Source organism: Comamonas thiooxydans, from assembly GCF_000964545.1.
GTDB classification, from domain to species: domain Bacteria; phylum Pseudomonadota; class Gammaproteobacteria; order Burkholderiales; family Burkholderiaceae_C; genus Comamonas; species Comamonas thiooxydans.
In genome coordinates, this window is the sequence record NZ_BBVD01000007.1 from 1 (window position 1) to 113,441 (window position 113,441).

103 protein-coding genes and 1 pseudogene (1 of these 104 running past the window's edge) are annotated in these 113,441 nt (G+C 63.7%); 47 read left to right on the forward strand and 57 right to left on the reverse strand.

From position 1 onward, the window contains the following. Nucleotides 1–204: 204 nt before the first annotated feature. From fusA to Cth01_RS10775, 8 genes are all read right to left on the reverse strand, one after another. Complete coding sequence (fusA, locus tag Cth01_RS10740) at nucleotides 205–2,313, reverse strand: elongation factor G (RefSeq protein ID WP_003064006.1); 2,109 nt, start codon at nucleotides 2,311–2,313, stop codon at nucleotides 205–207. Between the two features lie 145 nt (nucleotides 2,314–2,458). Beyond that, complete coding sequence (gene rpsG, locus Cth01_RS10745) at nucleotides 2,459–2,932, reverse strand: 30S ribosomal protein S7 (protein WP_003059438.1); 474 nt, start codon at nucleotides 2,930–2,932, stop codon at nucleotides 2,459–2,461. Between the two features lie 168 nt (nucleotides 2,933–3,100). Next, a complete protein-coding gene (gene rpsL / locus Cth01_RS10750; protein ID WP_003059441.1) occupies nucleotides 3,101–3,478 on the reverse strand; it encodes a 30S ribosomal protein S12 in 378 nt (125 codons plus the stop codon). A gap of 235 nt (nucleotides 3,479–3,713) precedes the next feature. After that, nucleotides 3,714–4,886, reverse strand: coding sequence for a D-alanyl-D-alanine carboxypeptidase family protein (locus tag Cth01_RS10755; protein WP_003064007.1), 1,173 nt, complete (start codon nucleotides 4,884–4,886; stop codon nucleotides 3,714–3,716). A 151-nt stretch (nucleotides 4,887–5,037) separates the two neighbouring features. After that, nucleotides 5,038–5,676, reverse strand: coding sequence for an alpha/beta hydrolase (locus Cth01_RS10760; RefSeq protein WP_003064008.1), 639 nt, complete (start codon nucleotides 5,674–5,676; stop codon nucleotides 5,038–5,040). A gap of 161 nt (nucleotides 5,677–5,837) precedes the next feature. Then, nucleotides 5,838–6,194, reverse strand: a complete 357-nt coding sequence (locus Cth01_RS10765) for a (2Fe-2S) ferredoxin domain-containing protein (protein WP_003074660.1) — start codon at nucleotides 6,192–6,194, stop codon at nucleotides 5,838–5,840. Nucleotides 6,195–6,205: 11 nt separating this feature from the next. Then, a complete protein-coding gene (locus Cth01_RS10770; protein ID WP_034357922.1) occupies nucleotides 6,206–7,303 on the reverse strand; it encodes a VanZ family protein in 1,098 nt (365 codons plus the stop codon). 57 nt (nucleotides 7,304–7,360) lie between these two features. After that, the gene (locus tag Cth01_RS10775) at nucleotides 7,361–7,777 is read right to left on the reverse strand and encodes a CopD family protein (RefSeq protein WP_003064013.1); all 417 of its coding nucleotides are present in this window, start codon (nucleotides 7,775–7,777) and stop codon (nucleotides 7,361–7,363) included. 144 nt (nucleotides 7,778–7,921) lie between these two features. Here Cth01_RS10775 and hemB point away from each other — a divergent pair, with 144 nt between their 5' ends. Together hemB and Cth01_RS10785 are read left to right on the forward strand one after the other, a co-directional pair. Beyond that, nucleotides 7,922–8,932 (forward strand): porphobilinogen synthase, encoded by a 1,011-nt coding sequence (gene hemB / locus Cth01_RS10780; RefSeq protein ID WP_003059450.1) that lies wholly within the window; start codon nucleotides 7,922–7,924, stop codon nucleotides 8,930–8,932. A 132-nt stretch (nucleotides 8,933–9,064) separates the two neighbouring features. Next, entirely contained in the window at nucleotides 9,065–10,261 is a 1,197-nt protein-coding gene (locus tag Cth01_RS10785) for a magnesium transporter CorA family protein (RefSeq protein ID WP_034380942.1), read from the forward strand. A 165-nt stretch (nucleotides 10,262–10,426) separates the two neighbouring features. Here Cth01_RS10785 and Cth01_RS10790 read toward each other — a convergent pair whose 3' ends face one another. Further along, nucleotides 10,427–11,119 carry a dienelactone hydrolase family protein gene (locus Cth01_RS10790; RefSeq protein ID WP_045839215.1) on the reverse strand — a complete coding sequence of 231 codons (693 nt, stop codon included), beginning with the start codon at nucleotides 11,117–11,119 and terminating at the stop codon, nucleotides 10,427–10,429. Nucleotides 11,120–11,301: 182 nt separating this feature from the next. On the opposite strand from Cth01_RS10790, the gene Cth01_RS10795 reads away from it, so the two are divergent. Next, entirely contained in the window at nucleotides 11,302–11,949 is a 648-nt protein-coding gene (locus tag Cth01_RS10795) for a MarC family protein (protein ID WP_003059455.1), read from the forward strand. A gap of 109 nt (nucleotides 11,950–12,058) precedes the next feature. Here the strand turns inward: Cth01_RS10795 and Cth01_RS10800 are convergent, their stop codons facing one another. The 5 genes from Cth01_RS10800 to Cth01_RS10820 form a co-directional block, all read right to left on the reverse strand. Next, nucleotides 12,059–12,556, reverse strand: coding sequence for a hemerythrin domain-containing protein (locus tag Cth01_RS10800; RefSeq protein WP_034407005.1), 498 nt, complete (start codon nucleotides 12,554–12,556; stop codon nucleotides 12,059–12,061). Between the two features lie 172 nt (nucleotides 12,557–12,728). Continuing rightward, nucleotides 12,729–13,412, reverse strand: a complete 684-nt coding sequence (locus Cth01_RS10805; RefSeq protein ID WP_045839216.1) for an ABC-type transport auxiliary lipoprotein family protein — start codon at nucleotides 13,410–13,412, stop codon at nucleotides 12,729–12,731. 106 nt (nucleotides 13,413–13,518) lie between these two features. Then, nucleotides 13,519–14,466: an MlaD family protein gene (locus Cth01_RS10810; protein WP_034393272.1), complete on the reverse strand. Its 948-nt coding sequence runs from the start codon at nucleotides 14,464–14,466 to the stop codon at nucleotides 13,519–13,521. Then, nucleotides 14,466–15,326: an ABC transporter ATP-binding protein gene (locus tag Cth01_RS10815; RefSeq protein WP_414836006.1), complete on the reverse strand. Its 861-nt coding sequence runs from the start codon at nucleotides 15,324–15,326 to the stop codon at nucleotides 14,466–14,468. The genes Cth01_RS10810 and Cth01_RS10815 overlap by 1 nt, the downstream gene beginning before the upstream one ends. Nucleotides 15,327–15,452: 126 nt before the next feature. Beyond that, complete coding sequence (locus Cth01_RS10820; RefSeq protein WP_034393270.1) at nucleotides 15,453–16,580, reverse strand: MlaE family ABC transporter permease; 1,128 nt, start codon at nucleotides 16,578–16,580, stop codon at nucleotides 15,453–15,455. Nucleotides 16,581–16,892: 312 nt separating this feature from the next. Here Cth01_RS10820 and Cth01_RS10825 point away from each other — a divergent pair, with 312 nt between their 5' ends. Further along, the gene (locus tag Cth01_RS10825) at nucleotides 16,893–18,560 is read left to right on the forward strand and encodes a GMC family oxidoreductase (protein ID WP_034380936.1); all 1,668 of its coding nucleotides are present in this window, start codon (nucleotides 16,893–16,895) and stop codon (nucleotides 18,558–18,560) included. A 574-nt stretch (nucleotides 18,561–19,134) separates the two neighbouring features. Next, complete coding sequence (locus Cth01_RS10830; RefSeq protein WP_003074636.1) at nucleotides 19,135–19,893, forward strand: sulfite exporter TauE/SafE family protein; 759 nt, start codon at nucleotides 19,135–19,137, stop codon at nucleotides 19,891–19,893. Between the two features lie 36 nt (nucleotides 19,894–19,929). On the opposite strand, the gene mrdA is transcribed toward Cth01_RS10830, so the two are convergent. The 4 genes from mrdA to Cth01_RS10850 form a co-directional block, all read right to left on the reverse strand. Next, nucleotides 19,930–21,882: a penicillin-binding protein 2 gene (mrdA, locus tag Cth01_RS10835; RefSeq protein WP_034357888.1), complete on the reverse strand. Its 1,953-nt coding sequence runs from the start codon at nucleotides 21,880–21,882 to the stop codon at nucleotides 19,930–19,932. A gap of 122 nt (nucleotides 21,883–22,004) precedes the next feature. After that, nucleotides 22,005–22,523: a rod shape-determining protein MreD gene (gene mreD, locus Cth01_RS10840; RefSeq protein ID WP_034357886.1), complete on the reverse strand. Its 519-nt coding sequence runs from the start codon at nucleotides 22,521–22,523 to the stop codon at nucleotides 22,005–22,007. After that, nucleotides 22,520–23,545, reverse strand: a complete 1,026-nt coding sequence (gene mreC, locus Cth01_RS10845) for a rod shape-determining protein MreC (RefSeq protein ID WP_003070406.1) — start codon at nucleotides 23,543–23,545, stop codon at nucleotides 22,520–22,522. Before mreC ends, mreD begins: the two co-directional genes overlap by 4 nt. 165 nt (nucleotides 23,546–23,710) lie before the next feature. Beyond that, entirely contained in the window at nucleotides 23,711–24,754 is a 1,044-nt protein-coding gene (locus Cth01_RS10850; protein ID WP_003059473.1) for a rod shape-determining protein, read from the reverse strand. A gap of 212 nt (nucleotides 24,755–24,966) precedes the next feature. On the opposite strand from Cth01_RS10850, the gene gatC reads away from it, so the two are divergent. The 4 genes from gatC (at nucleotide 24,967) to Cth01_RS10870 (ending at nucleotide 29,236) form a co-directional block, all read left to right on the forward strand. Beyond that, entirely contained in the window at nucleotides 24,967–25,266 is a 300-nt protein-coding gene (gene gatC / locus Cth01_RS10855; protein ID WP_003070403.1) for an Asp-tRNA(Asn)/Glu-tRNA(Gln) amidotransferase subunit GatC, read from the forward strand. Between the two features lie 21 nt (nucleotides 25,267–25,287). After that, nucleotides 25,288–26,778, forward strand: coding sequence for an Asp-tRNA(Asn)/Glu-tRNA(Gln) amidotransferase subunit GatA (gene gatA, locus Cth01_RS10860; RefSeq protein WP_045839217.1), 1,491 nt, complete (start codon nucleotides 25,288–25,290; stop codon nucleotides 26,776–26,778). 150 nt (nucleotides 26,779–26,928) lie between these two features. Next, the gene (gene gatB / locus Cth01_RS10865) at nucleotides 26,929–28,386 is read left to right on the forward strand and encodes an Asp-tRNA(Asn)/Glu-tRNA(Gln) amidotransferase subunit GatB (RefSeq protein ID WP_034357880.1); all 1,458 of its coding nucleotides are present in this window, start codon (nucleotides 26,929–26,931) and stop codon (nucleotides 28,384–28,386) included. 157 nt (nucleotides 28,387–28,543) lie between these two features. After that, a complete protein-coding gene (locus tag Cth01_RS10870; protein WP_034393261.1) occupies nucleotides 28,544–29,236 on the forward strand; it encodes a hypothetical protein in 693 nt (230 codons plus the stop codon). Nucleotides 29,237–29,328: 92 nt separating this feature from the next. On the opposite strand, the gene Cth01_RS10875 is transcribed toward Cth01_RS10870, so the two are convergent. Continuing rightward, complete coding sequence (locus tag Cth01_RS10875) at nucleotides 29,329–30,489, reverse strand: IS30 family transposase (protein WP_045839218.1); 1,161 nt, start codon at nucleotides 30,487–30,489, stop codon at nucleotides 29,329–29,331. Between the two features lie 732 nt (nucleotides 30,490–31,221). On the opposite strand from Cth01_RS10875, the gene Cth01_RS10880 reads away from it, so the two are divergent. Continuing rightward, a complete protein-coding gene (locus Cth01_RS10880) occupies nucleotides 31,222–32,034 on the forward strand; it encodes an alpha/beta hydrolase (RefSeq protein WP_045839219.1) in 813 nt (270 codons plus the stop codon). A gap of 43 nt (nucleotides 32,035–32,077) precedes the next feature. Here the strand turns inward: Cth01_RS10880 and Cth01_RS10885 are convergent, their stop codons facing one another. From Cth01_RS10885 to serA, 4 genes are all read right to left on the reverse strand, one after another. Beyond that, nucleotides 32,078–32,416, reverse strand: coding sequence for a YegP family protein (locus Cth01_RS10885; protein ID WP_034357874.1), 339 nt, complete (start codon nucleotides 32,414–32,416; stop codon nucleotides 32,078–32,080). Nucleotides 32,417–32,538: 122 nt separating this feature from the next. Continuing rightward, nucleotides 32,539–33,363: a hypothetical protein gene (locus tag Cth01_RS10890; RefSeq protein WP_034393254.1), complete on the reverse strand. Its 825-nt coding sequence runs from the start codon at nucleotides 33,361–33,363 to the stop codon at nucleotides 32,539–32,541. Beyond that, nucleotides 33,360–35,360: an OPT family oligopeptide transporter gene (locus Cth01_RS10895; protein WP_034393251.1), complete on the reverse strand. Its 2,001-nt coding sequence runs from the start codon at nucleotides 35,358–35,360 to the stop codon at nucleotides 33,360–33,362. Before Cth01_RS10895 ends, Cth01_RS10890 begins: the two co-directional genes overlap by 4 nt. A gap of 158 nt (nucleotides 35,361–35,518) precedes the next feature. Next, the gene (gene serA / locus Cth01_RS10900) at nucleotides 35,519–36,748 is read right to left on the reverse strand and encodes a phosphoglycerate dehydrogenase (RefSeq protein WP_034357918.1); all 1,230 of its coding nucleotides are present in this window, start codon (nucleotides 36,746–36,748) and stop codon (nucleotides 35,519–35,521) included. 276 nt (nucleotides 36,749–37,024) lie between these two features. On the opposite strand from serA, the gene Cth01_RS10905 reads away from it, so the two are divergent. The 5 genes from Cth01_RS10905 to Cth01_RS10925 all read left to right on the forward strand — a co-directional run bounded on the left by Cth01_RS10905 (nucleotide 37,025) and on the right by Cth01_RS10925 (nucleotide 40,744). Then, the gene (locus tag Cth01_RS10905) at nucleotides 37,025–38,062 is read left to right on the forward strand and encodes a hypothetical protein (RefSeq protein WP_034357916.1); all 1,038 of its coding nucleotides are present in this window, start codon (nucleotides 37,025–37,027) and stop codon (nucleotides 38,060–38,062) included. A gap of 101 nt (nucleotides 38,063–38,163) precedes the next feature. Further along, nucleotides 38,164–38,739 carry a nitroreductase family protein gene (locus Cth01_RS10910; protein ID WP_034380918.1) on the forward strand — a complete coding sequence of 192 codons (576 nt, stop codon included), beginning with the start codon at nucleotides 38,164–38,166 and terminating at the stop codon, nucleotides 38,737–38,739. Nucleotides 38,740–38,873: 134 nt separating this feature from the next. Continuing rightward, the gene (locus Cth01_RS10915) at nucleotides 38,874–39,995 is read left to right on the forward strand and encodes an HPP family protein (protein ID WP_233425152.1); all 1,122 of its coding nucleotides are present in this window, start codon (nucleotides 38,874–38,876) and stop codon (nucleotides 39,993–39,995) included. 90 nt (nucleotides 39,996–40,085) lie between these two features. Next, nucleotides 40,086–40,304, forward strand: a complete 219-nt coding sequence (locus Cth01_RS10920) for a hypothetical protein (RefSeq protein ID WP_003070377.1) — start codon at nucleotides 40,086–40,088, stop codon at nucleotides 40,302–40,304. Between the two features lie 86 nt (nucleotides 40,305–40,390). Continuing rightward, entirely contained in the window at nucleotides 40,391–40,744 is a 354-nt protein-coding gene (locus Cth01_RS10925; RefSeq protein WP_034380913.1) for a hypothetical protein, read from the forward strand. Nucleotides 40,745–40,755: 11 nt separating this feature from the next. Here the strand turns inward: Cth01_RS10925 and Cth01_RS10930 are convergent, their stop codons facing one another. Beyond that, nucleotides 40,756–41,427, reverse strand: coding sequence for a hypothetical protein (locus Cth01_RS10930; RefSeq protein WP_034357858.1), 672 nt, complete (start codon nucleotides 41,425–41,427; stop codon nucleotides 40,756–40,758). 8 nt (nucleotides 41,428–41,435) lie between these two features. Then, nucleotides 41,436–42,137, reverse strand: a complete 702-nt coding sequence (gene pyrE / locus Cth01_RS10935) for an orotate phosphoribosyltransferase (RefSeq protein ID WP_045839220.1) — start codon at nucleotides 42,135–42,137, stop codon at nucleotides 41,436–41,438. Between the two features lie 10 nt (nucleotides 42,138–42,147). Here pyrE and Cth01_RS10940 point away from each other — a divergent pair, with 10 nt between their 5' ends. Together Cth01_RS10940 and azu are read left to right on the forward strand one after the other, a co-directional pair. Then, nucleotides 42,148–42,951, forward strand: a complete 804-nt coding sequence (locus Cth01_RS10940; RefSeq protein ID WP_034357855.1) for an exodeoxyribonuclease III — start codon at nucleotides 42,148–42,150, stop codon at nucleotides 42,949–42,951. Between the two features lie 211 nt (nucleotides 42,952–43,162). Further along, nucleotides 43,163–43,618, forward strand: coding sequence for an azurin (gene azu, locus Cth01_RS10945; RefSeq protein ID WP_003070364.1), 456 nt, complete (start codon nucleotides 43,163–43,165; stop codon nucleotides 43,616–43,618). Between the two features lie 168 nt (nucleotides 43,619–43,786). On the opposite strand, the gene Cth01_RS10950 is transcribed toward azu, so the two are convergent. Further along, nucleotides 43,787–44,242 carry an Lrp/AsnC family transcriptional regulator gene (locus Cth01_RS10950; protein ID WP_034380910.1) on the reverse strand — a complete coding sequence of 152 codons (456 nt, stop codon included), beginning with the start codon at nucleotides 44,240–44,242 and terminating at the stop codon, nucleotides 43,787–43,789. 105 nt (nucleotides 44,243–44,347) lie between these two features. Between Cth01_RS10950 and Cth01_RS10955 the strand changes: the two genes are divergently transcribed. Further along, the gene (locus Cth01_RS10955) at nucleotides 44,348–44,974 is read left to right on the forward strand and encodes a LysE family translocator (RefSeq protein WP_012836739.1); all 627 of its coding nucleotides are present in this window, start codon (nucleotides 44,348–44,350) and stop codon (nucleotides 44,972–44,974) included. 138 nt (nucleotides 44,975–45,112) lie between these two features. On the opposite strand, the gene pntB is transcribed toward Cth01_RS10955, so the two are convergent. Further along, nucleotides 45,113–46,528 (reverse strand): Re/Si-specific NAD(P)(+) transhydrogenase subunit beta, encoded by a 1,416-nt coding sequence (gene pntB / locus Cth01_RS10960; protein WP_003070358.1) that lies wholly within the window; start codon nucleotides 46,526–46,528, stop codon nucleotides 45,113–45,115. A gap of 27 nt (nucleotides 46,529–46,555) precedes the next feature. Continuing rightward, entirely contained in the window at nucleotides 46,556–48,199 is a 1,644-nt protein-coding gene (locus Cth01_RS10965; RefSeq protein ID WP_233425153.1) for a Re/Si-specific NAD(P)(+) transhydrogenase subunit alpha, read from the reverse strand. Between the two features lie 341 nt (nucleotides 48,200–48,540). Here Cth01_RS10965 and Cth01_RS10970 point away from each other — a divergent pair, with 341 nt between their 5' ends. The 3 genes from Cth01_RS10970 to Cth01_RS10980 all read left to right on the forward strand — a co-directional run bounded on the left by Cth01_RS10970 (nucleotide 48,541) and on the right by Cth01_RS10980 (nucleotide 50,965). After that, nucleotides 48,541–49,179, forward strand: coding sequence for an MBL fold metallo-hydrolase (locus tag Cth01_RS10970; protein WP_045839401.1), 639 nt, complete (start codon nucleotides 48,541–48,543; stop codon nucleotides 49,177–49,179). Between the two features lie 206 nt (nucleotides 49,180–49,385). After that, the gene (locus Cth01_RS10975) at nucleotides 49,386–49,754 is read left to right on the forward strand and encodes a DUF3761 domain-containing protein (protein ID WP_045839402.1); all 369 of its coding nucleotides are present in this window, start codon (nucleotides 49,386–49,388) and stop codon (nucleotides 49,752–49,754) included. A gap of 125 nt (nucleotides 49,755–49,879) precedes the next feature. Beyond that, nucleotides 49,880–50,965 carry a hypothetical protein gene (locus Cth01_RS10980; protein ID WP_045839221.1) on the forward strand — a complete coding sequence of 362 codons (1,086 nt, stop codon included), beginning with the start codon at nucleotides 49,880–49,882 and terminating at the stop codon, nucleotides 50,963–50,965. Here the strand turns inward: Cth01_RS10980 and Cth01_RS10985 are convergent. Then, nucleotides 50,962–51,633 carry a pseudouridine synthase gene (locus tag Cth01_RS10985; RefSeq protein ID WP_139032131.1) on the reverse strand — a complete coding sequence of 224 codons (672 nt, stop codon included), beginning with the start codon at nucleotides 51,631–51,633 and terminating at the stop codon, nucleotides 50,962–50,964. The two genes, Cth01_RS10980 and Cth01_RS10985, sit on opposite strands and share 4 nt — an antisense overlap. Nucleotides 51,634–51,682: 49 nt before the next feature. Continuing rightward, a complete protein-coding gene (locus Cth01_RS10990; protein ID WP_045839222.1) occupies nucleotides 51,683–52,597 on the reverse strand; it encodes a LysR family transcriptional regulator in 915 nt (304 codons plus the stop codon). Between the two features lie 76 nt (nucleotides 52,598–52,673). Between Cth01_RS10990 and Cth01_RS10995 the strand changes: the two genes are divergently transcribed. After that, nucleotides 52,674–53,150: a CidA/LrgA family protein gene (locus Cth01_RS10995; RefSeq protein WP_045839223.1), complete on the forward strand. Its 477-nt coding sequence runs from the start codon at nucleotides 52,674–52,676 to the stop codon at nucleotides 53,148–53,150. 3 nt (nucleotides 53,151–53,153) lie between these two features. Continuing rightward, complete coding sequence (locus Cth01_RS11000; protein WP_003059524.1) at nucleotides 53,154–53,849, forward strand: LrgB family protein; 696 nt, start codon at nucleotides 53,154–53,156, stop codon at nucleotides 53,847–53,849. 36 nt (nucleotides 53,850–53,885) lie between these two features. On the opposite strand, the gene Cth01_RS11005 is transcribed toward Cth01_RS11000, so the two are convergent. The 10 genes from Cth01_RS11005 to Cth01_RS11050 all read right to left on the reverse strand — a co-directional run bounded on the left by Cth01_RS11005 (nucleotide 53,886) and on the right by Cth01_RS11050 (nucleotide 64,866). After that, nucleotides 53,886–54,914: a cyclase family protein gene (locus Cth01_RS11005; protein WP_045839224.1), complete on the reverse strand. Its 1,029-nt coding sequence runs from the start codon at nucleotides 54,912–54,914 to the stop codon at nucleotides 53,886–53,888. Nucleotides 54,915–54,974: 60 nt separating this feature from the next. Further along, nucleotides 54,975–55,685 carry a DsbA family oxidoreductase gene (locus Cth01_RS11010; RefSeq protein ID WP_034357833.1) on the reverse strand — a complete coding sequence of 237 codons (711 nt, stop codon included), beginning with the start codon at nucleotides 55,683–55,685 and terminating at the stop codon, nucleotides 54,975–54,977. Nucleotides 55,686–55,777: 92 nt separating this feature from the next. Next, nucleotides 55,778–56,659: a LysR family transcriptional regulator gene (locus Cth01_RS11015; protein WP_045839225.1), complete on the reverse strand. Its 882-nt coding sequence runs from the start codon at nucleotides 56,657–56,659 to the stop codon at nucleotides 55,778–55,780. 134 nt (nucleotides 56,660–56,793) lie between these two features. After that, nucleotides 56,794–58,242, reverse strand: a complete 1,449-nt coding sequence (locus Cth01_RS11020; RefSeq protein ID WP_045839404.1) for an aldehyde dehydrogenase family protein — start codon at nucleotides 58,240–58,242, stop codon at nucleotides 56,794–56,796. 174 nt (nucleotides 58,243–58,416) lie between these two features. Continuing rightward, a complete protein-coding gene (locus Cth01_RS11025; protein ID WP_045839226.1) occupies nucleotides 58,417–59,754 on the reverse strand; it encodes an enolase C-terminal domain-like protein in 1,338 nt (445 codons plus the stop codon). Between the two features lie 37 nt (nucleotides 59,755–59,791). Beyond that, nucleotides 59,792–60,757, reverse strand: coding sequence for a 2-hydroxyacid dehydrogenase (locus Cth01_RS11030; protein WP_045839227.1), 966 nt, complete (start codon nucleotides 60,755–60,757; stop codon nucleotides 59,792–59,794). 107 nt (nucleotides 60,758–60,864) lie between these two features. Beyond that, complete coding sequence (locus Cth01_RS11035; protein WP_045839228.1) at nucleotides 60,865–61,824, reverse strand: Bug family tripartite tricarboxylate transporter substrate binding protein; 960 nt, start codon at nucleotides 61,822–61,824, stop codon at nucleotides 60,865–60,867. A gap of 56 nt (nucleotides 61,825–61,880) precedes the next feature. Beyond that, a complete protein-coding gene (gene kdgD / locus Cth01_RS11040) occupies nucleotides 61,881–62,792 on the reverse strand; it encodes a 5-dehydro-4-deoxyglucarate dehydratase (protein ID WP_034351488.1) in 912 nt (303 codons plus the stop codon). 41 nt (nucleotides 62,793–62,833) lie between these two features. Continuing rightward, complete coding sequence (locus tag Cth01_RS11045) at nucleotides 62,834–63,811, reverse strand: Bug family tripartite tricarboxylate transporter substrate binding protein (protein ID WP_034351486.1); 978 nt, start codon at nucleotides 63,809–63,811, stop codon at nucleotides 62,834–62,836. A gap of 299 nt (nucleotides 63,812–64,110) precedes the next feature. Beyond that, entirely contained in the window at nucleotides 64,111–64,866 is a 756-nt protein-coding gene (locus Cth01_RS11050; RefSeq protein WP_082085652.1) for a FadR/GntR family transcriptional regulator, read from the reverse strand. A 143-nt stretch (nucleotides 64,867–65,009) separates the two neighbouring features. On the opposite strand from Cth01_RS11050, the gene Cth01_RS11055 reads away from it, so the two are divergent. The 3 genes from Cth01_RS11055 to garD all read left to right on the forward strand — a co-directional run bounded on the left by Cth01_RS11055 (nucleotide 65,010) and on the right by garD (nucleotide 69,150). Further along, nucleotides 65,010–66,305, forward strand: a complete 1,296-nt coding sequence (locus Cth01_RS11055) for a glucarate dehydratase family protein (protein ID WP_045839230.1) — start codon at nucleotides 65,010–65,012, stop codon at nucleotides 66,303–66,305. A gap of 119 nt (nucleotides 66,306–66,424) precedes the next feature. Continuing rightward, on the forward strand, nucleotides 66,425–67,426 hold the full coding sequence (locus Cth01_RS11060; protein ID WP_034406932.1) for a Bug family tripartite tricarboxylate transporter substrate binding protein: 1,002 nt from the start codon (nucleotides 66,425–66,427) through the stop codon (nucleotides 67,424–67,426). A 158-nt stretch (nucleotides 67,427–67,584) separates the two neighbouring features. After that, nucleotides 67,585–69,150 (forward strand): galactarate dehydratase, encoded by a 1,566-nt coding sequence (gene garD / locus Cth01_RS11065; protein WP_045839231.1) that lies wholly within the window; start codon nucleotides 67,585–67,587, stop codon nucleotides 69,148–69,150. Nucleotides 69,151–69,278: 128 nt separating this feature from the next. On the opposite strand, the gene scpC is transcribed toward garD, so the two are convergent. Next, a complete protein-coding gene (gene scpC, locus Cth01_RS11070; RefSeq protein ID WP_045839232.1) occupies nucleotides 69,279–70,817 on the reverse strand; it encodes a succinyl-CoA:acetate CoA-transferase ScpC in 1,539 nt (512 codons plus the stop codon). A gap of 365 nt (nucleotides 70,818–71,182) precedes the next feature. Between scpC and Cth01_RS11075 the strand changes: the two genes are divergently transcribed. After that, the gene (locus Cth01_RS11075; RefSeq protein ID WP_012836717.1) at nucleotides 71,183–72,163 is read left to right on the forward strand and encodes a YihY/virulence factor BrkB family protein; all 981 of its coding nucleotides are present in this window, start codon (nucleotides 71,183–71,185) and stop codon (nucleotides 72,161–72,163) included. 105 nt (nucleotides 72,164–72,268) lie between these two features. On the opposite strand, the gene Cth01_RS11080 is transcribed toward Cth01_RS11075, so the two are convergent. After that, nucleotides 72,269–73,042, reverse strand: a complete 774-nt coding sequence (locus tag Cth01_RS11080) for a ferredoxin--NADP reductase (protein ID WP_003059561.1) — start codon at nucleotides 73,040–73,042, stop codon at nucleotides 72,269–72,271. 397 nt (nucleotides 73,043–73,439) lie between these two features. Between Cth01_RS11080 and Cth01_RS11085 the strand changes: the two genes are divergently transcribed. The 5 genes from Cth01_RS11085 (at nucleotide 73,440) to Cth01_RS11105 (ending at nucleotide 78,838) form a co-directional block, all read left to right on the forward strand. After that, nucleotides 73,440–74,642, forward strand: a complete 1,203-nt coding sequence (locus Cth01_RS11085) for an ABC transporter substrate-binding protein (protein WP_034382852.1) — start codon at nucleotides 73,440–73,442, stop codon at nucleotides 74,640–74,642. A gap of 94 nt (nucleotides 74,643–74,736) precedes the next feature. Next, the gene (locus Cth01_RS11090; RefSeq protein ID WP_034382851.1) at nucleotides 74,737–76,662 is read left to right on the forward strand and encodes an ABC transporter permease; all 1,926 of its coding nucleotides are present in this window, start codon (nucleotides 74,737–74,739) and stop codon (nucleotides 76,660–76,662) included. Next, nucleotides 76,659–77,420, forward strand: a complete 762-nt coding sequence (locus tag Cth01_RS11095; protein ID WP_045839233.1) for an ABC transporter ATP-binding protein — start codon at nucleotides 76,659–76,661, stop codon at nucleotides 77,418–77,420. The genes Cth01_RS11090 and Cth01_RS11095 overlap by 4 nt, the downstream gene beginning before the upstream one ends. Then, nucleotides 77,417–78,187 carry an ABC transporter ATP-binding protein gene (locus Cth01_RS11100; RefSeq protein WP_045839234.1) on the forward strand — a complete coding sequence of 257 codons (771 nt, stop codon included), beginning with the start codon at nucleotides 77,417–77,419 and terminating at the stop codon, nucleotides 78,185–78,187. The genes Cth01_RS11095 and Cth01_RS11100 overlap by 4 nt, the downstream gene beginning before the upstream one ends. An 18-nt stretch (nucleotides 78,188–78,205) precedes the next feature. Beyond that, a complete protein-coding gene (locus Cth01_RS11105; RefSeq protein ID WP_045839235.1) occupies nucleotides 78,206–78,838 on the forward strand; it encodes a GIY-YIG nuclease family protein in 633 nt (210 codons plus the stop codon). A gap of 19 nt (nucleotides 78,839–78,857) precedes the next feature. On the opposite strand, the gene Cth01_RS11110 is transcribed toward Cth01_RS11105, so the two are convergent. The 8 genes and pseudogenes from Cth01_RS11110 to Cth01_RS11145 form a co-directional block, all read right to left on the reverse strand. Continuing rightward, nucleotides 78,858–79,715, reverse strand: coding sequence for an SDR family NAD(P)-dependent oxidoreductase (locus tag Cth01_RS11110; RefSeq protein ID WP_045839236.1), 858 nt, complete (start codon nucleotides 79,713–79,715; stop codon nucleotides 78,858–78,860). Nucleotides 79,716–79,786: 71 nt separating this feature from the next. Further along, entirely contained in the window at nucleotides 79,787–80,659 is an 873-nt protein-coding gene (locus Cth01_RS11115; RefSeq protein ID WP_045839237.1) for an HpcH/HpaI aldolase/citrate lyase family protein, read from the reverse strand. Between the two features lie 22 nt (nucleotides 80,660–80,681). Then, nucleotides 80,682–81,680: a tripartite tricarboxylate transporter substrate binding protein BugD gene (locus Cth01_RS11120; RefSeq protein WP_034351468.1), complete on the reverse strand. Its 999-nt coding sequence runs from the start codon at nucleotides 81,678–81,680 to the stop codon at nucleotides 80,682–80,684. Nucleotides 81,681–81,771: 91 nt separating this feature from the next. Continuing rightward, nucleotides 81,772–83,136, reverse strand: a complete 1,365-nt coding sequence (locus Cth01_RS11125; protein ID WP_034393314.1) for an MmgE/PrpD family protein — start codon at nucleotides 83,134–83,136, stop codon at nucleotides 81,772–81,774. A 34-nt stretch (nucleotides 83,137–83,170) separates the two neighbouring features. Beyond that, nucleotides 83,171–84,364, reverse strand: coding sequence for a CaiB/BaiF CoA transferase family protein (locus Cth01_RS11130; RefSeq protein ID WP_034382835.1), 1,194 nt, complete (start codon nucleotides 84,362–84,364; stop codon nucleotides 83,171–83,173). A 171-nt stretch (nucleotides 84,365–84,535) separates the two neighbouring features. After that, entirely contained in the window at nucleotides 84,536–85,702 is a 1,167-nt protein-coding gene (locus tag Cth01_RS11135; protein WP_034406895.1) for an acyl-CoA dehydrogenase family protein, read from the reverse strand. 61 nt (nucleotides 85,703–85,763) lie between these two features. Then, nucleotides 85,764–86,654, reverse strand: a complete 891-nt coding sequence (locus Cth01_RS11140; RefSeq protein ID WP_034382831.1) for an HTD2 family dehydratase — start codon at nucleotides 86,652–86,654, stop codon at nucleotides 85,764–85,766. A 22-nt stretch (nucleotides 86,655–86,676) separates the two neighbouring features. After that, a pseudogene (locus tag Cth01_RS11145) lies at nucleotides 86,677–87,679 on the reverse strand (Bug family tripartite tricarboxylate transporter substrate binding protein). A 134-nt stretch (nucleotides 87,680–87,813) separates the two neighbouring features. Here Cth01_RS11145 and Cth01_RS11150 point away from each other — a divergent pair. Further along, nucleotides 87,814–88,743 (forward strand): LysR substrate-binding domain-containing protein, encoded by a 930-nt coding sequence (locus tag Cth01_RS11150; RefSeq protein WP_012836702.1) that lies wholly within the window; start codon nucleotides 87,814–87,816, stop codon nucleotides 88,741–88,743. On the opposite strand, the gene Cth01_RS11155 is transcribed toward Cth01_RS11150, so the two are convergent. Continuing rightward, entirely contained in the window at nucleotides 88,740–89,462 is a 723-nt protein-coding gene (locus Cth01_RS11155; protein ID WP_045839238.1) for a Crp/Fnr family transcriptional regulator, read from the reverse strand. The two genes, Cth01_RS11150 and Cth01_RS11155, sit on opposite strands and share 4 nt — an antisense overlap. 113 nt (nucleotides 89,463–89,575) lie before the next feature. On the opposite strand from Cth01_RS11155, the gene Cth01_RS11160 reads away from it, so the two are divergent. From Cth01_RS11160 to Cth01_RS11175, 4 genes are read left to right on the forward strand one after another with little or no spacing between them, the layout of a single operon-like run. Then, on the forward strand, nucleotides 89,576–90,514 hold the full coding sequence (locus Cth01_RS11160) for a beta-keto acid cleavage family enzyme (protein ID WP_034351455.1): 939 nt from the start codon (nucleotides 89,576–89,578) through the stop codon (nucleotides 90,512–90,514). Nucleotides 90,515–90,562: 48 nt separating this feature from the next. Next, nucleotides 90,563–91,771: an ABC transporter substrate-binding protein gene (locus Cth01_RS11165; RefSeq protein WP_045839239.1), complete on the forward strand. Its 1,209-nt coding sequence runs from the start codon at nucleotides 90,563–90,565 to the stop codon at nucleotides 91,769–91,771. Next, nucleotides 91,768–92,715, forward strand: coding sequence for a 3-hydroxyacyl-CoA dehydrogenase NAD-binding domain-containing protein (locus Cth01_RS11170; protein WP_045839405.1), 948 nt, complete (start codon nucleotides 91,768–91,770; stop codon nucleotides 92,713–92,715). Before Cth01_RS11165 ends, Cth01_RS11170 begins: the two co-directional genes overlap by 4 nt. Nucleotides 92,716–92,735: 20 nt before the next feature. Then, nucleotides 92,736–94,541 (forward strand): feruloyl-CoA synthase, encoded by a 1,806-nt coding sequence (locus tag Cth01_RS11175; protein WP_045839240.1) that lies wholly within the window; start codon nucleotides 92,736–92,738, stop codon nucleotides 94,539–94,541. A 131-nt stretch (nucleotides 94,542–94,672) separates the two neighbouring features. Here the strand turns inward: Cth01_RS11175 and Cth01_RS11180 are convergent, their stop codons facing one another. Together Cth01_RS11180 and Cth01_RS11185 are read right to left on the reverse strand one after the other, a co-directional pair. Continuing rightward, nucleotides 94,673–95,752, reverse strand: a complete 1,080-nt coding sequence (locus Cth01_RS11180) for an NAD(P)H-dependent flavin oxidoreductase (RefSeq protein WP_045839241.1) — start codon at nucleotides 95,750–95,752, stop codon at nucleotides 94,673–94,675. 33 nt (nucleotides 95,753–95,785) lie between these two features. Next, a complete protein-coding gene (locus Cth01_RS11185; RefSeq protein WP_045839242.1) occupies nucleotides 95,786–96,964 on the reverse strand; it encodes a YbfB/YjiJ family MFS transporter in 1,179 nt (392 codons plus the stop codon). Between the two features lie 111 nt (nucleotides 96,965–97,075). On the opposite strand from Cth01_RS11185, the gene Cth01_RS11190 reads away from it, so the two are divergent. Then, nucleotides 97,076–98,005, forward strand: a complete 930-nt coding sequence (locus Cth01_RS11190; protein WP_034393366.1) for a LysR substrate-binding domain-containing protein — start codon at nucleotides 97,076–97,078, stop codon at nucleotides 98,003–98,005. A gap of 13 nt (nucleotides 98,006–98,018) precedes the next feature. Here the strand turns inward: Cth01_RS11190 and Cth01_RS11195 are convergent, their stop codons facing one another. Further along, the gene (locus Cth01_RS11195) at nucleotides 98,019–99,557 is read right to left on the reverse strand and encodes a YifB family Mg chelatase-like AAA ATPase (protein ID WP_045839243.1); all 1,539 of its coding nucleotides are present in this window, start codon (nucleotides 99,555–99,557) and stop codon (nucleotides 98,019–98,021) included. An 84-nt stretch (nucleotides 99,558–99,641) separates the two neighbouring features. Next, entirely contained in the window at nucleotides 99,642–100,193 is a 552-nt protein-coding gene (locus Cth01_RS11200) for a MarR family winged helix-turn-helix transcriptional regulator (RefSeq protein WP_045839244.1), read from the reverse strand. A gap of 92 nt (nucleotides 100,194–100,285) precedes the next feature. Here Cth01_RS11200 and Cth01_RS11205 point away from each other — a divergent pair, with 92 nt between their 5' ends. From Cth01_RS11205 to Cth01_RS11245, 9 genes are all read left to right on the forward strand, one after another. Continuing rightward, on the forward strand, nucleotides 100,286–101,257 hold the full coding sequence (locus Cth01_RS11205) for a tripartite tricarboxylate transporter substrate binding protein (protein WP_045839245.1): 972 nt from the start codon (nucleotides 100,286–100,288) through the stop codon (nucleotides 101,255–101,257). 140 nt (nucleotides 101,258–101,397) lie between these two features. Beyond that, nucleotides 101,398–102,390 carry a Bug family tripartite tricarboxylate transporter substrate binding protein gene (locus tag Cth01_RS11210; protein ID WP_045839406.1) on the forward strand — a complete coding sequence of 331 codons (993 nt, stop codon included), beginning with the start codon at nucleotides 101,398–101,400 and terminating at the stop codon, nucleotides 102,388–102,390. Between the two features lie 113 nt (nucleotides 102,391–102,503). Continuing rightward, nucleotides 102,504–103,832 (forward strand): sulfatase family protein, encoded by a 1,329-nt coding sequence (locus Cth01_RS11215; protein WP_045839246.1) that lies wholly within the window; start codon nucleotides 102,504–102,506, stop codon nucleotides 103,830–103,832. A gap of 373 nt (nucleotides 103,833–104,205) precedes the next feature. Then, nucleotides 104,206–104,958, forward strand: a complete 753-nt coding sequence (locus Cth01_RS11220; protein WP_003070494.1) for a TorF family putative porin — start codon at nucleotides 104,206–104,208, stop codon at nucleotides 104,956–104,958. Between the two features lie 17 nt (nucleotides 104,959–104,975). Next, nucleotides 104,976–105,314: a P-II family nitrogen regulator gene (gene glnK / locus Cth01_RS11225; protein WP_003059648.1), complete on the forward strand. Its 339-nt coding sequence runs from the start codon at nucleotides 104,976–104,978 to the stop codon at nucleotides 105,312–105,314. 39 nt (nucleotides 105,315–105,353) lie between these two features. Continuing rightward, nucleotides 105,354–106,706 (forward strand): ammonium transporter, encoded by a 1,353-nt coding sequence (gene amt / locus Cth01_RS11230; protein WP_034406877.1) that lies wholly within the window; start codon nucleotides 105,354–105,356, stop codon nucleotides 106,704–106,706. 132 nt (nucleotides 106,707–106,838) lie between these two features. After that, complete coding sequence (gene glcE, locus Cth01_RS11235) at nucleotides 106,839–107,987, forward strand: glycolate oxidase subunit GlcE (protein WP_045839247.1); 1,149 nt, start codon at nucleotides 106,839–106,841, stop codon at nucleotides 107,985–107,987. Nucleotides 107,988–108,005: 18 nt separating this feature from the next. Next, nucleotides 108,006–109,259 carry a glycolate oxidase subunit GlcF gene (gene glcF / locus Cth01_RS11240; protein WP_045839248.1) on the forward strand — a complete coding sequence of 418 codons (1,254 nt, stop codon included), beginning with the start codon at nucleotides 108,006–108,008 and terminating at the stop codon, nucleotides 109,257–109,259. A 76-nt stretch (nucleotides 109,260–109,335) separates the two neighbouring features. Then, entirely contained in the window at nucleotides 109,336–110,088 is a 753-nt protein-coding gene (locus tag Cth01_RS11245) for a ProQ/FinO family protein (protein ID WP_045839249.1), read from the forward strand. A gap of 55 nt (nucleotides 110,089–110,143) precedes the next feature. On the opposite strand, the gene Cth01_RS11250 is transcribed toward Cth01_RS11245, so the two are convergent. Together Cth01_RS11250 and Cth01_RS11255 are read right to left on the reverse strand one after the other, a co-directional pair. Continuing rightward, a complete protein-coding gene (locus Cth01_RS11250) occupies nucleotides 110,144–111,574 on the reverse strand; it encodes an aldehyde dehydrogenase family protein (RefSeq protein WP_045839250.1) in 1,431 nt (476 codons plus the stop codon). Nucleotides 111,575–111,670: 96 nt separating this feature from the next. Then, a protein-coding gene (locus Cth01_RS11255) for a PQQ-dependent dehydrogenase, methanol/ethanol family (protein ID WP_045839251.1) crosses the window boundary here: on the reverse strand, nucleotides 111,671–113,441 show its 3' portion. 356 nt of this gene lie beyond the right edge of the window; the window shows 1,771 of its 2,127 coding nt (coding positions 357–2,127); its start codon lies off the right edge, out of view; it ends in the stop codon at nucleotides 111,671–111,673.

A 113,441-nucleotide genomic window follows, 5' to 3' on the forward strand; every position in this document is an offset into this window, starting at 1 on the left:
ACGTTCGAACTTTTCTTTTGCCATGATTTCTCCGAAAGAGCAAAAACCTGTGTGATGTTTAAGGTCTGCACCTCATTGCTGACTCGCCCCGCACAGGAAACAGGACGGCATGGGATCGCAGACCGGCAAAAATCGCGGCAATCCTCAAAGGACTGCCGCGATTGGAAGCCGTAGATTATGACGGATTCGTCAAACCTGCGTCAATTACTTGGCGCGGGCAGCAACAATGGCTTCAGCCACGTTACGAGGAGCTTCAGCGTAGTGCTTGAACTCCATGGTGTAGCTGGCGCGACCTTGAGTCATGGAACGCAGCGAAGTGGCGTAGCCGAACATTTCGGACAGAGGCACTTCAGCCTTGATGGCCTTGCCGCCACCAACCATGTCGTCCATACCCTGAACCATGCCGCGACGCGAGGACAGATCGCCCATCACGGTACCGGCGTAGTCTTCGGGCGTTTCCACTTCCACAGCCATCATGGGTTCCAGGATGACGGGGTTGGCCTTGCGGGCAGCTTCCTTGAAACCGAAGATAGCGGCCATCTTGAACGCCATTTCGTTCGAGTCCACATCGTGGTACGAACCGAAGGTCAGACGAACCTTGACGTCCACCACAGGGTAGCCAGCCAGCACGCCGGAAGTCAGAGCTTCGATCACGCCCTTCTCCACCGCAGGGATGTATTCGCGAGGAACCACACCGCCCTTGATTTCGTCGACGAACTCGAAGCCCTTGCCGGCTTCCTGGGGCTCCAGAGTCAGAACCACGTGGCCGTACTGGCCCTTACCGCCGGACTGGCGAACGAACTTGCCGTCCACGTCCTTGACCGTGCTGCGGATGGTTTCGCGGTAGGCAACCTGGGGCTTGCCCACGTTGGCTTCCACGTTGAATTCGCGCTTCATGCGGTCAACGATGATTTCCAGGTGCAGTTCGCCCATACCGGCGATGATGGTCTGACCGGATTCTTCGTCGGTACGCACGCGGAAGGAAGGATCTTCTGCAGCCAGACGCGACAGAGCGATACCCATCTTTTCCTGGTCGGTCTTGGACTTGGGCTCCACAGCCTGTGCAATCACGGGCTCGGGGAACACCATGCGCTCCAGCACGATAGGCGCGGCGATGTCGCACAGGGTTTCACCGGTGGTCACGTCCTTCAGACCCACGCAGGCAGCGATGTCGCCGGCACGGATTTCTTCCACTTCCACGCGGTCGTTGGCCATCATCTGCACGATACGGCCGATACGCTCCTTCTTGCCCTTGACGGCATTCAGAACGGTCTCACCCTTGGACAGAACGCCAGAGTACACGCGCACGAAAGTCAGCTGGCCCACGAAGGGGTCGGTCATCAGCTTGAAGGCCAGAGCCGAGAACTTCTCAGCATCGTCAGCCTTGCGGCTCAGCTTCTTCTCTTCGTCATCGGGGTCGGTACCGGTAACGTCAGGGATGTCCACAGGAGCGGGCAGATAGTCGATCACGGCGTCCAGCATGCGCTGCACACCCTTGTTCTTGAACGCGGTGCCGCACAGCATGGGCTGAATTTCGGTGGCCAGGGTACGAGTACGCACGCCGAGCTTCACTTCTTCTTCAGTCAGAGTACCTTCTTCCAGGTACTTGTTCATCAGCTCTTCCGAAGCTTCGGCAGCGGCTTCCACCAGGTTTTCACGCCACTTGTTGGCTGTTTCCACCAGCTCGGCGGGGATGTCCTGGTATTCGAACTTCATGCCCTGGGAAGCTTCGTCCCAGATGATGGCCTTCATCTTGACCAGATCGACCACGCCCTGGAAGTTTTCTTCAGCGCCGATTGGGATCACCACGGGCACAGGGTTCGCGTTCAGGCGAGTCTTCATGCCTTCATAGACCTTGAAGAAGTTGGCGCCGGTACGGTCCATCTTGTTCACGAAGGCCAGACGAGGCACCTTGTACTTGTTGGCCTGACGCCACACGGTTTCGGACTGGGGCTGCACGCCACCCACAGCGCAATACACCATGCAAGCACCGTCCAGCACGCGCATGGAACGTTCCACTTCAATCGTGAAGTCCACGTGACCGGGGGTGTCGATGATGTTGAAACGGTGTTCTGGGTAGGACAGATCCATACCCTTCCAGAAGCAGGTCACAGCAGCCGAAGTAATCGTGATGCCGCGCTCTTGCTCTTGCTCCATCCAGTCGGTCGTAGCAGCACCGTCGTGCACTTCGCCCAGCTTGTGGGTCACACCGGTATAGAACAGGATACGTTCTGTAGTAGTTGTCTTACCTGCGTCAATGTGAGCGGAAATACCGATGTTGCGATAGCGCTCAATGGGGGTCTTGCGAGCCATGATGGATCCTTGCTTGATCGTATGGGAGTACTGCCGGCCCCGCATTGTGCGCAGGAGGCAGCAGCTCTATATGGGGGCGCTCAGAATCGACACAAGGCCGCAGCAAGTTTTTGCATGCGGCCCTGCATCTCGAGCGAGATTCCGATTAGAAGCGGAAGTGGCTGAAGGCCTTGTTGGCTTCGGCCATACGGTGCACTTCGTCACGACGCTTCATGGCGCCGCCACGGCCTTCCGTAGCTTCCAGCAGCTCGTTGGCCAGGCGTTGAGCCATGGACTTCTCGCCACGCTTGCGGGAGGCTTCCTTGATCCAGCGCATGGCCAGAGCCAGACGACGGACGGGACGCACTTCCACGGGCACCTGGTAGTTGGCACCGCCAACACGGCGGGACTTCACTTCAACCATGGGCTTGACGTTGTTGATGGCAACAACGAAAGCTTCCAGAGGGTCCTTGCCAGGATGCTTCTTCTCGATCAGGTCCAGAGCGCCGTAAATGATGCGCTCAGCAACCGCCTTCTTGCCGCCTTCCATGATCACGTTCATGAATTTGGACAGCTCTACATTGCCGAACTTGGGATCCGGCAGGATTTCACGTTTGGGGACTTCGCGACGACGTGGCATTTTTTACCTCTATCTTTGCTTCAGTTGGCATCTTTTCAGATACCGCGAGAGCTATTCAAAACTCTCACTTACTCGACCCGCACAAAACATTCGTGCTCAGGGCCACTACGTTTGACCGCGCCAGTCAGGCGAATCAAACACCGTTTGTTTTCAAAAAACCAGGGCTGATTACTTAGCCTTAGGCTTCTTGGCACCGTACTTGGAGCGAGCTTGCTTACGGTCCTTGACGCCTTGCAGGTCCAGGGAACCGCGCACGATGTGGTAACGCACACCGGGCAAGTCCTTCACACGACCACCGCGCACCAGCACAACGCTGTGCTCTTGCAGGTTGTGGCCTTCACCGCCGATGTACGAAATCACTTCGAAACCGTTGGTCAGACGAACCTTGGCCACCTTACGCAGAGCCGAGTTAGGCTTCTTGGGAGTGGTGGTGTACACACGGGTGCACACGCCACGGCGTTGGGGGCAGTTTTCCATAGCAGGGCTCTTGGATTTAACAACTTCTACCGTGCGGCCCTGACGCACGAGTTGGTTAATGGTTGGCATTAATTAAACGTCCCTAAACGTGAATTTGCTTCGTGAAAGCAAAAGGTTTATCCGCAGCAACAGATGCCGATGCGGAAACGTGAATCCCTTCGGAAATTCCGAAAAGCCCTCGAATGTACCAGCTTGTGCAAATCAGCACAACCACCTGTGGGCAATAGCCCCCAGGCAGCAAGACACTTTGCATAACCGACCAAGGGCTATCGCCGGCAGGAGCGCCTCCTGCCTGCCAGGGAACTTACTTGATCCAGAGGCGGATGGTGTCCCACAGACGGCCGAAGAAGCCGGCCTGCTCGACGGCCTCAAGCGCTACCAGCGGCACCTCGGCCACCACATCCGCGCCCGACTTGACCTTGAGCACGCCCATGGACTGGCCCTTGGCGATAGGAGCGATCAGCGGATCCTGGCGCACCACCTCGGTGGTCAGCTTGCCGCCGGTGCCCGAGGGCACGGTCACCACCACGGCGCCGTCGGCCTTGCCGATCTTGACAGCATTGGCAGCGCCCTTCCAGACGGCGGGAGTGGCCACGGGCTGATCGGAATCAAACAGCTTGACGGCATCGAAAGCGGTGTAACCCCAGTTCAGCAGCTTCTGGCTTTCGTTGGCACGCGCCTTTTCGCTGGCCGTTCCCAGCACGATGGACAGCAGGCGGCGCTGGCCCACATTGGGCAGGTCTCGCTTGGCCGTGGCCACCAGGCAATAGCCTGCGGCGTTGGTGTGGCCGGTCTTCAGGCCGTCCACGGTGGGATCGCGGAACAGCAAGGCATTGCGGTTGCTGCCGTTGGAGGCAGGCGTGCCGGGGTAGCTGTATTGCTTGGTGGCGTAGTAGTGCATGTACTCGGGGAAGTCATGCATCAATCGCTGGGCCAGGATGGACAGATCACGCGCCGTCGTCAGGTGACCGGGCTCGGTCAGTCCTTCGGGGTTCTTGTAGCTGGTGTTCTTCATGCCCAGGGCCTTGGCCTGGTCATTCATCATCTTGACGAAGTTCTCGGCCGTGCCGCCCACGGCCTCGGCCAATGCCATGGTGGCATCGTTGCCGGACTGGATGATCATGCCGCTGAGCAGGTCATTGACGGGCACCTGCATCTTGGGGTCGATGAACATGCGCGATCCGGGCATCTTCCAGGCACGCTCGCTCACGGGCATGCGCTGCTCCAGCGTGATCTTCTTGGAGCGCAGGGCGTCGAACACCACATAGGCCGACATCAGCTTGGTCAGCGATGCCTGCTCGACGGGAGCATCGACGTCCTTGGCACCCAGCACCTGGCCGGCAGTGACGTCCACCAGCAGATAGTTGCGGGCTGCAATTTCGGGAGGAACAGGGGCCGCCACCTGTGCCATGGCAAACACGGGCGCCACTGCGGCAGCAACGGCCAGAACACGCAGTGTGGAGTAGATGGGCTTCATGAAGAGGACTCTCGCTAAAGCAAAGGTAAGCGCGGTGATTTACCGTCGGAAACGGCCAAGGCCAAGGATATACCTCGGCCTGGCGCTATGAAAAGGGAGTTAACCAAGACGGGGCAGCAATTCACGTGCGTCAAGGTGTGGGAAATGGCTCTTACAGGGACTTCAGGTGGCGCACCACCAGGCTCTTGAGCAGAGGCAATTGTCCGTGAAAGAAATGGCCGACCTGCGGAATCACGGTAACAGGCAGTATCTGCGGGCGCGCCCAGTCCATCACTGCGGACAGCTCGACGGTGTCGTCCGCCTCGCCATGGATCACCAGGGTCTGGTCATGGGCCTCGGCAGGCACGGGAGCCACTTCGAAGCGACTGGCGGCGGTGCCTACCAGCACGGCCTTCTGCACCCGGCCTGTACCCCAGAGCTGGGCCAGCGCATGGCTGGTGACGAAAGCGCCGAAGGAAAAGCCGGCCAGAGCTACAGGGCCTTCGGGAGCCACCTGCTGCACCACGGCCAGCAAATCCTGCAGCTCGGCCTTGCCGGCGTCATATTCGCCGGCACTGGCACCCACGCCGCGAAAGTTGAAACGCACGACCGTGTAGCCGCACTGAACAAAGGCACGCGCCAGGGTCTGGACCACCTTGTTGTCCATGGTGCCGCCAAACAGCGGATGCGGATGGGCGATGATGGCCACGCCCTTGGGGCTCTGGCCTTCGACCAGTTGCGGCGCATCGCGCAGGGCCTCAATGGCACCGGCGGTGCCGGTGAGCGTCAGTCGTTCGGTCTGGGAATTCACGATTGCTATCCTAGTTGTAGCTTTTTGCGCTTGCTGTAATTGGGCTGACGCTTGAAAACGCTTAAAGTTCCTGAACAAGCAAGCCCAAAGTCGGCCGCACCAGACAAGCGCCGCCTTGCCGCAAGCCTGTCGGGACGGCCAAAGGACTCAAGGCAGCCAGATCAGCGCCCCACGCTTTCGGGCAGCACCAGGCGCTCGACCACCTTGCCGTTCTTGAGATGGGATTCGACGATTTCATCGATATCGCTGTCGTCGATGAAGGTGTACCAGACAGCCTCGGGATAGACCACGGCCACGGGACCGCCGGCGCAGCGATCCAGGCAGCCGGCCTTGTTCACACGCACCAACCCCTTTCCAGCAAGCCCCTCTTCCTTGACTTTGCGCTTGCAGTGGTCAAAGCCCGCCTTGGCGCCATGCAGAGCACAGCAGTCCTCACCGTTGGGACGCTCGTTCAGGCAAAAGAAAATATGACGCTGGTAGTAGCCGCCGGCCTGGTCTTGATTCTGGATGTCGCTCATGGTGGATCATTCTAGGCAGGCTGTTGGCGACGTGAGAGTCGAATCACTACATACGCCAGTGTCACGTAAGGCCAGAGCCAGCCCAGCCATTGGCCCAGGCCGTAGAAGCGGATGAAACGGCCTTGCTCCCAGGCCTGCAGGGTCTGGGCGAAGTACACATTCGTCGGCGCCTGATTGAGGATGCTCAGATGCAGCACCAGCACCAGCAGCAATAGCACGGCGCACATGCTGCGCGAGGCAGGCAATGCAATCACGGCCAGACCCAGCCCACCCCAGACACCCAGACGCACCGGCAGATCCACCCACTCCCAGGCATGGGCCGGACCCCAGCTCAACGCGGCCGACAGTGCCGTCACCCCCACCCCTGCCGCCACCAGAAGCAGTCCGGCCAGCGCGCGGCGGCCCATATGGCGCACGGCGCAATAGGCCAGCAGGCAGGGAATCCACAGCCCCAGCATTACGCATAGCATCTCCGTCACCAGCGACAGCGGCGTCATGGCGAAATCGCCCAGCGGCAGCCAGTCTTCGAACGGCGTGTTCAGCAGCCAGTCCTGCAAGGTGTCGTCGATGCGCTCCAGCACCTGGCCCAGGCCAAACGGCACTGCTGCCGGAAACAGCAGCGCAAACGGCCACAGCGCCAGCAGCACCAGCACGCCAGCACCGCCCTCGCCCAGCCACTGGTTGCGAAATGCACTCCAGCGCGAGAGAGCCCCCAGCCTCTCCAGCAGCGCAGCCAGCAAGGCACCGATCAAGGTACCGCCGGCATTGAGCACCAGATCCAGATTGGACGGCACGCGGCGCGGCAGATAGATCTGCAGAAACTCCATGCACAGCGACAGCAGCGTGCCGGCAAGAAAAGCCAGCGGCACGGCCAGCCTTGGCTGGCCCGAGCGCATCAGGGCCAGCGCCAGGAAAAAGCCCAGCGGCGCATAGCCGACGATATTGGTGTTGACGTCGAACCAGGTCCAGTAAGGCGGCGGAATCCTGGCGAACAGGAATACGCTGGGGTCGATGCCCTGGGCGCGCCAGCCGTCGAACGGGAACAGGCTGGCAAAGACGATGAGCAGGCCATAGACCAGCGCCAGCGGCCAGGCCGAGGTATGGCGCATGGAAATCACCGGCACCGCGGAATCGGACACAGTCGCCTCCTACTCTCAGCGCAAGATTCAGAAGGGCTTGACCACCACCAGAATCACGGCAGCGATCAGCAGCAGCACCGGCACTTCGTTATAGAAACGGAACCAGCGATGACTTTTATGACAGGTGTTGTCCGCCAGCTTGCGCAGCAGCACGGCACAGCTGTGGTGGTAGCCGATGACCAGCAGCACCACGGCCAGCTTGGCATGCAGCCAGCCGCCCGCGAAGCCCCAGCCCAGCCACAGCCACAGGCCCAGTCCCAGCGCGGGCACGGCCAGCATGGTGGTGAAGCGCAGCAGCTTGCGCGCCATCAGCAGCAGGCGCTCGCGTTCGGCCACCGAGCCCGGCGTGACCATGGCGATGTTGACAAAGATGCGCGGCAGGTAGAACAGACCAGCAAACCAGCTGGCGACAAAAACGATGTGAAAGGCTTTGACCCATAGCATGGAGCCAGTGTAAAGGCCTGCGCTGCGCCGCAGCCGCTGCGCGCCGCGTCTTTACCTCGAAGCTCGGGCCTTGTCGCGCCGGCCGTCATGGAATAGTCACGCAGCTGCAAGCCAAGCCATGACGAATGGGGCACAATTTTCCCCATGCATTTGTCCAGCCCTACTCCTTTTCCCCAGAATCGTCCGCGCCGCCTGCGCCGCGATGCTTTCACCCGCAATCTGGTGCGCGAGAGCGTGCTGACGCCGCACGACTTCATCTACCCCGTGTTCGTGCATGAAGGTCAGAACAAGCGCGAGGCCGTGCCCTCCATGCCCGGCGTGGACCGCCTGAGCCTGGACCTGCTGCTGCCCGTAGCCGAGGAATGCGTGAAGCTGGAGATTCCCTACCTGGCGCTGTTCCCCGCCATCGAATCCAGCCTCAAGACCCCCGATGGCAAGGAAGCCCTGAACCCCGATGGCCTGATCCCGCGCGTGGTGCGTGCGCTGAAAAAGGAATTCCCCCAGCTGGGCGTGATGACCGATGTGGCCCTGGACCCCTACACCAGCCACGGCCAGGACGGCATCCTCGACGAGAGCGGCTACATCATCAACGATGACACCGTGGAAGTGCTGGTCGGTCAGGCCCTGGCCCATGCCGAAGCCGGCGTGGACATGGTGGCCCCCAGCGACATGATGGACGGCCGCATCGGCGCCATCCGCGAGGCACTGGAGCTGCAAGGCCATATTCACACCCGCATCATGGCCTATAGCGCCAAGTACGCCAGCGCCTTCTACGGGCCCTTCCGCGACGCCGTGGGCACACGCGGCGCCCTGGGCAAGGCCGACAAAAATGTCTACCAGATGGACCCTGCCAACACCGACGAAGCCCTGCGCGAAGTGGCGCAGGACATCGCCGAAGGCGCGGACATGGTCATGGTCAAGCCCGGCATGCCGTATCTGGACGTGGTGCGCCGCGTCAAGGACGAGTTCAAGGTACCGACCTTCGCCTATCAGGTGTCCGGCGAATACGCCATGCTCAAGGCTGCTGCCGCCAACGGCTGGCTCGATCACGACGCCGTGATGATGGAAGCCCTGTTGGCCTTCAAGCGCGCGGGCGCCGACGGCATCCTGACCTACTTTGCCATCGACGCCGCCAAGAAGCTGCGCGGCCTGTAACAAAATTGATAGCTGTCAGCGCAGGTCATGCTTGCGCCTGAGAGCATTTCAGGCATGATCTGACGGCCCGTGCAGCTTGCACGGGCCGTTTTGCATCTGCTTTTTGCACTGACATCGAGACTGCCTATTCCCATGCGCGTGCTGCATATCTCTCCCCTCTATGCCCAGCCTGTTGACGGACTGCCCACGCAGGCGGCAACAACGGGGTTTTACTGGGTCTCCTGCACACGCTCGGAGCTGGAGGCTCAGCTGCCGGCCATTCAGACCATGTTGGTCAGGCTGGGCGGCTCTGCCCTCGTGGACCTGCATGTCTCCGACCTGCTGAATCCCGCAATCCCTTCCAATTACGACTACACCTCGGTGTACGACGTGCTGGTGTTCCGCCGCCTGGCCAACGCCCATCTGCCGCCGCTCAATGGAAGCCCCGCCTCGCCAGCCGTGGCCACACCGCCAGGCCTGCCTGCAGTGATGGCAGGCACCGGCAGTGCTGCATCCAGCGCCCCGCCTCCATCGCACAACCCGGCCCACAGCGGCCAGCGCGAAGCGCCGGTGCTGCAACGCGTGGAAACCCAGCCCGTGGGCTTTGCGCTGTATGACCAGATCCTGCTGTCCGTGCATCCCGACGGCTGCTTTGTGCTGGAAAACTTCTGGCAACGCCTGATTTCCGGCCCCGCCAAGACTGACAGCCGCCAGGTCAGCACCAAGATGCCCGTGGAGCCTGCCGACCTGATGCTGCGCATGGTCAACGGCATGGTGGACGGCTATCTGGACCTGCGCCGCACACTGACGCGCCAGATCGACCACTGGCAGATGGCACTGCTCAAGCCCAACAGGCGTTTCAGCAACTGGGCCAGCGTGCTCGACGTGCGCCTGGCGCTGCACCAGCTTGATGAAATCTGCGAAGACCAGCGTGCCGCCGTGCAGGACTGGACCGAGGCGCTGGAGGGATGGCCGCCCGAGCACACACCTGCGCGCCAGCATGAACGCGAACTGCTGCGCGTGCGCTCGCGTGACGTGCTCGAACATATAGAGCGCGTGACCCACCACATTCACCGCATGGAGCAAAGCGCCGAGACCGCCGTGCAGATGCACTTTTCGGCTCAGAGCAACCGCGCCAACGACATCATGCGCACGCTGACCACGGTGACGGCCATCTTTCTGCCTCTGAACCTGATTGCCGGCATCTTCGGCATGAACTTCGAGTTCATCCCGTTCGTGCACAAAAAGGACGGCTTCATCTGGGCGCTGGTGGCCATGGTGTTCATCACCGTGGTGCTGGTGGCCTATTTCTGGCGCCGACGCTATCTGGAAAGCGAAGAAAAAGAATGACCCCCTGAGGCGCTTCCGCGCCTTCCCCCAAGGGGGACGACATCCTCGCTGCGCGGCGGCGCTTGCTTGATGTCTCTGATGGGGGACCGCCCTGCGGCAACGGGCTTTAGATAAAAACAGCTGCTTGCGCTTATATATAAAGCACAAGCAGCTATTGTTTTTATATCAACCCAGATGCTGGGCGAAGAAGGCCAGAGTGCGCTCACCTGCCAACGCTGCAGCGGCTTCGTTGTAGGAGCCGCGCTGGTCGCAGTTGAAGCCATGGTCGGCTTCATAGACATGGACTTCCACCTTGGGCTGGGCCTTCTTGAAGGCTTCGACGGACTCAAGCGAGATGTAGTGATCCTTGCTGCCGAAATGGGCCAGCACCGGGCACAGCGCCAGACGGCTGGCTTCCAGCTCGCCCGTCATGCCGCCACCGTAATAGCAGACTGCAGCCGAGACGCTGGCCAGATTGCAGGCCGAGCGCCAGGTCATGAGGCCGCCCCAGCAAAAGCCCACCACGCCGATCTTGCCGCCAGGCACCAAAGTCGCCGCATGGGCCACGGCAGCTTCCACATCGCGCAGCGCGCCCGGCTCGGGCAGGGCTTCTACCGCGGTCTTGAGCGCAAAGCCGGCCTTCATGTCTTCTTCGCTGTAACCCAGCTCCACATCGGGCTTGACGCGGGCAAACATGGCGGGCGCCACGGCCACATAGCCCTGGGCTGCGTAGCGGTCTGCCACGGAGCGGATATGCGAGTTCACGCCGAAGATCTCCTGCAGCACCACGATGGCACCGCGTGCCTGGCCCTCGGGCATGGCCACATAAGCCGGGGTTTTTGCGCCATCCACGGCTGTCAGTTCAACAAAGCTGCCCATTGCGAAGCTCCTTAACATGGTTCAAAAGGGAAATCCGCGACGCGGCCGCCAGCAATGCTGTAATGGCTGATGCCGCGTCGATGATTCGGCCATTTTTTCACAGGAGTGTTGATGCAAGCTATCTCAGCCCCACAAAAGGCCGACAGTCGCAAGAAGCCCCCCATGCCAGGAGGCGAGCTGTAATGGATATCAAGCCGTTGATCACTCTGGTCGCCATCATCAACCCGCTGGCCATCGTCCCGTTCTTCATCCACTACACGGCCGGCTTCGACGCCGAGCAGCGCTGGCAGACGATTCGCACCGCCGCCTTTGCCGCCTTCTGCGTGATTGCGGTCTGCGCCCTGCTGGGGCTGCAGATTCTGCAGTTCTTCAATATCTCGCTGCAAAGCTTTCAGGTCGGCGGCGGTCTGCTGCTGCTGATCAGCGCGATGAACATGCTCAACGCCCGTCCCGCCGAAGACCGCCCCAACAATGCCACGCTGGCAGCCGGCGTCGAAAAGGCCGCCGAGGGCAACAGCATTGCCGTCGTGCCGCTGACCATTCCGCTGCTGACCGGGCCTGCCGCCATGTCCACCGTGGTGATCTATGCCGATCAGGCGCGCACCATCTGGCAGCATGTGGCGCTGGTCGGTTACGGCGTGGTGGTGGCCGCAGCCATCATGGTGTGCTTTTCATTGGCCCACCCGATTGCCCGCGTACTGGGCAAGACCGGCATCAATGTGATGACCCGGCTCATGGGACTGATTCTGGCCGCGCTGGCCATCGAGGTGATGGCCGGCGGACTGATCAAGATCTTCCCCATCCTGGCCTCCCCGGCGATATACCCTTAACCCAAAAAATACTCCCCCTGAGCGGCTGCGCCGCTTCCCCCAAGGGGGACGGCAGCTTTGCTGCGCGGCGGCGCTTGCTCGCTGTCTCTCTCCTTAGCGCGCGCCAGTTTCAGGCAGTTACCACTTCCATTTTTTCAGTTTCACCACAGGCACCACCACAGCCAGTGATCGGCTCTGCAGGCAAAGCCTCGGGCACCAGCACCGCGCCGGTCACCGGGTCAAAGCCCGCGCGGCGCATATGCAGGGCCAGGGCGGCATCCATGTTCTGCGCATGGTGGCTGAACCACGGGCCCAGCTCGGCCGCCATATGGCGGATCGTGGCCAGATCGCCCTGCCCGCCCTTGACCGCCCCCTCGCGCAGCACGGCCAGCACCACCTTGTGCTGCTGGCTGTGGCAGTTGCCCGTGGCAAAGCCCGTGGTCTGCATCCAGCGGTCTTCCTGATCGAAGTGCTGCTGGGTATGGGCAATCAGCTCGTCCCAGAGCGCGCACAGCTGCTCGTCGCCCGCAGCTTCCACCTGGGCCAGCAGGGTGACGAACTCTTCATGCACCGCGTCCATGACGGGAAAATCCAGGATGAGAGCGGCATTCCATTCGAGGCTGGCCATGGCAGTTCCTTGTGCGAGGTTGAGGAACTGGCAGCTTAAGAACAAGGCCCGGCCCGGCCATTGACCCACATCAGCAAAGCAGCTGCCCGCAAGTAACCAGGACTTGCCCGGAATCAACAAAGCCCTGCATGGCAGGGCTTTGGGAGCGGAAATGCCTGGGACTGGTCAGGCCCTAGCGCCCGTAACCCTGCAACCAGCGGCTGAGCTGGACAGCCGCCTCATCCACCGCGCGTGCCATGGCCTGGGCACCGCCGGCTGCGTCGGCCGAGGCAGCCGGAACCTCGACCGTGAACACCTTCTGGCCCAGCAACTGGTTGCCTGCACTCTCGCCGACACCGATCAGGCTGGCGCTCAGGCGCAGCAGCGCACGGCTGTTGCTGGCGTTGTCGAAGACCTGGTTGAACTCGTCCACCGTCACGCGCAGCTGCGCAATCGAGCGCTTGTCGGCCAACAGGGGGCGGACATTGTCCTTGCCCGAAAGCACGGGGCGCTCCAGCCCCAGACGCATGCGCAGACGCTGCTCCACCATCTGGGCGGGAGGCAGGCTCCAGCGCGCGTTCTGGTAGGCACGCAGTTGCTGGCTGTCGCTGTAGTTCAGACGGTAGAACATGGCCGTCAGGCCCTCAGGCAACCCCGGCGCCTGGACTTCGGCCAGCACCAGAGGCACCGGCGCCGCCAAAGGGGCGGCTGCGTTCGCGGCCGGCGCGGCCAGGTCGGCCACGCCCAGGTCATAGCGCACCGGCTGCGTGGGCGCCGTGGGCAGGCCCGAGCAGGCGGCGAGCGCCAGTACCAGGGAAGAAGCGCCCAGCAATCGCCATGCTCCGCGGCCGGTGAGTGAAGTCTTTGTGTCTGCCATATTGATTCCTTTGGGACTTAGGCCAGCCAGGCTGGGCAGCAGGCATTTCCATCGAAAAACAGCCTGCCTGATCCGAATTGGCGCAAGTCGTGTCCTTGTTGCGGGTTCATTTGGCCGGAGCCACGAACCCTGGCTCGCCGGGGCCTGGCAAGCCCATTCCCTGGCCGTAGATGACGGATTGCGGGTTGTCATTGAAGCGGCCCGCGGCCGCGCCCATGGTGCGCGCGGCGCGCGAGACATCGTCAGCCGCGCCGTTCATGCGCGGCAAGGTGCTGCGCCCCAGCGACTCGGCCGCCTGCGACAGGGCCTGCGTGCCCTCGGCAATCTGCTGCAGCGGGCCGTCGGGGGCATTGACCTTGCGCACGGTCTGTTGCAGATCGGTCGCCACGCCCGTGGCGGCATTGCCGGCCTTGGTAAGGGACTGCAGGGTCTGGTGCGCATCTGCCGTGATCTGTGGAAAGTCCTTGGCCGTCTTGTTCATGGTCTCGGCCAGATCCTTGATCCCGCCGGATGCGGCAGCGATATTGTCGAGCGCCACGCTCACCCGCTTCTGGTTGTCCTCACCCAGCATGGCATTGAGGCGGCGTGAAATTTCGTCAACCCGCTCCAGCAGCACCGGCCCCTGGTCGGCCAGCATGTTCAGCGGCGATGACTTCATGGGCAGGCGCGGCAGGCCGCTGGGCCCGGGCTTGAGCGGTTGCGAAGACTTGCTGTCATCGTCGAGCTGGATATGTGCCAGACCCGTCACTCCCTGATAGCCGAGCTGGGCGTAGGTGGCCGGCGTGACCGGCGTGTCCTCGCCCACGGCAATGCGAATCAGCACATTGCCAGGAATCTGCGGGTCAAAGCCGATGCGCACCACCTTGCCCACGGGCACGCCCTTGTAGCGCACCGTGGCCTGGGGCTGCAGGCCGCTGACTCCGTCCTTGGTGGACATTTCATAGAGCTGGTATTCGCGGTTGTCGCGCGTCAGCCAGACAGCCAGCCCTGCCAGCAGGGTCGCCACCACCAGCACGAAGATGCCGGCAGCCATGGCATGGGACTTGTTTTCCATCAGCTTTCCTCTGCGGCCACGCCGCCTTGCACCGGGGCCATGGCACGGCGGCCACGCTCTCCCTGGAAGAAATGTTCAATAAACGGGTGCTTGATCCTGGCCACGTCGCGCGGGGCTCCGGTGAACAGCACTTTTTTCTCGGCCAGCACGGCCACGCGCGTGGACAGCGCGAACAGCGTATCCAGATCGTGGGTGACCATGATCACGGTCAGGCCCAGCTCGGCATGGATATCGCGCAGCAGCTCACAGAACTCGTCCGAGCCCTTGGGGTCCAGCCCCGCTGTGGGTTCGTCGAGCAGCAGCAGCGGCGGATCCATCATCAGTGCACGCGCCAGCGCCACACGCTTGATCATGCCGCCCGACAGGTCTGCAGGCATGCGCGAGGCATGCTCGGGCTTGAGGCCCACCATCTGTAGCTTGACCATGGCCGCATCGCGCACCACGGCATCGGACAGGGTGCCCTGCTCACGCAGCGCAAATGCGATGTTGTCGAGCACGTTGAAGGCCGAGTACAGCGCCCCTTGCTGGAACAGCATGCCCACCTGACTCGCCGCCAGCTCGCCGCTGATGACCTCGCGCGAGGGCCGGCCATCCACGGTCACCGTGCCGCGCGATGGCGAGAGCAGCCCCAGTATCTGGCGCAGCAGCACCGTCTTGCCCGTGCCGGAGCCGCCCACCAAGGCAAGAATCTCGCCCGGGTAGACATCGAAGTTCAAGTCCTGGTGCACGGCAAAGCGCGACTCGCCCTCGCCGAACTCGGTCCACAGGTCCACTGCCTGCACCAGCGGCTTCACATCCTGCGGCGGCGCGTAATCGCCCACGGCACCCTCGATACGGCGGTTGTGCATCACCTCTGTCATTTGCGTGCCCCCCGCTCCACGAGGCTGGCGCGACCCAAGCCAGAGACGCCGAGCAAGGGCCGCCCCGCAGCGAAGGTGTCGTCCCCTTGGGGGGAAGCGGCGAAGCCGCACAGGGGGTAGTTCATCCTAAAAGCCCACGTTTCTGAAGAGGATGGCGAAAATGGCATCCACGATGATGACCATGGTGATGGATGACACCACCGCCGCCGTGGTGCCACGCCCCAGGCTCTGGGTATTGGGCTCTACCTTCAGGCCCCAGTGGCAGCCGATCAGGGCGATCAGCACGCCAAACACCACGGACTTGCCCATGGCCAGCACCAGATTGCCGATCTTCACGGCCGCAGGCAGGCTTTGCACGAAATAGGAGGGCGTGATGTCCATGGTCAGGTCCGCCGCGACCATGCCGCCAGCCAGTGCCGCAAGAATGGTCCACAACGCCACCAGCGGCATGGACACGGCCAGCGCCAGCGCACGTGGCAGCACCAGCCGGTAGCCCTGGGAAATGCCCATGACCTGCATGGCGTCGAGCTCTTCGGTCACGCGCATCACGCCGATCTGCGCCGTGATGGCCGAGCCGCTGCGCCCAGCCACCAGAATCGCCGCCAGCAGCGGCCCGAGTTCGCGGATCAGCGAAATGCCAAGAATGTTGACGATAAAGGATTCGGCCCCGAACTGGCGCAACTGCAGCGCCATCAGATAGGCCAGCACCACGCCGATCAGAAAGCCGACGAGCGCCGTGATCGGCAAGGCTGTCGCCCCCGTCGCATAGAGGTGGCCCGAAATATCGCGCCATGGGCCACGAAACGGATTGCGCAGCAAGCGCAGGCAGTCCAGCAGCAACTGACCGACCAGTTGGATCAAGTTGGAAAAGTGCCCGCAGGCATCGATCACCATCTGGCCCAGTCGATTGACCTCGCACATCCATCCCGAGGGCTCGGGCTTGGACTCGGGCACTTCGCTGAACCTGGCCACACGCTCCAGCATGGAGCGCTGGGTCTTGGTCGTCAGCAAGTGGGCCGGCCAGGCCTTGCCCCATTGCTCCCACAGCAGCTGCGCACCGATATGGTCGAACCAGACCATTTGCTGCAAATCCCAGGCCGCGCCCTTGGGCACCGCCCTGATCTGCGGCGCCAGCCGGCGCCAGATATGGCGGTCGCCCAGCTCTGCTGCACTCCAGCGGCCCACAGGCACGGCCCATTGCTGACCCTCGCGGGACTGCAGCGGACATTGAGGTAGTTGGTCTGAGCTGGACAAAGAAAAGCTTCCTAGAACTTGAGGGAGGCGGGCTGGCCGCAGGGGCCAGCATAACGCGCCACGCGGGGAACATGCCAAGCGCAGCACGTAGGCCGCTGCCGCATGCCACGTAATGATAGCGTTGCAATTTTTATCAAAAATCCGCGAAAGTCAAAACCAGCACTGCGCCGACAGCTTCCAAAACAGGAGTATGCGAGCGCTTTCCCTATCGACACCCGCAAGCTCATCACACCTAATGAACCAGCCTTTTTGCCCATGACTGCCTGATGCTCTGGCCTCTGCGCCTAGCTGTACCGGCCTTTTGATCTGCCCATGAGTGATACCCAGTTCGACTACATCGTCATCGGCGGAGGCACAGCAGGTTCGCTGCTGTGCAACCGTCTCACCCGCAACAAGAATCACCGGATTCTGCTGATCGAAGCCGGCGGCAAGGATGACTACCACTGGATCCATATCCCCGTCGGCTATCTCTATTGCATAGGCAACCCGCGCACCGACTGGCTCTATCAGACCGAGCCCGACCCCGGCCTCAACGGTCGCAGCCTGCGCTACCCGCGCGGCAAGACACTGGGCGGCTGCTCCAGCATCAACGGCATGATCTATATGCGCGGCCAGGCCCGCGACTACGAGCAATGGGCCGAGCTGACCGGCGACGACACCTGGCGCTGGGAGCAGGTCCTGCCGGCCTTCAAACAGCATGAAGACCATTGGCGTCTCGACGCCGTCGGCAGCGCCAGCGAAGAATTCATGCGCCTGCACGGCAGCAAGAGCACCGGCGGCAGCGGCGAGTGGCGCGTGGAGAAGCAGCGTCTGCGCTGGGACATACTCGACGCCTTTGCCCAGGCCGCGCAGCAGGCAGGCATTCCTGCCACCGACGACTTCAACCGCGGCTGCAACGAGGGCGTGGGCTACTTTGAAGTCAATCAGAAGTCAGGTCTGCGCTGGAACACTGCCAAGGCATTTCTGCGCCCCACCTGCTACGGCCGTCCCAACTTCGAGATGTGGACCCGCGCCCAGGTGCGCCGGCTGATTCTGGAAGATCTGCCGGACGGCAGCCAGCGCTGCACCGGCGCCGAAGTCTGGACCGGAGAGGAGATGGTGACTGTGCAGGCCGGGCGCGAGGTGCTGCTCTGCGCGGGAGCGGTCAACTCGCCGCATATCCTGCAGTTGTCGGGCATAGGCCCCGGCGAATTGCTGCAGCGCCATGGGATGGCTGTGCGCCGCGATCTGCCCGGCGTGGGAGCCAATCTGCAGGACCATCTACAAATCCGCTCGGTCTACAAGGTGCAGAACGCCAAGACGCTCAACACCATGGCCGGCAGTCTCTGGGGCAAGGCGGCCATCGCCCTGGAATACGCACTCAAGCGCAGCGGCCCCATGAGCATGGCGCCTTCGCAACTCGGTGCCTTTACACGCAGCAATCCGGCGTTGGCCCACCCCAATCTGGAATATCACGTGCAGCCGCTGTCGCTGGATGCCTTTGGCGAGCCGCTGCACGACTTTGCCGCCTTCACCGCCAGCGTCTGCAACCTCAACCCCAGCAGCCGCGGCACGGTGCAACTGCAAAGCGCGGATTTCCGCCAGGCTCCGGCCATTGCACCCCATTACCTATCCACGGCAGAAGACCGGCAGGTGGCGGCAGACAGCCTGCGCGTCACGCGGCGCATCGTCAGCCAGCCGGCGCTTGCGCGCTTCCAACCCGAAGAGTTCAAACCCGGTGCTCAATACCAGAGCGACGAAGAGCTGGCGCGTCTGGCCGGTGATATCGCCACCACCATCTTCCACCCCGTAGGCACGACCAAGATGGGACGCGCCGACGACCCGATGGCAGTCCTGGACAGCCGTTTCAAGGTGCGAGGCGTGCAGGGTCTGCGCGTGGTCGATGCCGGCGCCATGCCCACCATCACCAGCGGCAATACCAACAGCCCGACGCTGATGATGGCCGAGAAGGCGGCGCAGTGGATTCGTGACGCGACCTGAAAAACGGCCTCTCGAAAAGCCGAGCGATTCACTGCGAAAAGCCCGTCAGCGCCCGAAATTCGCTCTGGAGCGCAACGTCTGTCCGAGCGGAAGAATTCCGCGCGGCGTCATGCCCCATGAATCAAAGCCCTCAGAGATCTTTTGCTTATAAGCATATGACGCTATTGTTTTTGAAATATCTCAAAACTCATAAGGATGTCACGAAACTTTCTGATTCATTTGTCAGACGTTTTTGATATAACCCAAGGGAATTCCCCAATGCACCACACAGGTGCAGCCCTTACATTCTCGTCACTCTCGCTGCTCCACGAAGCAGCATGGAGGGCCGAGGAGACAACTCGACACAACCAGACCAATACATATAAAAGCATCAAAGATGCGTTCAAAAGCGCCCCACAGTGGGCGCTTTTTTTATGCCTGCGCACAGGCTTGAGGCAGCGGTGCGACAATGCCGGCGCCATCCTCGGGCATTCAAGCCCGCTCTCTCCCTGGCTTCTTCATCCCGCCTCCGGCAGCGCCGCCCAGCGGCAACGCGCGTTGCTCACGGCATGCACCAATTGCAGGCATTTGCTCCATGGAATGGATTCTTGTTTCCCTCGCCTCGGCCCTGGCCGGGTTTGTTGACGCCATCGTGGGAGGCGGCGGACTGATTCTGGTGCCGGCCATGTTTGCAGCCTTCCCCACCACCACGCCCGCCACGCTGTTTGGCACTAACAAAAGCGCCGCCGTCTGGGGCACGGCCATTTCCGCCTGGCAGTACAGCAAGCGTGTGCATATCACCTGGGCTACGCTGCTGCCCGCCATCGGCACGACGCTGGTGGGAGCTTTTCTCGGAGCCTGGGCCGTCACGTTGATTTCGCCCGATTTTCTGCGCAAGCTGCTGCCCTTCATCCTGCTGGGCGTGCTGGGCTACACCCTGGCCAAAAAAGAGCTGGGCCGCGACCACGAGCCGCGCCTGGCAGGGCGCACCGAGATGTTGACCGCCAGCGCCATCGGCCTGCTGATCGGTTTCTACGACGGCTTCTTCGGCCCGGGCACAGGCAGCTTCTTCGTGTTCCTGTTCGTGCGCCTGCTGGGCTATGACTTCCTCAACGCCTCGGCCAGCGCCAAGCTGCTGAACCTTGCCTCCAACGCCGCGGCACTGCTGCTGTTCACTCTCAAGGGCCATGTCTGGTGGCACTTTGCGATTCCGCTGGCCGTGGCCAATGTGCTGGGCAGCATGCTGGGCACCTGGATGGCCTTGCGTCACGGCACGGGCTTTGTGCGCACGATTTTCATCGGCGTGGTCAGCCTGCTGATTCTGAAAACTGGCTATGACGCTTTTCTGCGTTAAACCATTACACAGCAAGCGTTAATAGCTATCAATTTATCAAGGTGCTGTTTCGTCGTCGGACAGCACCGAGATATCTTCCACACGGCGCGGCGTGCCGATCGGTGCGCCTGCCTTGCCCTGGCGCACGGCAGCGATATCAGCCTCGCTGGGATAGTTGCCCACCAGCCAGTAGTCCAGTATGCGGCGTGCGATAGGTGCGGCAGCCGCTGCACCGAAGCCTGCATTCTCCACAATCACGGCCACGGCAATCCTGGGCGCTTCGGCCGGGCCGTAGGCGATATAGAGCGAATGGTCGCGCTGGTACTCGGCCAGACGCGCAGCGTTGTACTTTTCCTTCTGGCCCACGCTTACTGCCTGGGCCGTGCCGGTCTTGCCACCCGACAGATAGCTGGCACTGCCGAAGACGCCGCGGCCCGTGCCGCCAGTCACCACTCCCACCATGCCACGCTTGACGGCATCGACATTGCTCTGCTTGTAGCCCAGGTTGACGGGTGCCGGCTGAACAATGGCCGTGCGCGTACCGGTGACGGAGTCGATCAGCTCCTTGCCCACATGGGGCGTGAAGCTCAAGCCGTTGTTGACCAGCGTGGCCAGCGCATGCGAGAGCTGGAGGATGGTGAAGTTGTTGTAGCCCTGGCCGATGCCCAGGGAGATCGTCTCGCCTGCAAACCATTGCTGCTGGGCGGCGCGCTTGTAGGTCTTGCGCTTCCACTCCTTGCTGGGCAGCACGCCGCGCACCTCGCCGGGCAGGTCGATGCCGGTGATCTGGCCAAAGCCCAGCGGCTTCATGAAGTCGTGGATCGCATCCACGCCCATCTCGTTGGCCAGCGTGTAGAAATAGACGTTGCTGGAATGCTGGATGGCGCGCGCCAGATCCACCGGGCCCAGCGCATGGCCGGAGCGGAAGGTGTGGCCGCCGAAAGTCCAGGAGCCGCCGTCCTGGATCACCGTGCCCGGCGTGCGCTTGCCGGTCTCTATGCCCGCCAGGCCCATGAAGGGCTTGTAGGTCGAGCCCACGGGATAGGTTCCGCGCATGGAGCGATTGAGCAAGGGGCGATCCAGCGATTCGTTGAGCGCCTTCCAGCTTTCCTGGTCGATGCCGTCGACAAACAGATTCGGGTCGTAGGTCGGCTTGCTGACCATGGCCAGCACCTCGCCATTGCGCGGGTCCATGGCGATGGCCACGCCACGGCGGTTGCCGTAGAGGTCTTCCACCATCTTCTGCAGCTTGATGTCCACCGACAGCTGCAGGCTGTGTCCCGGCGTGGCAGGGCGACTACCCAGACGACGCACGGCATGGCCGCCAGCCGAGGTTTCCATTTCCTCCCAGCCGGTCTGGCCGTGGAGCTGCAGTTCATAGCTCTTTTCGGCACCCAGCTTGCCCATGACCTCGGTGCCACGGTAGTTGGCGGCATCGTCGGAGTCGTCGATCTCTTCCTTTTCCCTTTGATTGATACGACCGATGTATCCGATCAAATGGCTGCCGGTTTCCTTGAGCGGGTAGGTGCGAAACAGGCGGGCCTTGATGTCCACACCCGGAAAGCGATAGCGCTGGGCCGCAAACTTGGCGACTTCCTCATCCGTCAGGCGCGAGCGGATAGGAATCGACTCAAAGCTCTTGGAGTCATCCATGAGCCGCTTGAACTTGCGGCGGTCGCGCGGCGTGATCTCAATGACCCCGGACAGCCCTTCGATGGTCTCGTCCAGATCCTCGACCTTGGAGCGTGTGATCTCCAGCGTATAGGCCGAGTAATTGGTCGCCAGCACCACGCCGTTGCGGTCCAGGATCTGGCCCCTGTTGGGCACGATGGGGACCACCGCCGTGCGATTGCTCTCGGCCCGCTCGGCAAACTCCTCATGGCGCTCGACCTGCAGCACCAGCAGACGCCAGACCAGCAGACAGAACGCCAGAAATACCACGCAGCCCATGACGACTGCACGCATCCGGAAGCGCTGCAGCTCGACTTCGGTGTTGCGAATCTCCATCATGCGCAGGCTCCCCGCACGCCAAGCCAGTGACTGCAAGCAAGGGCCGCCCCGCAGCGAGGCAGTCGTTCCCCCCCGCGAAGCGAGAGGGGGAAAGGCGCGCAGCGACTCAAGGGGGCTTTCATCTACAGAGGCCGGTTTTCATCGCTGTCCGGCGCACGGCGCTGCGGCGCCAGCAGCAAAGCGCTGACCACGGGCCACAGCAAGGTCTCGATCACTGGAGCTATCAGAAACTCCAGCCCAGGGAAGATACCTCCCGTCGCGACACGCAGCAGTACCTGAATGCCGTGCGCCGCAGCAAACACCGGCAGCAGATGCAGGGCCTGCACGGGGCTCGAGAACCAGAGCAGGCGGCGACTCATCCAGCCTGTCACGAAAACCAGCAAGGTATAGGCCAGTGCATGCTGACCCAGCAGCGAGGCTCGGTCCACATCCATGACCAGCCCCAGTGCAAAGGCAATACCCAGGCCCACGCGCTGCGGTTGGTTCAGACTCCAGAAGGCCAGCAGCAACAGCAACATGTCCGGCAGCCAGACTATGCGACCCAGCGGAAGCATGTTGACGGCCAGGCCTATCACCAGGGTGACGACGATGAACAGAGGATTGACCGGCAGCAACAACTGCTGGCCGCGCGGCATGATCATGCGGGATCCTTTGCAGGCTTGGCGGCCTTGGTCCCCGCCTTCTCAGCGGCGGCCTTCTCCTTTTCGGCAGCGGCCGCCTCCTTTTTGCCACGTGCCTTGGCAGCCCGGTCGGCCTTCTCGGCATCGGCCTGGGCCTGCATATTGGCGGCCTCGGGATGCTCGGTACGGCCCTGGGGCTTGAGCACCATCACATGGCGCACACCCTGCACGCGGCCCACGGGCTCGCAGTAGATGCGGGTGAAGGCAGAGTCGGCACGGCGGTCCACGGTCACCACCTTGGCCACGGGCAGGCCCGTGGGATAAAGCCCGTCAATACCGCTGGTGGTGAGCAGATCGCCCACCTGTACATCGGCGTTGCTGGGCATGAAGCGCAGCTCCAATCCGCCGGCGCGGGTCGAGGATGCATCGCCATAGGCGACACTGCGCGCGCCAGTGCGCGGGTTGAAAACGGGAATGGCCTGATCGCGATCGATCAGCAGCGTGACCTCGGCACGCGTCGGATAGACGCGCGTGACCTGGCCTATCACGCCTTTTTCATCGAGCACGGGCGAGCCCGGCGCAATATTGTCCGCCTGCCCCTTGTCGATCACCACGCGGCGCGTATAGGGGTCAGGACTGTCATAGACCACCTCGGCCACCTGCCCCGGCGTCAACGAGCGCTCACGCAACTCCAGCATGGAACGCAGATGCTCGTTCTCCTTGATCAACTCGTCGGCCAGCTCGGCGCGCTGAGCCATGACGACCAGCTCCTTGCGCGCAGCATCCTCGCGGGCCACGGCCTGCTGCTGCACCTCGGCATAGCGGCTGGCGTTCTGGTAGGCCAGCACGGGCTGGGCTACCAGCCATTGCACGGGCGACAGCGCCACCGACAAGGCCGCGCGCACCGGCGTGGTGATCTTGAAACGCGCGTCGGCCACCATCAAAAACAGCGCCAAAGCGCTGTAGAGGGCAAGCTGGGAAGTGCGCGAGGCCTGTTGCTTGAACAGTGATGGAGCGCGGTGGTCCAGGGTGTCCAGGCTCATGCGTGCTCCCGCAGCATGGCCGCATGCGCACGGCCACCTGGATCAGAAGGAATGCAAAAAGAGAGCGCGGTATGCAGGCGTATCACGGACTCAGGCCCTGTTCATGGAAGTGGCTGCGGTACGCGCACTATGCCGCGTGCCGCAAAACACCACATTGCACAGCGATTAATCGCTGGTGAAGATGCTGCCCTGGCGATCCATGGTCTCCAGCGCCATGCCGCAGCCGCGCACCACGCAGGTCAGCGGCTCCTCAGCCACCAGCACGGGCAGACCCGTCTCTTCGGCCAGCAGACGATCCAGATCGCGCAGCAGCGCACCGCCGCCAGTCAGCATCATGCCGCGCTCGGCAATGTCGGCGCCCAGCTCGGGAGGCGTCTGCTCCAGCGCATTCTTCACGGCGGAAACGATCTGGTTCAGGGGGTCGGTCAGCGCTTCCAGCACTTCGTTGGAAGAGATGGTGAAGCTGCGCGGCACGCCTTCGGACAGGTTACGGCCCTTGACTTCCAGTTCCTTGACTTCGGAGCCGGGGAAGGCCGAGCCGATCTGCTTCTTGATCAGTTCTGCCGTGGGCTCGCCGATCAGCATGCCGTAGTTGCGGCGGATATAGCTGATGATGGATTCATCGAACTTGTCGCCACCCACGCGCACCGAGCCCTTGTAGACCATGCCGCCCAGCGAGATCACGCCCACTTCGGTCGTACCGCCGCCGATGTCCACCACCATGGAGCCAGAGGCTTCGGAGACGGGCAGGCCCGCGCCGATGCCGGCAGCCATGGGTTCTTCGATCAGGTACACGGCCGTGGCACCCGCAGCTTCGGCGGCGTCCTTGATGGCGCGGCGCTCGACCTGGGTGGAGCCGCAGGGCACGCAGATGATGATGCGGGGGCTGGGCGTCAGCACCGAGCGCGGATGCACCATCTTGATGAACTGCTTGATCATCTGCTCGGTGATCACGAAGTCGGCGATCACGCCGTCCTTCATGGGGCGAATGGCTTCGATGTTGCCGGGCACCTTGCCCAGCATGGCCTTGGCTTCGCGGCCGACAGCCTGAATCACCTTCTTGCCGTGGGGGCCGCCTTCGTGACGGATCGCAACCACCGAAGGTTCGTCCAGAACAATGCCCTTGTCTCGGGCGAAAATCAGGGTGTTAGCTGTGCCAAGGTCAATGGCAAGGTCGGTGGAGAAGTACCGACGGAAAGCTCCGAACATTCAGGGTCCTCTCAGGCACGGCTTGCGCATCGGCTAGCCGTCGCCGGGATGTAAGGTAATGGAGTCTGGGTGGTGGGCATTTTTTGCACAATGACCAGCCGAACGGAGGTATTGCGGCAAAGCCGAGATAATACCGTATCCCCTGTGAATAACTTCTACTGTCAGGGTTAGAAACACTGCTTTACACGCGGCGGCCCTGTTAAATAATTTCTATGGCATTGAACGATCAAGACATTGCGCGCATCGCCAACTTGGCCCGCCTTGAACTGTCGCAAGACGAAAGTAAGCGCATGCTCGCGCAACTAAACAACTTTTTCGGCATCGTCGAAAAAATGCAGGCTGTGGATACTTCAGGCGTCAGCCCTCTGTCACATCCGGTGGCAGCCATCCAGGACGTCGCCTTACGGCTACGTGACGATTTGGTAAGTGAGGGCAATAACCGCGACGCCAACATGCAGAACGCCCCTGCAGCCGAAAAGGGTTACTTCCTCGTGCCCAAGGTCATCGAATAAACGCGCGGGACACATCAGAACATGAGCCAAACCGAACTCCACCAATTGAGCGTGGCCGAGCTGGCCGCGCAGCTGCGCGCCAAGCAGGTCTCAGCCACCGAAGCCGCCCAGCATTTCCTGGCCCGCGCCAAGCAGCACCAGCAGCTGGGCGCTTTTGTCGCCATCGATGAAGACGCCACCCTGGCCCAGGCCAAGGCGGCCGACGCCCTGATTGCCGAAGGCAAGGGCGGCAAGCTGGCCGGCGTGCCCATTGCGCACAAGGACATCTTCGTCACCAAGGACTTCCCCACCACCGCCGCCAGCAAGATGCTGGAGGGCTACAAGTCGCCGTTTGACGCCACCGTGGTGAAGAAGCTGGCCGATGCCGGCGTAGTCACCCTTGGCAAGCTCAACTGCGACGAATTCGCCATGGGCGGCGCCAACGAGAACTCGGCCGTGGCCCCCGTGGGCTTTGACGCGGCACAGCCCGTGCGCAACCCCTGGAACACCGAGCGCGTGCCCGGCGGCTCGTCCGGTGGCTCCGCCGCTGCCGTGGCCGCGCGTCTGGCCCCGGCCGTGACCGGCACCGACACCGGCGGCTCCATCCGCCAGCCCGCCTCGTTCTGCGGCATCACCGGCATCAAGCCCACCTATGGCCGCGCCAGCCGCTACGGCATGATCGCCTTTGCCTCCAGCCTCGACCAGGCCGGCCCCATGGGCCGCAGCGCCGAAGATTGCGCGCTGCTGCTCTCCGAAATGTGCGGCCCCGATCTGGACCGCGACTCCACCAGCCTGGACTACCCCGCCGAGGACTTCAGCGCCCGCCTGGGTGACTCGATCGAAGGCCTGCGCATCGGCGTGCCCGCCGAGTTCTTTGGTGAAGGCCTGTCCGACGATGTCCGTGCAGCCGTCAACGCAGCGCTCAAGGAATACGAAAAGCTGGGTGCCAAGCTGGTTCCCGTGAGCCTGCCGCGCACCGAACTGTCCGTGCCCGTGTACTACATCCTGGCTCCGGCCGAGGCTTCGTCCAATCTGTCGCGCTTTGACGGCGTGAAGTTCGGCCACCGCGCCGCCAAGTACGAAGACCTCAACGATATGTACAAAAAGACCCGCGCCGAAGGATTCGGCGACGAGGTCAAGCGCCGCATCATGATCGGCGCCTATGTGCTGTCCGAAGGCTATTACGACGCCTACTACCTGCAGGCGCAGAAGATCCGCCGCATGATTGCCGACGATTTCCAGGCTGCCTTCAAGGACTGCGACGTCATCGCCGGCGCGGCCGCGCCGACAACCGCATGGGCCATTGGCGGCAAGGCCGACCCGGTCAGCAACTACTTGGCCGACATCTTCACCCTGCCCGCATCGCTGGCCGGCCTGCCCGGCCTGTCCCTGCCCGCAGGCTTTGGCGACGGCGGCATGCCCGTGGGCCTGCAGCTGATCGGCAACTACTTCGGCGAAGCCAAGCTGCTGAACGCGGCCCACCGCTTCCAGCAAGCGACAGACTTCCACCTGAAGAGCCCTGTTGGCATTTAAATGAAACACCCCCTGAGTCGCTTCGCGCCTTCCCCCTCAAGGGGGACGACAGCCTCGCTGCGGGGCGGCCCTTGCTCGCTGTCCCTGGATCGGGCCGCGCCAGTTTCATGCGCGGCGCCATGGATACAGCCCACTTTTTGAAGCAAGAACATGACTGTGAAACTAATCAATGGCTACGAAGTCGTCATCGGCTTCGAAACCCATACCCAGCTGGCCACGAACAGCAAGATCTTCAGCCGTGCCAGCACCGCCTTCGGCGCCGAGCCCAACACCCAGGCCAGCGCCGTTGACCTGGCCCTGCCCGGCACGCTGCCGGTGATGAACAAAAAGGCCGTGGAATGCGCAATCAAGCTCGGCCTGTCGCTGGGCTCGACGATTGCGCCGCGTTCCATTTTCGCGCGCAAGAACTACTTCTACCCCGACCTGCCCAAGGGCTACCAGATCTCCCAGTTCGAGATCCCCGTAGTGCAAGGCGGTGAAGTCAGCTTCTATCTGGAAGAGGGTAAGAACAACGTCCTCAAGACCGTGCGTCTGGTGCGTGCCCACCTGGAGGAAGATGCCGGCAAGTCCGTGCACGACGAGTTCATCGGCCAGTCCGGCATCGATTTGAACCGCGCCGGCACGCCGCTGCTGGAAATCGTGACCGAGCCCGATATCCGCAGCACCGCCGAAGCCGTGGCCTATGCCAAGGAGTTGCACAAGATCGTCACCTGGATCGGCATCTGCGACGGCAATATGCAGGAAGGCTCGTTCCGCTGCGACGCCAACGTGTCCGTGCGCAAGCCCGGCCAGCCCCTAGGCACGCGCCGCGAGATCAAGAACCTGAACTCGTTCAGGAATATGCAGATCGCCATCGACTACGAAATCCTCTGGCAGATCGAGCAGATCGAGGACGGCCACAAGATCCAGCAGGCCACCGTGCTGTTCAACCCCGACACGGGCGAGACCCGCGCCATGCGCACCAAGGAAGATGCGGCCGACTACCGCTACTTCCCCGACCCCGACCTGCCTCCGCTGGTCGTGGCGCCCGAATGGGTGGAGCAGGTCAAGGCCGAAATGCCCGAGCTGCCCCGCGCCATGGCCGCGCGCTTTGTAGCGCAATACGGCCTGCCCGAGTACGACGCCACCACGCTGACGCAAAGCCAGGCCATGGCCGCCTACTTTGAAGCCGCCGCCAAGGCCTGCGGCCAGCCCAAACTGGCGTCCAACTGGATCATGGGCGAGATCTCGCGCCGCCTGAACATGGAAGAGATCGGCATGGACCAGGTCAAGGTCTCCGCCGAGCAACTGGGCACCCTGATCGCCCGCATCCATGGCAACGTTATCAGCAACAACTCCGCCAAGCAGGTGTTCGAGGCGCTGTGGACCGGTGAAGGCTCCGATGTGGACGCCATCATCGAAGCCAAGGACCTCAAGCAGTCCAACGACACCGGCGCACTGGAAGCCATCATCGACGAGGTAATCGCCGCCAACCCCGCCAACGTCGAGCAATACCGCGCCGGCAAGGACAAGGCCTTCAACGCCCTGGTCGGCCAGGTCATGAAGGCTTCCAAGGGCAAGGCCAACCCCAGCCAGGTCAACGAGCTGCTCAAGGCCAAGCTGGCCTAACTCTGTTACAAGCACGTCCCTCAAGGCGTGCCTCTGCCCCCAGATAATGGGAGCACGCTCCAGGGCCGCAGGCAGCATATGCCTGCGGCCTTATTACTTGCAGCTCATCCCAGTCCTCGGTCCCCATGCCCTGTGGCGCCTGCCCAGGAAAAAATCAGTGATCTTCTCGAACGCCTCACTCATCGAATCCGAAAAAGAGCGCAACCTCTGCAGCAAGTTTTTTGCCGGTTACTTTTTCAACGAATTCACGGCCGGCTATGCCAAGCGCATCGTCCAGTTCAACCGCTACATCCAGGAAGTCACGGGCCGCGACGACCTCGGCCTTCAGTCCCCCCATATCTCCTTCGACACCCACGCCTACCTGTGCCACGAGCGCCTGCGCAGCAAGCTGGCCGATGTGCTCATCTCAGACCCCGCACGGCAGGTCTTTCTGTTCATCGAGACCAAATACCTGAGCAACTGGACTTACGCCGCCGATGTGGCCAAAGGGCTGGAGCGGCTGGACAAGGTCTTCGACGCCGATAAGAAGTCCCATCTGGCAGACGCCCGCCAGCATTACTTTGTGCTGACCTCCAGACGCAAGGAAGAAGCCGCAGGCCGCCCCGTGCAGCACTACGCCCCGGTGAATGGACCTATCTATGTTCCCACCCCTTCGCGCGCCGCAGAAGTGAGCGAGGGCGACGCGGCTGAGTCCGCGAAGCCTTCTTTCACCAGCCTGCTCTATTGGGAAGACCTGGCCCAGATGTGCGACCGCTCGGAAGTGCGCCAGTACATGGAGGCGCGGTTGAAGCTATGTGTCAGCAGCAGTCGGAATCAGCACAAGGCGGGGTACTTTTTGCCGGGGGCGTGAGGACTGCTTGATCAGGTCGCCACATGCTCGCTGGAAGCAAGGAACTCCAACTGAATCAGCCCGCAGGTCAATGTCAGGTCACGATGGTGAATTCAACCGGTCGATGCAACACATGCGCTGAACATCTCAGCGGGTGTATGGAAGCCGAGCGTCTTGCGTGGCCTCTCATTCAATTGTCTCGCTATCGCGTTGAGTTGATGCTGTGACAGCCCTGACAGGTTCATGCCCTTGGGCATGTACTGCCTGAGCAACCCATTCGTGTTCTCGTTACTTCCCCGCTGCCATGGGCTTTGCGGATCGCAGAAGTAGACCTGAATATCCGTGGCCAAGGTGAATTGCTTGTGGGCATGCATCTCGGTGCCCCGGTCCCAGGTCAGAGATTGGTAGAGCTCCTGTGGCAGCTTGCGGGCATGCTTGATGAGCGCGTTGACGACCGTCTGCGTGTCTTTGCCATCGAGCTTCACCAACATCACGTAGCGCGTTTGACGCTCGACCAACGTCGCGATCTGGCTGTTGCCACTGCCAAAGACCAGATCACCTTCCCAATGCCCAGGCACAGCTCGGTCTTCAACGCACGCCGGACGTTCACGGATCGTGACTGCATCGGCGATCTGGCCATGGATTGCCGTCTTCTGCGTGTAGTGCCGTGAGCGACGAATTCCGCGAGTACGTCTGAGGTGTTCCAACAGTTCCTTCTTCAAGGCGCCACGCGCTTGAATGAACAGACTGCGGTAGATAGTCTCGTGTGACACGCGGTGCCCCTCGTCGCAAGGATAAGTCTGCTTGAGCCAACCAGCAATCTGCTCTGGCGACCACAGCACCCGTAACTTGCGGGCCACGACTCGGGCCAATGCGCGGTTCGCAACGAGTTTGCAGCGCTTGGGGCGCCGCGCTCGATCCCAGGCTGCTTCATCTGCCTGGTTGGCACGGTAGCTGTTGCAGCCTCCATTGCGCTTGATCTCTCGACTGATCGTCGATGGTGCTCGTCCGAGTCGAGTGGCAATGGCGCGAATCGATGCGCCCGTCACCATTGACCGCGAAATCTCTTCTCGTTCGGCCTGCGTCAATGCGGTTGCGGCCCGTGATCGTTGGACTGGACGGATTCCACCTGTCTCGGCCAGGATTCGATGGATCGAAGAGTGGGCGCGATCAAAGAGCTTGCCGATCTCTTGCAACGTCCAGCCTTGCTTCCAGCGCTCCCACATCAGCGTCTTCTGGCTATCCGAATAGTAGATTCTGGGTCGCTGCTTCATTTGCAACACTCCTGCCGCCTATGCGGTGGTTAGTGTGTTGCAACGACCGGTTGAATCCGCCATGCAACGCTGTCCTTCGACAGCGCTGCCCGCAGCCCGAACCGCGTGCCGCAGGCGCTGACACACGGGGGGATGCGGGTACAGGCGGACTGCCTGAATTTGGACGAGATCGGCCTCTAGCGCTTATCCAGATTAAGCAAGCAGCAAAAAAACTTAAAGAAGCCATTCCGTTTCCAGTTTTCGCCCCTTGTGCCCACGCCTGCGGCGGCCTCTTGGGGCTGGCAGTTGCACCGCAGAGTGCGACTGCATCGTCTTCAAATATGCGGCCGTTTGTTCGAACGGAGCGGCATGCCGCGAAGTGAGTTGGGCCGCATAGCCGCAAGAGGTGGGCGGCGCAGGTTGCCCCCGTCGCGCAACGAAGAGGACGTGGGCAGTAGGGACAGGCTCTTTGCCTACTTTCTGGTGGTCCGGCATACCGGCAGCAGAAAGCAGGTCGGCAGGCGGGCCGAGACCCGCCCTCTGCAAGCAAAGCAGGCATGTCGTTGGCTTTGTAAAACATGCCCTCATGTAAACCAACAATCAAACAAGGCATCTCATCAAAACAAAACATCAAGCACTGACAGCTATCTTTTTCAAAAGCCACCGTTGATTACATAAATCCAAGGTAAAGCGCACACCAAACCCACACAAATCTGCGCACAATCCGGCGCAAACCCCATATCTTTGCGCTCCATGTTCTCCAAGCTGCTCAAGCCCCTGCTCTGGCTGCTGGCCTTGTGCCTGGCGGTCTATATCTGTATCTGCAGCTATATGTTTGCGCAGCAGCGCCAGATGATTTTTCCGGGTGGCGGCACACAGGTGGCGGCCGAGAGCACCGATTTCTCGCTGCAGCGCGCCGATGTGCTGCTGCGGGGCTGGCAGCTGCACCCGGCCGACGGCAAGGCGCGCAATGCGGTGATCTACTTTGGCGGGAATGCCGAGAACATTGCCCACCGGCGCCAGCAGCTGTCGCGCAGCCTGCCGCACAGCGATATCTATATGCTGGCCTACCGCGGCTACGGCGCCAGCGAGGGCGAGCCCACGCAAGAGCTGATGGAGCTGGATGCCGCGGCCTTGTTCGATGAGGTCAGGCGTCTGCACCCACAACTGCCCATCACCGTGATCGGCCGCAGCCTGGGCACGGGCGTGGCGGCTGCCGTGGCCGACCTGCGTCAGCCGGACCAGTTGGTGCTGATCACGCCCTTCGACAGCATTCTGAACACGGTGCGCGGCATGTATGGCTGGCTGCCTGTGGAACTGCTGCTGCGCGACCCGTTCGACTCTGCCGCGCATCTACGCAATTACCATGGGCCGATTCTGGTGCTGCGCGCCGGACGCGATCAGGTGGTGCAGCACGAGCGCACTGACGCCCTGCTGCACGGCCTCAGGGACAAGGCGGTGCAGGTGCAGGAATTCGCCCAGGCGAATCACTCGACCATCTTCCGCGCCAACGGCTTCTGGAGCGCCATAGAGCAGTTTGTGGACGGGCATCACAAAGCGGCCTGAAAGGCCTCTGACGCTCCCAGCAGGAGCTGTCCGGCGATGCGTTTCAAGTGCCCGTCAAATCCTTGACGACCGTCGTCGCGCCGTTTTTCCTGACGGACTCGATGCCCGCATCGCGCGAGGCTGCCGAGGCATAGAGCTGGCTTGTGCCGATAACCTGATGGTTGGCCGCCTTGAGGTTGAAATGCTCCTTGCCGTTGCTGGCTGTCTTTTTCTCATAGCGCTCGGCCAGCGGGCTGTTGGTCTGCACCGAGGCAATGCCGCTCTCGGCCGCCGCCCGTGCCTTGTACAGCTCGCTGGTGAGGATGATCTCGCCATTGCCGGCCTTCAGCACAAACCGGAACTGCCCATCGCTGCTCTTGCTCAACTCGAAATGACCTGCCATTGGTTTCTCCTTCAGTTGCAAAAAGCGGCCTGCGCCGCGGGGGTAGCCCGCACACTATAAAACCATCACCGCTGAAACCGGGCATCTCACGGCCGGCTCCGGCGGTGATGAATCCAGCCTTGTCAGCTTTTCATGGTGCTTTCATAAGGCGGCTGATCCAGCCCCATGCCTTCGGCCAGATTCTCGGCATAGCCCAGCATCAGCGTACGCCGAGATAGCAGCACAGACGCCAGCTGTACCCAGCCCGCATGTTCCCGCACCTCGCCCTGCCCCTGGCCGTAGAGCATGCGCAAATCCTCTATCAGCCGATCGACCAGCACCGCATCGGGCAGGCTGCTGCGCACAAACCCCATCCATGCGGCGCCCATGCCGAAGAAGCGATAGCCATATTGCACCGCAAGATGGCGGATGACAGCGTGGTTCTGAAAACTGTCCCAGTCCGCGCTGAAATAGCCGTTTGGCTGGCCCGCAATCATGAGCTCGTCGCTGGGCACGGGCAGACGCTGGACATAGACCACCTCGTCGAGCAGCACCTCGGGACTGCCGTTGGCCTGCAGCAGGGCATCTACATCCTCGGCCGCCAGCAGCAGCGTGCCGCAGACCTGCACCCAGTCCTGCACCAGCTCGGGCCGCTGCAGCTGCGCCACCCGGTGCTGCAGCGAAGCCAGCGTCAGGGCCTGCTCCTGCGCCGGGTCGTCCCAGTCCATGTCCTCGGGGTCATCCAGATACAGGCGCTCATCCTGGCTCGCATGGCCGCTGGTGTAGCTGCACTGGCTCACATCGTCCAGCGTGCAGAGGTAGCGATGTGCAGGGTCGGCGGCACGCAGCGCGTCCAGCCGCTCCAGCACCTCGTCCAGCGTCTTGAACTCCTGCAGCCACTCATGGGCGAAGCCGAAGTTGCCCCGGCGATATTCGGCCTGTTCCCCGTCGAATCTTCCTGTCTTCATTTGCGCAGCACCCGGCGATAAAAGAACACACACAGGCCCACGAAATAGGCCAGGCCCAGCCACATGGCGGGCGCAAAGCCTTCGCCGACCAGGGCCAGCGGCGCATCCTTGCCGCTGAAGCCTATGAGTGCCGCAATCAACAGGCCCATCAGGCTCTCGCCCACGATGAGGCCGGAGGCCAGCAGCAGGCCGCGCTCCTCGGCCGCCGCCGTCCAGTCCTTGCCGCCGCGCTGCGCATAGGCCTTGATGGCTCTGGCAATGCACCAGCCCAGCACCGCGCCTATGGTCAGCGTCAGGCCTATGGTGGGCGGCAGATAGATGCCCAGGCCCACGGCCAGCGGCGGCAGCGCACCCTTGCCGCTCTTGCGCAGGGTCAGATCGATCAGGATGACGACAATGCCCACGGCCACGCCCAGACCCAGCATGCTCCAGTCCAGCGAGCCCTTGAAGATGCCGCTGGCAATCTGCATCATCAGCGTGGCCTGCGGCGCGGCCAGGGCCTGATTCGGATCCATGCCGGCACGCGGCATGCTGCCGGCAAAACCGTAGGCGTTGTAGAGCAGATCCAGCACGGGCGGTATGACCAGCGCGCCCACCAGACAGCCGATGATGAGCACGATCTGCTGACGCCAGGGCGTGGCCCCCACCAGATAGCCGGTCTTGAGATCCTGCAGGTTGTCGTTGGAGATCGCAGCCATGGCCAGAACGGCCGAAACCATGAACAGCACCAGCGCAATGCCCATCTGCCCCGCCACGGCGCTGGCATAGGCCGGCACCAGGGCATGCAGCGCCAGCAGGGCCACGCCCATGAGCAAGGTGGCGATGATGCCGATGCCCGAGATGGGACTGGCCGACGAGCCCACCAGACCGGCCATATAGCCGCAGGCCGCCGCCACCAGAAAGCCGAACAGGGCCGCGAACAACACGCACAGGGCCGCCAGGCCGTAGCGTGCGCCAGCGGCCAGATCGGGCATATGCCCGACGATGAAGTCATTGACCACCAGGAACAGAACGCCCAGGGCGGCGGCTCCTATCATTAACATCCAGCTGCGCGGCATGTCCTTGTCGGTTTCATCGCCACCGGCACCCTCGGCGACGCTGCGTGCAGGCTGGTTGCGAATCGCCTGGACAATGGGCTTGGCCAGCGTGGCCACGGTCCACAGCGCCGAGATGCCGATGACGCCCGCACCCAGAAAGCGGGCCTTGCTGCCCCAGAGCTGGGTGGACAGCTCGGAGAGCGCCTGGCCGGCCGCAGGAGAAGCCTGGGCCGTCAGCCAGGGTACGACCACGCCCCAGCACAGCGCCAGCCCCACAAGCACTGCAATGCCTGCGGCCGCGCCCATCAGATAACCTGCGGCCAGCAGGGCGGGCGAAAAGCCCGCCGCCACGCGAAAGGCCACGCCGCCTGCGGGAATCCAGAAATTGAAGGCATCGCCGAGCAGGCGCAGACCGCCACTGAGAAAGCCGAACAGCGCTGCCAGCCCCGTGCCCCAGCCCAGCTCGCGCAAGCCCGAACTGCGTGGCTTGCCCTGGTTCTCCGGATCGTGGAGATGGCGCTGCTCATCGCCTACGCGCAACACCTCGGCAGCAGCCACGCCCTCGGGATAGGGCAGCTCGGACTGCACCACCAGCACGCGGCGCAGGGGCACGGTGTAGAGCACGCCCAGTGTGCCGCCGGCCGCGCAGATCAATGCCGTCTGCCAGAACGGAAAACCCGTCCACAGCCCCAGCATGAGCAACGCCGGCAGCACAAAGATGACCGAAGACAAGGTGCCGGCCGCCGAGGCCTGGGTCTGCACCAGATTGTTTTCAAGGATGTTGGAATCCTTGAAGCGATAGAGCAGCGCCATGGAGATCACGGCAGCGGGAATCGCCGAGGCAAAGGTCAACCCGACCTTGAGCCCCAGATAGACGTTGGCGGCGGTGAACGCCAGGGTGATGAGCGCGCCAAGCAGCACGCCACGAAAGGTGAACTCTCTCTTGATTGGTGTATTCATTGTGCAAGCGGGAGGGTCTGTAACGGCACAAGCCTAGCATCAGCGGCGCGCAACACCATGTCCGTCGCGCGCCCTTCGGGCCAGCTCCTGGCATCGCCAATGGCCGCTCCATGAAAAAAGGAGACCAAGGTCTCCTTTTCCGTTCAGCGGCCAAGGCTTCAGAACAGCACGCGGCAGCGGATGGTGCCCGCAATCTGCGCGAGCTTTTCCAGCGCCAGCGCCGAGGACTTGGCATCGATATCGATCACCACATAGCCCACTTTTTCATCGGTACGCAGGTACTGACCTGCGATATTGATGCCGTTGTCGGCAAACACCTGGTTGATGGCAGAGAGAATGCCGGGACGGTTCTCGTGCACATGCAGGATGCGATTGTTGCCGGGGTGCTCGGGCAGCGCCACTTCGGGGAAGTTGACGGCCGATGTGGTCGTGCCGTTGTCGCTGTACTTGACCAGCTTTTCCGCCACTTCCAGACCGATATTGGCCTGCGCCTCCATGGTGGAGCCGCCGATATGCGGCGTGAGGATGACATTGTCCATGCCACGCAGCGGCGACAGAAATTCGTCCTTGTTGCTCTTGGGCTCCTTGGGGAAGACGTCGATGGCCGCGCCCAGCAGCTTGCCGCTTTGCAGCGATTCCGCCAGCGCCTCGATATCGACCACCGTGCCGCGCGATGCATTGATGAGAATGCTGCCGGGCTTCATGGCGGCAATCTGCGCCGCTCCCATCATGCCGTTGGTGGAGGCCAGCTCGGGCACATGCAGGGTGACGATGTCGGACTGGGCCAGCAGCTCGTTGAGACCGCTGCTCTGCTGGGCATTGCCCAGCGGCAGCTTGGTCACCACGTCGTGGAAGATGACCTTCATGCCCAGGCCTTCGGCCAGCACCGACAGCTGGGTGCCGATGGAGCCATAGCCGACGATGCCCAGCGTCTTGCCGCGGATCTCGAAGGAATTCTCCGCGCTCTTCTTCCAGCCGCCGCGGTGGGAGACGGCATTCTTTTCGGGGATGCCGCGCAGCAGCAAAATGGCTTCGCCCAGCACCAGCTCCGCCACCGAACGGGTGTTGGAGTAAGGCGCATTGAAGACCACCACACCGCGCTCGCGCGCTGCGTTGAGATCCACCTGGTTGGTGCCGATGCAAAAGCAGCCCACGGCCACCAGTTTCTGCGCAGCCGCGAACACATCGGCCGTGAGCTGGGTGCGCGAGCGGATGCCGACAAAGTGCACATCGGCAATCTTGCGCTTGAGCTCCTCGCCGTCCAGCGCGCCGGTCAGTGCCTCCACATTGGTGTAGCCCGCGTCATGCAGCACCTTGAGCGCGGAGGGATGTATGCCCTCGAGCAGCAAAAACTTGATCTTCGATTTATCCAGCGACGTCTTACCCATGATCCAGCCTCGATCCATCAAAACTCCATTACAGCGGTTTCGTAATTCCGTTACAGGATCTGGGTGCATCGCCCCTTCATGAAGTGAATAGGAGCAGCACCGGCGTCCCCTGCCCAAAAACGAGCGCTGGGCGGGACGGAAGCGTGCATTTGTCGACTCAGCTGTAACAAATTACGACTTTCCGATTCGCTTCCTACAATCGCGATCATTCACGCGCTTCCAATTTCATAGTTGAAAGTGCAGACCACTCAAGCTTTTTACAAGGATTTGCTGCCTATGCTGACCCTCTTGCGCCGCGCAGAAGATTTGCTGATTCAAGTTCTGCGTCTTGTCTTGCTCGCCTTTTCCATCTTTGTGCTGTTTGGCATGGGCCACTGGATCTGGGACCACTACAAGCCCAAGAAGCCCGATACCGCCACTGCCGGCGCAACGGCGCTGAACTGGAAGGATGCGCCCTACGACCTCAAGTACATGGAAGAAGAGACCGGTCGCGACCTGAGCGTACTCGGCAACGCCGTGCCCATGGAAAAGCGTCTGGCCGACCCCGCCCTGCGTCCGGATTTCCGCAAGGCCGACGGCCTGCTGCGTGGCTTCATCTACCGGGACACGGCTGCGCGCAAACGCGTAGAAACGGAAAACAGCAGCCAGGGACTGGATCCCATCCACCCCCTGCTCAAGGGCGATGCCCTGCCCTCGGCCGACGATGTCAACCGCCAGATCAAGATGCGCGAGGCACGTGAAAACTCCTGCTGCGACAAGGAGGCTGCCGACGCGGCCGCTGCCGAAGTGGATGCCGCCTGGACGGCTCGCCGCATCTCGCTGACCCGCGAGGACCGCATGGCCCGTGCCGCCGCAGATGCTGCAGCCGATGCAGCGATTGCGGCAGCCGCCGAGGCTTCGGGCGAAGACGCCATGCTGATGGATCCGGTGAACCTGGCCTCCGAAATCAACGACCGTGCCCAGGCCGCCGAGATGGAGCATGGCGAGGGCTCGTACGCGGCCTACATCAAGGGGCTGCCCGTGGCGCTGGAGAAGGTGCTGGGCAACGAAAGCCTGACCAAGAAGCTGCAGCAGCAGTCCGCCCCGCAGATCGTCAACACCTTGCTGACCAACTACACACTGTCGTTCGACCGCACGGCCGCCAAGCTGCGCGGCGACAACCCCGATGAGGAAAAGTGGGAGTTTCTGGGCATGGACACGGCTTTTGCCACGCTGCTGATTTCCTGCCTGGTGATGGTGATGATGGCGCTGGTGATGTTCCGCATGGAGCGCCATTTGCGCGGTATCGGCGCGCAATCGGGTCAGAAGTCCTGATTTTCCGGCTCCGGCACAAAGGCCGGAGCTTGCGCTATGGTTTCGGGCCCGCCTCTGTACAGTAGGCGGGCCCTTTTCTTTTCAGTTCAGCGATATTCACCATGAGCACCACCCGTAGCAGTACCGTCCCCGTCCACGCGCAATTCATCGAGCGCATGTCGCCGCGCGCCTTTGTGCCTGAAGCACTGAGCGCTGCCCAGATCGAGCAGCTGGTGGAAGCCGCCCGCTGGGCGCCTTCGGCCAGCAACAAGCAGCCCTGGCACTTTGCCTACGCCCTGCGCGATGACGCGAACTGGCAGGCGTTCTCGCAGATCCCCAACGAAGCCAACCGCCGCTGGTGCCTGAATGGCGGCGCGCTGATCGTGTTGCTGTCGGACAGGCAGGCTTCCGCCGCCAAGCACAGCTTCGACGCGGGCTGCGCCTGGGGCTATCTGGCGCTGCAGGCCCATGCCATGGGTCTGGCCACCCACGCCATGGGCGGCTTCTCTGCCGATGAAGCCCGCAAGGTGCTGAACCTGCCCGAGCATCTGGTGCCCGAATGCGTGATCGCCGTGGGCCGCCGCGCCGATGCCGCCACTCTGCCCGACGATCTGCGCGAGCGCGAGCAGCCCTCGGGCCGCAAGCAGCTGGCCGAAATGCTGAGTGCCGGAGCCGTTCAAGCCGCCGCAACCGCCTGAAGCAGCGCCAATCCCGCCAAAGCTCCACAACTCACCCTGTGGAGCTTTTTTTGACAGAATTGCCGCATTAATCAATACAACATTGCGGGAGCAGCTATCAAATTTGCGCCCCGTAGCCTGAGCCTATGTCCGTCATGCAAATAATGTGGCAGCGCCTGGGGCCGGTGGCCTCGCGCCCTTCTTGGAAAGAGCTGATCCGCGCCAGCATCGGCGCAGGTCTGGGTCTGGCGCTGGCCGGCATTCTGGTGGGGCTGGTCGAGCATTTCTTTCCCAACACCCTGTTCCTGTTCGCACCGCTGGGCGCCACCGCCGTGCTGGTCTTCGCCGTGCCCAGCAGCCCGCTGGCCCAGCCCTGGAACTGTGTCGTCGGCAACACCGTGCCTGCACTCTATACCTTGCTGCTGCTCTGGGCGTTTCCCACGCTGTCCCAGACCTCGCTGGCCGCGCTGGCCGTGGCAGGAGCCATTGCCCTGATGCTGCTGCTGCGTGCCCTGCACCCGCCGGGTGGCGCCGTGGCCTTGCTGACGGTACTGGCTGCGGCCCAGATGGCGCCACTGGGCTGGCATCTGCTGATTCCCATGGCCGTGCTCTCAGGCGTCCTTGCAGCAGTCGGAGTGCTCTACCACCGCGCCTGCGGCCGTCCCTACCTGCACCAGCCGCATCAAGCGGCCAAGACCCAGCGCCCCACCACGCGCCTGGCGCTGAGCGAGCAGGATCTGGAGCAGCTGTTGCAGCGCTTCGAGCAAAGCTACAACCTGACACCCGAGGATCTGGGCGCGCTGCTGGCCGCCGCTGAGGAGGAAGCCATCAAGCGCCGGCTGTCCAGCGTGAACTGCGGCACCGTCATGTCCGCCAAGCTCCTGACCGTGAGCCCGCAGACTCCGCTAGAAGAGGTCGCCGAGCTGTTTCACCGCCATCTGATCAAAAGCCTTCCCGTGGTCGATGCGCAAGGTGAGCTGATTGGCCGCGTGCTGCGCGCCGACCTGTTCGACTGGCTCTGGCAGGATCACCGCGCGCGCCAGCAGCAAAACCTCTGGCAGCGCCTGCGCAGCCGGCCATCCAAAGTGCAATCCGTAGCCCAGGAACTGATGCGCGCACCAGAGATGAGCGTGCAGGAAGACACACCCATGGGCGATCTGCTGCACGAGCTGGCATCGCACAGCGTGCAGTTCATTGCCGTGCTGCGAGGCAAGACCCTGGTCGGCGTCATCACGCGCTCCGACGTGATTCGCACCTTGCTATCCATCAATCAATAGCCATGCGGGAAAAGGCCCTCTTGCCTGACCTGGGCTGCTGGATAAACTATGGGCAGTACTGGTTTGATTGCCCGAAAAGGAGTTGCTGCCATGGACGCCGTGTTCACCCCAAACCTCGACAAGCTGCGCAACATAGTGCAAAGCTTTGGAGCCAGTTCCTTTACCGCGACACAGGTGGCCACGGAATACGAAGGCAGCACTGCCAGCAGCGAAATCACCAAGACCTTCGAAGAGCTGCTCGCCCACCACGCCACCGTGCTGGGCATTCAGTCCGTGCCGGGCCACCATGTGGTCTGGCGCGCAAACTGAGCCGCTGACAAGCCCCTTCATGCATGCCCACTTCGGTGGGTATTTTCTTTTTCATCCAGGGATCAACTGGGCTAAAGTGCGGCGCCATGTCGCTGATTCCTCTTTCGTTGTGGATGCCGCTGTCCGTTGCGGCCTGCGTGCTGCTGGTACTGGCCGCCGTGGGCTGGCTATGGCGTACCGCCCTGCGCATCCCCGCAGGCAGCCGTGACGGCCGCAATATGCGCAACATGGCCGCCATTGCCAGCGCAGGCCTGCTGCTATGGCTGGCCTATGGTTTGTTCAAGGGTTATGGGGCGCTGTGGCAAGCCGATGCGCTGATGCTCATGGCTCAGGCACCGTTGCTGGTGCAGATGCCCTTGATCATCGCCGGAGTGGCCTGGATTGCGACCCTGCTGCTGGGTCGGGTCATGGCCATGCACAAAGACGGCCACGAAGACTGAAGGCACAGCCGTCAGTGCGAGCGCGTTGCGGCCGGCTGCAGATCAGCCCATAGTTTGCGCAGCTGCTGCAGCTCGGCATCGAAGCGCTGGTTGATGCGCTGCTTTTCCTCTTCCTGCTGCTTGATGAAGCGCTGCTGCTCGGCCTGAGATTCCGTGTTGTCGTCCAGCTGGCGGCGCAGATTAGCGGGAGCCTTCTTCGGGTCGTTCTGATAGAACTCCAGCTCGGTATTGAGCTTGCGGCGGCGTTCCTTGAGATCGACCTGGCGCTGCTGGGCCACGCCGATCACATCGTTGACCTGGGCAATGGCCTCGGCTCTGGCGGCGTCATGCACGCCCTGATTGGGGAAGCGCGCCAGCATCGCACGGTCACGCGAGCGCTCCTCACGCAGGCGTTGCTGCTCGGCCTGGTCCTGGCGGCGCTTGGCCTCCTGTGCACTGCGCTCCTGATCGGTCAGCGTGGGGCCCACGCGGCGCAACTCGACGCCCGTGGTACCAAGCACACGCTGCTCGCGATCGACGCAGGAGGCAATAGGTCTGTCGGCCGTGATGCGCCGCCCATTGGCATCCGTGCAGGCGTAGATACCGCCGCTATTGGCTGGGGCCTGGGCTTGAGCCGGCATGGCGCCTGCCCAGACGGTAGCTACCACATACAAACTCAGTTTTGCATGCAAGGCCTGCTTCATTTGCGTGTTTATTCCTTGTCTTCAACACCATAACGCTGACGGTAGGCCAGCACGCGCTCATGATGCTCGCGGCCGGCATCCCCGCCCTGCTGCTCGAGATAAAGCAACAGATCTGCCAGCTTGGCAATCGCACAGACCTGCATGCCCAGTTGATTGCGCACATATTGCACGGCGCTGTGCGGCACGTCCTGGCCATTCTCTGTCGCCATTTCCTGACGATCCAGAGCGATAGCCACGGCATGCGGCTCGGCACCAGCCGCCTTGATGATAGCAATCGACTCGCGCGCGGCCGTACCGGCCGACATCACGTCGTCAATGATGAGCACGCGGCCCTTGAGGGGAGCGCCCACCAAAGTACCGCCTTCACCGTGGTCCTTGGCTTCCTTGCGGTTGTAGGCAAAGGGTACGTTCTTGCCCTGCCGCGCCAGTTCCACCGCCACCGTGGCTGCCAAAGGGATGCCCTTGTAGGCAGGCCCGAAGACCATATCAAACTCCATGCCGCTGGCCAGAATGGCTTTTGCATAGAATTCGGACAGACGGGCCATCTTGGCGCCATCGTCGAACAGGCCGGCATTGAAGAAGTACGGGCTGATGCGCCCGGCCTTGGTCTTGAATTCACCAAAACGCAGCACGCCCGCATCGACGGCAAACTGCACAAAATCCTGCGCCAGACGGTCTGCACCGCCCATTGGCTTCTCACTCACCACCATGGATTCATCCTTGTTCAAATTAACCAGCCTCAACCTCAACGGTATCCGCTCTGCCACGACCAAAGGCGCCGAAGCCTGGATCGAAGCCACTGCGCCGGATTGTATTTGCGTCCAGGAAATCAAGGCCCAGGCTTCGGATATGGCCGGGCGCTTCGAGGTGTTGGCCGGCATGAAGGGCTACTTCCACTTTGCCGAGAAGAAGGGCTATTCGGGCGTGGGCGTCTATACCCGCCACGAGCCCAGCGATGTGGTCGTGGGCTTCGATATCGAAGAGTTCGACGCCGAGGGCCGCTATGTCGAAACCCGCTTCGACACGCCAGGCCGCAAGTTCTCCGTCATCAGCGCCTACTTTCCCAGCGGCAGCTCGGGCGAGTTGCGCCAGGAGGCCAAGTTCCGCTTTCTCGCCAAGATGCACAGCCACCTGATGCACCTCAAGGCCGAGCGCGACTTCGTGCTCTGCGGCGATATCAATATCGCGCACCAGAAGGAAGACCTGAAGAACTGGCGCGGCAACCAGAAAAACAGCGGCTTCCTGCCCGAAGAGCGTGACTGGATGAGCAAGTTGCTGCACAAGACCGAGGCCAGCGGCGGTCTGGTCGACGTCTATCGTCAGCTTCAGCCCGACACCACGGATGCCTGCTACACATGGTGGAGCAATCGGGGCCAGGCCTATGCCAACAACGTGGGATGGCGACTGGACTACCACCTGGCCACACCGGCGATCGCGGCCCTGGCCCGCACCGAGTCCATCTACAAGGGCGAGAAGTTCTCGGACCACGCGCCCATCACCATTGGTTACGACATGGCGATCTGAAGCGCGCAAGCAACGCCGGCAGCGACCTGCAAGGCAGTGAACGCACGCATGCTCGGCGAATTGAGTTAGCGCAAGGTGCAACAGTACAACCCATGCGAGCATGAGTTGTACTGAGCCGGCTGGGCAGGTTTCCGAAAGAATGAACTGCGGAACCTGGAGGGCGACAAGGCCACAGCGGTTCCCGTTTCGCTTTTAGGAAAAGGAATAGCCAATGAAGAAGATCCTGATGACCCTGGCCCTGTGTGCAGTCGGTGCCCTGAGCGCACCCGCCATGGCGGCAGGCTGCGAAGCCGTCGTTGAAAGCAACGATGCCATGCAGTTCAATGTCAAAAGCATCGATGTGCCCAAGTCCTGCAAGAAGTTCAGCGTGACTCTCAAGCATGTGGGCAAGATGCCCAAGACCGCCATGGGCCACAACATCGTGGTCAGCACCGCTGCCGACATGCAGGCCGTGATCACCGACGGCATGGCCGCTGGTGCTGGCGCCGACTATGTGAAGGCCGGCGATGCACGCGTGCTGGCTCACTCCAAGGTGATCGGTGGCGGCGAGACTACCAAGTTCGATATCGATGCGAGCAAGCTCAAGGCTGGCACTGACTATGCCTTCTTCTGCTCCTTCCCCGGTCACTCGGCCCTCATGAAGGGCTCGCTCAAGCTGGGCTCCTGAGCTCCGAAGCTCCCGATTCAGGAGCTTGCAGCGCTTCCCTCATATAAGTTTTGAAGCCATTCAAACTGAAAGACATTAAAGGACAAGCGCCAGACGCTCTGAAATAAGGAGCAAAATCAGCTGTACCAAAGCGCCTGTGATTCGCGTCACAGGCGCTTTTTTCATGGCTTATTCCATCGCAGACGTCAGCGGCCTGTTGATCACCACATGCTTCATCACCAGCGTGGAAGTCATGCGCAGCACGCCGGGCAGCCGGGTCAGCTGCTCGTCATAAAGCCGCTGGTAGGCAGGCAGATCGCGCACCACGACCTGCAGCAGATAGTCGGGATCGCCGAACAGGCGCTGGGCCTGCACCACATTGTCGAGCCGGGCCACGGCGTCCTCGAACGCAGGCACGGACTTGCTGTCCTTGAGCGTGACAAAGACCAGGGACGAGAAATCCAGCCCCAGCGCCGCGGGGTCCAGCTCGGCGCGGTAGCCGCGAATCACGCCCGATTCCTCCAGCGCACGCACACGCCGGTGGCAGGGCGACAGGCTCAGGCCCACCTGCTCGGCCAGCTCGGTCACCGTGAGGCGGCCATTGTTTTCGAGCGCAGCAAGAATTTTTCGATCCAGCGAGTTCACGAGGCAGTTTCTTCCAATTTCAAGCCGATATGCGGCGAATATTGAGAGCACATTCTCTCTCCTCTTCCATATTCTCTCGGCATCAACGCTTTTCGAGGGAATTTCGTGTCCTACGCCGCCTTGACCGCCTTCTGGGCCGTCTCCTTTCTTCTGGTGCTCACGCCCGGGGCCGACTGGGCCTATGTGATCTCGGCCGGTCTGCGTGGCCGGCGGCTGGTGCTGCCCGCCACGCTGGGCCTGGCCTGCGGCGCGCTGCTGGCCACGCTGGCTGTGGCTGCAGGCGTGGGCGCCCTGGTGGCGCGCAACCCGGCCCTGCTCACCGCCTTGACGGCCACCGGCGCGCTCTACCTGGCCTGGATGGGCGTGGGCCTGTGGCGCAGCCCGGCAGCCATAGGCAGCGCCGGCGACGCCGAGAGCGGCACGCGCTGGCACTGGACGATCAAGGGAGCCAGCGTCAGCGGCCTCAACCCCAAGCAGCTGTTGCTGTTGCTGGCCCTGCTGCCGCAGTTTGTGCGGCCTGCCGAGAGCTGGCCGGTGTTTGCGCAAATCATGGCTCTGGGCGCGGTCCATGCAGCCAGTTGCGCCGTGGTCTACTTCGGCGTGGGCTGGGGCTCGCAAAGTGTGCTGCGCTCGCGGCCTGCCGCCGCGCTTGCCGTCTCGCGCCTGTCTGGCACGCTGATGCTGGTGATTGCCGCCGTGCTGCTGGGCGAGATCGCCGTTCAGCATCTCTGACAGCAAAAATGCCTGCGGCCAAAAACCGCAGGCATTTCAAGAACAGGCATATGCCACAACCCGGGACACCGGGCTCCCGCATTGCAAGGCAAGGCGGCAGAGGGGGCAGAGCGCCTCAGCAGAGGCCACTCCATCTCATCAGCTCTTCAGTGCCCCCAGCACCTCGTCCAGCATCTTCTTCGCATCGCCAAACAGCATGCGGTTGTTGTCCTTGTAGAACAGCGGATTGTCCACGCCCGCATAACCGGAGGCCATGGAGCGCTTCATCACGATCGAGGTCTTGGCCTTCCACACTTCCAGCACCGGCATGCCGGCGATGGGGCTCTCGGGATCGTCCTGGGCTGCCGGATTGACGATGTCGTTCGCGCCGATGACGATGGCCACGTCGGTCTCGGGGAAGTCTTCGTTGATCTCGTCCATCTCCATCACGATGTCGTAAGGCACCTTGGCCTCGGCCAGCAGCACGTTCATGTGGCCGGGCATGCGACCCGCCACCGGGTGGATGGCAAAGCGCACATCCACACCCTGCTCGCGCAGGGTCCGGGTGATTTCATTGACGGTGTGCTGGGCCTGGGCCACGGCCATGCCGTAGCCGGGCACGATGATGGCGCTTTTTGCCTCGCGCAACATCTCGGCGGTCTCGGCTGCACTGACGGGCGCCACTTCGCCCTGGGGCTCTGCAGCCGCAGAAGCATCGCCCTTCTTGGCGGGAGCACCGGAACCAAAGCCTCCGGCAATCACGCTGATGAAGTTGCGGTTCATGGCCTGGCACATGATGTAGCTCAGGATGGCACCCGAGGAGCCCACCAGCGCGCCGGTGACGATCAGCAGGTCATTGCCCAGCATGAAGCCGGTCGCCGCAGCCGCCCAGCCCGAGTAGCTGTTGAGCATGGACACCACCACGGGCATGTCGGCTCCACCAATGGCCATGACCATGTGCACGCCGAACAGCAGCGCAATGACGCTCATCACGATCAGCGGCAACATGCCGTCAGCCACGGTTTGGGCATGCAGAAACTCGCGCCCGAACCAGATCACCACCAGCAGGGCGAGCAGATTGAGCCAGTGGCGTGCGGGCAGCAGCAGCGGCTTGCCGCCTATCCTGCCGTTGAGCTTGCCGAAGGCTATCAGCGAGCCCGAGAAGGTGACGGCACCGATCAGGATGCCCACGTAGATTTCCACCTCGTGAATGGCTTTTTCTGCGCCCGCCAGCTCGATGGAGGTATCGACATAGCTGGCAAAGCCCACCAGACAGGCGGCCAGGCCGACCAGGCTGTGCATGAGGGCGACCAGCTCGGGCATCTGGGTCATCTTGACGACCTTGGCCGCATACAGGCCGATACCGCCACCGACCACCAGCGCGCCGACGATCCAGGCGATGCCGCCGGCATCGACGCGCGGGCCGAACACGGTGGCCAGCACGGCCAGCGCCATGCCGACCATGCCGAACAGATTGCCGCGGCGCGAGGTTTCGGGGTTGGACAGGCCACCGAGGCTGAGGATGAACAAAATGGCAGCCCCCAGATAGGCCACCGTTGCGAGACTTTGGGACATGATGTTTCTCTCTTGTGCTCGTTCTTCTTATTTGCGGAACATGGCCAGCATGCGACGTGTCACGGCAAAGCCGCCAAACATATTGATGGCAGTCAGCACCAGCGCTGCAAAGGCCAGCCAACGAATCAAGTCATCAGGGCGAGCGGTACCCGCCGTTCCCGGCGGTGCAATCTGCACCAGAGCGCCAATGGCGATGATGCTGGAGATGGCGTTGGTCACGCTCATCAGCGGCGTGTGCAAGGCCGGTGTCACATTCCACACCACCATGTAGCCGATGAAGCAGGCCAGCACGAACACCGTGAAGTGGCCCAGGAAGGCCGCTGGCGCGTAGGCACCGATGAACCAGAAGGCCAGGGCGGCAATCGCAAAAATAATGGCCAAGGTCTTGGCCGGCAGCGGGCCGGCAGCGCCATGGCCATGACCGCTTTTCTTCTGTTCCACCACAGCCGCGGCCGGTTTGGGGGCTGGCTTGGGTGCCTGGGCAAGGGGCGGGGCAGGCCAGGTGATTTCGCCGTCCTTGACCACGGTCAGGCCGCGAATCGCATCGTCTTCCATATTCACCACGGCGACGCCATCCTTGGCCTTGCACAGCTCTTCCGTCAGGCGCAGCAGGTTGGTGGCGTACAGCGTGGACGACTGCTTGGCCAGGCGCGATGCGAGGTCGGTGTAGCCGATGATGGTCACGCCGTGGCGCACCACGGCCTCATTGGGAACGGTCAGCTCGCAGTTGCCGCCCTGCTCGGCCGCCATGTCGACGATCACGCTGCCGGGCTTCATGCTCTGCACCATCTCGGCCGTGATCAGCTTGGGCGCCGGTTTGCCAGGGATCAGCGCGGTGGTGATGATGATGTCGGCGTCCCTGGCCTGCTGGGCATACATCTGGCGCTGCGCAGCCTGGAAGCCCTCGCTCATCACCTTGGCATAGCCGCCGCCGCCAGCACCGTCCTCTTCGTAGTCGACCTTGACGAACTCACCGCCCAGCGATGTGACCTGATCGGCCACTTCGGCGCGCGTGTCGTTGGCGCGCACGATGGCGCCCAGATTGGCGGCCGTGCCAATGGCCGACAGACCGGCCACACCTGCGCCGGCAATGAAGACCTTGGCTGGCGGCACCTTGCCTGCGGCCGTGATCTGGCCGTTGAAATAGCGGCCGAAGGCGTTGGCGGCCTCGATCACGGCGCGGTAACCCGAAACACCGGCCATGGAGGTCAGTGCATCCATCTTCTGCGCGCGGCTCAATGTCCGGGGCAGCGAGTCGATCGCCAGCACCGTCACTTTCCTGGCGGCCAGTTGTTGCATCAGATCGGGATTCTGGGCCGGCCAGATGAAGTCGATCAGGATCTGGCCTTCGCGCATCAGCGCGACTTCTTGCGGGGTGGGCGGGCGCACCTTGAAGATGATGTCGGCAGCAGCCCAGACCGCCGCAGCGTTGGGCAGCACCTCGGCACCCACTGCGCGATAAGCGTCATCGCTGAAGTTGGCGGCATCGCCGGCGCCCGATTCGATGGCGACCGAAAAACCCAGCTTGATGAGTTTTTCAACCACATCGGGCACGGTGGCCACGCGCTTTTCCAGCGGGAAGGTTTCCCGTGGGATGCCGATGCGTTGGGCATCACCACGCTGGGCGTCACTACGCTGGGCGTCGGTCGGCGGGTTGGAAGAGGTAGACATGAGGAGTCTCCTGGAGTTTAAAAACTGGTTCCCTTCAGGCCGACCCGCCCCCCAACCATTCCTACCGCAGGAGGAACTTGCTTGCATGGGCATTGGCACGGCCTGAACGATCTTGAAACTGTGTCGGGGCGCCTCCCATGAAGCGAATGCCCGCTGCCTTGCAGCACAAATACGTTTTAGCAGCCCGCACCAAAATGGGGCACTCGCATCCATGCTAGCTCAAATGAGGGATGACGCCAGAATCTGAGCGGGCATTTTTGATGCGCGTGTCATGCCGTGTCATGCTTGCGGGGTTCGCAGCCCGCGAGACTACGCAAACGCCCGAAAAATACAAGTCACCCATGTTGCAATATCACACTGTCCCCGTCACAGCCTTTCAACAGAACTGCTCTCTCGTCTGGTGCGACCAGACCATGGATGCGGCCGTCATCGACCCTGGCGGAGATCTCGAGCAGATCGAGTGGGAGGTGGAACGCCTGGGCCTGAATCTCAAGGCCATCTGGATCACCCACGCCCATATCGACCACGCGGGCGGCACCAGCGAGCTGGCGGCCAAGTACGAGCTACCCATCATTGGCCCGCATGAGGGCGACCAGTTCTGGATCGACGGTCTGCCCCAGCAGGGCGCCATGTTCGGCTTTCCCCATTCCGAGCCTTTTGTGCCCTCACGCTGGCTGCATGACGGCGATACGGTGAGCATCGGCCAGGAAACGCTGAACGTGCGCCACTGCCCCGGTCACACGCCCGGCCATGTGGTCTTCCACTCACCGCAGATCGACCGCGCCTTTGTCGGCGATGTGCTGTTTGCCGGCAGCATAGGCCGCACGGACTTCCCGCAGGGCAATCATCAGCAGTTGATCGACTCCATCGTTCAGCGCCTGTGGCCCATGGGTGACCAGACGATCTTCATCCCCGGGCATGGCCCGGAAAGCAGCTTTGGCCGCGAGCGCAAGCTGAACCCCTATGTCAGCGGGACCTGAAGCCTGACGGCCGAAGCTTGCGGAATCAGGTCTTCCGTAGCAGCATGCGCCTGTCACGCCTTGTGACATCACATCTATTGGAGGGAGTTCGTATGCGCAATTTATGGAAAATTTGCCTGGCTTCAGCCCTGGTCAGCAGCTCATGGGCGAGCCTTGCTCAGGCACCGGCAACGGTGCCTGCCGCACCGGCCGCCAAAACAGCCCCCATGCCCGCCAAGCCAGCGGCAGAACCCGCAGCAAAGGCTGCGCCGGCCCCTGCTGCTGCCAAGGCGGACATGCAGACCTTTGTCTGCAAGGATGGCTCCACCATGAGCGTGGCGTCCTCCAAGGGAGCTTGCTCGGGCCGCAAGGGCATTGATCAGCAGGCCACTGCCAAGGCTGCTGCAGGCGCCAAGCCGGCCTCGACCGCCGCACCTGGCGGCGGTGCAGGCAAGGTCTGGGCCAATGAGGACAGCAAGATCTACCACTGCCACGGCACCCGCTTTTACGGCACCACCAAGAACGGCAAGTACATGAGCGAGGCCGATGCCAAGGCCGCCGGCATGCATGGCGCCAACAACAAGAGCTGCAGCTGAACCTGTAGCATCAAACCATCGCGCTGACCTGCGATTGCAGGCAGCGCGATTTTTCATTCACAACAGGCTAGATTGCTTGTCCATCAAACACAAGCAGCTATCAATTCAAAAGGACAATCGCGGGCATGAACTGGCTGGTCGGACTGGGTATGTTGCTGATGGCAGCCTTGCTGCTATGGGCTTTTTCGGCGCTGTTCATCAGCATGCTCGCCGGCCTGGCGGTCAGCGCCCTGCTCTGGCAGCCGCTGCGCTGGTGGCGCCGCAGGCAGTTGCTGCGCGAGCTGGAGCAGAACCCGGCTCTCGATGTCCAGCAGCAGGCCCCTTGCGCCCTGTTCTATCTGCTGTCCGCAGCCGTGGTTCTGCTGGGATGCGCCGCCGCACTGGCCACCCTGATTCATCTGCCCGACAGCCTTTACTCGCCCGAGCTGCTTTCTCTGATCTGTGGTCTGGTATTTGCCATCAGTCTTGCCACCCTCATCAAGCTGAGCGGCAATCTCGTCAGCCTGGGGGAGGAGGCCGCTGCCGCCGCCGAGATCAGGGCAGCCTGGTCGCTGGCGGCGGGCATTGTGCCCATGCTGTCCCTGATCACTCTGATTTTCTTCGTACCGCATACGGCGGGCTGGATGGTCTGGCGCGAGCAATGGCGCGGCTATGACAGCACGCAGTTGCGCATCCCCCTGAAGCACAACGATGCCGAGCACCAGCAGGCCTTGTTGCAGTTGGTCCGCCCGATGCTGGAGCAAGGCAGCCGCATCCTGAGTCACCGTGCCCGCTCGCGCAGCGGCGGCAGCTATACCCTGAGCGCCGCCCTGCCCGCACGCTATCGTTTTCATGAGGATGCGCTGGAGATGCAACTGGCGGGCCTGATGCCGCAGGAGCAACTCAACATGCATCTGCAGGCCCTGATTTCCGTGGTGGAAGGAGAGGCCAGCAGCCTGCCACTGGCCTATGCCCAATGCCAGCCCTCCACCGATTGGTTGGGCAAACAGCGCTTTTTCGGGCGTGGCCAGCAAGCCATGCAATCGCTGCGCGAATGCGTGCGGGCTCGCCAATCCGAGCTGGCGACCGCTCTTCCATTGCTGCGGGGCAATCTACAGGAGGTGCAAGTGGGCTGGATTCGCTTTCGCCCCTGGCCGGCTCTGCCGCGCTGGCAGGCAGCTGCCTTGCCGGAAGATGAAGATGAGCTGCAGCGGCTCGATACTTTGCGCTAGGAACCACTGAGCGGTAGCACATCCAGCCACTGGCCGGGCTCCAGCCCTTCAATCGAATAAGGCCCCACGGCCATGCGCACCAGCCTCAGCGTGGGGTGGCCGACGGCTGCCGTCATGCGGCGCACCTGGCGGTTCCTGCCCTCGCGGATGATGAGCTCGATCCAGCAATCGGGAATGTTCTGGCGCACGCGAATCGGCGGGTTGCGCGGCCACATCAGAGGCTGGGGTTCTATCAGGCGGGCCTTGGCGGGCAGTGTCTTGCCGTCGCTCAATTCCACGCCGTCGCGCAGGCGCTGCAAAGCGGCCTCGTCAGGCATGCCTTCGACCTGCACCCAGTAGGTCTTCTCCATCTTGTGGCGCGGATCGGCAATGCGGGCCTGCAACTGGCCGTCATTGGTCAGCAGCAGCAAGCCTTCACTGTCGGCATCGAGCCGGCCCGCCACATAGACACCAGGCACATCGATCCAGTCCTTGAGGCCCTGCCATTTGCCCTCGGGCGTGAACTGGCTGAGCACTCCATAGGGCTTGTGAAAGCACAGCAGACGCGTGACCTCGGGCCGGAGCGCGGGCTGGCGCACCACGGTGCTGCGGCGCAAGTTGCTGGAGCGATTGGAAGAGAACGGGCGGGGCATGGCAACAAGCTTAGCAACAAAGACCTGGACTAGCATCAAGCATCAAAAAGCCTTGTATCGCTTACTGGACAATGGAAAACAGCTATCAGTTTTGAAAATCCGGAAAAGCAGCACCGAGGAGCGGCTGTGGATACACCTCACGCACGCAGTTCAGCCAGGCCTGGGCCGCACGCGACAGGTAGCCGGGCCGCCACATCAGCGCCACATCCCAGGGGATCTCGGGCTCCACCAGCGGGCGGCTGGCCACGCGCTGCGGGTCATAGCGGGCGATGACATGCTCGAACATCACGGCCACACCCACCTGGGCCGCGACCAGATGGCCTATGAAATCCCAGTAGCGCGTCTGCAGCTTGACCTGTGGCGTGAAGCCCGCTGCCTCGCATTGCTGCAGCACATGCTCGTGCAGAGCAAAGTCCGAGGTGTAGAGCACAAACGGCAGCTCGCGCAGATCGCTCCAGCGCATGGGTTGGCCCGGGTCTGTCACCTGCCGGGCGGGCAGCACCACGCGCGTCTTCTGACGCGCCACGGTGTAGCGCTCCAGCGCAGGATCGGGGGCGGAGAACAGGCCCAGCGCCATGTCCAGCTTGCCTTCCTGGATCAGTTGGTACTGGGCACGCGCCCCCTGCTCGTTGACCTGCAGGTTCACACCCGGATAGCGCTGCTGGAACAGCGCGATCACCGGCGCCATGTAATGGCCCGTGGTGGGCATGATGCCCAGGGACAGCTCGCCGCGCGTGATGTGGTCGACCTCGGCCACCTGGCGGCGCAGCAGCTGGGCCTGCTCGAGAATCTCCATCCCGCGGTCATAGACCACCTGGCCGGCATCGGTGAGCTGCACGCCCCGCCCCTCGCGCAGCAGCAAACGGCCACCGAATTCATCTTCCAGCGCCTTGACCATCTTGCTGATGGTGGGCTGGGTCACATGCAAGGCGTCGGCCGCGCGGGTAAAGCCGTTCTGGCGCACAACCTCGATGAAATAGCGCAGGGCGCGCAAGTCCATGAGAATTCCTTTTACGCATGGAAAAAATGAAAATAAGTCATTTTATGAATATAAGTGAAAACCCTAGAATTCACCCATGTCACAGATTACGGAAGCTGTCGCCCCTCGCGCCCAGGGCGGCAGCCATTCTTTCGCCCAGACACTCTGGCAACTGCTCAAGGCCGTGCTGCAAGTGTGCCTGCTCAGTGCCATCTGGATTGCCATGGATGTGCTGCGCCAGCATTTCGGCTGGAGCATGCCCGCCGGCCTGATCGGTTTCGGCCTGCTGGCCGTGGGCCTTTTTTCGGGCATGGTCAAGGCACGCTGGCTGCAAAGCGGCACCAACTGGCTGCTGGCCGAGATGCTGCTGTTCTTCGTGCCCGCCATGCTGGTGGTCACCGAATACCCCGATCTGATCCGCCATCAGGGCTTGCGCATTCTGGCCGTCATCGTGGCCAGCACAGCCTGCGTGATGGCCGTGACCGCACTGGCAGTCGATCGTGTCTATCGCTTCGAGCTGTGGCTGGCAAGGCGCAAGTCCAGCCGCGATGCCTCTGCCCTGGATGAGGAGTAAGCCATGCTGTCGAATGAAGTCATCGGCCTGCTCTCGCTGCTGGCCACCGTGGCCTGCTACTGGGTCAACAAGCGCCTGTATCGCAAGCATCCCCACCCGTTGCTAATGCCCATAGTCGCCACTCCCATGGTGCTGATCGGCCTGTCGCTGCTGACCCATGTCAGCTACCCGCAGTACATCGCCCAGACACACTGGCTGGTCTGGCTGCTGGGCCCCACCACGGTGGCATTTGCACTGCCTCTGTACGAGAACCGCAAGCTGCTGCGCAAGCACTGGATGTCGATTGCCACCGGCGTGGTTGTGGCCAGCCTGGTGTCCATCTCCACCACCATTGCGTTTGCCGATATGTTCGGCCTGTCCGAGGCGCTGCAAAAAGGCCTGGCCGTGCGCAGCATCACGACACCGTTTGCGATCGAGGCCGAGAAAGTGCTGGGCGGCCCCACCGATCTGGCGGCGCTGTTCGTGCTGTTGACCGGTGTCAGTGCCATGCTGCTGGGCGAGACCGTGCTGCGTGTGCTGCCCCGCATCCGCAGCAAGCTGGCCACGGGCGCCAGCTGGGGCGGAGCCGCCCATGGCAGCGGCGTGGCCAGGGCGCGCCAGGCCGGCGAGGTGCAGGCCGTGATGGCATCGCTGGTGATGATGATTGCCGGTGCCGTCAACGTGCTGGCCGCGCCCTGGGTGCGCACATTGTTTTTCTGAGCGGCGCTCAGGGACCGGCTCCGGCAAGCGCCGCTCTCAGCGCACCGGAATGGCAATCGGGCGCAGCGGTGCGGCGTCGCCGCCTCGGATCTTCAACGGGTTTCCGATGAATGCGAACTCATAGACCTTGTCGCGCGAGAGCCCGTCCAGGGCCACCAATTCCATGATGGGAATGCCTTGCTGGGCCAGCAGGTAGCTGTGCAGCGGCACATAGTCATCGTCCACTTCTGAGGGGAAAGTCTCCAGGCTCAGGTTGTCAGCGCCGACAATCATGGCGCCGGCATCCTCGGCCAGAAAGCGTGCGGCATCCAGGCCCAGCCCTGGCGGTTTGGCCATATAGGCCTGGGGTTGCTCGTAGAGCTTCATGCGTCCCGTGCGAATCAGCACGACATCGCCCTTCTGCAGCGTCACGTTCTGGCGTTCCAGCGCGTCCTTGAGGTCCTGGCGCGTGATCCGGTACTGGTCGGGCAGCATGTCCAGGCCCTTCGCCGCTGCCACGTCAATCAGCACGCCGCGCGCCACCAGTGGCGGGAATTTCTCTATGCCTGTGCGCTGCCAGCCGCGGTCGCCCAGATGCTCGTCGGCGCTGAAGCCGTTCCAGATCCTGCCGCGTATGCCGAAGTGGTTGAGTGCGTCGATGTGCGTGCCCGTATGGCTGTACATGGAGAAAGCCGTGCCCGTGTAGCTGCGCGTGGCGTTCATGTTCTTGCCCACGTTCATGGGGTCGTCCACCACGGTGCCGCGTGGCGTGTGCGTCATCCAGAACTGGTAGTGCGGATCGCCGGCGTCCTGCCAGCTGGGCATGCCCACGTAGTACTCGGTGGCGAGGTCATAGACCTGGCCACCTGCGATGCGCTGCAGGATGGCAGCGCGCGAGGCGGGCGTTATCAGGTTCAGGCGGCCGATCTCGTCGCCCGGCCCCCAGGGGCTGGTGCCCACATCCTGGCCGGCACCGGCCGGGAGCGTGTGGCCACCGTGGGCATGAGCCAGGCCGGAGAACGCTGCTGCCATCGCGAGCAACAGGGTGGGCAAGCGCCGGACACCGGCGCGGAAAGAGAAGTTCATGAGTGTTTCCTAAGAAGCGGTGCGCCTTTCGGCGCCAGTGAAAAAGTGAGAGGAAATGGCTTAGCCCACCAGGGCGCGCAGCCGTTCACGCAGCATGTTCAGGGGCTGGGTCTGCAGCGGTGGCAGGCCCTGGGCGATCAAGGTGGGAATGCTGCGCAGGCCCAGGTGCTGAGCCAGTGCGATGTCCTGGTGAACCATGTTCAAGGCCTCGGTGCTTTCCATGCAGCGCGCAAACGCATTGCGCTCGAAGCCGGTGTGCGTGGCGATGTCCAGCAGCACCTCGGCGTCGCCTATGTTGCGATGGGCACTCATATGGGCGTGCTGTATGGCATCGAACAGATTCCAGTGGGCCTCGTCGCCCTCCAGGATCTGGGCAGCCTGGCAGGCCAGTGCGCCGGCCAGGCCGCTGGGGTACTCAAAGGTTTCGCGGCGCATGCCTTCGATGTCGATACGCTGTGTATCGTCATGCCGTGCGCAGGCCTCCCAGTGCCCAAGAATGATCTGCTTGGCCTGCACCATGGAGCCAAACCTTGCCACCATCTCGGCGCGGGAAGCTTGCAGCACAAAGCTGCGCTGACGTACGCGCAGGCCCAGCTCGCCGGCCACCTGGCGCAGGCGTGGTGACATCACATAACACCAGCCGCAAACCACGTCGTGGAAGAAATCGATGGTGGGAGCAGCCTCAACTGCCGCGGACAGTACCGGGTCAGGGGCTGGATGAGCTGCGACCTGCGCGGGCAGAGCGCAGGAAAAATCATGGCATTGCGTCATGCTTGTGTCCTTCATGGCTGATGGACAGCAAGCGTAGGGCGCAGGCCTCGCAGGAGTAAGAGGCCTGCGCTTGAGAGACTCTTAATCCGGCGTCAAGAATCGCCGCCCATGGCCGCAGGCAGCTCTTCTGCCAGAAAGTCCACAAAGGCGCGCACCTTGGGCAGCAAGTGGCGTTGCGTGGGGTAGACCACGTAGACATGGCGTGGCGGCTCTGCCCAGTCTTGCAGGCTCAATGCCTCCAGCTGGCCCTGAGCGATGGCGGGCCGGGCCAGAAAGGACGGCAGTGCACCGATGCCGAGGCCGGCCACCAGCAGCTCCCGCAACATCAGGCTGTTGTTGACGCTGGCTCGTGCTTCGCTCGGAACTTGCAGGCCGTCGTCAGCCTGTGCCAGGCTGTAGTTCAGCAGTGCCTGGCCACGCAGTGCGGCCACGCTGGCCGGGCGGCCGTGTTGCTGTAAATAGGCCGGCGAAGCGCACAACATTTGCGACAGCGAGGCCAGGCGCCGCGCAATCAGCGATGAGTCCGCCAGTTCGGCGCTCAGGCGTATGGAGACATCAAAGCCCTGGCCAACAGCGTCCACCAGCCGGTCTTCCATGGATAGATCGATCTGCAATTGCGGATGGCGCTGCATAAAGCGCGCCAGCAGCGGCGCCAGCGTGCTCAGTGCAAACGACAGCGGCGCATTCACGCGCAGCCGCCCCGTCACCAGCTCGGACTGCGCCCGCACCGATTGCTCCAGCATGTCAAAGCCATCGAGCAGCCGGCAGCATTCGGCGTAGTAGGCCCGGCCGGTATCGGTCAGGCTCATGCGGCGCGTGGTGCGCTGGATCAGCACCGCACCCAGCTGTGCTTCCAGCGCGCGCAACTGCTTGCTGAGAGCCGCCGAGGAAAGATCGAGTGCATCGGCTGCCCTGGCAATGCTGCCCAGTTCAACAATGCGCCGAAAGGCGCGCAAAGGGGTGAGCGAATCCATGGAAGAGAAGAGCGAAAACCTGGGCCGCAGCGTAGCAGCTTTCGCAGCAGGGCCGACGCGACCGGGGCGGGCTCGCTCTTCTTCTGAAACGCGGACTGCTCAAGCCCTGTCGCGGGCTCGAGCGGTCCCAAGCATCAGGCCAGCGTATAGGCCGTCTTCACCGTGGTGTAGAACTCCTGGGCATAGCGCCCCTGCTCGCGCGGGCCGTAGCTTGAGCCCTTGCGACCGCCAAACGGCACGTGGTAGTCCACGCCCGCCGTGGGCAGGTTGACCATGACCATGCCGGCCTGGCTGTGGCGCTTGAAGTGCGTGGCGTGCTTGAGGCTGGTGGTCGCAATGCCGGCCGACAGGCCAAACGGCGTGTCGTTGGCCATGGCCAGGGCCTCTTCATAGTCCTTGACGCGGATCACGCTGGCCACGGGGCCGAAGACTTCCTCGCGGTTGATGCGCATGCCGGCCTCGGTGTCCACGAACAGCGTGGGCGCCATGTAGTAGCCCTGCTTGCCGCTTCCCGTGTGGCAGGCGACGCGGGCGCCACCGGCCGCCAGGCGCGCGCCTTCGGCCTTGGCGATTTCAACGTAGCTCAGGTCCTGCTCCAGCTGGGCCTGGCTGACCACGGGGCCCATATCGGTGCCGGCGGCGCGTGCGTCACCGACCAAGATCCGCGCCATGCGCGCCTGCAGGGCTTCGATGAAGGCCGGGTAGATCTTGTCGGTCACGATGAGGCGGCTCGATGCCGTGCAGCGCTGGCCCGTGGAGTAAAAGCCGCTTTGCGCCGACAGCTCCACGGCCTGGGCGAGATCAGCATCGTCGAGCACGATCTGGGGGTTCTTGCCGCCCATCTCCAACTGCACCTTCTTGCCCGAAGCCACGCAGGCCGCCGCAATGCCGCGGCCCACGCCCACCGAGCCCGTGAAACTGATGGCCGCCACATCGGCATGGTTCACCAAGGCTTCGCCGATCACGCGGCCTCGGCCCATGACCAGGTTGAACACACCGGCGGGGATGCCCGAGCGGTGGATGATGTCGGCCAGGGCCCAGGCACTGCCGGGCACCAGGTCGGCGGGCTTCAAGACCACGCAGCAGCCGTTGGCCAGGGCCGGGGCGATCTTCCAGGCGGGGATGGCAATGGGGAAGTTCCAGGGCGTGATCAGGCCGACCACGCCGATCGGCTCGCGCGTGATTTCCACGCCAATGCCTGGACGCACCGACGGCACGGTCTCGCCGCTCAGGCGCAGGCATTCACCCGCAAAGAACTTGAAGATCTGGCCGGCGCGGCCGACTTCGCCAATGGCTTCGGGCAGGGTCTTGCCTTCTTCGCGCGCCAGCAGCTCGCCCAGCTCCGCCTTGCGCGCCAGGATCTCCGTGCCGATCTTGTCCAGGGCGTCGGAGCGCGCCTGTATGCCCGAGGTAGACCAGGCCGGGAAGGCTGCAGCAGCGGCAGACACAGCGGCCTGCACATCGGATGCGCCGCCCTGGGCGTACGCGCCGATCACATCGGACAGGTCGCTGGGGTTGGTGTTGGGGGAATAGCTGTCAGCAGCCGTCCACTGGCCGTTGATGAGGTTGTCGTAGCGGGACATGAAATGCTCCAAAAGAGAGATTCGATAAAAGAGGTGAGCTAGTTGGGCGCTGCATTTGAAGCAGGCGCGGCCCAAAGCGATGGACACCGAGCAAGGGCCGTCCCGCAGCGAAGGTGTCGTCCCCCTCCCGCGCAGCGAGAGAGGGGGAAGCGGCGCCAGCCGCTCAGGGGGTGCTCAGCGCACCATGCAAGGCAGTTTGTTGTCGAACTTCCAGCCAGGGATCAGGTGCTGCATGGCAATGGCGTCGTCACGCGCGCCCAGGCCGTGCTCCTGGTACAGGGCGTTGGCGCGCTTGAGGGCCTCGCGGTCCACGGTCACGCCCAGGCCGGGGGTCTTGGGCACTTCCACAAAACCGCCCTTGATCTGCAAGGGTTGTTGCGTGAGGTACTGGCCGTCCTGCCAGATCCAGTGCGTGTCGATGGCCGTGACCTTGCCGGGCACGGCGGCGGCCACGTGGGTGAACATGGCCAGCGAGATGTCGAAGTGGTTGTTGGAGTGCGAACCCCAGGTCAGGCCCCAGTCGCGGCAGGTCTGGCCCACGCGCACCGAGCCGGCCATGGTCCAGAAATGGGGGTCGGCCAGCGGGATGTCCACGGACTGCAGCGACAGGGCGTGCACCATCTGGCGCCAGTCGGTGGCGACCATATTCGTGGCCGTGGGCAGGCCGGTGGCGCGGCGAAATTCAGCCATGACCTCGCGGCCCGAGAAACCGCCTTCGGCGCCGCAGGGGTCTTCGGCATAGGCCAGCACGCCGCGCATGTCGCGCATCAGGCGGATGGCGTCCTTGAGCAGCCAGCCGCCGTTGGGGTCCAGGGTGACGCGGGCGTCGGGAAAACGTTTCGCCAGGGCCGTCACGGCTTCGACTTCCTGCTCGCCAGCCAGCACGCCGCCCTTGAGCTTGAAGTCGTTGAAGCCGTAGCGTGCGTAGGCCGCTTCGGCCTGGCGCACGATGGCCTCGGGCGTCATGGCAGTCATGTGGCGCACCTGGGTCCAGTCGTCCGTGCCCAGCTTGTCTTCGCCGGGCTTGACATAGTCCAGGCCGGTCTTGTCGCTGGGACCCACAAAGAACAGGTAGCCCAGCATTTCCACGCGCTCGCGCTGCTGGCCTTCGCCCAGCAGGGCAGCCACGGGCACGCCCAGGTGCTGGCCCAGCAGGTCCAGCAGGGCGGATTCGATGGCCGTGACCGCGTGCACGCCGATGCGCAGGTCAAAGGTCTGCAGGCCGCGGCCGCCGGTGTCGCGGCCTTCCAGGGATTTCTGCAGCTCTTGCAGCAGCTGCAGGTGCTGGCCGACAGAGCGGCCGATCAGCACCTGCCTGCTGTCCTCCAGAGCCTGTCGAATGCCTTCGCCGCCCGGCACCTCGCCCACCCCCGTACGGCCCGCGCTGTCGTGCACCAGCACGACGTTGCGCGTGAAGTAGGGCGCATGCGCGCCGCTGAGGTTCATGAGCATGCCGTCGCGGCCGGCGACGGGAATGACTTCGATGGCGGTGATGGTCGGGGTAGTGGACATGGGAAGACTCTTCAACAGACTCGGAGGGAAAGGGAAATCACTGCGCGGCGGACCAGGGCACCTCGGCCGCAGGGCGGCCCGTGGCGATGAACTGCTGCAGATTCAGCAGAACCAGGTCGGCCATGGCGCGGCGGGTTTCATGGGTGCCGCTGGCGATATGGGGGGCCAGCACCACGTTGTCCAGGGCCAGCAGGGCAGGCAGGGGGCGGGGCTCGTCCTCGAACACGTCGAGGCCCGCACCGGCGATGCGCTTGTTCTCCAGGGCATCGGCCAGGGCGGCCTCGTCGACCACGCTGCCGCGGGCCACATTGACCAGGAAGCCCTGCGGGCCCAGGGCCGCCAGCACTTCGGCGTTCACCAGGTGGCGCGTGCCTTCACCGCCGGCAGCGGTGATGACCAGGATGTCGGCCCAGCGCGCCAGCTCCAGCAGCGAGGGCAGGTACTGATGGGGCGATCCCTCTACGGGGCGGCGGTTGTAGTAGGCCACTTCCATGTCGAAGCCCGAGGCGCGGCGCGCCACGGTGCTGCCGATGCGGCCCATGCCGAAGATGCCCAGGCGCTTGCCGCTGGCGCGGGTACGGATGCCGAAGCGGCTCTTGCTCCAGTCGCCGCGGCGCACGAACCGGTCGGACTCGCTGAGGCCGCGCGTGGCGTCCAGCAGCAGGGCAAAGGCCAGGTCGGCCACACAGTCGTCGAGCACGCCCGGCGTATAGCCCACACGCGCGCCGCGGCGCAGCAGGGCGTCCTTGTCCAGGGCATCGAATCCCACGCCGAAGCTGCTCACGAACTTGAGCTTGGGCAGGGCGTCGACCACACGGGCGGGCAGGCCCATGGCGGCCGAGGTGACCGCATATTCGAACTGGCCGCCATGCTCGGCAAGAAAGCGCTCGGGATCGGGCTGCTCGGAGAGGATGCTCACCTCGTAGGCCTGAGCCAGTTCGGCATCAAGCTGGGTCAGCGGCATCTTGCCGTATTGAAGAACGCGTGGTCGGATGGTCGCCATGCCTTGGAATCCTTGGAACTTGCGGGGACTGAAAGCCCCTGTGAAAAGGGCCCGCGTGGTGACAGGCCTGCGGGAAACGGCCTGGGGGCCATCCCGTTGTTTCTAGCTCAATCTGCGGTGATCTTTCGCGTTTGGATCAGGGTTTTCCAGCGCTCGTTCTCCTGGGCCTGAAAGCGTGTGAATTCTTCGGGCGTGTTGCCCACGATTTCCAGCCCCTGCTCCACAAAGCGCTTGCGGATATCGGGTTGCTGCACGGCGACAATGGCGGCCTTGGCCAGTCTGGACTTGACATCCGCCGGCAAGCCCCTGGGAGCGGCCATGCCTTGCCACGAATAGACCTCTGCTCCCTTGACGCCGGACTCGGCCAGTGTGGGAACGTCGGGCAGCACAGGCGAACGCTGGCTACCGGTCACGGCAATGGCGCGCAGCTTGCCGCTACGCAGATGGGGCAGCACGGCGTTGACGTTCTGGAAGGAAAAATCCACCTGTCCACCCAGCAGATCGGTGATGGCCGGTGCTCCGCCCTTGTAGGGTACATGCACGGCTTCGGTGCCCGTTTGCTGCCAGAACAGCTCGGCCGACAAATGATCCGAAGAGCCATTGCCGGAGCTTGCAAAACTGATCTTGCCGGGATTGGCCTTGAGCGCGGCAATCACCTCGCTCACGCTGCGGGCCTTTTGCGTCGTGCTGGCAACGAGCACATTGGGCGCCTGCACGGGGATGGTGATGTAGTCGAAATCCTTGCTGGCGTCATAGGGCACGTTCTTCACCATATGCGGGGTCACCACAAAGGGGCCCAGCGATGCCACCAGCAAGGTGTAGCCATCGGCCGCAGCGCGCTTGACGGCTCCTGCACCGATGGTGCCCGTGGCTCCAGGACGGTTTTCCACGACAAAGGGCTTGCCCAGTTGCTCGGCCATGCTCAGGGCCACCGCACGCGCCACGGTGTCGGTGGAGCCGCCAGCCGGGAACGGCACGATGATGTTCACGGGCCGGTCGGGAAAGTTGCCAGCCGCCTGGGCGGCCAGGGCCAGGGTGGCACCCAGCGTGATCAGTATCCTTTTCATACTTTGTCTCCTGAAGACGCGGGGCCCGGTTCTTGGCCTGACCCCTGCATCGGGTCTTACTGGGGGCCGAGCTTGTCGATCAGGACCTTGAGTTCTTCCATCTCGGCAGGCTTGAGGTCGGTCAGGGGAGCGCGAACGGGACCGGCATCGTGGCCGACCAGCTTGGCGCCGGCCTTGATGATGCTCACGCCGTAGCCTTCGACACGGTTGCGGATCTTCAGGTAGGGCATGAAGAATTCCTTGAGCAGCTTGTGCTGCGTGGCCTGGTCATCGGTGCGCACGGCTTCGTAGAACGCCATCGCCGTCCTGGGGATGAAGTTGAAGACGGCAGAGGAGTAGACGGGGGTACCCAGAGCCTTGTAGGCGGCCGCGTAGACCTCGGCCGTAGGCAGTCCACCCAGATAGGCGAAGCGATCACCCATCTTCATGAAGATGGAGGACATGGTCTCGATATTGCCCAGACCGTCCTTGAAGCCCACCAGGTTGGGGCAGCGCTCGGCCAGGATGGCCAGGGATTCAGGCGTGAAGCGAGAGCGGTCGCGGTTGTAGACGATGACGCCGAACTTCACGCTCTTGCAGACCTGCTCCACATGGGCGATCAGGCCTTCCTGGCCGGCTTCGGTCAGGTAATGAGGCATCAGCAGAATGCCGTGGGCACCCAGTCGTTCAGCCTCCTGGGCATGGGCGATGGCATTGCGGGTGGGGCCGCCGGCGCCGGCGATGATGGGCACCTTGCCACGGCAGGTATCCACGGCGGTCTTGATGATCTGGCCGTATTCCTCGCCATACAGCGAGAAGTATTCGCCCGTGCCACCAGCGGCGAACAGGGCACTGGCGCCATAGGGAGCCAGCCATTCAAGGCGTGCGGCATAACCCTTGGCATTGAAGTTGCCCTGGGCATCGAAGTCCGTCACGGGGAAGGACAGCAGGCCGGAACTCATCACGTCTTTGAGGTCTTGGGGTGTCATGGTAATCCTTGAAAAGAAGAGAGCAAAAAAGATCTGGCAGCTCAATCCAGCTGCAGTTGGGCGGCTTGCACCACGGCGCGCCAGCGCGCGCGCTCGGCGTTGAAGAATTTGTCGGTTTCGGCGGGCGTCATCGTGACGACCTCGGCACCCTGGCCGGTCAGTCGGGAGCGGACCTCGGTGGAGCGGATGGCAGCGAGCAACACCTGGTTCACACGCTGCACCACGGCTTCAGGCGTCTTGGCGGGCAGCACCACGCCCTGCCAGGTGCCCGAGGCAAAACCCTGTGCGCCCTGCTCCGCCAGCGTCGGCACATCGGCGATCAGCGGCATGCGGGTGTTCTTGGAAATGCCCAGCAGCTTGAGCTTGCCGCTTTGCACATGCGGATAGGTAGCCAGCATGCCGTTCATCAGCACCTGGGTCTGGCCGGCTACCGTGTCCTGCACCGACTGCACGCCGCCCTTGTAGGGCACATACACCCATTTGGCGCCGGTGATGCGGGCCAGCTCCACGCCAGCCAGATGGGGGGCACTGCCCGATGCGGTGACGGCAAAGTTCAGGTCCTGCTTTTTGGACAGCTCCACCAGTTCCTTGAGATTGCCGGCCTGAACGGAGGGATGCACCACCAGCATATGGGGCGAATAGGCCAGCATGGCCGCACCGCGCAGCGCCTTGGAAGGGTCGAAGCTGAGCTTGGTATAGATGGAGGGAGAGATGGCCAGTGCACCGAGATCGCAGAGCAGCCAGGTATAGCCGTCGGCGGGTGCGCGGGCGACGAATTCAGCCCCCAGATTGCCATTGGCGCCGGGCTTGTTGTCGATCACCACGGTCTGCTTGAGCTCCTGGGAAATCAGCTGCCCGATGGAGCGCGCAATGATGTCGGAGCTGCCGCCGGGCGGATAGGGAACGACCAGACGGATGGGCTTGCTGGGCCAGGCATCAGCAGCCAGCAATGTGGACGACAGCAAACCGCCGGCCGCCAGGGCCAGCAGAGAGCGCAGAAAGTGCGAGCGTCGGACCATGGTGAAATGTCTCCTTGTTGTGGTCAGTTATCATACAACTAGGTTTTTTTGAACACCAAGACATTTTTTCTAAGGGTAAGCACGGGTCACCGCCGTTTACCAGGCTTCAACTGGCGCCACTCTCACCCATTAAATACGCTTCAAGCTGAATGCCATAGAGCGCTTGCAGCTATTATTTTTTGAATCATCGTAAAGGGCTCCGCGCAGCGGGGACACAGAGGCCGCAGCATGCCGCTGGCGCTGGCAGCCCGTTGCTGCGGTCAGGCGCTTTCCCACCCAAGCGCCTGGGCGCAGTGGGCTCAGGACTCTGCGCTCAGACTCAGACGCTGGGCCAGACGCAAACGCTCCCGTGAGTTGGTCAGATGGATGCGCATGGCGGCACGGGCCGAATCGGCGTCCTGGCGCACGATGGCGGCATAGATCTCCTCGTGCTCGCGGTTCACCCGGCGCAGATAGTCGGGATCGCGTGCCGGCGTATGCATGGAGGCAATGCGATTGCGCGGAATCAGCAGCGTTCCGAAGTGCTGCAGGATGTCCTGAAAATACCGGTTGCCTGTGGCCTGCGCGATGCTCAGATGAAAGGCCAGATCATGCTCGACGGTGTCGTGCCCCAGGGCGAAGTGATGCTCGAACGCCTGTAAAGCCTCGCTCATGACCTGCAGATGGGCTTCGCTGCGGCGCTGGGCTGCCAGACCGGCAGCCTCGGTCTCCAGACTGATGCGCAGCTCCAGCACAGCCAGCACATCGACGGACTCGCTGAGCTCGCGCGCGCTGAGCATGGGGCTTGCGCTCTGGCGCGCGGGCAGCACAAACGTGCCTATGCCATGGCGGGTCTCGACCAGCCCTGCAGCCTGCAATTTGGACAGCGCCTCACGCACCACGGTGCGGCTGACGTCATAGCTGCGCACGAGTTCGGACTCGGTGGGCAGCTTGTCCCCCTCATGCAGCAGGCCCTGGCGGATCTTGTGCTCGAACTCCTCGGACAACAGATTCGCCAGACTGCGGCTGCCCTTGCTGGTTTTGCTGCGCAGCGCGTACCCCTCCTTCAGCGGCAAAGACGGGGTTGATTGGGGTAATTCCGATGTCTGAGTACTCATGAGCCTGATGATAATGGCTTTCAGTTGTACGACAACATACCACAAAGCCTCCCTATTTCAACTTCGGTCCGCAGCTCCTGCGCCGCATCAGTCATCTCAAGATGAGCACTTCTCACCAGATCCGCCACATCCGCATCACGCCGATTGCCTTCCGTGATCCGCCGCTGCTCAACGCCGCCGGCATTCACGAGCCCTGGGCACTGCGCTCCATCATCGAGATCGAAACTGCTTCCGGTCTGGTCGGCATCAACGAGAGCTATGGCGACCAGCCCATGCTGGATGCTTTGGCCAAGGCCGCACCGGCCCTGGTCGGGCTCTCGCCCTGGGCCCTCAATGAAATGGAGGCCCGTGTCGCCGCCCTGGTCACTCCGCCCAAGCTCACGGCCTCGGAATTTCTAGGTCAGCAGGTCTCGCTGGCCCCTGGCACCCATGTCTCCAAGACCGTGGCCAAGGTGGTCAGCGCCTTCGAGGTCGCCATGCTGGACCTGCAGGGCCAGATGGCCCAGGCCCCTATCGTCGACCTGCTGGGCGGACCCGCACGCGACCGCGTGCCCTACTCGGCCTATCTGTTTTACAAATACGCCGAGCATGTGGGCCAGCCCTATGCACCCGACGCCTGGGGCGAGGCCCTGGCGCCGGCCCAGTTAGTGGCCCAGGCCCGGCGCATGATCGATCAGTACGGCTTCCAGAGCATCAAGCTCAAGGCCGGCACGCTGGCGCCCGAGCAGGAGGCCGCCGGCATACTGGCGCTGGCCGAGGCGTTCCCCGGCACACCGCTGCGCATCGACCCCAACGGCAACTGGACCGTGGAAACCAGCCTGAAGATCGTGCAGCAGTTGCGCGGCGTGCTTGAGTACTACGAGGACCCGGCCCCGGGCCTGGACGGCATGGCCGCCGTGGCACGCGAGTGCGATGTGCCACTGGCCACGAATATGGTGGTGACGGACTTTGCCGAGTTCCGCCGCAACGCCGACATGGGCTGCCCCGTGAAGATCGTACTCAGCGACCACCATTACTGGGGCGGCCTGCGCGCCACACAGCGCCTGTCCACGCTGTGCCGCACCTTCGATCTGGGCCTGTCCATGCACAGCAACTCCCACCTGGGCGTGAGCCTGGTGGCCATGACTCATCTGTGCGCCAGCGTGCCCCTGCTGACCTATGCCTGCGACACCCACTATCCATGGCAGGACGAGGAAGTCGTCGAAGGCGGTCGCCTGCAGTTCGAGCAGGGCAGCCTGCGCGTGCCCACCACGCCCGGCCTGGGCGTGACCCTGGATCGCGAAGCCCTGGCCCGCCTGCACGACAACTATCTGCACTGCGGCATCCGCAACCGCGACGACCTGGGCCAGATGCGCAAATACGACCCGGAATTCACCGGCAAGCAACCGCGCTTCTGAATTCCGACTCCTGCACAAAACAGACCGCACAAAGCAAGTATCCAGCCCAAGCCGAGCTGGTTCGATCGCCCCCCCTTTCCACAGCGCGAAAAGACGCTTTTCAACCGGAGACAACCATCATGCAACGCCGCACCCTGCTTCAATCCACCCTCGCCGCCAGCGCCCTGCTGCTGGGCACATCCCTTGTCGCCGCACCGGCCCTGGCACAGGGCAACTGGCCCACGGGCAAGCCCATCACCTATCTGGTGCCGTTCCCCCCCGGCGGCAATACCGACACCCTGGCGCGCGTGATTGCGCAGCCGCTGAGCAAGGCCCTGGGCACGCCCGTGGTCATCGAGAACAAGGGCGGCGCCGGCGGCAGCGTGGGTTCGGCCCTGGCGGCACGCGCCCCGGCCGACGGCTACACCATTCTGGGCGGCACCATCAGCTCGCACGCCATCAATGTCAGCCTGTACTCCAAGCTGGACTATGACCCCGTCAAGTCCTTCACGCCCGTCGCCATGCTCGGCTCCGGCCCTCTGGTTCTGGTGGTGCCTGCCTCCAGCCCCTACAAGACTCTGGCCGACGTGCTGGCCGGCAGCAAGGCCAAGGCCTCATCGGGCGGCCTGACCTCGGCCTCTCCGGGCAACGGCACCTCCAACCACATGGCGCTGGAACTGCTGGCCTACCAGACCGGCGTGAAGTTCACCCATGTGCCCTACAAGGGCAGCGGCCCCGCCGTGCAGGATGTCATGGGCGGACAGGTGGACATGATGTTCGACACTGCCCTGGTCGTCGGCCCGCACATCCAGTCCGGCAAGCTGCGCCCCATCGCCGTGAGCAGCTCCAAGCGCCTGGAATCGCTGCCCGATGTACCGACGATCGCCGAGGCCGGCGAGAAGGGTTTCGACATGGGCTCCTGGCAGGCCGTTTTCGCCCCTGCGGGAACGCCCAAGCCCATCGTGGACCGCCTGCATACCGAGATCCTGAAGATCGTGGCCACCCCCGAAGTCCAGGCCCGCCTCAAGAACTTCGGCATGCTGCCGTCGAACATGAGCACCGTCGAGCTGGCCGATTATCAGAAGGCCGAGGTGAGCAAGTGGGCCAAGGTGATCAAGTCTGCTGGAATAAAGGCTGAATAAGTAAGGCCCCCCTGAGCCGCTTCGCGGCTTCCCCCTCTCTAACTTGCTTCGCAAGGGAGGGGGACGACACCATCGCTGCGGGGCGGCCCTTGCTCGGTGTCCCTCGCCTTGGGCTGCGCCGTAGCCGTGCTGGCCCTCTAGAAAATTGAGACATTGCCATGAGTACCCCACTACCGCTTTCCATCACCATGCACGCAGCCGACAACGTGGCCATCGTGGCCAATGACGGCGGCCTGCCTGCGGGCACCGTGCTGCCGTCCGGCCTCACGCTGCTCGACAAGGTGCCGCAAGCGCACAAGGTGGCGCTGGTGGACATTCCCGAGGGCGGCGAGGTGCGCCGCTACAACGTGATCATCGGCTATGCGCTCAAGCCCATTGCCGCCGGCAGCTGGGTGCACGAGCGCTTGCTGCAGATGCCCGAGGCACACTCGCTTGAGGGCCTGCCCATCGCCACCGTCCAGCCGCCCGTGCTGGAGCCGCTGGCTGGCTATACCTTCGAGGGCTACCGCAATGCGGACGGCACGGTGGGCACGCGCAACATCCTGGCCATCACTACCACGGTGCAATGCGTGGCCGGGGTGCTCGACTTTGCCGTGCGCCGCATCAAGTCCGAGCTGCTGCCCCGATACCCCCATGTCGACGACGTGGTGGGCCTGGAGCACAGTTATGGCTGCGGCGTGGCCATTGATGCCGTGGGAGCCGAGATCCCGCAGCGCACGCTGCGCAATATCAGCCGCAACCCGAACTTCGGCGGCGAGGTCATGGTGGTCAGCCTGGGCTGCGAAAAGCTGCAGCCCGAGCGCCTGCTGCCGCCGGGCAGCTTTCCCATCGTCGACGAACGCGAACCAGCACTCGATGTGGTCTGCCTGCAGGACGAGGCCCATGTGGGCTTTATGTCCATGATCGACTCCATCATGCGCCAGGCCGAGCAGCACCTGCGCCGCCTCGACGCCCGCCGCCGCGAAACTGTACCCGCCAGCGCCCTGGTGGTAGGCGTGCAATGCGGGGGCAGCGATGCCTTCAGCGGCGTCACCGCCAACCCCGCCGTGGGCTTCTGTACCGACCTGCTGGTGCGCGCGGGCGCCACCGTGATGTTCAGCGAGGTGACCGAGGTGCGCGACGGCATCGACCAGCTCACCTCGCGCGCCGCAAGCCCCGAAGTGGCCGAAGCCATGATCGAGGAAATGGCCTGGTACGACGCCTATCTCGACAAGGGCCGCGTGGACCGCAGCGCCAACACCACGCCGGGCAATAAAAAAGGCGGATTGTCGAACATCGTCGAGAAGGCCATGGGCTCCATCATCAAGAGCGGCACGGCCCCCATCACCGGCGTGCTGTCGCCGGGCCAGCGGCTGGCCGATCGCGACATCAGCCAGGGCCTGGTCTATGCGGCCACGCCGGCCAGCGATTTCATCTGCGGCACGCTGCAGCTGGCGGCGGGAATGAACCTGCATGTCTTCACCACGGGCCGCGGCACGCCTTACGGTCTGGCACAGGTGCCGGTGATCAAGGTGGCCACGCGCAGCGACCTGGCGCGACGCTGGCACGATCTGATGGATATCAACGCCGGACGCATTGCCGACGGCGAGGCCACAATCGAAGACATAGGCTGGGAAATGTTCAGGCTGATGCTCGATGTCGCCAGCGGTCGCAAAAAGACCTGGGCCGAACATTGGCAGTTGCATAACGCGCTGGTGCTGTTCAACCCGGCCCCGGTGACCTGAAGCCGTACGGCGCCCTCACCTCTGAAACGCTTGCAAATCCAGAGCGCTTTGCGAAGCTTCTACCTGAGCTGCAGACAGAATCGCCGGAAACGCTGCCATGGCAGCGTTTCCGGTTTGCGCATGCGCCCTCAGGCCTGCATGGAGCCAGTCTTCAGATAGCGCTGATGCCAGGCATACGCCTGGTCGAGCAAATGCGGCGTGTGCTTTCCCGGTGCGTCGCGCAGCGCGCGCTCCAGATACTCGCTCATCGCCACCTTGTAATCGGGGTGCACGCATTTCTCGATGACCAGACGCGCGCGCTGCACCGGAGCCAGGCCGCGCAGATCGGCCAGGCCCTGCTCGGTCACGATGACCTGCACGTCGTGCTCGGTGTGATCGACATGGGAGACCATGGGCACGATACAGCTGATCTTGCCGTCCTTGGCCGTGGATGGCGTCATGAAGATGGACAGATAAGCGTTGCGTGCAAAGTCGCCGCTGCCGCCAATGCCGTTCATGATGGACGAGCCCATGACATGCGTGCTGTTGACGTTGCCGTACATATCGGCCTCGATCAGCGCGTTCATCGAAATCAAACCCATGCGGCGGATCAGCTCCGGGTGGTTCGATATCTCCTGCGGGCGCAGCATGATGCGCTGACGGTAGTAGTCGATGTTGGCCAGAAAGCGCTCCATGGCCGCCGGGCTCAGCGCCAGCGAGGTGGTCGACGCGGTATCTAGCTTGCCCGACTCCAGCATGTCCAGCATGCCGTCCTGCAGAACCTCGGTATAGGCGTTCAGGTGGTCGAACGGGCCCTTGTTCAGCCCCGCCAGCACGGCGTTGGCGATATTGCCAACGCCCGACTGCAGCGGCAGCAGCTCGGGCGGCAGGCGACCCGCCTTCACCTCGTGCTGCAAAAAGTCGATGATGTTCTCGGCAATGCGCATGGAGCCTTCATCGGGTGCCGTGAACGCCGCCAACCTGTCGCGCTGGGCAGTGGGCACCACGGCAATCACCTTGCTCGGATCGCAATGCAGATAGGGCTCGCCGATGCGGTCGAACGGATGCTCCATGGGTATGGGCTTGCGCTTTGGCGGCACGGCCGCGCCGTAGTAGATATCGTGCATGCCCTCGAGCTCGGCGGGCTGTGCGCTGTTGACCTCGAGAATGATCTTGTCGGCCTGCTCCAGCCAGGTCTTGTTGTTGCCCACCGAGGTCGACGGAATCAGGCGACCGTCGGGCAGGATGCCCGCCACTTCGATCACCGCCACGTCAAGATGACCGAGGAAGCCGAACCACACATGCTGCGCCACATGGGACAGATGGATGTCCACATACTGCATGCGGCCCTCGTTGATCTCCTTGCGCACTGTTGGGTCCGACTGATAGGGCAGACGGCGTTCGATGCCATGCACCTTGGCCAGTGCGCCATCGAGTTCGGGCGAGGTCGAGGCTCCCGTCCACAGACTGATGCGGAAGTTTCCGCCGTTGGCGTTGCGCTCTTCAATGCGGCGTGCCAGTGCCTGGGGCACAGCCTTGGGTGCACCTGCGGGTGTGAAACCGCTCATGCCCAGTGTCATGCCGGATTGAATCAGGCCGGCGGCCTGGTCCGCCGTCATGATGCGCTCGCGCAAGACAGGGCAAAGCACGCGATCTGCAGGAGAAGCGGTGGAAAAGGAAGTCTGCATGTAATGTGTCTCGTCTTGCCAGCCTTCTTGAAGAGGGATGGCATTTTTTTGTAGTTCAATGGTTGCACTTTGACTGGTGCAAACCCGGATTGAACTACGACACACAGGGAGTCGCCAAGCGTAGTTGACTAGAGAAAACCCCGATGTGCTTTCTTTAAAGAAGCCGTCGAAATTGAATTCACAACTCAAAAAAGTGAGCATTCATCGCTCAACGGATAAAGGATGAAAACTTGAAACCGCTGAAATCGACCACCATGGCAGAGTTGCCAGAATGCAGGCGGAAATTACAAAATATTTGCCTGTACTCACTGCCAGCAGACATAGGCTGACAAAACCACCATGGTTCAGCAACCAGAATTCGACACATGGCTTTTGATACCTCCGGCTGGCAGCACAAGCTGCGACGCCTCGCCCACCCCCTGCAACCGCTGATCGACTCCGTACAGCTCTGGCTGCAGGCCGACGGTCTGCGCATGAGTGCCGCCATGTCTTTCTACGGCATGCTGAGCCTGGCGCCGCTGTTGCTGGCCGTCGTGGGGCTGCTCGGCTGGTGGCTGGATCGCAGCTATGTGGAAAGCACCTTGATCAGCCAGATACAGAGCGTGGTCGGGGAGCGCGCAGCACAGGTCGTCAAGAGCGCTCTGGCCAGCGCCCAGAATGCCAATCAGGGCTCGCTCGCGTCCGTACTCGGTCTGGTGATGATGCTCTCGGGCGCCACCGGTGTATTTGTGGAGCTGCAGGCTTCGCTGGACAAGCTCTGGTCCATGGGCGAAGAGTCTCGCCCGCAGGAGAACAAGCCCTGGTGGAGCATGGCCATCTCACGTCTGTGGGGATTGAGCTATGTCGTGGGCCTGGGCTTTTTGCTGCTGGTGTCCATGGTGCTTTCGACCGCCATCCAGATGATCACCAAATGGGCCAATGACGAGCTGCAGCTTGTGCCGCTGGGCCCGCTGATGGGACTGATCAACGAAGGCCTGTCCTTCGGCATTGCGGTGCTGCTGTTCTGGGGCCTGATGCGCATGGGTACCGGCATCAAACCCGTCACCAGATACCTGCTGCTGGGCTCGCTGACGGGTGCCGCGCTGTTCACCATAGGCAAGCAGGCCCTGGCCTGGTATCTGTCCACCGCCGCCGTGGTATCGGCCTATGGCGCAGCCGGCTCGCTGGTGGTCGTGCTGATGTGGTTTTATTTCACCTCGGCCATCCTGCTGTTCTCGGCCGCCACGGCCAAGGCCTGCAGCAAATCCAAGGTCCAGCTGGGCATCCCGTTTGTCTCGCGCAAGCCATCCAGCGCCACCCCCATGGATGTGCAGCGTCTTCCCGAAAATGCAGGGGAGAACATATGAAGCCGCCGAGATCGACTGCCATACCTGGGCTCGCAACCATCTGCGCCATGTCGACAATGTAAAAAGGCCTGCTGATGCAGGCCTTTTGCTCGGGGCGAGGTGGAATCACTTTTCCACAAACGCACGCTCAATGACAAAGTCGCCGGGCGTGGTGGTGTTGCCTTCCTTGAAACCGCGCTTTTCCAGCAGCTCCTTGAGTTCGGACAGCATGGCGGGGCTGCCGCACAGCATGACGCGATCGGTCTCGGGATTCAGATCGGGAAGACCCAGGTTTTGCGGGAAGGTGCCGTTGTTGATCTGGGCGGAGATACGCCCTTGGTTGCGGAAGGGCTCGCGTGTCACCGTGGGGTAGTAGTGCAGCTTGCCCTTGACGATATCGCCAAGGAATTCGTGCTCGGGCAATTCCTTCTCGAACAGCTCCTGATAGGCCAGCTCCTGCACCTGACGCACGCCATGCACCACGACCACGTTGTCGAAACGCTCATAGGTCTCGGGGTCGCGCGCCACAGCCAGCCAGGGAGCCAGGCCGGTGCCCGTGCCGATCAGATACAGATTCTTGCCGGGCAGCAGATAGTCGATCAGCAGCGTGCCCGTGGGCTTCTTGCCCACGATGATGGTGTCACCCACCTGGATGTTCTGCAGCTTGGAGGTCAGAGGGCCTTCGGGTACCTTGATGGACAGGAACTCCAGATGCTCTTCGTAATTGGGACTGGCGATGGAGTAGGCGCGCAGCAGATTCTTGCCATCCACCTTCAGGCCGATCATGGTGAAGTGGCCGTTGGAAAAGCGCAGCGATGTGTCGCGGGTGGTGGTGAAGGAGAAAAGACGGTCGGTCCAGTGGTGGACGGACAGCACGCGTTCTTCAAGAAAAGCACTCATGATTCGTCTGAAATAAAAACTCTAAGCAGAAAACCTGCGCGGCAAATGCTGGGCGGTGGCGGGGCACTGCAGGTCAGGGCTGCTAGCGCGTTGGCTGCCGGTTGCCAAGCGGGACAAGACCTATATTGTCCGGCAATTGCACAGAAACGGGTGAATCACCCATCAATGTCTTGAGATCGAATAGTGATAAGCAGAATGAAGCTGTCCGATACCGCGGTATCGACGAAAAACTGCCCGCCGTTCTTGACTCAGGGAAAACGCTGCTCTAGGATCATTCCCCACGCGCTTTGAACAAGCGCTTTATTTGTCTATATAAATGCTCAGATTGAGCATTAGTAATTGCGGCGACCCTGTGTCTCAGGCCATGGTCGCCCACCTAGCATCGAGGAGAATGACAATGCAGTTGCGCTGGTCCCTGCCCCTGCTGACACTGGCCGCCCTGCCCGCCTGGGCACAGGGCGTGATCAAGATTGGCGAAATCAACAGCTACAAGGCCCAACCCGCGTTTCTGGAGCCCTACAAGAAGGGAATGGAGCTGGCGGTTGAACAGGTCAATGCCGCAGGCGGCATTGCCGGCAAGAAGCTGCAGCTCATCGTGCGCGACGACAACGCCACGCCGGGCGATGCCGTGCGTGCCGCCGAAGAGCTCTACACGCGCGAAAAGATCGATGTGCTCACGGGCAGTTTTCTCTCGCATGTGGGCCTGGCACTGACCGATTACGCCAAGCAGAAAAAGCGCTTCTTCCTCGCCTCCGAGCCGCTGACCGACAAGATCGTCTGGGCTGACGGCAATCACTACACCTACCGTCTGCGCGGCTCCACCTATATGCAGACCGCCATGCTGGTGGAGGAAGCGCTCAAGCTCAAGAAGAAGCGCTGGGCCATCGTCTACCCCAACTACGAATACGGCCAGTCCGCGGTTGCCACCTTCAAGACGCTGATGAAGGCCAAGCAGCCCGATATCGAGTTTGTGGCCGAGCAGGCACCTGCGCTGGGCAAGATCGACGCCGGCTCCGTCGTGCAGGCGCTTGCTGACGCCAAGCCCGATGCCATCTTCAACGTGCTGTTCGCCACCGACCTGGGCAAGTTCGTGCGCGAAGGCAATACACGCGGCCTGTTCAAGGGTCGTGAAGTCGTGGGCCTGCTGACGGCAGAACCCGAATACCTGGATCCGCTCAAGAAGGAAGCGCCTATCGGCTGGACCGTGACCGGCTACCCCTGGTATTCCATCAACACCCCCGAGCACGCAGCCTTCCTCAAGGCCTATCAGGCCAGGTTCAAGGACTACCCGCGTCTGGGCACCATCGTGGGCTACAACGCCATCCAGTCGATTGCTGCGGGCCTGCGCAAGACCAAGGGCGATCCCGACACCGAGAAACTGATTGCGGCCTTCAAGGGCCTGGAAGTCGCCACGCCTTTCGGCCCCATCACCTACCGGGCACAGGACAACCAGTCCACCATGGGCGCCTATATCGGCAAAACCGCCTATGACGAGAAGCTGGGGCGCGGCGTGCTGGTCAACTACCACTATGCCGACGGCAAGAACTACCAGCCCACGGACGAGGAAGTGAAGAAGCTGCGCCCCGCGACAGCGAACTGATTTCGCATCGGCGAAAATACCAGGCCACCTGCACTGCAGCAGGTGGCTTTTTCATCTCTGAACACACTATGTCGAGCTTCAGGAGCTACGCAGCATGAGTGCATCCGGCCTGCTGGCCCAGTTGCTCAACGGACTGGCCAGCGCATCGTCGCTGTTTCTGGTTTCGGTCGGGCTGTCGCTGATCTTCGGTGTCACCCGCACCATCAACTTCGCCCATGGCTCGTTCTATATGCTGGGCGCCTTCATCGCCTACAGCAGCGTGGACCGGCTCTCGCCCCATATCGGCTTCTGGCCAGCGCTGCTGCTGGCTCCGCTGGCCTGCGGCGCACTGGGGGCGCTGACCGAGACACTGCTTCTGCGTCGCATCTACAAGGCGCCAGAGCTGTTTCAGCTGCTGGCCACGTTTGCGCTGGTACTGGTCATCAAGGATGCTGCGCTGTGGCTGTGGGGCCCCGAGGAACTGTTCGGCCCGCGTGCCGCAGGGCTTGAAGGCTCGGTGGAGATTCTGGGCCGCCAGTTCCCCACTTACGATCTTTTCTTGATAGCGGTCGGTCCCTGCGTACTTTTGGGCCTGACGCTTCTGTTGACCAGGACCCGCTTTGGCACCCTGGTGCGTGCCGCCACGCAGGACCGCGAAATGGTGGGCGCCCTTGGCGTCAACCAGGCCTGGCTGTTCACCGCCGTCTTCGCACTGGGTACGCTGCTGGCAGGCCTGGGCGGAGCGCTGCAGCTGCCGCGCGAGCCTGCGAGCCTCGAGATGGACATGCTCACCATTGGCGCCGCGTTTGTGGTGGTCGTGGTCGGCGGCATGGGCAGCATACCTGGCGCCTTCATTGCCGCGTTGCTGGTGGCAGAGCTCAAAGCCGTCTGCATCTGGCTGGGCATGCAGGAGATCGCGGGTCTTGAGCTGTCGTTCTCCAAGCTCACGCTGGTGGTGGAGTTCCTGGTCATGGCCGTGGTGCTGATCTGGCGGCCCTGGGGCCTGCTGGGCAAGCCACAGGCGCTGGCACGCAGCGCTGGCGAGCCCGAACAACCGCTACATCCTGCTGGCCGTGGAGCAGCAGCCGCATGGCTGGGCCTGCTGACCCTGCTGGTGCTGCTGCCGCTGATGGCCAGCGACGTCGAAGGCGGCAGCTACGCCACCGTGCTGCTGGCCGACATCTTTGTCGCCGCACTGTTCGCGAGCAGTCTGCACTTCATACTCGGGCCCGGCGGCATGCACTCCTTCGGTCATGCGGCCTACTTTGGCCTCGGTGCCTACGGTGCGGCACTACTGGTGCGTACGCTGGATCTGCCCATGGAAGCGGCGCTGCTGCTCGGCCCCCTGGCCGCCGCTGCGGGCGCCCTGCTCTATGGCTGGTTCTGCGTGCGGCTGTCGGGCGTCTATCTGACCATGCTGACGCTGGCGTTTGCGCAGATCAGCTGGGCCATCGTCTTTCAGTGGGATGACTTCACGGGCGGCAGCAACGGCCTGACCGGCGTCTGGCCCCCCGAATGGGCATCGCAGGGCCCGGCGTTCTACTGGCTGGCTCTGGGCATCTGCGCGCTTGGCATCTATCTGCTGCGCCGCCTGCTGTTTTCGCCGCTGGGCTATGCGCTGCGCGCATCGCGCGACTCGGCGCTGCGGGCCGATGCGATCGGCATCGACGTGCGACGCATTCAGTGGACGGCATTCGTGATCGCCGGGCTGTTTGCCGGTCTGGCCGGAGCGCTGTTTGCCTTCAGCAAGGGCGGCGTTGCGCCCGACGCCATGTCGGTCACCAAATCGGTGGATGCACTGGTCATGGTGCTGCTGGGCGGCGTGCAGACACTGGCCGGCCCCGTGGTGGGCGCGGCCGCCTTTACCTGGCTGCACGACACCGTGGCACGCAACACCGAATACTGGCGCGCGCTGATGGGGGCGACCATGCTGATTCTGGTGCTGCTGGCACCGCAGGGCATTGCAGGCTATGCGCAGCTGCTGTGGTCGCGCACATGTGGCAAGGTATGCGCCAAGGACAAAGCAGGAGCAAGGACATGAAGCTGCTGCAGGTACAGAACGTCAGCAAGGCCTTTGGCGGCGTGAAGGCCGTGCAGCAGGTCTCATTCAGCCTGCAGGCCGGCGAGCTGCTGGCCCTGATCGGCCCCAACGGTGCCGGCAAGAGCACCACCTTCAATATGGTCGGCGGCCAGTTGCCGCCCGACAGCGGCCAGGTGCTGCTCAACGGCCAGAGCATCACCGGCCTGCCGCCGCGCGCCATCTGGCGCAAGGGCGTGGGACGCACCTTCCAGATTGCACAGACTTTTGCCTCGCTCAGCGTGGTGGAAAACGTGCAGATGGCTTTGCTGTCGGCCGATCGCAGGATCTTCAGCTGGTGGCCGCGTGCCGCCAGCCACCGGCGTACCGACGCCCTGGCACTGCTGGAGCAGGTGGGCATGGCGGCTCAGGCCGATCGAGCCTGCAGCACTCTGGCCTATGGCGATGTGAAGCGAGTGGAGCTGGCCATGGCGCTGGCCCATGATCCGCTGCTGCTGCTCATGGACGAACCCACGGCCGGCATGGCCCCGGGCGAGCGTGTCGCGTTGATGCAGCTGACGCGCCAGATTGCGCAGCAGCGCCGCATGGGCGTGCTGTTTACCGAGCACAGCATGGACGTGGTTTTCGGTCAGGCCGATCGCGTGGCCGTGCTGGTGCGCGGCCAGTTGCTGGCCGAAGGTACGCCGCAAGCCATTCGCGACGATGCGCGCGTGCAGCAGGCCTACCTCGGTACCGGCCTCGTTCTTGAAAAACAGCAATGAATCAAATGCATAGCAACCAGCGCTTGATGGATAAAAGCAAGAGCCCCAAATTGCTTGAAGTCCAGAACCTCAACGCCTGGTATGGCGCGGCCCATATCCTGCATCAGGTATCTCTGTCCGTGGGGCGCGGCGAGGTCGTGGCGCTGATGGGGCGCAATGGCGCGGGCAAGTCCACCACGCTCAAAAGCATTGCTGCTCTGGTGCCGCGCCGCGAGGGCAGTATCCGCTTCATGGGTGAGGCGATGGAAAAAAAGGCCTCGCACCAGATCGCGCAGCGCGGCCTGGGCTATGTGCCCGAGGATCGCCGCATCTTCACCGAACTGACGGTGCTGGAAAACCTCGAGGTCGGCAAGCAAAAGCCTCGCCGCTGGCCCGATGGCCAGGCCGTTCCGCACTGGACGCCCGAAAAACTGTTTGCGCTTTTCCCCAACCTGGGCGAGATGCCTGACCGCCTGGGCGGGCGCATGAGCGGTGGCGAGCAGCAGATGCTGAGCGTGGCCCGCACGCTGATGGGCCAGCCCTGTCTGGTGCTGCTGGACGAGCCCTCCGAGGGGGTTGCTCCGCTGATCGTCGAGCAGATGGCGCGCACGATTCTGGAGCTGAAGGCGCAGGGCATAGGAATCTTGCTCAGCGAGCAGAACCTGCCGTTTGCCGAGGTCGTGGCCGACCGGGCCTATGTACTGGAAAAGGGCCAGATCGTGCACGCAGCCAGCATGGCCGAACTGGCCAGCGATGTGACAATTCGCCAGAAATATCTGGGTATTTGAAGCGAGAGAGATGCGTTGATGAGTGGCCTGCAAATTGTGTACGTTCTGACCAACCCTGCCATGCCGGGGCTAGTCAAAATTGGAAGAACCACGCTGGAAGAAGTTGATGGACGAATGAAGCAGTTGTTCAGCACCGGGGTTCCCGTGCCGTTTGATTGCGCTTTTGCCTGCCGTGTGCCCAATTCCCTGGAAGTGGAAAAAGCACTTCACCATGCGTTCGGCAATGTACGCATCAACACCAATCGGGAATTCTTTCGCATTGAGCCCGACCGCGTCATTTCCATTCTCAAACTGCTGCATGTAGAAGATGCCACGCAAGAGGTCGAAAGCGTGATCGAAGCCGATGCCACCAAGGCGGACTTGCAAGCAGCTGAAAGTATGAAGAAGCGCCGCCCACGCTTGGACTTCACCGAGCTTCAGATCCCTATCGGCAGCGTTCTCATTCACAAGAATGGCGATGCCCAAGTCACCGTGCAAGGAGCCAAAACAGTGCTGCATGAAGGTCAGGAATGCTCCTTGACCTCTGCAACACGCAAAGTGCACGGGCTTCACGACGGCTACTCCCTGCAGCCTTCGCCGTTCTGGTCTTTCAACGGAAAAACCGTACAGGAAATTTACGAAGACTGGTATGCCGAATTGGAGGCTGAGTAGGTGCCCTCCAACGGCTGTCTTACTCCACCACCACCGGACTGAACTCCGGTGGCGCGCCGAAGTAGGCGCGCGGCGACGGCGGCTGCGCGCCATCGATATCCTGCACGCCGTACTCGCTGGCCAGCTCGGCCGTATAGAACACGCCGCCGGAGCGCTGCTCCAGACAGTCGGCATCGCCATGCAAGGCCAGTACCACCCGACCTATGAATTGCGGCGTTTCGGCGCTGTCGAAGCTGTCGCCGTACTTGTCGGGCTCGGCCGCGCAGACGCGTTCGGAGCGCTCGGTCCTGACCAGTCCGGGCCAGAGCGAAACCACACTCACGCCGGCAGGCTTGAAATCGTGGGCCATGTCGAATCTCATCTTGTCCGTGCCGGCCTTGCCCGCGCCATAAGCCGGCCCATGCATATAGCAGCGGCTGCCTGCCGACGAGATATTGACCACCAGGCCACGCGCCGCGATCAGCAGGCCGGCCGCGCAATGACTGGCCACGTAGGTGGAACGCAGACCCACATCGAGCAGCCCGGTCATCTCCAGCGGCTTCTGCCAGAAGGGGCCGGGAACGGTCAGCGCATCGGGAATCGCAATCGCACAATTGACCAGAATGTCGAGCCGACCATGCTCGCAACGCACACGCTCGAACAGCGCCGCCACCTGGACATCATCGCCATGGTCACAGGCCACGGCAATGCCGTGGCCGCCGGCTGCCGTCACATCGGCAGCTGTTCTGCCTACCGTGCCCGGCAGCGGCGAGTCGCCCTCCTTCACGCTGCGCCCCGTCACATAGACAGTTGCACCCGACGCACCCAGCGCCAGCGCCACACCCCGGCCCACGCCACGACTGGCCCCCGTCACCACACATACCAAAGCCTGGTTCATGCTCTTTCCTTTGTGTCTTGAAGCAGCATGAATCTGGAGCAAACCGCAGCGCCCGGCAACGTCTGATAAGACTATGTCTTGCGATGCATGCGCTGCTGTGCTCGGGCGTGACGAGCCAATGTCTGCTGTGCCATGTGGAGCACCGGCGCATCGACCATGCGGCCGTCCAGAACACAGACACCGCCGCCGGCCTCGGCCAGTGCCAGGCTCAGGCGCTGCGCCTGGGTCACTGCAGCGGTGTCGGGGTCGAAGACAGCGTGCAGCGGCTGCACCTGGGCCGGGTGAATGCACAGCTTGCCGCCAAAGCCCATGCGCCTGGCGCGCGTCGCGTCCAGTGCCAGGCGCTCGGGGTTGAACATGTCTACGGTCACGCCGTCCACGACCGCGCCAATGCCGGCGCGGCGCGAGGCCAGGACCAGGGCCATGCGCACGGGCAGCAGCTCCTCTTCGTCCTGGCCGCAGGCCATGCCTGCATCGACCTGGAAGTCCAGATGGCCGAAGGCCAGCCGCACCACCTGAGGAGCGGCAGCCAGAGCAGCAGCGGCGTCCAGTCCGGCCACGCTCTCGATCAGAGGCAGCAAGGCCGCCTGCGCTCCAGCAGCCCGGGCCACCGCATGCAGGGTCTGGGCACGCTCTGCCTTGGAAACCACTGCACCGGCCACGCCCATCTCCACCAGTTGCGCCAGCGCACGCAGGTCCTCGGCATGCCAGGGTGTTCCTTCCGCGTTGATGCGCACCAGCAGGCGTGCGCGCTGCGCGCCTTCCAGCGCTTCCACGGCCTGGGCCAGCGCCTGGCGCGCGCCCTCCTTGTCGGCCGGTGCCACGGCGTCCTCCCAGTCGGCGATCACCATGTCGGCACCGCTGCCCATGGCCTTTCCAAGGCGCTCGGGGCGCGTGGCAGGAATGAAAAGAAAGGAGGTGGCCTGTCGTGCCAGATCGTGCATGCGTATGTCCTTGCGGGAGTGCTTATTCGGCCGAGACGCCGGCCGCCTTGATGACCTTGTCCCAGCGCGCGACCTCGGCCTGCAGGTGGGTGCGCAGGCCTTCGGGCGTGGCCTTCTCAGGCGTCACCAGGTCAGAGCTGAGTTCGGCAATTCGCTTCTTGACGTTCTCGTCCTTGATGGCCACGTTCAGCGCCTTGTTGATGGCCATGACCACCTCCCTGGGCGTACCCTTGGGCGCGTACATGCCGTGCCAGACCTTGACGTCAAAGCCCTTGAGGCCCTGCTCGTCCAGCGTCGGAATGCTGGGCAGGGACGACAGACGCTTGGGCGTGGTCACGCCGAAGACCTTGGCTCGCTGGCCGTCCTTGATCACGGGCACGGTCTGGGTGGTCTGGTCGCACAGCAAGTCCACCTGACCGCCCATGAGGTCGTTCATGGCCGGGCCCGCGCCCTTGTAGGGCACGGTGGTGAGCTTGACGCCCGCCTGGTGCATGAACAGCATGCCGCACAACTGGGACACGGCACCGATGCCAGCATTGGCCAGAGAGACCTTGTCCTGGTTCTTCCTCACGTAGTCCAGCAGCTCGGCGAAGTTGCTGGCCGGGAAGTCCTTGCGCGACAGCAGGGTCATGGGGACGTCCAGCACCTGACCGATGTACTCGAAGTCCTTGAGCGGGTCGTAGGGCAGCTTTTTGTACAGCGCCGGCGCCGTGGCCATGCCCATGTGGTGGATGAGGATGGTGTAGCCGTCCGCCTTGGCCTTGGCTACGCGGGCCGGTGCGATGGTGCCGCCCGCTCCCACGGTGTTTTCCACCAGCACGCTCTGGCCCAGCACCTGTCCCATGGGGATGGCCAGCAGGCGCGCCACCACGTCGGTAGGTCCGCCCGCACTGTAGGGAACGACAAGGACAACCGGCTTCTCCGGCCAGGAACTGGCTTGGGCGCCGGCGCATGCCGCCAGCGCGCAGGCGGCGGCCGCTGCGTGAACAAGGCGGCGGCGGAAAGGGTTTGTGCTTTGCATGGTTTGTCTCCTGTGCACTTTGGTGGAAGCGGGAGGCGCTCTGTGACGGCGCCTTTCCCTTGGATCCGCCGGCCGGGACCGGCGGGAAAACTCAGTCCAGCAGATGCCGCACACGCGGCCATTGCGCGACCTGCCACAGCCGCTGCACGACCGCCTTGGCAGGCGCGTCCTGCAACACCCCGCCATAGGCAATCAGCCGCAGCGCCTTGGCCGTGATTTCCTCGCGCGACAGCGTGTTGCCGGGGTCACCCTTGGGTTCGTCGACACGGCCCTTGAGCAAACGGCCATCCGTGGTCTGCACGCTGACCTTGCCTATCCAACGCCGGGGATAGGCCGCGTCGACCTCGGCATCAAGCTCCATGCTCACCTTGTCGCGCAGTTCCACGGTTTCCTGTGCCAGATAGTCGCGGTCGAACTCCGTCAGCCCAGCGTGGCCGTGACGCGCCGCCAGCGCCAGCACGGTGCCCATGGAGAACTTGCTCTGGTGCACGGTGCTCGGCCTGACCACGGGGCCGAGTACATCGATGGCGCCCTGGTGCACATGGCAGGTGACCTGGGCCAGGTCGACGGGCGCCAGGCCGTGCTGCTGCATGACCTGCAGCAGCGCATCGGCGGCCGGGTGGGTGTGGCGGCATGAGGCATGCCACTTGAACGAGGTCTCGGCCGTGGCCCAGCGTGTGCCCAGCCCGTCGCTGAGCCGTGCCGGGTCGGCATCCGTGGACATGCCTGCCGCCAGTCCCTGCGGCCCCGTGAAGATGTCCTGCGCGCCTGTGAAGCCGTCCTGCGCCAGGAAGGCGGCCGTCAGTCCTGCTGAGGCAGCATGCGCCGTGTGCAGCTGCTTGCTGTCGGCGCCTGTGCGCAGAAACTCCCACAGCCCCGCCGACTGCGTGCCGGCCGAGCCGAAGGCATGCTGCATCTGCTCGGGCGTCAGCTTGAGCAAACGGCCCACGGCGGCAGCCGCCGCCAGCGTGCCGGCCGTGGCCGTAGTGTGGAAGATGCGGTAGTGGCTGCGGCCCAGAAACTCGCCCACCCGGATGCCGACCTCATAGCCGGCCACGCAGGCCTGCATGAGCTCGACGCCGCTGGCACCAAGGCTCTGCGCCACGGCCAGTGCGGGCGGGAAGACCACGGCGGCAGGATGGAACACCGAGCCGTTGTGCACATCGTCCTGCTCGGCCACATGCGAAGCAGCGGCATTGGCCTGGGTCGCCATCAGCGGGGAACTGGTGGCGGCACTGCCCAGTATCTCGCAAGGGCCCGCGGCAGGTCCCTGCGACAGAGCAAAGCGCGTGATGCTCTGCACGGGGCGCGCGTTCTGGCCGGCGAGAGCGGAGCCGAACCAGTCCACCCACAGATCCTCGGCGCGGCGCTGCACCTGCAGTGGGACATCCTCCCAGCACAGCGTGGCCGCGAACCGGGCCAGCGGATGAATGCTCACTTGGGTCTCGTTCTTCATGGAATCACTCCCGCGCATACTCTGCGCACAGCTTTCACAGAGTTGCTTCTTCGGCGTACAGAGCACGGATGCGCTTGCCCGACCAGCCCAGCTCGGCCAGGATGGCCTCGCTGTGCTCGCCTACGGACGGGACGGCGTCCATGCGATAGTCAAAGGCGCTGTTGGCGCCGGGCGGCAGCAGTGCCTGCACCGGCCCGGCCGGCGTTCCCACACTGCACCATCGCTGGCGCGCGGCCAGTTGCGGATGGGCCCACAGGCCGGCCATGTCGTTGACTCGCGCATTGGCAATGCCGGCCGCGTCCAGCCGCTGCACGACCTGGGCGGCATCCAGCGCGTTGAACACATCCAGGATCAGCGCTCGCAGCTCCTCGCGGTTGGCGTTGCGCTGCGCATTGCTGTCGAAACGAGCATCACTGGCCAGCGCAGGCTGCAGCAGCACCTGCTCGCAGAAAAGCTTCCATTCGCGCTCGTTCTGCAGGCCCAGCATCACCGTGCCGCCGTCGCCCGCCTCGAAGGGGCCATAGGGGTAGATGCTGGCATGCGATGCGCCCGTGCGCGGCGGCGGTGGCGCGCCGTCCCAGGCGTAGTACATGGGGTAACCCATCCACTCGCCCAGCGCCTCCAGCATGGAGACGTCGATATGGCTGCCCTCGCCCGTACGGCCTCGCAGCAGCAGGGCAGAAAGAACATTGGTATAGGCGTACATCCCGGCCGCGATGTCGGCCACCGAGATGCCGGCCTTGGACGGAACCTGCTCCGTGCCCGTGACCGATAGAAACCCCGCCTCGCTCTGGATCAGCAGGTCGTAGGCCTTCTTGTCGCGGTAGGGACCGTCGGCGCCATAGCCGCTGATGTCGCAGACGATGAGCCTGGGGTTGTGGGCCTTCAGCACCTCCCAGGACAGACCCATGCGCGCGGCCGCGCCGGGCGCCAGGTTCTGCACCAGCACGTCGGCGCCTTCGAGCAGTTGCATCAGAGCCTCCAGTGCGTCGGGCCGCTTGAGATCGAGCGCCAGGCTTTGCTTGCTGCGGTTGATCCAGGTGAAGTGCGAGGACTGGCCGTTGACGCGCGGGTCGTAGCCACGCGCAAAGTCGCCGCTTCCCGGACGTTCCACCTTGATCACGCGCGCCCCCAGATCGGCGAGCTGGCGGGTGCAGAAAGGCGCAGCCACCGCATGTTCCAGCGAAACGACGGTGATGCCGTCGAGGGGTCGTTTTTTTTCAGTCATGTCGGTCTTCCATAGCGCAGTCCAAGGCACGCCGGGCATGGCCCACCTCAGAGACAACAAGCAAGGGCCTGGGCCGGCCGCGCCGCCCCGCAGCGAGGCTGTCGTCCCCCTGCCCGCGCACAGCGCGAGAGCGGGGGGAAGGCGCGCAGCGCCTCAGGGGGGTGTCGCACATCAAAACGAGCGGGGCAGCCCGAGGATGTGCTCGGCCACATAGGAATAGATCAGGTTGGTGGAGATCGGCGCCACCTGATAGAGGCGGGTTTCGCGGAACTTGCGCTCCACGTCGTACTCGCAGGCAAAGCCGAAGCCACCGTGGAACTGGATGCAGGCATTGGCGGCCTCCCAGCTGGCTTTGGCCGCGAGATACTTGGCCATATTGGCCTGAGCACCCATGGCCTGGTTCGCATCGAACAGCTCGCAGGCCTTCCAGCGCATGAGATTGGCGGCCTCGACCTCGATGAAGGCATCGGCGATCGGGAACTGCACGCCCTGGTTCTGGCCGATGGGACGGCCGAACACCTGGCGGTCCTTCACGTAATTCGTCACACGGTCCAGGAACCAGTAGCCGTCGCCTATGCACTCGGCCGCGATCAGCGTGCGCTCGGCGTTCAGGCCGTCGAGGATGTACTTGAAGCCCTTTCCTTCCTCGCCAATCAGGTTCTCCTCGGGAATTTCCAGATCCTCGAAGAACAGCTCGTTGGTCTCGTGGTTGACCATATTGAGGATGGGGCGCACGGTCATTCCCTTCTTCTCGGCCTCGCGCAGATCGACCATGAAGATGGACATGCCCTCGCTTTTCTTCTTCACTTCTGCCAGCGGCGTGGTGCGCGCCAGCAAGATCATGAAGTCGCTGTGCTGGATGCGGCTGATCCAGACCTTCTGGCCGTTGATCACATAGCGCCCGTCCTTTTTCACGGCGCTAGTCTTGATCTTGGTGGTGTCCGTGCCCGTGGTGGGCTCTGTGACACCCATGGACTGCAGCCGCCATTCGCCCGAGGCGATGCGCGGCAGGTATTTCTCCTTCTGCGCAGGCGAGCCATGGCGCAGCAGTGTGCCCATGTTGTACATCTGGCCGTGGCAGGCGCCCGAGTTGCCGCCGCAGCGGTTGATTTCCTCCATGATGACGCTGGCCTCGGTCAGGCCCAGGCCGCTGCCGCCGTACTCCTGCGGAATCAGCGCGGCCAGCCAGCCTGCCTGCGTGAGCGCGTTGACGAAGGCTTCGGGGTAGACGCGCTGCTCGTCGATCTTGCGGAAATACTCGTCGGGAAACTCCGCACACAGCGCACGGATGGCATCGCGGATCTCATGGTGGTTGTTGGAGCTGGTGTGTTCGATCATTTCAAGCCTTCTGGCGACAAACGCTTGTCCAGCAAGCGCTATCAGCTATGGGTTTCAGTCTTCAAGCCACTGTGGCCGTGGCCTGCATGGTCAGAAGCCCTTCGTGGTCCTGCGCCCACAGGTCGATGGTCCTGCCGTCCTCGCGCGGCTTTCCGTGCACGCTGAAAGGATGCAGGTCGAAGGTCGGTCGCAAGGCCTTGAAGTCGAACGCGACCACCCTGGCGCCCTGCACCTGGCGGCGCAGCAGATCGAGCAGCAGCGTGGCAATCAGCGGACCATGCACGATCAGGCCCGGGTAGCCCTCGACCTGGGTCACGTACCGGCGGTCGTAGTGGATGCGGTGGCCGTTGAAGGTCAGCGCCGAGTAGCGAAACAGCAGAACGTCATCGGGCACGATGGTGCGCGACCAGGCAGCCTGGCCCGCGAGCGGCGGCTGCTGCGGTGGCGGCACCGGGTCGCCGCGCCTTGCAGCGGCCCGGTAGACGATGTCGTGCTCTTCAGTCAGCGCCAGACCGTCCTGGTTCGAGAACCGGTGTTCCACCAGCACGAACAGCAACTCGCCCGAGCGTCCGGTCTTGTGCTGCACGCTGCGGATGGTGGAGACGCGCTGCACTTGCTGCCCCACACGCAGCGGATTGCCCGCTTCCCAGCGCAGCCGCCCGCCCGCCCACATGCGGCGCGGCAGCGGCACGGGCGGCAGAAAGCCGCCGCGCCTCGCATGCCCGTCGGGACCTATCTCGCTCTGGCGCGCATGCTGCAGAAAGTACAGCCAGTGCCATAGCGCTGGCACGGCTGAGCCATCCTCAGGCGCGGGGTCGTCACGGTCCAGCGTGGCCGAGAGGGCACGCAGCGGGGCGGCGGTGATGATGTCGGACATGGTCTCGCTGCGCGCCTGCCAAGACTGGAGCTTGGTCAGCGCGGCTGCGTCGATCTGGACAGTGTTCGGGTTCATGGATGGAAGTGCTGGAAGGGATTCAGTTCACCGTGGCGCCGGAGGTCTTCACGATATGCGCCCATTTGGCGATGTCCTGCTTGAGGACGGCAGCCAGCTCGTCGGGCGTGACTTGACGCTCTGGCGTGCCCGCAAGCTCCACGCCCTGGGCCTGCAACTGGGCGCGCATGTCCTTGTCCGCCATGGCCTGCTGCATGCCTTCGCGCAGCCGGCTCATCACCGCAGGCGGCAGGCCGCGCGGCGCGAACAGGGCAATCCACAGCGTGCCGTTGTAGCCAGGCACGAACTCACCCAGCGAGGGCACGTCAGGCAGCAAGGGCGAGCGCGCTGCACTGCTGACCGCCAGTGCCCGACTTGATGTACTGCAGCGTGGACGGCAGGCTGCCGAACAGCAGCGGTAGCTGCCCGCCCAGCACATCGTTAAGTGCCGGCGCCACGCCCTTGTAGGGGACATGCTGCAGCTGCACGCCGGCCATCTGGTTAAGCATCTCGCCCAGCAGGTGGTTGAGCGTACCGTTGCCTGCCGATGCATATTGCAATTCACCGGGCTTGGACCTGGCCAGGGCCAGCAACTCGGGAACAGTCCGGGCAGGAAATGATGGATGCGCCAGCAGCACATTGGGCACGGCGCCGATCATGCTCACCGGCGTGAAGTCGCCCACCGGATCGAAGCCCGGCGACTTGTAGAGTGCGGGATTGATGGCCTGGCTGCTGCTGATGGTCATCAGCAATGTATGGCCGTCCCTGGCGGCCTTGGCCACGGCCTGGGTACCGATGTTGCCACCCGCACCGGGACGGTTCTCGACCACCGTGCCCACGGACAGCTTCTCGCCCAGTTTCTGCGCCACGATACGGCCCACGATGTCATTGGTTCCGCCCGCTGCCTGGGGCACCACCAGCACGATGGGGCGGGCGGGATAGGAGGTCTGCGCCCAGGTCGGCAGGCCCAGAGTCAGCAGGGCGCCGGCGCAGAGGCTGCGGCGCGATACCGCTGGAGTGGAGGGCGGGGCTGATCGGACTGGCACGGCGACTGTCTCCTCTTTTGGGGTTGATAGCCCTATGCTCGCTGGCGCCAGCTCTGTGCACAATCTCTGATATTGGAATCAAGCCTTTTGTTTTTCCGAAGCCTTGACTTGATTGGCATAAACCATGAGCCGCCATGCAATTCGATCTCAAGGATTTAAGACTCTTTGTTTTGATAGCACAGACAGGAAGCCTGACAAGGGCTTCTGAACAATCTCACCTATCGCTTGCAGCCACCAGCGCACGTGTCAAGGCACTGGAGGAGCAGGCCGGCATGCCTTTGCTGATACGAGAGGCTAGAGGGGTAAAACTGTCGGCACCCGGCGAGGCCTTTTTGCACCATGCGCGCGCCATGCTGCAGCATTCGCAGCAATTGCAAGCCGACCTGCAGGAGTACGGCGCGGGCCTGCGCGGCCATGTGCGCGTATTCGCCAACACCACGGCCGTGACGGAGTTCATGCCCGACATACTTGCGGCCTACCTCACCCAGCACCCGCACATCAGCGTGGATCTGCAGGAGCGCCCCAATGCCGGCATTGCCGCCGACATCCGCGACGGCCGCGCCGACCTGGGCATCGTGGCTGGCGAGGTGGACACGCACGGCCTGCGCGTGCTGCATTTCAGCACCGACCGGCTGGTGCTGGTGACCCCCGACACAGCGCGCTGGGCGGACATGAGCAGCGTGGCCTTTGCCGATGTGCTGCACGAGCGCTTTGTGGGCATGCACCGTGGCAGCACGCTGCAGACCTTTCTGGAGCGGCTGAGCCAGCAACTGGGCACCACGCTGAAGCTGCGCATACAGTTGTCCAGCTTCGACTCGATGTGCCGCATGGTCGCGGCAGGCGTTGGCGTGGCCGTGGTTCCCGAGACCGTGGCCCAGCGCTACCGCGGCCTGCCGCGCGTCTGCCGCGTGCCGCTGACCGACGCCTGGGCAGTGCGCCCCCGCTATATGTTGGTGCGCGAGGAACAGCAGGTATCGGTCCAGCTGCAGGAACTGATGGACGCCATCGCTGCCTACCATGAGCACGGCGAGAGCAACGTGACGCAGAGCGAATCTGGCCGCTAGAACGACGCCGCGGCGAGCACGCGTGATCGCAGCCGCGGCAGGTCGATGACGGTGATGCCGCCGTATTCGATCTCTATCAGGCCGGCCGCCGCCAGGCGCCGCAGCGCTGCGTTGCAGCGCTGGCGCGACAGGCCAGAGAGGTTGGCGATCTCCTCCTGGGACACCCGCAGGCGCGGGTCGCTTCCCGGATGCAGCCAGGTGTGGAACAGGCCTACCAGTGCACGCGCCACCTGACTGTCGGTATCGAGCAGATGGTGGGCCGCAAAGTTGCCCAGGAACCAGTGCATGCGCTCGTTGATCTGACGCAGCAAAAAGGCTTCAAAGCTGCGCTCGCTGCCGCGCAGCCATTCAAAGACCTCGGCAGGCATCAAGGCCACGCGGCTGTCTCGCAGAGCGATCACGTCCGCCGTGCGCGCCACTCCGCGCAGCACCGTTCCCTCGCCGAACCAGCTGCCCACCGACAGACCTCCCAGCGTGACCGAGCGACCGTCGGCGCTGCTCACCGACCATTTGAGCAGCCCTTCGATGGCGCCATACCAGTGCCGAGGCGCATCTCCCATACGGCACAGCGCAGTGCCCGCGGGCAGGTCCACCTCGCGCATCTCGGCACGCACGCGTTCGCGCACGGCAACGTCGAGCGCGGGAAACCAGGCCGAGCCAGACAGCAGTTCATCGAGGGTGGGACGGGCCGCGGCCGTTGAGCGGTGATGGCGGGCGATGGTGAAGCTCCTTGCGTACTTACCCCGAGGTCAAATGTCATCGCAACGACTGATTCGTGCAGGGGTGAAAAAAATAATAGCTGACGACCCAACCCCACGCATCAGGAGACGCCATGAGCAAGCGCAAAGTGATCGTGACCATTGCCCCCACGGGCGGCATGGCCCACAAATCGCAGAACCCCCATCTCCCTACCCAGCCGGACGAGATCGCCGAGGACGTGGTGCGCTGCTGCAATGCGGGCGCCAGCGTGGCTGCCATCCATGCGCGCCGCCCCGATGACGGCGCCACCTGCAATGCCGACATCTACCGCGACATCAACACCCGCATCCGCGCTGCGGGCTGCGACATCGTGATCAACAACTCCACGGGTGGTGGCGTGCACGGCGACATGGTGCGCGAGCTGCAGGGCGGGCGCTGGGAAATCGCCTGGGAGGAACGCATCAAGGGCATGGACGCAGGCGCCGAGATGTGCACGCTGGATGCGACCACGCTGAACCTGAGCTTCGGCGGGCGCGAGATCCTCATGGACACGCCGCTGTCCCGGGGCCGCGAGCTGGCCGTAGGCATGAAGGCACGCGGCATCAAGCCAGAGTGGGAAGTCTTCGCACACACCCATATCCTGCAGGACGTGACCACGCTGATCGAGGAAGACCACGATGCCGCACCGCACTTCATCAACCTGGTGATGAACGTCCACCGCAACTTCCAGAACGCCATGCCGTTCTCGCCGCGCTATCTGCAGCAGATGGTGGACGTTCTGCCCGCCAACAGCATCTTCTGCGTCAGCGGCATCGGCCCCTCACAGCTGGAGGCCAATGTGGCTGCGCTGCTGCTGGGCGGCCATGCGCGTGTGGGCCTGGAGGACAACCTCTACTACCGCCAGGGCGAACTGGCCACCAATGTGCAGCTGACGGAGCGCATCGTGCGCCTGATCCGCGAGCTCGACATGGAGCCCGCCACACCCGAGGAAGCGCGTCAGATCATGGGGCTGCAACGCGGCGGCATGCCGCTGCCCGCGTTCGCGCCCGCCGCCATGGCACAGGCTGCCTGAGCAGCACACGACGCAGCACAGTTCGCACAACAACGAGGAGACAGCATCATGAACTTCACATGCAAGGCCCTGTCCGGCGCCGTGACGCTGGCCGGTGCGGCCACGGCAGCAGCTCAGATTTCGGACGATGTGATACGCATAGGCTTCATCAGCGACATGTCGGGCGTATACCGCGACTACGACGGACCGGCAGGCGCAGAGGCCATACGCATGGCCATCGCCGACATGGGCGGAGCCATCAACGGCAAGAAGATCGAGCTGGTGGCGGCCGACCACCAGAACAAGGCTGATATCGCCGCAGCCAAGGCGCGCCAATGGTTCGACGTGGAGCGCTTCGACATGCTGATCGGCGGCGTGAACTCGGGCGCGGCCATTGCCATGGCGGGCGTGGCGCGCGATAAGCGCAAGCCCTATTTCGTGGTCGGCTCGGGTGCTTCCAGCCTCACCAACGAGCAGTGTTCGCCCTACACGGTCATGTATGCCTACGACACGGTGGCCATGGCGCGCGGAACGGCCAGCGCCGTGCTCAAGAGCGGCGGCAAGCGCTGGTTCTTCGTGACGGCCGACTATGCCTTCGGCAATGCGCTTCAGGCCGATGCCGCCAAGGTGCTTGAGGCCGGCAGCGGCAACGTGGCCGGTGCGGTCAAGCACCCGCTGGGCGCCAGCGACTTCTCGTCCTTCATGCTGCAGGCTCTGGCGGCCAAGCCCGATGTACTGGCCCTGGCCAACGCAGGCGGCGACACGGTCAACGCCATCAAGTCGGCGGCGGAATTCGGGCTGGCGCAGAAGATGAAGCTCGCGGGCATGATCATCACCATTCAGGACGTGCACGCCCTGGGCCTGAAGACAGCACAGGGCATGTATCTGACCGACAGCTGGTACTGGAACCAGAGCCCCGAGGCCAGCGCATGGGCGCGGCGCTTCTTCGACAAGCACAAGCGCATGCCCACCTCATTCCATGCGGGCGACTACTCCGCCACGCTGCAGTACCTCAAGGCCGTGCAGGCCGCGGGCACGGACGATGGCACCAAGGTGATGGAACAGCTCAGGAAGACCCGTTTCAACGACATGTTCGTCAAGGATGGCTGGCTGCGCGCCGACGGCCTGATGGTGCATGACATGCATCTGATGCAGGTGAAGACGCCGGCCGAATCCAGAGAGCCCTGGGACTACTACAAGGTGGTCGAGACCATCCGAGGCGAGGCCGCCTGGACCACACGCGCCGAGACGCGCTGCGCGCAATGGAAGACATCATGAGCGCAGCCGTACCCGTGATACGGCGCGTGGCCGTGGTCGGCACCGGCGTGATCGGTGCCAGCTGGGCAGCGTTCTTCCTGGCGCGCGGCCTGGATGTGACGGCCACCGATCCAGCACCCGGCGCCGAGCAGCGCCTGCGCGAAGCGGTGCAGCGCCACTGGCCGACCATGCAACGCATGGGGCTGGCGGATGGAGCTTCTCCCGAGCGTCTGCGCTTCGACGCCGAACTTGAGCGTGCGCTGGACGGCTGCGACTTCGTGCAGGAAAGCGGCCCCGAACGCGCCGACTTCAAGGCGGACCTCTATGCGCGCATGGACGCGGCCACACCACCCCGGGTACTGCTGGCCAGCAGCAGCTCGGGTCTGCCGGTCAGCGGCATGCAGGCACGCTGCAAGACGCCGCAGCGCGTGGTTCTGGGCCATCCCTTCAATCCGCCACACCTGATTCCGCTGGTGGAAGTGGGTGGTGGCGATGCCACCTCGCCAGACAGCATCCAGCGCGCCATGGACTTCTACGCAGCGCTGGGCAAGCGCCCCATTCATGTGCGGCGCGAGATCGCTGGCCACATCGCCAACCGCCTGCAGGCCGCGCTGTGGCGCGAGGCTTTTCACCTTGTTGACCAGGGGGTGGCCAGCGTCAGCGACATCGACACGGCCATCGCCCACGGCCCCGGCCTGCGCTGGGCGCTGATGGGGCCATTCATGAACCTGCATCTGTCTGGCGGACAGGGCGGCATGCAGCATCTGCTGGAGCACCTGGGCGGCCCCATCGAAAGCTGGTGGCGCGATCTTGGCAATCCGGCCATGACAGAGGCGCTCAAGGCTCATGTGGTGCAGGGCGTGGCCGAGGCGCGCGGCATGCGCCGCGAGGAGGAGCTGGAGCGCACGCGCGACGACCTGCTGACCGACCTGATACGTGCCAAGGCCCAGGGCTCGCTGTTCTGAGCCCACATAAAGGAGCATGCATGCAAGCCATAGACTTCCTGTCCGATCCGCAGCAGGTGGCCCCGCCGCGAAGCCTGCGCATCGATCTCGACGACGGCAGCTTCGTGCTGCGATCGCCCGTGGCGCTCAAGCCCTATGCACGTTGCGTGGGCGAGTGGCTGGAGCGTTGGGCGCGCGAAACACCCGAGGCGCCGGCCCTGGCCGAGCGCACGCCCGACGGCAGCGGCTGGCGCATGCTGAGCTGGGGCGAGCTGCGCGAGGCCGTGGGACGCACGGCCCAGGGGCTGCTGGACCTGGATCTGCCCCCCGGCCCTGTGCTCATCCTGTCGGACAATGCCATCGATCACGCGGTGCTGATGCTGGCCGCCATGCACGTGGGCCGGGCAGCCTGCTCGCTGTCCAGTGCCTACTCGCGCACGGCGCGCGACTTCGGGCGGCTGCGCCAGATGCTCCAGGTGCTGCAGCCCGCGCTGATCTACGCATCGGACGCGCGTCTGTACGGACCGGCGCTGGCGGCCTGCGAAACCCGCGCGCCCTGCGTCTTCAGCGCACATGCACCGCACTGGCCTGGCGGGCTGGATTTCGGGGCGCTCATGGCCAGACCCGAGACGGCCGCCGTGCACACCGCCTATGAGGCCATCGCGCCCGACACGCATGCCAAATACCTGCTGACCTCGGGCTCCACAGGCACGCCCAAGGTCGTCATCAACACGCACCGCATGCTGTGCGCCAACCAGCAGCAAATGGCGCAGACCTGGCGCTTCCTGGAGCATGAAAAGCCCGTGCTCGTGGACTGGCTGCCCTGGAGCCACACCTTCGGCGGCAACCACAACCTGCATCTGGTACTGGCGCACGGCGGCACGCTCTACATCGACGAGGGCAGGCCCGCACCGGGTCTGATCGAGAAGACGGTGCGCAATCTGCGCGAAGTCCGCCCCACGCTGTGGTTCAACGTGCCGCGCGGCTTCGACATGGTGCTGCCGCTGATGGAGGCCGACGACGCGCTGGCGGCGGACATGCTCTCGCGCCTTCGCCTGGCCTTCTACGCAGCTGCGGCGCTGGCCCCCTCGACCTGGAAGCGACTGGAGGCGGTGGCCCAGCGCGTGCGCCCGGGCCGCCCCCTGTGGCTGACCACTTCCTGGGGCTGCACCGAGACCTCGCCCGCGATCACCTCGGCCCACTGGCAGCTCGACGGCGCAGGCTGCATAGGTGCGCCGCTGCCCGGGCTGGAGCTCAAGTTCGTCCCCAACGGCAACAAGCAGGAAATGCGCGTGAAGGGCGTGTCGGTTTTCCCCGGCTACCGCGACGCACCGCGCGAAACGGCTGCGGCCTTCGACGAGGAAGGTTATTACCGCATCGGCGACGCAGGCTTCGTCGTGGACGAGCAGCGGCCCGAGCGCGGCGTCATCTTCAACGGCCGCGTGGCCGAGGACTTCAAGCTCTCCAGCGGCACCTGGGTCTCGGTGGGAACGCTGCGCGTGGAACTGGTGTCGCGCCTGGCGCCATGGGTACAGGACATCGTCATCGCAGGCCACGACCGCGACGAGCTGGGTCTGCTGGTGTTTGCCACGCCCGCAGGCGCTGCCGCCCCCGAAACCCTGGCACAGGCACTGCGCCGCGTGATGCACGAGCAGCGCGACGCAGGCGCGGGCAGCTCGCAAAGCCCCGGCTGTGCGCTGGTGCTGGCCGATCCGCCGGACGCGGAGGCCGGAGAGATCACCGACAAGGGCTACGTCAACCAGCGCGCGGTGCTGACGCGGCGCGCCGATGCGGTGCGACGTCTGTTCGCTTCAAAGGATGCATCGGTCATTCGCTGCAACAGCTAAAACCATAACAGTCATCGCAAGCCAGCATTCAAATCTTGGCGAAAACAATCCAGATCTTTTGCATTACAAGCGATGACAGCTATCAAATCAGATGGTTACTCCAGGCGCACCGAATATCCGCTCCAGCCCGCTCAGGCGTGCTCCGCCTGCTCCAGCTCCTGCTCCAGCTCCTGCGCCAGCGTGCGCACGAGCTCGGCCGCTGGCATGGCGCGAGCCAGCGGTGCGCCCTGGCCGGCCCAGTGCGCGGCATAGTCGCTGCTGCCTTGCGCGCTGGCGGCCTGGTGCAGCGCCTTGCCTGCGTCATACACCATGGGATAGGCGGGCAGTGCTCCTGCATAGTCTCGTCCCAGCTGGTGCAGACGGTTGAACATGCCGCGCGCAGGGCGTCCGGAAATGGCGGCGGTGATGGCCGTGTGCTGCGCGCTGTCGCCTTGCAGCTCGGCGCGGTAGGCCTGGCTGGCGGCGGATTCGGGGCAGAGGATGAAGGCCGTGCCCATCTGCACGGCGCAGGCTCCGAGCTGCAAAGCGGCAGCGATGCCGGCACCGTCCATGATGCCGCCTGCGGCGACCACGGGCAGGCGGGACTCGCGCGCCAGCAGCCGCACCAGCGCCAAAGTCCCCATCAGTCTGTCCTGCTCGGGCACGAAAGCGCCGCGATGGCCGCCCGCCTCCATGCCCTGGGCCACGATCACCTCCACCCCGGCCTGCTCGATCTGGCGCGCCTCGTCGAGGCTGGTGGCGCAGGCCAGCGTGGTGATGCCGGCGGCGCGCAAGGCATCGACAAAACTCTGCTCCGGCAGGCCGAAATGAAAGCTCACCACGGCAGGGCGCTGCTCCAGCAGCATGGCCTGCAATCGCGCATTGCCCAGCGCGGACTCGTAGATGCAGCGCAGGCCCGGCGGCACGGACGCGCCGTAGCGCTCGAACTCCGGCGCCAGATAGCGCAGCCACTGTGCTTCGCGCTCCGCATCTGCGACCGGCTCACGGTGACAGAAGAGGTTGACGTTGAAGGGGCGATCGGTCAGCGCACGCGTCTGCTCGATATGCTGGCGCGCCTGCTCAAGGCCGTAGGCGCCTATGCCTACCGAACCCAGGGCCGATGCATTGCTCACGGCAGCCGCCAGCTGCGGGGTCGAGGTCCCGGCCATCGGGGCCTGAATGATGGGATGCTGCAGGCCCAGGCCTGTCATCCACAAAGGTAGTTTGCTCATCGCGCGTCTCCCGGTTTCACTTCTCGATATGAATCATTGCGCAGTGCGGGCCAGGCGGCTAGAGGCCACCAGCAGCGCGCCCAGCCCCAGCGCCGCGCAGCCCAGCACGAACAGTTGGCGATAGCTGCCGCTGCTGGCGTAGACGAATGCCATCAGATAGCCGGAGCTGGCCTGCAGCAGCGCAAATGCCGCCGTGGCATAGCCCCACATTTTCTTGTGCTGGCCGGGGCCGATGAGCTGCATCAGATAACCCGAGGTGATGGCCGCCATGCCCGGTGACAGCGCCCCCACCACAAAACCCGACAGCACATGGCCGCCGAAACCTGCCCAGGCCAGCGGCAGGCCGATGGCCACGGCCTTGAGTGCATAGGCGCCCGTGGTCGTACCCCACCAGCCCCAGCGCGTGGCACAGTAGGCCGCACACAGCGGCCCGACCATCGCGCCAAGCCCGAAGAATGCCCATTGCGTCGAGGCATAGGCGCCGCCCAGCTGCAGCTCGCGATCCAGGTAGTCCACCCAGAACACCGTGTGCGGCACAAAGCCGAAGGCGTCGCAGGCATAGGCGACCAGCACCAGAATCACCGCCAGGCTCCACGGCGTTGTGCTGGAGGCTGCGACCGCCGTGGGCTGGATCGCCACCGGTGCATGCAGCGGGATCTGGCGCGCAGCATGCCAGCCGCTGTAAAGCGACAGCGCAGACAGCGCCGTCAACGCCCACCAGACGGCGCTCAGGCTGCTGCGCGCAAACATGGGCACCAGCGTGGCGGCCAGCAAGGCGCCCACGCCAATGCCGCAGAACATCAGCGGGCCCAGCGTGGCACGGCGCTGCGGCGCTGCTGCAGCCATGGCCACCGACGGGCCCAGCACCATCAGCGCGGCACCGGCAATGCCGGAGATCAGCCGCCAGACAAAGAACAGGGCCATAGGCTGGGGCAGGCTGCAGCCGGCAAAGCTCAGCGTCACGGCCACCCAGCAGATCACCAGCACGCGCAGCGCGCCCATGCGCTCGGCCAGCGGCGCGGCGACCAAAGCCCCGATCAGATAGCCGAGCAGATTGGCGGCACCCAGATAAGCCACCTGCTCGCCGCTGAACCAGCCCGCATGAACCATCTGCGGCATCAGCGCCGTATAGGCGAAACGAGCCAGGCCGACGCCGCTCAGGGTGGCCATGAAGCCGGTCAACAGCAGGGGAAGTTCTTTGCGTTCGATCACAGCTCGGGTTATGGAGGGGAAATTGGCATCAAGCCTAAACGCTGCGACTCGATCATGTCCAATGATTCAAAATGATGACTTGCATCTCAATTCAAGATATTGGAGCCGCATATGCAACTCAAATCCCTGCGCATGTTCGAAGCCGTCTGCGAAAGCGGCAGCTTTGGTGCCGCAGCCCAGCTTCTGCACACCGTGCAATCCAATGTCACGGCCCATATCAAAAAGCTCGAGGACGAAGCAGGCGTGCAATTGCTGATGCGGGCCAACCCGGTCTTTCCCACTCCGGCCGGACGCACGCTGCTGGAATCTGCGCGGCAGATGCTGCAGTCGCATGACCAGGTGCTGGCCATGCTGCAAGCCCGGCAATTTGCAGCCGGCCAGGTCAAGGGTGCCTTGCGCATAGGCTCGATGGAAACCACGGCCGCACTGCGTCTGCCGCCACTGCTGGCCGAGTTGCGCAGGCAGCATCCGGATATCGACCTGGAGCTGGACGCCCAGCCCAGCGCCGCATTGCTGATGGAGCTGGCGGCCGGTCGCATCGACTGTGCCTTCATCAACGGTGCCGCACCACAAAACGAGCTGCAATCCTGGCCGGTATTTCGTGAAGAGCTGGTGCTGGTCAGCGGACAGCCGCTGACGCGCTTCCCCACCGCCGCAGAGTTCAGCAGCTCCGTGTTTCTGGCCTTTCGCCAGGGCTGCAGCTACCGCCAGCGGATCGAGCTGCTGATGGCCTCTATGGGTGTGACGGCGGTACGCATCATGGAGCTGGGCATGCTGGACACCATCCTCGGCTGCGTGGCTGCCGGCATGGGCTATGCGCTGCTGTCGCGCTCGCTGGTCGAAGCCCAGCAGCAGCGCTTTGGCGTGCACTGGATGACTCTGCCCGGCAGGAGCGGACAGGAGCTGGCCTTTGTCGACACCTGTTTTGTGACCGCTGCCGTACAAGGCTGGTCGCCGGCACTGCATGCATTTGCGCAGGTACTGGGTGTCAATCCGCAAGCCACACGGGCACAGCCCGTGGCGCTGGCTCTTGCCGCCTGAGAGCGGCAGGACATCACGGCTGCATCAGCGCGCGGCGGTACTGCAATGCCTCGGCCAGATGGGTTTGCGTGATGGCATCCGAGTCCGCCAGATCGGCAATGGTGCGCGCCACCTTCAGGGCCCGGTGCGTGCCGCGCGCCGACCAGCCAAGGCGCGCTGCAGCCTTGTGGGCAAAGGTCAGCGCCTCGGGCTCCAGCTGCAGATGCGTGTCGAGCTGTGCCCCCTGCAACTGATGATTGGGCAGGCCCTGACGCTGCAAGGCCTTGTCCCTGGCCGCGCTCACGCGTTGCTGCACGGCAGCGCTGCTCTCCCCTTCGGGCGCTGCCAGAAGCTCCTCGGGCGACAGCGCTGCCACCTCCACATGCAGATCGATACGGTCCAGCAAGGGACCGCTGATGCGTGCCTGATAACGTGCCACCTGATCGGGCGAGCAGCGGCAGGCCCTGATGCGCGCCCCCCAGAAGCCGCAGGGACAGGGGTTCATGGCTGCCACCAGCTGGAAACGGGCCGGGAACTCCGCCCTCTGCACGGCCCGCACGATAGTGATGCGCCCGGTCTCCAGCGGCTCTCGCAGGGCCTCCAGGGCGCTGCGCGCGAACTCGGGCAGCTCATCCAGGAAAAGCGCACCGCAATGGGCATATGAAATCTCGCCGGGCCGGGGCGGAGAGCCGCCGCCGACCAACGCGATGGAGCTGGCCGTGTGATGAGGCGCGGCAAACGGCCGCTGGCGCCACAGCTGCGGCGTAAAACGACCGCTGAGGCTGGCAATGGCTGCGGCTTCGAGCGCCTCTTCATCGGTCATGCCCGGCAGCAAGCTGGCAAAGCGCTGGGCCAGCATGGATTTCCCCGAGCCCGGAGGGCCGATCATCAGCACACCATGTGCGCCGGCGGCTGCAATTTCAAGCGCGCGCTTGGCCTGCATCTGGCCGCGCACCTCGCGCAGATCCAGCGACGGCAAAGAAGCTTCAGCAGGTCTGGAGTGCACCCGCTGCCAGCCCTCCACGCCATCGCCCTGCTCCGACAGGGTGGCGTCATGCGCGATGAACTGCCTGACCACATCCAGCAGATGCGCGGCGCCGAAGACTTCGATGGCCGGCACAAAGGCGGCCTCCAGCGCACTGTCCGGCGGCAGCACCAGCCGCACGCGTTGTTGCTGACGCTGCAGGGCCAGCGCCGTTGCCAGGGCCCCGCGCACCGGACGCAGGGCACCGGTCAGCGACAGCTCTCCTGCAAACTCATAATCGGCGAGCCGCTGTGCATCGATCTGCCCGCTGGCCGCCAAAATGCCCAGCGCTATCGGCAGGTCAAAGCGGCCTGAGTCCTTGGGCAGATCCGCCGGAGCCAGATTGACCGTGATGCGCTGATTGTTCGGGAACTCCAGCCCCGCATTGACGATGGCTGCGCGCACGCGCTCGCGGGCCTCCTTGACCTCCACATCCGCCAGACCCACCAGGGTGAACGAAGGCAGTCCGTTGGCCAGATGGACCTCCACCGTGACAGCCGGTGCCTGCAAGCCCAGCAGGGCACGACTTTGAACCAGTGCCAGACCCATCACGCTCCTCCCCTTCAAGCCGAACTGTAGGGCCTAGCGTATGCGCCAGCGGCTCAAACAGGCAATAGGGGTGTGCACAGGCCGTCAGCCGGCGGCGTCGTCGTCACGGGCAGGCTGCCTGCCGGCAGCCCGGCCACGGCGGCGCTCGGCCTTGGGAAAGCTGCCCTGCTCCTGCATGAGCGCCGCCCGATTGCGCACGCGCTCGAACACCTGGGACAACACCTCAAGCTCGGTATCGCTGACGTCGCCGAGCAGCTCCTGGTTGATCGCCTGTATCTGCGGAAACAGCTGGGTGTGCAGCGCCAGCCCGGCGTCCGTCAGCTGCACCATGGCCTGGCGCCCGTCGCCGGCCATGCCCTGCTTGTGCAGCAGCCCCTTGGCAATCAGCGTGGAGATGGTGCGCGAGGTGCGCGTGCGATCGAGCTGCGCCAGCTCTGCGAGCTGGGACGGCTGCATGGCACCCTTGGTGGCCAGCAGGCCGATCATGCGCCACTCGCGCCGGGTGATGCCGAAGCCGCCCTCGCACAGGCGCACCACCATGGTCCCGGCCGAGCTCATCAGGCGGGCCAGATGGTAGAGGAACAGATCGTCCAGCTCGGACGGCTGCCGCCAGGGGTGGCGCTGCGCCTTGGTCATGGGTCTTTGTGGGTTTTCTCTAGGAATGATGGATTAGATCCATTATCGAGTCACTGCTTACAGTGGCTCCAAAGAAAACGACAGGAGACACCATGCCTTGCACCCGTATCGCCCGCCGCACTCTGGCCGGGCTGGCGGCCGCCGCGCTTCTGACGGCATCCCATGCTGCCGACAACTGGCCCGCCAAGCCCATACGCATCATCGTTCCCACGCCGCCCGCCGGCCCTTCCGACATCGCCGTGCGCCCGCTGGCGGCGGCCGTGCAAAAGGCGCTAGGTCAAGCCGTGATCGTGGAAAACCGGGCCGGTGCCAATGGCAATATCGGTGCGGCCGAGGTCGCCCGCGCCCCGGCCGACGGCTACACATGGCTGTGGGCCATGGACCCGGTGCTCACCGTCAACAAGCATATCTACAAGAACATCGGCTATTCCAGCGATGCCATCGTGGTGCTCAACGCCGCCGCCAGGTTCTCGCAGACCCTGATCTGCAACCCCGGCCTCGGTTTCAAGTCCGTCAAGGACATGCTGGAGGCCGCCAAGTCGCGCGAGCTGACCTATGCCACCGGCGGCGCGGGCTCGCCCGGTCATCTGGTCATGGAGTCGCTGCTGTCCAGCACCGGCGTGAAAATGGTGCATGTGCCCTACAAGGGGCCGGCACCTGCCATGCAGGACCTCATGGGCGGCCAGGTGAACTGCGGCTTCCTGGCGGCACCCACGGTGCTGCCACAGATACAGAGCGGTCGCGTCACCGCCCTGGCCACCTCGGGCCGCACGCGCTCGCCGCTGCTGCCGACATTGCCCACGATTGCCGAGTCCGGCTACCCCGATTTCGACGGCACCTACTGGCTGTTGCTCGCCGCCCCCAAGGGCGTTCCTGCCGAGATCCAGAAGCGCTTTCTCGCAGCCATGGATGCCGCCATCCGCTCGCCGCAGCAGCAGGATCGGGTCAAGGCCGTGGATATCGAGATGGTGGGCAGCAGCCCCGAGCAGGCCCAGGCCAGGGTGCGCGAGATCTCCGACAAATGGGAAGCGCTGACCCGCAAGATCAATCTGAAACCCGATTGATGCCTCGGGCACGGGCGCCGGCCATCTGAGCGGTTCAGGCCGGTGCCGGAACCCACCTACACTGCCCGGTTTCCAATCATTAATGGTGTGAATCCGCGAGCCGGTACCGGCGCGGACCACAGACCAGGAGAGAGATGACGATGCAAAGAAGAATCTTCGGCAAGCTCGCCGCAGGGCTCTGCCTGAGCGCAGGCTTGCTGGGCGGCGGCGCGCTGCAGGCCCAGGAGAGCCATGCCCTGTTTCCCAACAAGACACCGCTGCGCATGGTGGTCGGCTATCCGCCCGGTGGCGCCACCGACCGCGTGGCACGCATCGTGGCCGACCGGCTGCAGGCCCGCCTCGGCAGCCCGGTGATCGTGGAAAACAAGCCCGGCGCAGGCGGCCGCCTGTCGGCCCAGTACGTGAAGAACGCGCCCCCCTCCCAGCCCGCCGTGCTGCTGGCCAATCCCGCCGTGATGGTGGTGGCGCCGCTGGTGTTTCCGGACTCGGGCTACGAGCCGGAAAAGGACTTCCGCCCCATCAGCGAGGTCAACCGCTACGAGTTCGGCCTGGCCGTCGCCAGCGCCGTGCCCGTGAAGGAGCTGCCGCATCTGCTGGCCTGGCTCAAGGCCAATCCGCAGCAGGCCAATTTCGGCGTGCCGGCCACGGGCAGCCTGCCGCACTTTTTCGCACTGATGCTGGGCGAGACCGCCAAAGTGCCCGTCGAGGTCGTGGGCTACAAGGGCTCGGGCCCGCTGCTCACCGACCTGATGGGCGGGCAGGTCCCCATCGCCGTGGACACTCTAGACACCCAGATCGCCCAGCACGAAGCAGGCAAGCTGCGCGTGCTGGCCACCTCGGGCGAGCGCCGCAGCACCATGGCACCCGGCATTCCTACGCTCAAGGAACTGGGCGTGAACCTGGTCGGCACGGGCTGGAACACCTTGTTCGCGCCGCAAAGCATGGCGCCGGCCACGGTGCAACGCCTGTCCCAACTGGTGCAGGAGGTGATGAAGGAAGCCGACACGCAGCAGAAGTTCGCCGCCTCCAACCTGGTGCCCGTGGTCAGCAGCGCGCAGGACACGGAAAAAATGCTCAAAGCCTACCGCGCGCAATGGGCGCCGGTGGTGCAGCGCTCAGGCTTCAAGCCCTGATATTTGAGGAGCAGCTATCGCTTGTTACCAAATATTTTCAGCATCAAATCTATTCAAAATCCTTGCATAACAAGCGATAGAAGCTCCTGTTTTTGAATGTTCTCCGCTATCTCATGACTGACTCCCGCCCCAATCTGATCTTCATCCTGGCCGATGACCTCGGCTATGCCGACCTGGGCTGCACCGGTGCGCGCGATGCGCACAACAACGCCACCGACGTCTCGCCGCGCCTGGACGCCATGGCCGCCCAGGGCCTGCGCTTCACGCGCGGCTACTCCAACTCCTCGGTGTGCTCGCCCACGCGCTTTGCGCTGGCCACGGGCCGCTGGCAGTACCGCCTGCGCGGTGCGGCCGAGGAACCCATCGCCAGCGTGCATGGCGACAAGGTGCTGGGCCTGCCGCCCGATCACCCCACGGTGGCCTCGCTGCTGCGCGATGCCGACTACGCCACGGCCCTGGTCGGCAAATGGCATCTGGGCTACCCGCCGCATTTCGGCCCGCGCCTGTCGGGCTACGAGGAGTTCTACGGCTTTCATGCCGGCGGCGCCGACTACTTCGCCCACTGCGATCCGCGCGGGCGCCCCGACTTCTGGATCAACGAGGAGCCGCACACCGAAGACGGCTACCTGACCGACCTGCTGAGCCGCCGCGCGGTGGACTTCGTCAAGCGACAAACGGCCGACAAGCCCTTCTACCTCTCGCTGCACTACAGCGCGCCGCACTGGCCCTGGCTGACGCGCGACGACCTAGAGGAGTCGCGCCGCATCGGCGGCTTCGGCAAGCACACCGACGGCGGCTCCATCGACACCTACCAGCGCATGATCCATCACATGGACGAAGGCATAGGCTGGCTGCTGGATGCGCTGGAGGAGAAAGGCCTGAGCGAAAACACGCTCATCGTCTTCACCAGCGACAACGGCGGCGAGCGCTTCTCCAATACCTGGCCCTTCGTGGGCCAGAAGATGGACCTGCTCGAAGGCGGCATCCGCGTGCCTTTGCTGGCCCGCTGGCCGGCGCGCATGAAGGCTGGTGCCGTTTGCGACACGCCCAGCCTGACCATGGACTGGTCGGCCACCTTCCTGGCCGCCGCCGGCGTGGACGCGCATGCCGACTATCCGCTGGACGGCATCAGCCTGCTGCCCCTGATGCAGGATCAAAGCTGGATGCCCGAGCGCGACCTGGCCTGGCGCATGAAGCACCGCGAGCAAAAGGCCTTGATCCGGGGCGACTGGAAATATCTGCAGATCGAGGGCATCGAATACCTGTTCAACATCGCCAGCGACCCGCGCGAGCGCGCCAATCTGCGTGATCGCGAGCCCCGGAAACTGGCCGAGCTGCGCAGCGCCTGGGAGCACTGGAATCAGGAGCTGCCGCCGATTCCCGAGGAAGCCAAGGTCTCGCTGGTGTTCACCAAGGCAGACCTGCCCCAGGCCAGCTTCTGAGCTGGGCGCTGCCTGCAAGCCCATCGCCCTGGCGATGGGCTTTTTTGCGTCCACGCCCAAAAAGAGAGCATGCACTCACTTTCAAATCACCTGTTTGGTGCAAAAACCGGATAAAAACCGGGCCATGGCGGTGCATTGCAAAAACGCACCATCCTGGTGCATTCGGTTCAGGCCGCCAACCGGGTGGCGAAAGTTGCGCTCAGTGATTGTGAAAACTCGTAGCTTTTTGTACCGGGCAGCTATGGCCCGCTGCCTGTTCTAGGGCCTTGGGCAGCGAACCGTGCCGCAGCCGCCGCAGAGACTGGCACGGTCTGTGCTTTGAGAGTTCATCCGAGATTTTTGCCACGAAATTTTCAAACCGGAGGAACCCTGAATGCCTAGTCCCGCTGCAAGCCGTTTCAAGACTTTCGCCAAGACTGCCGCCCTGGCCTGCGCCGTTGTCGCCCCCATGTGGGCCCATGCCCAGCTCTCCGCCAACGTTGCCCTGACCACCAACTACAAGTTCCGTGGTCAGGACCAGGACGCCAGCCGCACCAGGGCCGTCAAGCCCGCGCTGCAAGGCGGTTTTGACTACACGTTCGGCGACAGCGGCTTCTACGTCGGCAACTGGAACTCCTCCGTGGACTGGCTGCCCGGCAACTCGCTGGAAACCGACTTCTACGGCGGCTACAAGTTCAAGGCTGCCGATGTGGACTGGGACGTGGGCATGCTGACCTATGTGTACTCGGGCAACGCCAACGGCAACACCACCGAGATCTATGGCTCCGGCACCTACGGCCCGTTCACGGCCAAGTACTCGCACACGGTGTCCAAGGACTACTTCGGCTGGGCCGGCGCCAAGGCAGGCTCGGGTCTCAAGGGCCGCAACACCGGTTATCTGCAGTTCTCCTACAGCCAGGAAGTGATGCCCAAGGTGACACTGAAAGCATCAGTTGGTTACACCCATTTCTCCAGCGACATCAAGGACCTGGGCGTTCCCAACTATGTGGACTACAGCGTCGGTGGTGCCTATGACCTGGGCGACGGCTTCTCTGCAGGTGCAGCGGTGACCGGCGCCAACAAGAAGGCCTACTTCGGCGATGTGAACAAGGCGCGTCTGATTCTGACGCTCTCCAAGACTTTCTAATTTTTCAGGAGCCCGTCATGAAAATGGTGATCGCCATCATCAAACCCTTCAAGCTCGACGAAGTGCGTGAAGCTCTTTCCCAAATCGGTGTTCAAGGCATCACCGTGACCGAAGTCAAGGGCTTTGGCCGTCAGAAAGGCCACACCGAGCTGTACCGCGGTGCCGAGTATGTGGTGGACTTTCTGCCCAAGCTGAAGATCGAGGCCGCGATTGCCGACGATCTGGTCGATGCCGCCATCGACGCCATCGAGGGCGCAGCCCGTACCGGCAAGATCGGCGACGGCAAGATTTTTGTGCAGGCGCTGGAGCAGTCGATCCGTATCCGTACAGGAGAAACCGGCGACGCGGCCCTGTAAAGGCCCAGTCTCTCTGGAACCGTTTTGAGAAAGATTGCCATGATCAAGAAACTATTGAGCGCAGGCCTGGGACTGGGCCTGCTGGCTGCCGGCGCCACCGGCTTTGCCCAGGAAGCTGCAACGGCTGCCGCCGCCGCAGCGCCTGTGGCCGAAGCAGCGGCCGAGGCCGTTCCCACCCTGAGCGCCGGCGACACCGCCTGGATGCTGACCTCGACCATGCTGGTGATCCTGATGGTCATCCCCGGCCTGGCGCTGTTCTACGGCGGCCTGGTGCGCAGCAAGAACATGTTGTCCGTGCTGGCGCAGGTCTTCGTGATCTTTTCGCTGATCACCGTGCTGTGGGCCATCTACGGCTACTCGCTGGCCTTTGGCGGCGAAGGCAAGTTCTTCGCGGGCTTCGACAAGCTGTTCCTCATGGGCATCACGCCTGACACGCTGTCGTCCATGCTCAAGACCATCCCCGAATACGTGTTCGTAGCCTTCCAGTCCACCTTCGCCGCCATCACCGTGGCGCTGATCGTGGGTGCGTTTGCCGAGCGCATCAAGTTCGCGGCCGTGATCGTGTTCTCCGTGCTGTGGTTCACCTTCAGCTACATCCCCATGGCCCACATGGTGTGGGGCGGTGGTCTGCTGGGTGCCGATGGCGCACTGGACTTCGCTGGCGGCACCGTGGTGCACATCAACGCCGCCGTGGCCGGCCTGGTGGGTGCCTACATGCTGGGCAAGCGCATCGGCTTCGGCAAGGAAGCCCTGCCTCCGCACAGCCTGACGCTGACCATGGTGGGCGCTTCCCTGCTGTGGGTGGGCTGGTTCGGCTTCAACGCCGGCTCTGCCGGTGCCGCCAACGGCGTTGCCGGCCTGGCCTTCATCAACACCATCCTCGCGACCGGCGCTGCCGCCATCTCCTGGATCGTGGCCGAAGCGCTGCTGCGCGGCAAGGCCTCCATGCTGGGTGCTGCCTCGGGTGCCGTGGCCGGTCTGGTGACCATCACCCCCGCCGCCGGTTTTGTCGGCCCCATGGGCTCCATCGTCATGGGCATCATCGCCGGCCCTCTGTGCTTCTGGGGCGTGTCCGGCCTCAAGCGCCTGCTCAAGGTTGACGACGTCTGCGACGTGTTCGGCGTCCACGGCGTCGGCGGTATCCTGGGTGCCATCCTGACCGGCGTGTTCTGCGCCAAGGGCCTGGGCGGTATCGAGCCCGAGGGCTACAACATGGCGCATCAGCTGTGGGTGCAGGTCGAGAGCGTGCTGGTGACCATCGTCTGGTCCGGCGTGGTCTCCTTCTTGGCCTACAAGATTGCCGATCTGACCGTGGGTCTGCGTGTCTCGGAAGAGTCCGAGCGCCAGGGCCTGGACATCACTTCTCACGGCGAGGTGGCCTACACCCGTTAAGCGGCAGGCTCTTCGCAAGTTCAGTTTCATTACGTTGCCCCGCAGTGCGAACTGCGGGGCTTTTTTATTCACGCCTGCTTTTCAAAAAAATCAAAGACCAGGCCTTCCTGCCCCGGGGGCGCCCCGGCTACCATGCAGGCCATGGATTCAGCCACCAGCCAAATCAATCAGCTCGGCGAGCGCATTCGCGCCGCTGCCAGTGACAAGACCCCGCTGCGCATCTGCGGCGGCGGCAGCAAGGACTTCTACGGCCTGCGTCTGCAGGGCGAGCCGCTGTCCACGCGCGCGCTCAGCGGCATCGTCAGCTACGAGCCCAGCGAGCTGGTGGTCACCGTTCGCGCTGGCACGCCGCTGGCCGAGCTGGAGGCGACATTGGCCAGCCAGGGCCAGTGCCTGGCCTTCGAGCCGCCGCACTTCGGCGCCGCCAGCACCGTGGGCGGCATGGTCGCCGCAGGCCTGTCGGGCCCGTCGCGTGCCAGCGTTGGCGCAGTACGCGACTTCGTGCTGGGCCTGGAGATGATCAACGGCCAGGGCGAGCTGCTGCGCTACGGCGGCCAGGTCATGAAGAATGTGGCCGGCTATGACGTCTCGCGCCTGATGACGGGCAGTTGGGGCACGCTGGGCCTGATCACCGAGATCAGCCTCAAGGTTCTGCCCGTGGCTCCGGCCGAGGCCACGCTGCGCTTTGACGCCTGCAGCCAGGAACAGGCTCTGGACTGGCTCAATCACTGGGGCGGCCAGCCTCTGCCGCTCAATGCCAGCAACTGGCTGGAAGAAGACGGAAAGGGCACGCTGTATCTGCGACTGCGCGGCGCCCGCGCCGCCGTTCAAGCCGCTACGCTGCGCCTGGGCGGCGAGCGGCTGGACAGCGACGCCGTTGCCGCCGACTGGAGCGCCAGCCGCGATCTGAGCCTGCCCTGGTTCCAGCAGCGCGCTGCCGATCATTGCCTGTGGCGTCTGTCCGTTCCTGCGACCACGGCGCCGCTGCAGCTGCCGCAAGGTGCAGCAGGCCCGTTCATCGACTGGCATGGAGCTCAGCGCTGGGTGCAGGCCCCGCGTTCGGCTGCCGCAGCCTTGCAGCAACTCGCGCAGGCAGCCGGCGGGTCCGCTTCTCTTTTCAGAGCCGAGGACGCCAATCAGACAAGCGCCAACAGCGATCTTGATGTTCATGCGCAGGCCAGCCCGGCCGGCCGCACATCGGCACAGCTGCATGCCCGGCTCAAGCAGGCATTCGACCCCGCCGGCATTCTCAATGTGGGCCGTCTCTCGGCGCATTGGTAAGAACAAGGACAGCACCCCATGCAAACCAATCTCGCGCCCGAATACCGTGCCACGCCAGAAGGCCAGGAAGCCGAAGCCATCTTGCGCAAATGCGTGCATTGCGGCTTCTGCACCGCCACCTGCCCCACCTACCAGACCCTGGGCGACGAGCTGGACGGCCCGCGCGGCCGCATCTATCTGATCAAGCAGGTGCTGGAAGGGCAAACACCCACGCGGGCCACGCAGCTGCACCTGGACCGCTGCCTGACCTGCCGCAACTGCGAATCCACCTGCCCCAGCGGCGTGCAGTACGGTCATCTGGTCGATATCGGCCGCAAGATCGTCGATGAACAGGTCGAACGCCCGGCGGGCGAGAAGCTGCAGCGCTGGCTGCTCAAGGAGGGCATGAATTCCCCGCTGTTCGCCCCCGCGCTGAAGCTGGGCCGCGCCGTGAAAGGCCTGCTGCCGGAGTCATTGGGCGAAAAAATTCCGGCCGCCCAGGAGGCCGGAGCCTGGCCCGCACAGGAACATGCGCGCAAGGTGCTGCTGCTGGCAGGCTGCGTGCAGCCGGCCATGATGCCCCGCATCAACTACGCCACGGCCCGGGTGCTGGATGCCGTGGGCGTGCAGACCGTGATTGCCGACAAGGCCGGCTGCTGCGGCGCGGTGAAGTTCCACCTCAACGACCAGGACGGCGGCAAGGCCCAGATGCGCGCCAATATCGACGCCTGGTGGCCGCTGGTGGAGCGCGGCGAGGTCGAGGCAATCGTGATGAACGCCTCGGGCTGTGGCGTCACCGTCAAGGAGTACGGCCATCTGCTGCGGCTGGAGCCGCAATACGCCGACAAGGCCGCGCGCATCAGCGCCTTGACCCGCGACCTCAGCGAACTGCTGCCCGACATGCTGCCCGAGCTGGTGGACAAGCTCAAGGACCGCATCACGGTGCCCCGGGCCCCCGTGGCCTATCACCCGCCCTGCACGCTGCAGCATGGGCAGAAACTGCGCGGCGGCGTGGAAGCGGGCCTGCGCGAGCTGGGGTTCGATCTGCGCGTGGCGCGCACCGAATCCCATCTGTGCTGCGGCTCTGCAGGTACCTACTCGGTGCTGCAGCCTGAAATCTCGCACCAGCTGCGTGACCGCAAGATCGCCGCACTGGACGAGCCGTTCGCCCCAGAAAAGCCCGCAGCGATTCTCTCGGCCAATATGGGCTGCATCGTCCATCTGCAAAACGGTACCGAGGTCCCGGTCATGCATTGGGTGGAGCTGCTGGATCAGGCCCTGGCCACCGGCTGACACCCCCGCATGCCACTGCAGTTTGCAATGCTGGCATGATTGGGGGTTTTGTTTTCCCAGGCCCACGGGCTTTGCCATGACTGAAATCGTGTCTGAATCACAAGAGCAGAAAGCCTCGCAAGCGGCATCGCAGCACAGCGTGCAGGACTCGCAGCCCGGCTCACGCTCGCGCCGAGGCGGCCGTGGCCGCCAGAACCCGGCTCCCGCAGCCAAAGCCGCCCCGCAGGCCGCACGTCCGCAACACCCCTTGCTGGAGCAGCTGGCACAGTGGCACCCGGCCCTGTTCGGCGAGCAGCTGCTGCCCTTCAAGCGCGGCATTTTTGAAGACCTGCTTGCCGCCCACCCGGAGCTGGACAAGGACGCACTCAAGAGCGCGCTGCAGCAGCACACCCGCTCCGGTCGCTATCTGGCGGCCATGGCCAGCGGTCAGCAACGCCATGACCTGAGCGGTCAGCCCGTGGAAGCCACGCTGCCCGAGCATGTTCACCACGCGCTGATCGAAGTCTTCCGCCGCCGCCAGCAGCGCACGCAGGAAGACCTGACGCCCAAGCTGCGCAACCGCATCGTCGTCGCCTACGAAGCCTCCGGTCTCACGCGCGAGGAATACGCCGAGCGCGTGCAGGGCCGTGACGAAAAGACCAACGCCCTGGTGGTAGATGCCCTGGCCGAGGCCGATGCCCGCGCCGCCAAGGACGAGGCGCTGCTGCGCTCCTTCCAGCTCAGCGGCCAGACTTCGGAGCAGGAGTTCGCCGAGATGTACGGCATGAATCCGCGTCAGGTCGTACAGCAGCTGGAACGCGCGCGTCGCCGCCAGCAGAATATTCAATAAAAATAGCTGCTGACGCCCATCAAATGGGCGCCAGCAGCTATTGATTTTGAATAGATCAGGCCGCGCCGTAGCCCATGACTGCCTTGGTTTCGAGGAAATCGCGGAAACCGTGCTCGCCCCATTCACGGCCATTGCCTGACTGCTTGTAGCCGCCGAACGGCGCATTGAAGTCTGGCCCCGCGCCGTTAAGGTGGACCATGCCTGTGCGCAGGCGCGCGGCCACGCGACGCGCACGCTCCAGACTGCCCGATTGCACATAGCCCGAAAGGCCGTACACCGTGTCGTTGGCCATGCGGATGGCGTCTTCCTCGTCGTCGTAGGGAATCATCACCAGCACGGGACCGAAGATTTCCTCGCGCGCAATGCTCATGTCATTGCTCACATCGGCAAACACCGTGGGTTTGACAAAGTAGCCCCGGGCCAGCCCTTCGGGGCGGCCTGTGCCGCCCGCCACCAGGGTCGCCCCCTCTTCAATGCCCTTGCGGATCAGGGCCTGGATCTTGCCCCATTGCGCCTCGCTGACCACGGGGCCCATGTGCATGCCCTCGGCCAGCGCATCGGCCACGGTCGCTGCGCCGGCGACGCTACGGGCGATCTCCACGGCCTGCCCATGCAGGGCGCGCGGCACAAACATGCGCGTGGGTGCGTTGCAGCTCTGGCCCGAATTCATCAGCACCGCCTGCACGCCCTGGGTCACGGCCTTCTGCAGGTTGGCGTCATCCAGCACGATGTTGGCAGACTTGCCGCCCAGTTCCTGGGCCACGCGCTTGACGCTGTCGGCCGCGGCCTTGGCCACGGCAATGCCTGCGCGCGTGGAGCCCGTGAAGGTCATCATGTCTATGCCGGGGTGGGAGGACATGGCCTCGCCCACACCGGGGCCGTCGCCGTTGACGAGGTTGAAGACGCCGGCCGGCACGCCCGCCTCGTGCAGCACCTCGGCCACGAGCAGGGCGTTGAGCGGGGCGACCTCCGAGGGCTTGAGCACCATGGTGCAGCCGGCGGCCAGGGCCGGGGCGACCTTGCACATGATCTGGTTGATGGGCCAGTTCCAGGGCGTGATCATGCCGACCACGCCCACGGGCTCATGCACGACGGCCGTGCTGCCCTGCACATGTTCGAAGGCGAAGTTCTTGAGGACCTCGATGGTGGAGCTCAGATGGGCCACGCCCATGGCGGCCTGTGCCGCCTTGGACAGCCACAGCGGCGCCCCCATCTCCTGCGAGATGGTCTGCACAAAGTCGCCGTAGCGGCTCTGGTAGACCTCCAGCACCTTGGCCAGCAGGGCCAGGCGCTCTTCGCGGCTGGTGCGCGAGTAGCTCTCGAAGGCGCGACGCGCGGCGGCCACGGCCTTGTCCACGTCGGCGGCCGAGCCCATGCTGATGCGGGCAATGGCTTGCTCGCTGGAGGGATTGATGACCTCCAGGCTGCGCGGGCTGACCGGATTCACCCATTGGCCGTCGATATAGAACTGCAGATGGTCTTGCATGAGGCTATTTCCTTGGTATCGAGTCAAAAGAAGAGGTTTGCGATCTGGGCCCGCCGGTGCGTGACTCGGGCGCACCGGCGTGGTGAAGTGCAGGCTTCAGGGCTTGGGCCGGATGGCGTCCGCTGTACCCTGGATGAAGGCCTTGATGGACTCCACGTCATCGCCCGACAGCTTGCCCGTAAAGTCCGGCATGCCGCGCGCCATGGCCGGGCCCTTGAAGACGAAGCTGGGCAGGTTCTCGATATAGCTCGCGTCCATATAGCCCAGGTTGGGAATATTGCCGCCGCGGTCCACGCCAGGCACGCCGTGGCAGAACACGCAGTTGGCCACATACAGCATGGTGCCGGCCTCGACCTTGGCGGGGTCGTATTTCACGCCCTGCAGCAACTGGCCTGTGCGCTGGGCCACGAATTCCGGCATCCTGGCCTTGCCGCCCACGACGAAGGTATAGACCGTGCCCGGCCCCTGGCGCTCGGTGGCGCGCGCAGCCAGGCCGTAGACACCGCCCCAGCCCACTGCCACCGAGACATACTGCTTGCCGTCCACCATATAGGTGCTGGGCGCGGCCACCACGCCGGTGCCCGTGGGCGTTTCCCACAGCTTTTCGCCGCTGGTCGCGTTATAGGCCACAAAGCGGCCATCGGCCGTGCCCTGGAACACCACATTGCCCGCCGTGGTCAGCGTGCCGCCGTTCCAGGGCGAGACATGCTCCACGCTCCAGGCAGCCTTTTGCGCAACCGGGTCCCAGGCCAGCAGGCGGCCAAAAGGCTTGCTCTTGGGCGGCTCGGCATTGAAGAACTTGGCGGTGTTCCAGCCCGTGCCCGACTGGGGCTTGCCCGGTCCGGCCTGGTTGAACTCCCATTTCTTGTCGTCCATCAGGTTGACGGGCACGTTCTGCGCAGGCAGATACACCAGGCCAGTCTGGGGGTTGAAGGACATGGGGTGCCAGTTGTGCGCGCCATAGGGGCCCGGCACTGCATCCTGGGGCTTGCTGCCGTCGCGTGCCGCAGCAATGCCGATGGGCTTGCCGTTCTTGTCGTAGCCGCTGGCCCAGTTCACGGGCACGAAGTTCTTGGCCGAGATGAACTTTCCATTGGTGCGGTCGAGCACGAAGAAGAAGCCGTTCTTGGGCGCATGCAGTATGACCTTTCGCGGCTTGCCGGCGATCTTGATGTCGGCCAAGATCATGGGCTGGGTGGAGGTGTAGTCCCAGTTGTCGCCCGGCGTTTCCTGGTAGTGCCACTTGTATTTGCCGGTGTCGGGATCCAGAGCCACGATGGAAGCCAGATACAGGTTGTCGCCGCCCTTGGGGCTGCGCACCTTGTGCGACCAGGGCGAGCCGTTGCCCGTGCCCACGTACATGGTGTTGAGCTCGGCATCGAAGGTCATGCTGTCCCACATGGTGCCGCCGCCGCCGGCCTCCCACCATTTGCCGCTGGAGTCCCAGGTCCTGGCGGCGCGTTTCATGGATTCGTCCTCAAAGGGTTTGGACGGATCGCCGGGCACGCTGAACCAGCGCCATTTCTGCTCGCCGGTCTCGGCGTCATAGGCCGTGATGTAGCCGCGCACGCCATATTCGGCGCCGCCGTTGCCGATGATGACCTTGCCCTTGAACACGCGCGGCGCACCCGTGATGGTCAGCGACCCCTTTTGCCCCTCGAAGGTATTTTTCTGCCAGACCTCCTTGCCGGTGGCAGCGTCCAGCGCGATCAGGCGGCCATCCCAGGCACCCACAAAGACCTTGCCCTTCCACAGCGCCACGCCACGGTTGACGACGTCGCAGCACCCCTTGAAGCCGGTGCTGCGGTCGACCTGCGGGTCATAGGTCCAGATCCTGTTGCCGGTACGGGTGTCGATGGCGTGCACC

Coding starts and splice junctions, on each gene's coding strand:
- gatC (WP_003070403.1), top strand. CDS start 24,967: ATGGCATTGAACGATCAAGACATTGCGCGCATCGCCAACTTGGCCCGC.
- Cth01_RS11105 (WP_045839235.1), top strand. CDS start 78,206: ATGAGTGGCCTGCAAATTGTGTACGTTCTGACCAACCCTGCCATGCCG.
- Cth01_RS10990 (WP_045839222.1), bottom strand. CDS start 52,597: ATGGACTTGCGCGCCCTGCGCTATTTCATCGAGGTTGTGCGCCAGAAC.
- Cth01_RS10790 (WP_045839215.1), bottom strand. CDS start 11,119: ATGGGCAGCTTTGTTGAACTGACAGCCGTGGATGGCGCAAAAACCCCG.
- Cth01_RS11000 (WP_003059524.1), top strand. CDS start 53,154: ATGCTGTCGAATGAAGTCATCGGCCTGCTCTCGCTGCTGGCCACCGTG.
- Cth01_RS11010 (WP_034357833.1), bottom strand. CDS start 55,685: ATGACGCAATGCCATGATTTTTCCTGCGCTCTGCCCGCGCAGGTCGCA.
- Cth01_RS11190 (WP_034393366.1), top strand. CDS start 97,076: ATGCAACTCAAATCCCTGCGCATGTTCGAAGCCGTCTGCGAAAGCGGC.
- Cth01_RS10880 (WP_045839219.1), top strand. CDS start 31,222: ATGTTCTCCAAGCTGCTCAAGCCCCTGCTCTGGCTGCTGGCCTTGTGC.
- Cth01_RS11020 (WP_045839404.1), bottom strand. CDS start 58,242: ATGTCCCGCTACGACAACCTCATCAACGGCCAGTGGACGGCTGCTGAC.
- fusA (WP_003064006.1), bottom strand. CDS start 2,313: ATGGCTCGCAAGACCCCCATTGAGCGCTATCGCAACATCGGTATTTCC.
- Cth01_RS10905 (WP_034357916.1), top strand. CDS start 37,025: ATGCTGACCCTCTTGCGCCGCGCAGAAGATTTGCTGATTCAAGTTCTG.
- Cth01_RS11120 (WP_034351468.1), bottom strand. CDS start 81,680: ATGCAAAGCACAAACCCTTTCCGCCGCCGCCTTGTTCACGCAGCGGCC.
- Cth01_RS11055 (WP_045839230.1), top strand. CDS start 65,010: ATGAGCACTTCTCACCAGATCCGCCACATCCGCATCACGCCGATTGCC.
- Cth01_RS11045 (WP_034351486.1), bottom strand. CDS start 63,811: ATGGTCCGACGCTCGCACTTTCTGCGCTCTCTGCTGGCCCTGGCGGCC.
- Cth01_RS10770 (WP_034357922.1), bottom strand. CDS start 7,303: ATGCGCCATACCTCGGCCTGGCCGCTGGCGCTGGTCTATGGCCTGCTC.
- Cth01_RS10800 (WP_034407005.1), bottom strand. CDS start 12,556: ATGGCCAGCCTCGAATGGAATGCCGCTCTCATCCTGGATTTTCCCGTC.
- rpsG (WP_003059438.1), bottom strand. CDS start 2,932: ATGCCACGTCGTCGCGAAGTCCCCAAACGTGAAATCCTGCCGGATCCC.
- Cth01_RS11035 (WP_045839228.1), bottom strand. CDS start 61,824: ATGAAAAGGATACTGATCACGCTGGGTGCCACCCTGGCCCTGGCCGCC.
- Cth01_RS11250 (WP_045839250.1), bottom strand. CDS start 111,574: ATGCAAGACCATCTGCAGTTCTATATCGACGGCCAATGGGTGAATCCG.
- Cth01_RS11135 (WP_034406895.1), bottom strand. CDS start 85,702: ATGATCGAACACACCAGCTCCAACAACCACCATGAGATCCGCGATGCC.
- mreD (WP_034357886.1), bottom strand. CDS start 22,523: ATGATCATGCCGCGCGGCCAGCAGTTGTTGCTGCCGGTCAATCCTCTG.
- Cth01_RS11130 (WP_034382835.1), bottom strand. CDS start 84,364: ATGACTGAAAAAAAACGACCCCTCGACGGCATCACCGTCGTTTCGCTG.
- Cth01_RS11080 (WP_003059561.1), bottom strand. CDS start 73,042: ATGAGTGCTTTTCTTGAAGAACGCGTGCTGTCCGTCCACCACTGGACC.
- mrdA (WP_034357888.1), bottom strand. CDS start 21,882: ATGATGGAGATTCGCAACACCGAAGTCGAGCTGCAGCGCTTCCGGATG.
- azu (WP_003070364.1), top strand. CDS start 43,163: ATGAAGAAGATCCTGATGACCCTGGCCCTGTGTGCAGTCGGTGCCCTG.
- Cth01_RS10910 (WP_034380918.1), top strand. CDS start 38,164: ATGAGCACCACCCGTAGCAGTACCGTCCCCGTCCACGCGCAATTCATC.
- Cth01_RS11165 (WP_045839239.1), top strand. CDS start 90,563: ATGAACTTCACATGCAAGGCCCTGTCCGGCGCCGTGACGCTGGCCGGT.
- Cth01_RS11005 (WP_045839224.1), bottom strand. CDS start 54,914: ATGAACTTCTCTTTCCGCGCCGGTGTCCGGCGCTTGCCCACCCTGTTG.
- Cth01_RS10885 (WP_034357874.1), bottom strand. CDS start 32,416: ATGGCAGGTCATTTCGAGTTGAGCAAGAGCAGCGATGGGCAGTTCCGG.
- Cth01_RS10795 (WP_003059455.1), top strand. CDS start 11,302: ATGGATATCAAGCCGTTGATCACTCTGGTCGCCATCATCAACCCGCTG.
- gatA (WP_045839217.1), top strand. CDS start 25,288: ATGAGCCAAACCGAACTCCACCAATTGAGCGTGGCCGAGCTGGCCGCG.
- Cth01_RS10915 (WP_233425152.1), top strand. CDS start 38,874: ATGCAAATAATGTGGCAGCGCCTGGGGCCGGTGGCCTCGCGCCCTTCT.
- Cth01_RS10805 (WP_045839216.1), bottom strand. CDS start 13,412: ATGGCAGACACAAAGACTTCACTCACCGGCCGCGGAGCATGGCGATTG.
- gatB (WP_034357880.1), top strand. CDS start 26,929: ATGACTGTGAAACTAATCAATGGCTACGAAGTCGTCATCGGCTTCGAA.
- Cth01_RS10995 (WP_045839223.1), top strand. CDS start 52,674: ATGTCACAGATTACGGAAGCTGTCGCCCCTCGCGCCCAGGGCGGCAGC.
- Cth01_RS11210 (WP_045839406.1), top strand. CDS start 101,398: ATGCAAAGAAGAATCTTCGGCAAGCTCGCCGCAGGGCTCTGCCTGAGC.
- Cth01_RS10895 (WP_034393251.1), bottom strand. CDS start 35,360: ATGAATACACCAATCAAGAGAGAGTTCACCTTTCGTGGCGTGCTGCTT.
- Cth01_RS11115 (WP_045839237.1), bottom strand. CDS start 80,659: ATGCACGATCTGGCACGACAGGCCACCTCCTTTCTTTTCATTCCTGCC.
- kdgD (WP_034351488.1), bottom strand. CDS start 62,792: ATGACACCCCAAGACCTCAAAGACGTGATGAGTTCCGGCCTGCTGTCC.
- Cth01_RS10825 (WP_034380936.1), top strand. CDS start 16,893: ATGAGTGATACCCAGTTCGACTACATCGTCATCGGCGGAGGCACAGCA.
- Cth01_RS11180 (WP_045839241.1), bottom strand. CDS start 95,752: ATGAGCAAACTACCTTTGTGGATGACAGGCCTGGGCCTGCAGCATCCC.
- Cth01_RS10785 (WP_034380942.1), top strand. CDS start 9,065: ATGCGCGTGCTGCATATCTCTCCCCTCTATGCCCAGCCTGTTGACGGA.
- glcE (WP_045839247.1), top strand. CDS start 106,839: ATGCAGGCCATGGATTCAGCCACCAGCCAAATCAATCAGCTCGGCGAG.
- Cth01_RS10985 (WP_139032131.1), bottom strand. CDS start 51,633: ATGCTAGTCCAGGTCTTTGTTGCTAAGCTTGTTGCCATGCCCCGCCCG.
- Cth01_RS10830 (WP_003074636.1), top strand. CDS start 19,135: ATGGAATGGATTCTTGTTTCCCTCGCCTCGGCCCTGGCCGGGTTTGTT.
- Cth01_RS10920 (WP_003070377.1), top strand. CDS start 40,086: ATGGACGCCGTGTTCACCCCAAACCTCGACAAGCTGCGCAACATAGTG.
- Cth01_RS10970 (WP_045839401.1), top strand. CDS start 48,541: ATGTTGCAATATCACACTGTCCCCGTCACAGCCTTTCAACAGAACTGC.
- pyrE (WP_045839220.1), bottom strand. CDS start 42,137: ATGGTGGTGAGTGAGAAGCCAATGGGCGGTGCAGACCGTCTGGCGCAG.
- Cth01_RS11110 (WP_045839236.1), bottom strand. CDS start 79,715: ATGAACCAGGCTTTGGTATGTGTGGTGACGGGGGCCAGTCGTGGCGTG.
- Cth01_RS10930 (WP_034357858.1), bottom strand. CDS start 41,427: ATGAAGCAGGCCTTGCATGCAAAACTGAGTTTGTATGTGGTAGCTACC.
- rpsL (WP_003059441.1), bottom strand. CDS start 3,478: ATGCCAACCATTAACCAACTCGTGCGTCAGGGCCGCACGGTAGAAGTT.
- Cth01_RS11220 (WP_003070494.1), top strand. CDS start 104,206: ATGCCTAGTCCCGCTGCAAGCCGTTTCAAGACTTTCGCCAAGACTGCC.
- Cth01_RS11090 (WP_034382851.1), top strand. CDS start 74,737: ATGAGTGCATCCGGCCTGCTGGCCCAGTTGCTCAACGGACTGGCCAGC.
- Cth01_RS10975 (WP_045839402.1), top strand. CDS start 49,386: ATGCCCGCCAAGCCAGCGGCAGAACCCGCAGCAAAGGCTGCGCCGGCC.
- Cth01_RS11085 (WP_034382852.1), top strand. CDS start 73,440: ATGCAGTTGCGCTGGTCCCTGCCCCTGCTGACACTGGCCGCCCTGCCC.
- Cth01_RS11195 (WP_045839243.1), bottom strand. CDS start 99,557: ATGGGTCTGGCACTGGTTCAAAGTCGTGCCCTGCTGGGCTTGCAGGCA.
- Cth01_RS10890 (WP_034393254.1), bottom strand. CDS start 33,363: ATGAAGACAGGAAGATTCGACGGGGAACAGGCCGAATATCGCCGGGGC.
- Cth01_RS11205 (WP_045839245.1), top strand. CDS start 100,286: ATGCCTTGCACCCGTATCGCCCGCCGCACTCTGGCCGGGCTGGCGGCC.
- Cth01_RS11245 (WP_045839249.1), top strand. CDS start 109,336: ATGACTGAAATCGTGTCTGAATCACAAGAGCAGAAAGCCTCGCAAGCG.
- Cth01_RS10980 (WP_045839221.1), top strand. CDS start 49,880: ATGAACTGGCTGGTCGGACTGGGTATGTTGCTGATGGCAGCCTTGCTG.
- Cth01_RS10850 (WP_003059473.1), bottom strand. CDS start 24,754: ATGTTCGGAGCTTTCCGTCGGTACTTCTCCACCGACCTTGCCATTGAC.
- Cth01_RS11075 (WP_012836717.1), top strand. CDS start 71,183: ATGGCTTTTGATACCTCCGGCTGGCAGCACAAGCTGCGACGCCTCGCC.
- hemB (WP_003059450.1), top strand. CDS start 7,922: ATGCATTTGTCCAGCCCTACTCCTTTTCCCCAGAATCGTCCGCGCCGC.
- glnK (WP_003059648.1), top strand. CDS start 104,976: ATGAAAATGGTGATCGCCATCATCAAACCCTTCAAGCTCGACGAAGTG.
- amt (WP_034406877.1), top strand. CDS start 105,354: ATGATCAAGAAACTATTGAGCGCAGGCCTGGGACTGGGCCTGCTGGCT.
- Cth01_RS11140 (WP_034382831.1), bottom strand. CDS start 86,654: ATGAACCCGAACACTGTCCAGATCGACGCAGCCGCGCTGACCAAGCTC.
- Cth01_RS11125 (WP_034393314.1), bottom strand. CDS start 83,136: ATGAAGAACGAGACCCAAGTGAGCATTCATCCGCTGGCCCGGTTCGCG.
- scpC (WP_045839232.1), bottom strand. CDS start 70,817: ATGCAGACTTCCTTTTCCACCGCTTCTCCTGCAGATCGCGTGCTTTGC.
- Cth01_RS11215 (WP_045839246.1), top strand. CDS start 102,504: ATGACTGACTCCCGCCCCAATCTGATCTTCATCCTGGCCGATGACCTC.
- garD (WP_045839231.1), top strand. CDS start 67,585: ATGAGTACCCCACTACCGCTTTCCATCACCATGCACGCAGCCGACAAC.
- Cth01_RS11095 (WP_045839233.1), top strand. CDS start 76,659: ATGAAGCTGCTGCAGGTACAGAACGTCAGCAAGGCCTTTGGCGGCGTG.
- Cth01_RS11175 (WP_045839240.1), top strand. CDS start 92,736: ATGCAAGCCATAGACTTCCTGTCCGATCCGCAGCAGGTGGCCCCGCCG.
- Cth01_RS11100 (WP_045839234.1), top strand. CDS start 77,417: ATGAATCAAATGCATAGCAACCAGCGCTTGATGGATAAAAGCAAGAGC.
- glcF (WP_045839248.1), top strand. CDS start 108,006: ATGCAAACCAATCTCGCGCCCGAATACCGTGCCACGCCAGAAGGCCAG.
- Cth01_RS10755 (WP_003064007.1), bottom strand. CDS start 4,886: ATGAAGCCCATCTACTCCACACTGCGTGTTCTGGCCGTTGCTGCCGCA.
- Cth01_RS11170 (WP_045839405.1), top strand. CDS start 91,768: ATGAGCGCAGCCGTACCCGTGATACGGCGCGTGGCCGTGGTCGGCACC.
- mreC (WP_003070406.1), bottom strand. CDS start 23,545: ATGAGCCTGGACACCCTGGACCACCGCGCTCCATCACTGTTCAAGCAA.
- Cth01_RS10815 (WP_414836006.1), bottom strand. CDS start 15,326: ATGACAGAGGTGATGCACAACCGCCGTATCGAGGGTGCCGTGGGCGAT.
- Cth01_RS11200 (WP_045839244.1), bottom strand. CDS start 100,193: ATGACCAAGGCGCAGCGCCACCCCTGGCGGCAGCCGTCCGAGCTGGAC.
- Cth01_RS11060 (WP_034406932.1), top strand. CDS start 66,425: ATGCAACGCCGCACCCTGCTTCAATCCACCCTCGCCGCCAGCGCCCTG.
- Cth01_RS11160 (WP_034351455.1), top strand. CDS start 89,576: ATGAGCAAGCGCAAAGTGATCGTGACCATTGCCCCCACGGGCGGCATG.
- Cth01_RS10775 (WP_003064013.1), bottom strand. CDS start 7,777: ATGCTATGGGTCAAAGCCTTTCACATCGTTTTTGTCGCCAGCTGGTTT.
- Cth01_RS10765 (WP_003074660.1), bottom strand. CDS start 6,194: ATGAGCGACATCCAGAATCAAGACCAGGCCGGCGGCTACTACCAGCGT.
- Cth01_RS10810 (WP_034393272.1), bottom strand. CDS start 14,466: ATGGAAAACAAGTCCCATGCCATGGCTGCCGGCATCTTCGTGCTGGTG.
- pntB (WP_003070358.1), bottom strand. CDS start 46,528: ATGTCCCAAAGTCTCGCAACGGTGGCCTATCTGGGGGCTGCCATTTTG.
- Cth01_RS11025 (WP_045839226.1), bottom strand. CDS start 59,754: ATGTCCACTACCCCGACCATCACCGCCATCGAAGTCATTCCCGTCGCC.
- Cth01_RS11015 (WP_045839225.1), bottom strand. CDS start 56,659: ATGGATTCGCTCACCCCTTTGCGCGCCTTTCGGCGCATTGTTGAACTG.
- Cth01_RS10925 (WP_034380913.1), top strand. CDS start 40,391: ATGTCGCTGATTCCTCTTTCGTTGTGGATGCCGCTGTCCGTTGCGGCC.
- Cth01_RS11030 (WP_045839227.1), bottom strand. CDS start 60,757: ATGGCGACCATCCGACCACGCGTTCTTCAATACGGCAAGATGCCGCTG.
- Cth01_RS11150 (WP_012836702.1), top strand. CDS start 87,814: ATGCAATTCGATCTCAAGGATTTAAGACTCTTTGTTTTGATAGCACAG.
- serA (WP_034357918.1), bottom strand. CDS start 36,748: ATGGGTAAGACGTCGCTGGATAAATCGAAGATCAAGTTTTTGCTGCTC.
- Cth01_RS10965 (WP_233425153.1), bottom strand. CDS start 48,199: ATGTCTACCTCTTCCAACCCGCCGACCGACGCCCAGCGTAGTGACGCC.
- Cth01_RS10875 (WP_045839218.1), bottom strand. CDS start 30,489: ATGAAGCAGCGACCCAGAATCTACTATTCGGATAGCCAGAAGACGCTG.